Raw genomic sequence first — 113,138 nt, 5'->3', positions numbered from 1 at the left:
CTGCCATGGCTATCGTCGTCGAGCGCCTGTGGACCCTGCGCGCCAGCCGCGTCACCCCGCCGCACCTGCTGGGCCAGGTGTGGATGTGGATCAAGGACAAGCAACTGACCAGTGACAAGCTCAAAGCCTTGCGCGCCGATTCGCCACTGGGCGAAATCCTTGCTGCGGGCCTGGCCAACTCGCGCCATGGTCGTGAAATCATGAAAGAGTGCATCGAGGAAGCCGCTTCGCGTGTCATCCACGAACTGGAGCGCTACATCAGCACCCTCGGCACCATCGCTGCCATGGCTCCGTTGCTGGGCCTGCTGGGCACCGTACTGGGCATGATCGACATCTTCAGCGCCTTCATGGGCTCGCAGATGACCGCCAACGCCGCCGTGCTGGCCGGTGGTATCTCCAAGGCCCTGGTTACCACGGCGGCCGGCCTGATGGTCGGTATCCCGGCGGTATTCTTCCACCGTTTCCTGCTGCGCCGCATCGATGAGCTGGTGGTGGGCATGGAACAAGAAGCGATCAAGCTGGTGGAAGTGATCCAGGGCGACCGTGAAGTGGAAGTGGCCGGAGGCAAGGCGTGAAGTTCCGGCGCAATCGCCAGCGGGAAAACGTCGACATCAACCTGGCGTCGCTGATCGACGTGGTGTTCGTCCTGCTGCTGTTCTTCGTGGTAACCACCACCTTCACTCGCGAGACCCAGCTGCGCGTCGAGCTGCCTGAAGCTGCCAGTGCCGAGCAGGCGCCGGCCGATCAGGGCAAGCTGGTGGAAATCACCATCAGCGCCGAAGGCGTGTATTCGGTGAACAACCACCTGCTGCCCAAGAGCGACCTGGCCACCTTGAGCGAAGCCATCGAGCGTGAGTCGGGCGGCGACAACAAGCTGCCGCTGGCCATCAGCGCCGACGGCAAGACCCCGCACCAGGCTGTGGTCACCGCAATGGATGCCGCCGGCAAGCTCGGTTTCAGCCAGTTGCGCATGACCACCGTCGAGGCGGCCCAGGGCACGCCTTGATGGCTTTCGCCGACCGTTTGCTCGCCGCCTGGTACGCCGGGCACCCGGCTTTGGCGCTGCTGCGACCGCTGGAGGCTTTGTATCGCCGTGTGGTCACGCGCAAACGGGCACGTTTTCTCAGTGGCGAAAGCGCCAGCTATCGGGCGCCAGTGCCGGTGATCGTGGTGGGCAACATCACCGTGGGCGGCACCGGCAAGACGCCGATGATCCTCTGGCTGATCGAACACTGCCGCCAGCTGGGGCTGAAGGTGGGCGTGGTCAGCCGTGGCTATGGGGCCAAGCCGCCGCAGTTACCTTGGCGCGTGCAGGCCAATCAGTGCGCCGACCAGGCGGGCGACGAGCCGCTGCTGATCGTGCAGCGCACCGGCGTGCCGCTGATGATCGACCCCGACCGTTCCCGCGCCGTGCAGGCGTTGCTGGCCAGCGAACCGCTCGACCTGATCCTGTGCGACGACGGCATGCAGCATTACCGCCTGGCCCGTGACCTGGAACTGGTGCTGATCGATGCCGCCCGTGGCCTGGGCAATGGCCGCTGCCTGCCGGCCGGCCCTTTGCGCGAGCCCGCCGAACGCCTGCTGGATGCAGATGCCGTGCTGTTCAATGGTGCCAATGCTGACCGCGCCGATGGCTTTGGCTTCTGCCTGCAGCCGTCCGCGCTGGTTAACCTGCGCAGCGGCGAGCGCCGTGCGCTCGACCATTTCCCCGCAGGCCAGCGCTTGCATGCGGTGGCCGGTATCGGTAACCCGCAACGTTTCTTCAATACCCTGCTGGGGCTAAACTGGCAGCCGGTGCCGCACCCCTTCGCCGACCATGCGCAATTCAGCGCCCAGAGCCTGGCCTTCAGCCCGCAGTTACCGCTGGTGATGACCGAGAAGGACGCGGTGAAATGCCGGGCCTTTGCCGCTGACGACTGGTGGTACCTGGCCGTCGAGGCACAGCCCACGCCGGCTTTCAGCGCCTGGTTCGACAACCAGCTACAGCGTTTGCTGCGCAAGCCCTGAGCCCGTTTTCAATTTCCGGCCACCTGGCCTAAAGGAAGCTTTCAATGGACACCAAACTGCTCGATATCCTGGCCTGCCCGATCACCAAAGGCCCGCTCAAGCTCAGCGCCGACAAGACCGAGCTGATCAGCAAGGGCGCGGGCCTGGCCTACCCGATTCGCGACGGTATCCCGGTCATGCTCGAAAGCGAGGCGCGTACCCTGACCGACGACGAGCGTCTGGACAAATGAGCCTGAACTTCACCGTGGTGATCCCCGCCCGGCTGCGCTCCACGCGTTTGCCGGGCAAACCGTTGTTGCCGATCGCCGGCAAGCCGATGGTGCAGCATGTGTGGGAGCAGGCGCGCAGGAGCGGTGCCAGCCGCGTGGTCATCGCCACCGACGACGCCAGCATTCTCGAAGCTTGCCAGGCCTTTGGCGCCGAAGTGCTGATGACCCGTGCCGACCATGAATCCGGCACCGACCGCCTGGCTGAAGTGGTCGCGCACCTCGGCCTGCCGGCTGATGCCATCGTGGTCAACGTGCAAGGCGACGAGCCGCTGATCCCACCGGTGATCATCGACCAGGTGGCCGCCAACCTGGCAGCCCACCCGGAGGCTGGCATCGCCACCCTGGCCGAGCCGATTCATGAGCCGGAAACCGTGTTCAATCCCAATGCGGTCAAGGTGGTGAGCGACAAGAACGGCCTGGCCCTGACCTTCAGCCGTGCGCCGCTGCCCTGGGCTCGCGATGCCTTTGCCAAGGACCGCAACGTGTTGCCGGAGGGCGTGCCGTATCGCCGTCACATCGGCATGTACGCCTACCGCGTCGGCTTCCTGCAGGACTTCGTCAGCTGGGGTCCGTGCTGGCTTGAGCAAACCGAAGCGCTGGAGCAGCTGCGCGCCCTGTGGCACGGCGTGCGCATTCACGTCGAGGACGCCATCGAGGCGCCTGCCGTGGGCGTGGATACCCCTGAAGACCTGGAGCGCGTAAGGCGCTTGCTGGAGGCCTGATGCGCGTCCTGTTCGTGTGCCTGGGCAACATCTGCCGCTCGCCCACCGCCGAAGGCGTGCTGCGCCATCAATTGCAGGCCGCCGGGCTGGCCGACAAGGTGCAGGTGGCTTCGGCAGGCACCGGCGACTGGCATGTCGGCAAGGCGCCAGACAGCCGTACCTGCAAGGCGGCGCTGGCGCGCGGTTACGACCTGTCGCAGCAGCGCGCCCAGCAGGTCAGGGCAGCGCACTTTGCCGAATACGACCTGGTCCTGGCCATGGACGAGAGCAATCTGCGCGATTTGCGCGCCCTGCGCCCGTCCACTGCAGTGGGCGAGCTTGACCTGTTCCTGCGCCGCTACCAAGGGGCGCTGGATGAAGTGCCAGACCCGTACTACGGCGGCGCCGACGGGTTCGAGCAGGTGCTCGACCTGGTCGAAGCGGCTTGCCAGGCGCTGGTGCTGGAAATCAAGGGGCGGCTATGACAGTGCAGTGGCAGGAGCAGGTATCGCTCAAGCCTTACAACACCTTCGGTATCGACGTGAAGGCGCGCTATTTCAGCCAGGCGCAGGATGACCTGCAGGTACGCCAGGCGCTGAGCCAGGCGCAGCAGCAAGGCCTCCCGGTGTTGGTGATCGGTGGCGGCAGCAACCTGCTGCTGACCCGTGATATCGATGCGTTGGTGCTGCACATGGCCAGCCGTGGCCGGCGCGTGCTCAGTGACGATGGCGAGCGCGTCGTGGTCGAGGCCGAGGCCGGTGAGCCTTGGCATGCATTCGTACAATGGGCATTGACGCAGGGGTATTGCGGGCTGGAGAACCTCAGCCTCATCCCTGGCACCGTGGGCGCGGCACCCATGCAGAACGTGGGTGCTTATGGGGTAGAGATCAAGGACGTATTCGCCGGCCTGACAGCCCTGGACCGCGAGACCGGCGAGCTGCGTGACTTCGGTTTGGCGGAGTGTGCCTTTGGCTACCGCGACAGTCTTTTCAAGCGCAACCCCGGGCGCTGGTTGATCCTGCGTGTGCGCTTTGCCCTGACACGCACCCTGCAGGCCCATCTGGATTACGGCCCAGTGCGTCAGCGCCTGGCGGAACAGGGCGTAACCGAGCCGACTGCGCAGGCGATCAGTGATGCAATTTGCAGCATTCGCCGCGAGAAGCTGCCGGACCCGGCTGAACTTGGCAATGCTGGGAGCTTCTTCAAGAACCCGGTGGTGCCGGCTGGTCTGGTCGAGCATATTCGTGCGCAGTATCCGGCCGTTGTGGCGTATCCGCAGGCTGATGGCCGGGTGAAGTTGGCGGCGGGTTGGTTGATCGAACAGGCGGGCTGGAAAGGGCATCGCGATGGTGATGCGGGCGTGCATCGCCTGCAGTCGCTGGTGTTGGTCAACTATGGCCAGGCGAGCGGGGCGCAGATGCAGGCGCTGGCGCTGCGGATCCAGGCGGATATCCTGGAGCGTTTCGGGGTTGAGCTGGAAATGGAGCCTAACCTCTACTGATCGAAGGGGGCAGCGTAGCGGCCCCAACCCAGCGACCACGTTCACTTGGCCAAGAAAAAGCCCCGCCAGTTCGCACTGGCGGGGCTTTTTATTCAGCCTTGGCTATCAACCGTGATGAGGCTTGTGCTCATCGGCGGCTTCCAGGGCTGGCTCCTCGGTGGCGGCAGCTTCCTGTGCGGCTTTGGCGGCAGCCTCGGCTTCACGCTTGCGACGGCGCACTTCACGCGGGTCGTTCGGCGCGCGGCCGTTCGCCAGCATGACGGTGGCCGGCTCTACTGCGGCTGGGGCTTCGATCGCTGCAGGTTCGACGACCACGGGTGCAGGCTCGGCCACTGCTTCTGGCTGAGCTTCGATTACCGGTGCGGGTTGCTTGGCAACCGAAGCCGCTTCGACAACGGCCGGGGCCTGTTCGATTTCACCGGCTTCCACGGCTGGGGCTTCCACTGGCGCTTCAGCAGCCACGGTTTCGGCAACCACGGCCGGCTCGACAACAGGTGTCGCTTCGACGGCGGCCTGCGGAGCGATTTCGACCACAGGCTCGGCGGTTGCCTCGACCACGGCCACTGGCTCGCTGACCGGTTGCTCGACCGCAGGTGCTACGGCCACTTCCTCAGCCTTGGCGACAGCTTCGACCTGCTCTACCTTTTCAACCTGCTCGACGGGTTGGGCGGCTTCGCTGTTGTCAGTTTCTGCTGCGGTGGCGACTTCAGCGGTGGCGCGCTCGGCCTGCTGGTTGGCCTGGGCTTCGGCGTCGGTGCTGATGTTGCTGGTGGCAACAGCGGCAGTCACTGCCAGGCCGGCGGCCAGTTCGGCACCCAGCTCGGTGGCCTGGTGCTGTTGTGGTTGCTCTTCGCTGCCTTCTTCTTCGCCGTCGATCAGCTCGCCATTGGCGTTGCGCTGGCGCTCACGACGGTTGCTGCGACGGCGCTGACCACGCGAGCGGCGGCGCGGGCGCTCGCCATCGGTGGCTTCCTGCTCGTCCTGCAGCAGCTCATCGTTTGGCAGTTGCTCTTCGGCCAGCTCGGCAGCCTGTTCGGCCGCTTCTTCTGCGGCACGTGGCTGACGCTCTTCGCGTGGTGGGCGCGGGGCACGTTCTTCACGTGGAGCACGTTCTTCGCGAGGGGCGCGCTCTTCGCGTGGAGCACGTTCTTCACGAGGGGCACGCTCTTCGCGAGGTGCGCGCTCTTCACGTGGAGCACGCTCTTCACGCGGTGCACGCTCTTCGCGTGGAGCACGTTCTTCGCGGGTTGCACGTTCTTCGCGCGGCTGGCGCTCTTCGCGTTCGGCTGGTGGGGTAGCATCCAGCGGCTCACGCAGCTCGCGTACGCGCTCTTCGCCACGGTTGCTGCGGCGGTCTTCGCGTGGCTGACGTGGTGCACGCTCTTCGCGCGGCGCACGTTCTTCGCGTGGGGCGCGCTCTTCACGTGGTGCACGCTCTTCGCGCGGTGCGCGTTCCTCACGTGGCTGGCGTTCTTCGCGGGGTGCGCGCTCGGCACGTTCTTCACGCGGCTTGCGCTCCTCGTCGCGGCGGCCGTTGCGGTTGCGGCTTTGCTGGCGGCCGTTGCGGCGTTCTTCGTTACGTGGGCTGCGCTCAGCGGCCGGTTTTTCGGCGGCAACCACCGGTGCGGCGGCAGGCTCGTCCTTGCCGGCGAACAGGCTGACCAGCGACTTCACCAGGCCCTTGAACAGGCTTGGCTCCGGAGCGCTCGGGGCAGGGGCGACCGGTGCGGCAGCCTGCGGCTCTTCAGCGGCGGCCGGTACCGGCGCATTGGCGCGTGCCGGGGCCGTTTTCACAGCAGCTTCCTGACGTACCAGGGTGCGGGTGGCGGTCGGCTGCGGCGCTTCTTCGGTTTCGGCGGCGGCGATCTCGTAGCTGGACTGGTTGTTCAGCACTTCCGGGTTGTCGTCGCGCAGGCGCTGGACTTCGAAGTGCGGGGTTTCCAGGTGGTCGTTTGGCAAGATGATGATGCGCGCACGGGTGCGCAGTTCGATCTTGGTGATCGAGTTGCGCTTCTCGTTGAGCAGGAACGCGGCCACCGGGATCGGCACCTGGGCACGCACTTCGGCGGTGCGGTCCTTCAGGGCTTCTTCTTCGATCAGGCGCAGGATGGCCAGCGACAGCGACTCGACATCGCGGATGATGCCGGTGCCGGAGCAGCGTGGGCAGACGATGCCGCTGCTTTCGCCCAGCGACGGGCGCAGGCGCTGACGGGACATTTCTAGCAGGCCGAAGCGGGAGATGCGGCCAACCTGCACGCGGGCGCGGTCGGCTTCCAGGCATTCGCGGACGCGTTCTTCCACGGCGCGTTGGTTTTTCGCCGGGGTCATGTCGATGAAGTCGATGACGATCAGGCCACCAATGTCACGCAGGCGTAGCTGGCGGGCGATTTCCTCGGCCGCTTCCAGGTTGGTCTGCAAGGCGGTTTCTTCGATGTCGCTGCCTTTGGTGGCGCGCGCCGAGTTGATGTCGATGGACACCAGGGCTTCGGTCGGGTCGATCACGATCGAGCCGCCGGAAGGCAGGTCGACCACGCGCTGGAAGGCGGTCTCGATCTGGCTTTCGATCTGGAAACGGTTGAACAGCGGCACGCTGTCTTCGTACAGCTTGACCTTGCTGGCGTACTGCGGCATCACCTGGCGGATGAAGGTGAGGGCTTCTTCCTGGGCGTCGATGCTGTCGATCAGCACTTCGCCGATGTCCTGGCGCAGGTAGTCGCGGATGGCGCGGATGATGACGTTGCTTTCCTGGTAGATCAGGAATGGCGCGGCGCGGTCCAGGGACGCTTCCTTGATGGCGGTCCACAGCTGCAGCAGGTAGTCGAGGTCCCACTGCATTTCTTCGCTGCTGCGGCCCAGGCCTGCAGTGCGCACGATCAGGCCCATGTCGCCCGGCACGGTCAGGCCGTTCAGGGCTTCACGCAGTTCGTTGCGCTCTTCGCCTTCGATGCGGCGGGAGATGCCGCCGGCACGCGGGTTGTTGGGCATCAGAACCAGGTAGCGGCCAGCCAGGCTGATGAAGGTGGTGAGGGCGGCGCCTTTGTTGCCGCGCTCTTCCTTCTCGACCTGGACGATGACTTCCTGGCCTTCGCTGAGTACTTCCTTGATGTTGACCCGGCCTTCAGGGGCCTTCTTGAAGTATTCGCGGGAGATTTCTTTCAGCGGCAGGAAGCCGTGACGTTCGGAGCCGAAGTCGACGAAGGCGGCTTCGAGGCTGGGTTCGATGCGGGTGATCTTGCCTTTATAGATGTTGGCCTTTTTCTGCTCGCGCGCACCGGACTCGATGTCCAGGTCGTAGAGACGTTGGCCGTCCACCAGGGCTACACGCAACTCTTCGGGTTGAGTCGCGTTAATCAGCATTCTTTTCATGTTGTACCGTCGGTTTCCGGGCTGCCGGAAACGGCGTTCGGCACACACGACGTCTCATGGTCGGTGCCAAGGTGCGCAAAGGGTGGCCGGGCCACCCCCGTGTCGAGCGACGTTCGGCACCAGCCGGTTGCCCAGCCTGCCGTTGTCGCGACGACGCGTCCTGTTTGCTGCGGTGCCAACAAGGCCCCGGTGGCTTCGAATAGGTATCCGAATCAACCAAGCGGGCCTTGTGCACTCAGTCAGGAGGAGGAATCAACCGTCAGCCGTGGACGCCCGGAGGCATCTGTTCAGGACCTTATCCGCTCGCCAGCCGTGAGTGGGCTGGTGGCCGGACGCGGTGCTACACGGTCCGAGGGCTGTGCATCTCCACCCTGCACGTATCCCTGATAATTCGGGTGCTGCCGCGCGCTGAATCCGCAACGGGTTGCATTTTTCGCCAGCGCTGGTTCTGCGCTGGCGCCATTCATGTCCAAGGCAGGTATTTCCGAAGCATTCGCCGGGCGTTGCGTGGAAGCGACTCGCGGGCAGAGGTGCAGCGAAAAGAATCGGGTAAGCAGGTGAAACACCGCACTTGTCGTTTTTTTTCGGTCTTCTCTACACAGCGCTGGTGGCGATTCCAGGCAATTCGGTAAACTGGCGAAAACCCCGTAGGACGGCCTCGCGTCCTGGAGAATTGCGAAGGTCAGGGACCGGCGAAGAGCCTGGTGCCGCTGGCCTGCCGCTTTTGGCGGCGTTCGCGACTATAGCAGCAATGATTAAGTGCTTCAATTCCATAAAAAATTGTTATGATCCCGCCATGACGACCAATACCCCTCCGACTTCCGGCGTTCAGCTGATCGAAGTCGCGCCGGAGCTTGCCGGCCAACGCATCGACAATTTCCTCATCACGGCCCTCAAGGGCGTGCCCAAGACGCTGGTCTACCGCATCCTGCGCAAGGGTGAGGTGAGGGTCAACAAGGGCCGCGTCAAGCCGGAGTACAAAATCCAGGCCGGCGACATCGTGCGGGTGCCGCCCGTCCGCCTGCCGGAACGTGACGAACCGGCACCGGTGGCCCAGGGCCTGTTGCAGCGCCTGGAGGCCGCGATCGTCTACGAAGACAAGGCGCTGATCGTGATGAACAAGCCCGCCGGCATTGCCGTGCACGGCGGCAGCGGCCTGAGCTTCGGGGTGATCGAGGCGCTGCGCCAACTGCGCCCGGATGCCAAGGAGCTGGAACTGGTGCACCGCCTGGATCGCGACACCTCCGGCCTGCTGATGATCGCCAAGAAGCGCAGCATGCTGCGCCACCTGCATGCCGCCCTGCGCGGCGATGGTGTCGACAAGCGCTACATGGCGCTGGTGCGTGGCCATTGGCCGACCTCGAAAAAACAGGTCAATGCGCCATTGCTCAAGAGCAACCTGCGTTCCGGTGAGCGCATGGTCGAGGTGAGCGACGAGGGCAAGGAGGCGCTGACCCTGTTCCGCGTGCTGCGCCGTTTTGGCGAATTCGCCACCATTGTCGAGGCGCGCCCGATCACCGGTCGTACCCATCAGATCCGTGTGCACACCCTGCACGCCGGGCACATGATTGCCGGCGACAGCAAATACGGTGACGAAGACTTCAGTCGCGAGATTCGCGAGCTGGGCGGCAAGCGCCTGTTCTTGCATGCCTATGCGCTGACCGTGCCGCTGCCGGACGGAGGCGAGCTTAAACTCGAGGCGCCGGTGGATGAGGTGTGGGCGAAAACCATTGAGCGTTTGAGTGCATCCTGATCTATGAAAAAGGGCTATGAGCTACTGATTTTCGACTGGGACGGCACGCTGGCTGATTCCATCGGGCGTATCGTCGAGGCGATGAATGCCGCCGCCGAGCGTGCTGGCGAGGCGCCCAGTGGCGACGATGCAGTCAAGGGCATCATCGGCCTGGCCCTGGGCGAGGCCATTCATACGCTGTACCCGCACCTGGCGCCTGCGCAGGTGGAGCGCTTTCGTCAGCACTATGCCGATATCTACATGGCGCTGGATCAGCAGCCCTCGCCGTTGTTCGAGGGCGTGGTCGAGTCGCTGGATGCCTTCCGCGCCGAGGGTTACCGCCTGGCGGTGGCCACCGGCAAAGCTCGTCGCGGGTTGGATCGGGTGCTCAAGGCCAATGGTTGGGAGCAGTTCTTCGACATCACCCGCGCTGCCGACGAAACCCGTGGTAAACCGCACCCGCTGATGCTTGAGGAGATCCTCGCGCATTGCGGCGTCGAACCGGGGCGTGCGCTGATGGTCGGAGATTCTGCATTCGATCTGCAGATGGCCAGCAATGCCGGCATGCATTCGGTGGCGGTGGGCTATGGTGCCATGTCGCTACAGGCGCTGGCCGAGTTTGGGCCGCAGGTTTGCATCGATCACTTTTCCCAGCTGCGCGAGTGGCTGGGTGGTACTGCAATTCCACTTCCAAGGTAGGTAAGCATGGCAGACGAATGGAAGGCCCCCGAGGCCGAGCCCGAGGAGCGCGAAGAGCGCAAAAGCTGGAAGCTGCTGGAAAAGACCTTGCTGGCCAGCGTGCAGGAGCAGCGCCGCTCGCGGCGCTGGGGGATCTTCTTCAAGCTGCTGACCTTCGTCTATCTGTTCGGCATCCTGGTGTTGTTCACCCCGCTGATGGACATGGACAAGGCCGCCTCGCGCAGCGCCAGCCATACCGCGCTGGTCGAGGTGCGTGGGGTGATTGCCGATCAGGAGGCTGCCAGCGCCGACAACATCGTCAAGAGCCTGCGCGATGCGTTCAAGGACAGCAAGACCAAGGCTGTGGTGATGCGTATCAATAGCCCGGGTGGCAGCCCGGTGCAGGCAGGCTACGTGTATGACGAAATCCGTCGTCTGCGTGCCGAATACCCGGCCATCAAGTTGTATGCGGTGATTTCGGATCTTGGTGCTTCCGGGGCCTATTACATTGCCAGTGCGGCGGACGAGATCTACGCCGACAAGGCCAGCCTGGTGGGCTCGATCGGTGTGACGGCGGCCGGTTATGGGTTTGTCGGCACCATGGAGAAGCTGGGGGTGGAGCGGCGCGCCTACACGTCAGGCGAGCACAAGGCCTTCCTTGACCCGTTCTCGCCGGAAAAGCCCGAAGAGACCCGATTCTGGCAGGGCGTGCTGGACACCACGCACAACCAGTTCATTGCCATGGTCAAGCAGGGGCGCGGCGAGCGGCTGAAGGACAAGGAGCACCCGGAGCTGTTCAGTGGTCTGGTGTGGTCGGGTGAGCAGGCCAAGGCGCTAGGGCTGGTGGATGGGCTGGGCAGTGCCAGCTATGTAGCGCGCGAGATCGTTGGTGAGAAGGAGTTGGTCGACTTCACCGTGCAGGAATCGCCGTTCGATCGCTTCTCCAAGCGCGTGGGGGCCAGCGTGGCTGAGCACCTGGCGATGTGGATGGGCTTTCAAGGGCCGCAGTTGCGCTGATTCGCGCTGAGGTCGCTGGGGGGGGGCGCAAGCGCCCCCAAGTCTCAAGGGATGACAACGCCTTCCTTGGTCAGCATATCCACCAATCGAATCAATGGTAGGCCGATCAAGCTGGTCGCATCGCACCCGTGCGTGCTCTGGAACAAGCTTACCCCTAAACCCTCCGCCTTGAAGCTCCCGGCGCAATCCAGCGGCTGTTCCGCCGTCACATAGCGCTCCACCCGTTCCCTGCTCAATTCGCGCAGCGTCACCGTAAATGGCACGCAGTCCACCTGGCAGTGCCCGGTCGCGCTGTTGAGCAATGCCAGTCCGGTCAGAAAGCTCACCTGCTGCCCGCTGCACTCCAGCAGCTGCTCGCAAGCCCGCTCGAAGGTGTGGGGTTTGCCCAGCACCTGCTCGCCCAACACGGCCACCTGGTCCGAACCGATGATCAAATGCCCTGGGTGGCTGTCTGCCAGGGCTTCGGCCTTTTGTCTGGCAAGCCGGCGTACCAGCTCTACGGCAGGCTCGTCGGCCAGGCGCTGCTCGTCTATGTCGGGGCTTGCCCAGGTGAAGGGCAGGCGCAGGCGTGCAAGCAGTTCGCGGCGATAGGCAGAGCTGGAAGCCAGTAACAAAGGAAGCATGGTAGACTCCGGGTTCGGTTGAACCAATTCTATCACGCACGATGCCGCCTAATTTCCTTTGACAGGGGCGGGGGGCATCCCTAGAATGCTGCGCCTATGTTGAATGACCCGATTCCACCTCACGTTGACCCGCGCAAATTAGCCGATCGTGGCGTAACCCTTAACGGTTCGCTGCAACTCGCTGATTTGGAAAGACTCTGCGACCCGCTTTCCGACAATGTCGGTACGGTGCAGGCGAAGTTCGATTTTGAACGAGATGAACAGCACGTGGTGGTTATCCACAGCGAGCTGGACGTCGAGGTCAAGATGGTTTGCCAGCGTTGTCTTGAGCTGGTCACCCTGCCGATCCACAGCGAATGTACTTACGCCGTGGTGAAGGAGGGTGCGAATACCCAGTCGTTGCCGAAAGGCTATGACGTGCTGGAACTGGGCGAAGATCCTTTGGATCTGCAGGCGCTGGTCGAGGAGGAGCTTCTGCTCGCCTTGCCAATCGTGCCTGCTCATCATCCGGAAGAATGCCAGCAGCCGGCGGGCGCAGACGAGCCCGATTCGAGCAAGGACGAGGTATCGCGGTCCAACCCGTTCAGTGTTTTGGCGCAGTTAAAGCGTGACCCAAACGTTTAGGAGTTAATCAATTATGGCTGTTCAGCAGAACAAAAAATCCCGCTCTGCCCGTGACATGCGCCGTTCGCACGACGCCCTGTCGGAAAACGCGCTGTCGGTAGAGAAAACCACCGGTGAAGTTCACCTGCGCCACCACGTTTCGCCAGAAGGCGTATACCGTGGTCGCAAAGTGGTCGATAAGGGCGCTGACGAGTAATCCTTGTCCGCTCAGATCATCGCGATCGACGCAATGGGCGGGGACTTCGGTCCCCGCAGCATTGTCCAGGCTAGCATTGCCTGCCTTTCGGCTACCCCCTCGCTGCACCTGACCCTCGTCGGTCAACCCTCCCTCCTAGAAGATCTTGTCAGCGGCCTTGCGGCTGCGGATCGCGCGCGCCTGCAGATTGTCGCCGCCAGTGAGGTGATCGGCATGGACGAGCGGCCATCTCAGGCGTTGCGCGGCAAGCCGGACTCGTCGATGCGCATCGCCCTTGAGCTGGTTCGCGACGGCAAGGCTCAGGCCTGCGTCAGTGCTGGCAATACCGGTGCGCTGATGGCGCTATCACGCTTCGTGCTCAAGACCTTGCCGGGTATCGATCGGCCAGCCATGGTGGCGGCGATTCCGACCCAGGCGGGTTACTGCCAATTGCTCGACCTGGGGGCCAACGTCGATTGCAGCGCCGAGAACCTCTACCAGTTCGCTGTGATGGGCTCGGTGGCCGCCCAGGCGCTGGGCGTGCATCGGCCGCGTGTGGCGCTGCTGAATATCGGCACCGAGGACATCAAGGGCAACCAGCAGGTCAAGCTGGCGGCCAGCCTGTTGCAGAACGCCCGTGGGCTCAACTACGTAGGCTTTGTCGAGGGTGACGGGCTGTACCGTGGCGAGGCTGATGTAGTGGTGTGCGACGGGTTTGTCGGCAATATCCTGCTCAAGTCCAGCGAGGGGCTGGCAACCATGATCGGCGCGCGCATCGAGCAGTTGTTCAAGGGTGGCGTGTTGTCGCGGGCCGCCGGGGCGGTAGCGATGCCGCTGCTCAAACGCCTGCAGGCTGACCTGGCGCCGGCGCGGCACAATGGTGCGAGCTTCCTGGGGTTGCAGGGCATTGTCATCAAGAGCCATGGCTCGGCGGGCGTGCAGGGCTTTCAGAGTGCCATTCAGCGGGCGTTGATCGAGATTCAGGAAAACCTGCCGCAGCGCTTGCATGGGCGCCTCGAAGACCTGTTGCTTTAGGCGTTTTGCCCATGAAGTGCTTAAATGTGACCGCTTGGTCTGTGCATCCATCCAAGTTTTCAGATTCCGCGCCTGGCCCAGGGCCTGGCGCACCCTATCCGACGACAAGATCATAAGGGCTTGTTCTATGTCTGCATCTCTCGCATTCGTCTTTCCCGGTCAAGGTTCCCAGTCGCTGGGCATGCTCGCCGAACTCGGCGCCGAGAAGCCAGTGATCGTCGAAACCTTCAAGGAGGCCTCCAAGGCACTCGGTTACGACCTGTGGAAGCTGGTCCAGGAAGGCCCGGAGGAGCAACTCAACCAGACCGACAAGACCCAGCCGGCCATCCTCACCGCGTCCATCGCGTTGTGGCGCCTGTGGCTGGAAGAGGGCGGCGCACAGCCAGCCTTCGTTTCTGGTCATAGCCTGGGCGAATACAGCGCCCTCGTAGCTGCTGGCAGCATCACCCTGGCAGACGCCGTTCGCCTGGTCGAGCGCCGTGGCCAGCTGATGCAGGAAGCCGTGCCGGCCGGCCATGGTGCCATGGCCGCCATCCTCGGCCTGGACGATGCTGTGGTCGTTGAGCTGTGCGCCGAAGCGGCTGAAGACCAAGTGGTCAGCGCCGTGAACTTCAACTCGCCAGGCCAGGTGGTCATCGCCGGCAACAAGGCTGCGGTAGACCGCGCCATGGAGCTGTGCAAGGCCAAGGGTGCCAAGCGCGCCCTGCCGCTGGCGGTCAGCGTACCGTCGCACTGTGCCCTGATGAAGCCGGCTGCCGAGCGCTTTGCCGAATCGGTCAACGCCATCGAATGGAAGGCCCCGCAGATCCCGGTCGTGCAGAACGTCACCGCCGCAGTCGCCGCCGACCTCGATGCCCTCAAGCACGACCTGCTGGCACAGCTGTATCAGCCGGTACGCTGGGTCGAGTGCGTACAGGCCTTGGCCGCCAATGGTGCGGTCAACCTGGTCGAGTGTGGCCCGGGCAAGGTTCTGGCTGGCCTGAACAAGCGTTGCGCCGACGGCGTGACCACCTACAACCTCAATACCCCTGACGCCGTCGCCGCCACCCGTGCGGCGCTGGCCTGATTTGGAGAAGCTTGCATGAGCCTGCAAGGTAAAGTTGCACTGGTCACCGGCGCCAGCCGTGGCATTGGCCAGGCCATCGCCCTCGAGCTGGGCCGCCAGGGTGCGACCGTGATCGGCACCGCCACTTCGGCGTCCGGTGCCGAGCGCATCGCTGCCACCCTGAAAGAGCACGGTATCGCCGGTACCGGCATGGAACTGAACGTGACCAGCGCCGAGTCCGTCGAAGCTGTGCTGGGCGCCATCGCCGAGCAGTTCGGCGCACCGGCAATCCTGGTCAACAACGCCGGCATCACTCGCGACAACCTCATGCTGCGCATGAAGGACGATGAGTGGTTCGACGTGATCGACACCAACCTGAACAGCCTCTACCGTCTGTCCAAGGGCGTGCTGCGCGGCATGACCAAGGCACGCTGGGGCCGTATCATCAGCATCGGCTCGGTCGTCGGTGCCATGGGCAACGCTGGCCAGGCCAACTACGCGGCCGCCAAGGCTGGCCTGGAAGGCTTCAGCCGTGCCCTGGCGCGTGAAGTGGGTTCGCGCGGCATCACCGTCAATTCGGTGACCCCGGGCTTCATCGACACCGACATGACCCGCGAACTGCCAGAAGCGCAGCGCGAAGCCCTGCAGACCCAGATTCCGCTGGGCCGCCTGGGCCAGGCCGACGAAATCGCCAAGGTGGTTTCGTTCCTGGCGTCCGACGGTGCAGCCTACGTGACTGGCGCTACCGTGCCGGTCAACGGCGGGATGTACATGTAACACTGCAACTCAATGTGACGGATTTCGTAAAAAAAGAGTCATACTGCGAGCCTAAAATCCGTTATAAAGCTGCAACCAGATTCCAGGCAGCGGGTGCGGTGACTAGCCTGAAGGTGCGTTTCGCTTGAAAAGCGAACGTCTTTCTATAAAATTAGCCACCGGCCAGCTGCCTGACATATGTCCATTAGGAGTGAAAACTAGGTATGAGCACCATCGAAGAACGCGTCAAGAAAATCGTCGCCGAGCAACTGGGCGTGAAGGAAGATGAAGTGACCAACGAGAAGTCCTTCGTCGATGACCTGGGTGCCGATTCGCTTGACACCGTTGAGCTGGTGATGGCTCTGGAAGAGGAATTCGAGACCGAAATCCCTGACGAAGAAGCCGAGAAAATCACTACCGTTCAAGCCGCTATCGACTACGTCAACAGCCACAAGGCCTAAGACGCTGTAGTCGTCGCTTCTTGACGAGAAAAACCGCACTGCCTTTGCCGGCGTGCGGTTTTTTCTTTGCGAACGCGCTGCATCTTGGCGAGCCGGCTTCGCTCACCGCGCACCAAGAGCCTGTTGCCATTCCATTCCAGCGCTTGAATGTAATCGCAAGAGACTCTGTTATTAGAAAAGGAGAGTACTGTGTCGCGTAGACGCGTCGTGGTCACCGGTATGGGTATGCTGTCGCCACTGGGTACCGATGTACCGAGCACCTGGCAGGGCATTCTGGCTGGCCGCAGTGGCATCGGTCCGATCGAACACACGGACCTGTCTGCCTACTCCACCCGTTTTGGCGGCTCGGTGAAAGGCTTCGAGGTTGAGCAGTACCTGTCGGCCAAAGAGGCCCGCAAGCTTGACCTGTTCATCCAGTACGGCCTGGCGGCCGGTTTCCAGGCGGTGCGTAATGCTGGCCTGGAGGTCACCGACGCCAACCGCGAGCGTATTGGCGTGGCCATGGGCTCGGGTATCGGTGGTCTGACCAACATCGAAGAAACCAGCCGCACCCTGCACGATTCGGGGCCGCGCCGCATTTCGCCGTTTTTTGTGCCAGGTTCGATCATCAACATGATCTCCGGGTTCCTGTCGATCCACCTGGGTCTGCAAGGGCCGAATTACGCCATCGCCACCGCTTGCACCACCGGCACCCATTGCATCGGCATGGCCGCGCGCAATATCGCCTACGGTGAAGCTGACGTGATGATCGCCGGTGGTGCCGAAATGGCAGCCTGCGGCCTGGGCATGGGCGGTTTCGGTGCTTCGCGTGCACTGTCCACCCGCAACGACGAGCCAAGCCGTGCCAGCCGCCCGTGGGACAAGGGCCGTGACGGCTTTGTGCTGTCCGACGGTGCCGGTGCCCTGGTACTCGAAGAGCTGGAGCATGCCAAGGCCCGTGGTGCGACCATCTACGCCGAGCTGGTTGGCTTTGGCATGAGCGGCGACGCCTACCACATGACTTCGCCACCCGACACCGGTGAAGGCGCTGCCCGCTGCATGGCCAACGCGCTGCGCGATGCTGGCATCCAGCCGGAAGAAGTCAGCTACATCAACGCCCACGGCACCTCGACCCCAGCGGGCGATGTGGCCGAAGTGGCTGCGATCAAGCGCGTATTCGGCGAGCATGCCTACAAGCTGGCGGTCAGCTCGACCAAGTCGATGACCGGCCACTTGCTGGGTGCCGCGGGTGCGGTGGAAGCGATCTTCAGCGTGCTGGCCATCAACAGCCAGATGGCCCCGCCCACCATCAACCTGGACGAGCCGGACGAAGGTTGCGACCTCGACTTCGTGCCACACCAGGCGCGCAGCATGCCGATCGACGTGGTGTTGTCCAACTCGTTCGGCTTTGGCGGCACCAACGGCTCGCTGGTGTTCCGCCGGTTCGCCGGTTGATGCACAGCTGGATCGATGGCCAGCCGGCGACTGCAGTCAACCTGCAGAATCGCGGCCTGGCCTACGGCGATGGGTTGTTCGAAACCATCGCCGTGCGTGGCGGTCGGCCCAGCTTGCTGGACGGTCATCTCGCACGCCTGGCGCTGGGGTGTCAGCGCCTGGCGATCGGCGCCGACCTGGCGCTGGTGCGCGACGAACTGCTGCGTTACGCCAGCCAGCTCGGTGAAGGCGTCGCCAAACTCATTCTTACGCGTGGCGACAGCCAGCGTGGCTATGCGCCGGTTGCGGGTGCCGCGCCGCGGCGCATCCTGCAAGGCAGCCCATTACCCAGCTATCCTGTCGAGCATGCCGAACACGGCGTGCGTTTGTTCCCTTGCCAGACACGCCTTGGGGAACAACCCTTGCTGGCTGGCCTCAAACACCTCAATCGCCTTGAGCAGGTACTGGCCCGTGCCGAGTGGCAGGACAGTGAACATGCCGAAGGGTTGATGCGTGACGGGCAGGGCAGGGTGATCGAAGGGGTGTACAGCAATCTGTTCCTTGTACGTGATGGCGTGCTGCTCACCGCCGACCTTGGCCGTTGTGGTGTGGCTGGGGTGATGCGTGGCGCGTTGCTGGAGCAGGCCCAACTGCTGGGTATTGTGGTGCAGGTCTGCGACCTGCCCTACGATGCGCTGGAGCAGGCTGATGAAGTATTTGTTTGCAACAGCGTCTACGGTGTCTGGCCCGTACGTGGCGTAGCCGCGCTAAACTGGTCGCCGGGCCCGCTCACCCGAACACTGCAGGCCGTTGCCCGTACGTTACTGGAAACCTGAATTCGTGAGACGTAAATTCCTGCTGTTGCTGGAAATGGGTCTGATCCTCGCCGGCCTGGCGCTAGGCTGGTCGGCCTGGAAGGTCAACTCGGTCCTGGAGCAGCCCTTGCACGTGACGCAGGAGCGCCTGCTCGACGTGCCCAATGGTACTACCCCCAACCGCATGTTCTATCGCATGCAAACGGAAGGGTTGCTCGACGACGCCGTCTGGTTGCGCTTGTACTGGCGCTTCAACATGGCGGGTACCCCGCTGCATACCGGAGAGTATCGCCTTACCCCCGGCATGACCGTCGAGCAGCTGTTCGATGCCTGGCGCCGGGGCGACGTGGTGCAGTACAACCTGACCTTGGTCGAAGGCTGGACCTTCCGCCAGGTGCGCTCGGCCGTGGCCAAGCATGAAAAGATCAAACATACCCTGGAGGGCTTGTCGGACGCCGAGGTCATGGACAAGCTCGGCCATACCGGTGTGTTCCCCGAAGGCCGCTTCTTCCCGGACACCTACCGCTTCGTACGGGGCATGAGTGACGTCGAGTTGCTGCAGCAGGCCTACATGCGCCTGGATGAAGTGTTGGCCAAGGAGTGGGCCGAACGCACGACCGACCTGCCGTATCGCGACCCGTACCAGGCGTTGATCATGGCCTCCCTTGTGGAAAAGGAAACCGGAATTCCGCAGGAGCGCGGGCAGATTGCCGGCGTGTTCGTGAGGCGCATGCGCCTGGGCATGATGCTGCAGACCGACCCGACAGTGATCTACGGCATGGGTGAACGCTACAACGGCAAGATCACCCGCGCCGACCTGCGCGAGCCTACGCCCTACAACACCTACACCATGACAGGCCTGCCGCCGACCCCGATCGCCATGGTTGGCCGCGAGGCTATTCACGCGGCGCTGAACCCGTCCGATGGCACCAGCCTGTACTTCGTCGCTCGTGGCGATGGCAGCCATGTGTTCTCCGATGACCTCGATGATCATAACTCGGCGGTGCGCGAGTTCCAGCTCAAGCGCCGGGCGGACTACCGTTCCAGCCCCGCGCCGCAGCAAGACACCAAGCCAGGCGTGGATGACGCCGACGACGCGCAGCAGCCTGAGCCGCCAGCGGCGGACGAGCCGGCCGCGCAGCCAGCGCCCGATGAACCGCCCGTGCAGGATGCCCCTGCCGGCGGTGCGCAAGCGGCCGAACGGCCAACGCCTGACGAACAACATTGAGGACTGCCTGTGAGCGGCTTGTTTATTACTTTGGAAGGCCCCGAAGGCGCGGGCAAGAGCACCAATCGCGACTACCTGGCCGCGCGCCTGCGCGAGCACGGCCTGGACGTGGTGCTGACCCGTGAGCCTGGTGGTACACCGTTGGCGGAAAGGGTGCGCGAACTGCTGCTGGCGCCCAGTGATGAAAGCATGGCGGCCGACACTGAACTGCTGCTGGTGTTCGCCGCGCGCGCCCAGCACTTGGCGCAGGTGATCCGTCCGGCATTGGCCCGTGGGGCCGTGGTGCTGTGTGATCGTTTCACCGATGCCACCTATGCCTATCAGGGCGGTGGCCGTGGTTTGTCGGTCGAGCGTATCGCAACCCTGGAGCAGTTCGTCCAGGGCGGCCTGCGCCCGGACCTGACCTTGGTCTTCGACCTGCCGGTGGAGGTGGGCCTGGCCCGCGCCGCAGCCCGTGGCCGCCTGGACCGTTTCGAGCAGGAGGGCCAGGCCTTCTTCGAAGCCGTGCGCCAGGCGTACCTGCAGCGCGCCCAGCGTGCGCCGCAGCGCTACAGCTTGCTTGATGCCGCACAATCCCTGGAGGCCGTGCAGCGTGACATCGACGCTCTGCTGCCAGGCATTGTGGAGCGTTGCCGTGGCTGAGGCCTACCCTTGGCAGGAAGCGCTGTGGCAGCAACTGGCTGGGCGCAGCCAGCACGCCCATGCGTACTTGCTGCACGGGCCCCAAGGCATCGGCAAGCGAGCGTTGGCCGAGCGCCTGATGGCCCGCCTCATGTGCCAGCGACCGCTGGGCTTGGAGGCCTGTGGCGAGTGCAAGTCGTGCCTGTTGCTCAAGGCTGGCAGCCACCCGGACAACTTTGTCCTCGAACCCGAGGAAGCCGACAAACCGATCAAGGTCGACCAGGTCCGTGAGCTGGTGGCCTTCGTGGTGCAGACGGCGCAACTGGGTGGGCGCAAGGTGGTGTTGATCGAGCCGGTGGAAGCGATGAACGTCAACGCCTCCAACGCGCTGCTGAAAAGCCTTGAAGAGCCTTCCGGCGATACCGTGCTGCTGTTGGTCACGCATCAGCCAAGTCGCCTGTTGCCAACGATCAAGAGTCGTTGCCAGCAGGTTGCCTGCCCGCAGCCCAGCCTGGCCCAGAGCCAGGCTTGGCTGGCTGGCGCGTTGCCCGACAGTGATGAGGCTGAGCGCGATGAGCTGCTGACCCTGGCCGCCGGTTCGCCATTGATGGCGGTTAGCCTGCAGGCTCAGGGTGTGCGCGAGCAACGCGCGCTGGTTACCGACGGGGTGAAGAAGCTGCTCAAGCAGCAGCAATCGCCCAGCCAGTTGGCCGACGCCTGGAACGCTGTACCGTTGTTGCGGCTGTTCGACTGGTTCTGCGATTGGGCGCACCTGATCCTGCGCTACCAGTTGACCCAGGACGAGGAGGGGTTAGGCTTGGCGGATATGCGCAAGGTGGTGCAATACCTTGCGCAGAAGAGCCGTCAGGCCAAGGTGCTGGAGGTGCAGGCGTGGATCCTTGAGCAGCGCCAGAAGGTGCTGGGCAAGGCCAACCTCAACCGTGCCCTGCTGCTTGAATCGCTGCTGGCCCACTGGCTGCAACTGCCCGGCGCCCGCTGATATCCCATTTTTCATGTGTGCTGTTATCCCATGCTTGTAGATTCCCATTGCCACCTCGACCGTCTTGACCTCAGCGCCCACCAGGGCTCGCTCGATGCTGCCCTGCAGGCGGCGCGTGAGCGCGGGGTCGGGCATTTCCTGTGCATTGGCGTGAGTGCCGAGAATGCTGGCGCGGTGAAGGCGCTTAGCGAGCAGTACGCTGACGTCGACTGCTCGGTGGGTGTGCACCCGCTGGACTTGGCTCCAGGCGAAACCCCGGCGCTGGAATGGCTGTTGCGCGAACTGGCCCACCCGCATGCAGTGGCGATTGGCGAAACCGGGCTGGATTACCACTACGAGCCGGAGGCTGCCGAGCTGCAGCAGGCCTCGTTCCGCTTGCACCTGGAGGCCTCGCGGCAGACCGGCAAACCGGTGATCGTGCATACACGGGCGGCCCGTGCCGATACCTTGGCGCTGTTGCGCGAGGCCAGCTTGCCGCAGGCTGGCGTGCTGCACTGCTTTACCGAGGATTGGGACATGGCCAAGGCCGCACTGGACCTGGGGTATTACATTTCGCTGTCTGGCATTGTGACCTTCCGCAATGCTGATGCCCTGCGTGAGGTGGCGCGGCAGGTGCCGGTTGATCGGTTGCTGGTGGAGACCGATTCGCCTTATCTGGCTCCGATTCCGTATCGCGGCAAGCCGAACTTGCCGCAGTATGTGCGGGAAGTGGCGGAGTATGTGGCTTCGTTGCGCGGGGCCAGTTATGAGCAACTGGCCGAGCAGACCACCGCCAACTTCAAGCGGTTGTTCCCGTTGGCGCGGGTGGCCTGATAGAGCACGAGCCTGATTGCTCTTGCTCTTGCTCTTGCTCTTGCTCTTGCTCTTGCTCTTGCTCTTGCTTCGGCTTTTGCTTCTAAGCGCGCGGTAGTTCAGGCGACGCAGATTGCGACTTCAGGAGGCCGAGCGCAGGGCTTGCGGAGGGAGGTGACGGGCATGGATGCCCGTCAAGCGCTGGGCCCCAGGATGGGGCCTGCAGCGCGGTCCTCCCGGGAGCAAGCCCGGAGCGAGGGGACCCCGAAGCGTAGCGTAGGGGCCGGATGATGGGAGCGGACGGTTTTTGGTTCCTTTTTGCCACGACAAAAAGGGACCCGCCGTAAGGGCGGAAAGGTGACTGTGCGCCACCCGCGCGAATGAATGTTTACTCGGTGTGAAGGCCCATATCCAAAAAGCAAAAAGCAAAAAGCAAAAAGCAAAAAGCAGAATTTGTCTGTTTTGACTCAGCGAACAGTCCGTTTGCGATGGCGACGCTGACTCACCTTTTCGCCCTTACGGCGAGTCACTTTTTGTCAAACGCGACAAAAAGTAACCAAAAAACGCTGCGCTCCCATCATCCGGCCCCTGCGCTGCGCTCCGGGGTTCCCTCACTCCGGCCTTGCTCCCGGGAGGACCGCGCTGCAGGCCCCATCCTGGGGCCCAGCGCTTGACGGGCATCCATGCCCGTCACCTCCCTCCGCAAGGCCTGCGCTCGGCCTCCTGAAGTCGCGAAGATCAAGATCAAGATCAAGATCAAGATCAAGATCAAGATCAAGATCAAGATCAAGATCAAGATCAAGATCAAGATCAAGATCAAGATCAAAAGCACAGTACAAATGTCGAGCGGGAGTGCGGGCCGCTTTGCGGCCCGTCGCGTAAGCAAAAAAAACCCGGGTTCTGGGGGAGGAATCCGGGTTAAGACCATTAGGAGTAAAACAAAGGTACGCGGTCCCTGAGCACCTTTATCGGCGCGCCACTTGGGGGGGATGCGCCGCGCCAACACTTCAAGTATTGGTCAGGTTTGGCGCAGTGCCAGTGCATATTGGTCGTTTTTTAAACAGATTTGGAATACGCCGCCGTTCCGTTCCTCCCGCATCGCATGGCCGTATGCATCGTGAAACACTGCCATGCTTGGATGATCCGTGCAATTTCCCGCAAGTTAGGCATAATAAACCGCTTCGATTGTCATCCAGTCCTTCCCATGCAGAAAGAACCTCGTAAGGTCCGTGAGTTTCGCCGTCGCGAACAGGAAATCCTCGACACCGCGCTCAAGCTGTTTCTCGAACAGGGCGAAGACAGCGTCACCGTCGAGATGATCGCCGACGCCGTGGGCATCGGCAAAGGCACGATCTACAAGCACTTCAAGTCCAAGGCGGAAATCTACCTGCGCCTGATGCTCGACTACGAGCGCGACCTGAACGCGCTGTTGCACTCGGCCGATGTCGACCGTGACAAGGAAGCCCTGTCGCGCGCCTACTTCGAGTTCCGCATGCGCGATCCGCAACGTTACCGGCTGTTCGATCGCCTTGAAGAAAAGGTGGTCAAGGGCAACCAGGTGCCAGAAATGGTCGAGCAGTTGCACAGCATCCGCGCTTCCAACTTCGATCGCCTGACCCAACTGATCAAGGGTCGTATCAGCGAAGGTAAACTCGAAGACGTGCCGCCGTACTTCCATTACTGCGCCGCCTGGGCGCTGGTGCATGGCGCCGTGGCGCTGTACCACTCGCCGTTCTGGAGCAATGTATTGGAAGACCAGGAAGGCTTCTTCCAGTTTCTGATGGACATTGGCGTGCGTATGGGCAACAAGCGTAAGCGCGACCCGGAACCAACCAACTGAAGCGCTTCGTCACTTCCCGCTGAAGCCGGTAGGGTGCGGTGGGGGCTTGCAAAAACCTGATTTATGAGTCAGGTTTCGCCTGCCCCTCATCATCCATGCCGGAGTCATTCATGATTGTCGATCGTCAAGGCAGGCGCTTTCGCAACCTGCGTGTCAGCCTGACGGCTGCCTGCAATTACGCCTGCACTTACTGCGTACCCGACGGTAAGCGCCTGGTGGCGGCGCAGGACGAACTCTCAGCAGACTCCCTGGCCCGTGGCGTGGCCTACCTGATCGAAGCTGCCGGCGTCGAGCGCCTGCGCATCACCGGCGGTGAACCGCTGATCAGCCCGCGCCTGGACGCCTTTCTGGCTGGCGTGGCCAAACTTGATCTCGACGATATCTCGCTGACTACCAATGGCCAGCTGCTGGAGCGCAAATTGCCGCAGTTGCAGGCGGCCGGTATTCGTCGCCTGAATGTTTCCCTCGACACCCTCGACCCGCAAGCCTTCCGCCGTATCGCCCGAGGCGGCGACTTGGCCTGCGTGCTGGCGGGTATGCAGCAAGCCAGCACCCTGGGCATGCAGGTGAAAGTGAACATGGTGCCGATGCGTGGGCAGAACCTCGACCAGGTGCTGCCGCTGCTGGAATACTGTCTTGAGCGCGGCTTCGAGTTGCGCTTCATCGAACTGATGCGCATGGGCCATCTGGCCCGTGATCACAATGCTTTCCTGCAGCAGTTCGTCGGCCTTGACCAGCTGCTCACGCTGATTGGCGGCAAGCATACCTATGCCCAGGTCGACGCGCCCTTGGATGCCACTGCCTTGCGTTATCAAATCCCCGGCAAGGGCTACTTCGGTGTTATCGCCAACGAGACTGTGCCGTTTTGCCGTACCTGCTCACGGTTGCGCCTGTCTTCAACGGGCTGGTTGCATGGCTGTCTGTCGTCAGGCAACCGCCACTTCGTCGGTGACCTGCTGGAAAAGCCACGCCATCAGGCGCTGCCAGCCCTGCAACGGTTGTTGGTCAAGGCGTTGGCAGACAAGCAGGAGCTGGCGTTTTCCGGGGGCGTTACGGTGATGAAGGTGATCGGTGGCTGAAGCTGGCGCAAAAGCTGCATCCGCCGGCTATTCGCCGGTTTTTCGTCGCCGGCCACTGGAGGAAAGATGCGTAGCCTGGTCTTGCTGCTGGCGCTGATGGCGCTGGGCGGCTGCATGAATGTCAGTGATATGGGCGAGGGCGTTCGCTATCACATGAGCGATGCCGGTCTGCTGGATCACAGTGAAACCCGCCGCACCTTGTCGATCCGCCTGCAACCGGACTCGTTCATCTTCATCGGCCAGGGTGCATTCGTGCCGCCGGGCAAGGGGCCAGTGCCACGGCAGAACGCAGTGGCAGAGCAAGCCTTCAAGAGCTTCGTCGAGTATTTCCCGCTGGTACGCCGCGCCCAGGGCCCGTTGGGCCTGGAGGAGGCCATTGCCCAGGCGCGCTCGGTAGGCGCCGATTACGTGTTGTATACGCGTTTCGCGCGCACCGACGACCGCATCGGCAATGGTGACGAGTGGTACGACGAACAGGCCGTAGACCGCGTGGGTTGGGACAGTGGCGTGGTGCAGATGATGCTGATCGAAACCAATACCCGCTACCTGATCGACACCGCCCGCATCAAGAGTCGTGGCGGTTTGTTGACGTTCCACGACAATACCCCGGAGGATTTGCTTGGTGCGCCGATGCGCGAGTACGCTCGTAGCCTTCTGGGCATGAGTGAATGAGGCAAGCGTGATGAGCGATTCCGGCAAGGCCAATGACCTTCTGGCGCAGATCCCCAAGGCCAAGGGCCTGCCGCCGGTGCATCTGTGGAACCCGGACTTCTGCGGCGACATCGACATGCGCATTGCCCGCGATGGCACCTGGTACTACCTGGGCACGCCGATCGGGCGCAAACCGATGGTGCGGCTGTTTTCTACCATCATTCGCCGCGATGGCGATGACTATTTCCTGATTACTCCGGTCGAGAAGGTTGGCATTCGCGTTGACGATGCCCCGTTCGTGGCTGTAGCGCTGGACGTGCAGGGCGAGGGCAAGCAGCAAGTGCTGCGCTTTACCAGCAATGTCGAGGACCAGGTCGAGGCCGGGCCGGACAATCCTCTGCGGGTGGTCATCGATCCGGTGACGCAGGAGCCGTCGCCGTATGTGCTGATGCGCAGCAACCTTGAGGCGTTGATACACCGCAATGTGTTCTACCAACTGGTGGAGCTGGCGGTGCCGCGTGAGATCGAGGGTGAGGAATGGCTTGGAGTATGGAGCCAGGGCGAGTTTTATCCGATTGGGCGCAGCAGCTGAATGCTCTGTTGCCAGTGCCCGCGAAAGGCCGGCACTGGCAACAATCGGCCTCCTGATTTTCCCCAGGATTGGCCATTTGTCTTCAGCCTGTCAGGGCCTAACCTGCTGGCAATTGCCATCCAGGAGAAGCCCAGCATGAAACCCTCAACGCTCATCCTTTTCGCTCTGCTCGCCGCCCAAACCCCCGCCTGGGCCCACGGCGACGTTGCCGACCAGGTCACAGTCCTGCAGCAGCAACAACCCTCGAATGCCCCCGGCAAAACCGCCGTCATGCTTACCGTCAGCTACGCACCCGGCGAAGCGTCCCCTGCGCATCAGCACCCAGGTGCAGTGATGGCCTACGTGCTGGAAGGTGCGGTGGTATCGAAGCTCAATAACGAGCAGGAAAAGACCTACAAGGCCGGCCAGTACTGGTACGAGGCGCCCGGCACCGTGCATAGCGTGTCACGTAATGCCAGCAAGACCCAGCCTGCCAAGCTGCTGGTCTGGAGCCTGGTGGATGAGGGCAAGCCGGTGACCGAAGCGCTGGGCCAATAAACCCGATGCAACGAAAAAGCCCCCAGTTGCTTGCGCATCTGGGGGCTTTTTCAGTGTTTGGCTCCGCGACCTGGACTCGAACCAGGGACCCAATGATTAACAGTCATTTGCTCTACCGACTGAGCTATCGCGGAATCTGCGCGTATCTTACTGATTGCCCAGGGGAAGTCAAGCCACCCCTAGGCAAAACAATGAGTTACAGCACTTCCACGATAGCCTTGGTGACCACATGGATGTTGCTCTGGTTCAGCGCGGCCACGGCGATACGGCCGGTGTCCAGGGCGTAGATGCCGAAATCGTTCTTCAGGCGGGCCACCTGATCAACGGTCAGGCCCGAGTAGGAGAACATGCCGACCTGGCGGCCAACGAAGCTGAAGTCGCGATTGGCGCCATATTCGGCCAGCAGCGAAACCATCTGCTTGCGCATGCCGTGGATGCGCTGGCGCATTTCGCCCAGTTCGGTTTCCCACATCTGGCGCAGTTCGGCGCTGTTCAGCACGGTGGCTACGATGGTTGCACCGTGGGTTGGTGGGTTGGAGTAAGTGGTGCGGATCACGCGCTTGACCTGCGACAGCACGCGAGTGCTCTCGTCCTTGGAGGCGGTGACGACCGACAGTGCGCCGACGCGCTCGCCGTACAGCGAGAACGATTTGGAGAACGAGCTGGAAACAAAGAACTCCAGGCCCGACTCGGCGAACAGGCGAACGGCGAAGGCGTCTTCGGCGATGCCATCACCAAAGCCCTGGTAGGCCATGTCGAGGAACGGCACGTGGCCCTTGGCCTTGACCACCTCCAGGACATTTTTCCAGTCGTCCAGGTTCAGGTCGACGCCGGTCGGGTTGTGGCAGCAGGCGTGCAGCACGACGATCGAGCCCGATGGCAGGGCGTTGAGGTCTTCCAGCATGCCGCCGCGGTTCACATCGTTGGTCGGCGCATCGTAGTAGCGATAGGTCTGCACCGGGAAACCGGCCGACTCGAACAGCGCGCGATGGTTTTCCCAGCTTGGGTCGCTGATGGCGACCACGGCGTCAGGCGAGATGCGCTTGAGGAAGTCGGCACCGATTTTCAGTGCGCCGGTACCACCGACGGCCTGTACGGTGACCACACGGCCAGCGGCCAGCAGTGGCGACTCGGCGCCGAAGATCAGCTTTTGCACGGCCTGGTCATAAGTGGCGATGCCGTCGATCGGCAGGTAGCCGCGCGAGGCGTGCTGTGCGGCACGCTGGGTCTCGGCTTCGATCACGGCGCGCAGCAGCGGGATGCGGCCTTCCTCATTGCAGTACACGCCCACGCCCAGGTTGACCTTGTCGGTACGTGGGTCGGCGTTGAATGCTTCGTTGAGGCCCAGGATAGGGTCGCGGGGTGCCAGCTCGACAGCGGAAAACAGGCTCATTGTTACTTCGGCTCTGATTGGAGAGTGATAGGACGTACACGCTCCAGCCGAATGCACTGAAGCGGTGCACAAACGGGGAGTCAGTATAGTGATACCGACCGGTCACCGCGACACTCTGGCGCAGCTTTTCCGGTTATTTGCGCAAATATTTTTCGACCATTGGTCTAATTGCCGGGTCCACCGTTACACGCGTTCACAGCTATGCCTTGAAAGCGCCCCCGAGCGGGCGCATTTGGGTATAGACTACTGGCTAAATTTACAGTTACCGCAGCGCTGCGAGGTCCGTCATGTCCGAGTTCCAGCTCGTCACCCGTTTCCAGCCGGCAGGCGACCAGCCCGAGGCCATCCGCCAGTTGGTCGAAGGCATCGAGGCGGGGCTGTCGCACCAGACGCTGCTCGGCGTGACGGGCTCGGGCAAGACCTTCAGCATTGCCAACGTCATCCAGCACGTGCAGCGCCCGACGTTGGTGCTGGCGCCGAACAAGACCCTGGCCGCACAGCTGTACGGCGAGTTCAAGGCGTTCTTCCCCAACAATGCGGTGGAGTACTTCGTCTCCTATTACGACTACTACCAGCCGGAAGCCTACGTGCCGTCGTCGGACACCTTCATCGAGAAGGACGCCTCGATCAACGACCACATCGAGCAGATGCGCCTGTCGGCGACCAAAGCGCTGCTGGAGCGGCGCGACGCCATCATCGTCACCACCGTCTCGTGCATCTATGGCCTGGGCAGCCCCGAGACCTACCTGAAAATGGTCCTGCACGTGGACCGTGGCGACAAGCTCGACCAGCGCGCGCTGCTGCGCCGCTTGGCGGACTTGCAGTACACCCGCAATGAAATGGACTTTGCCCGTGCCACCTTCCGCGTGCGGGGCGATGTGATCGACATTTTCCCGGCGGAATCGGACCTGGAGGCCATCCGCATCGAGCTGTTCGATGATGAGGTGGAGAACATCGCCGCCTTCGACCCGCTGACCGGCGAGGTTTTCCGCAAGCTGCCGCGTTTCACCTTCTATCCCAAGAGCCACTATGTCACCCCGCGTGAAACGCTGCTGGAAGCAGTGGAGGGCATCAAGGAAGAACTGAAGGAGCGCCTGGAATACCTGCACAAGGCCAACAAGCTGGTCGAGGCGCAGCGCCTGGAGCAACGCACCCGCTTCGACCTGGAGATGATCCTCGAGCTTGGCTACTGCAATGGCATCGAAAACTACTCGCGCTATCTGTCCGGGCGCCCGGCCGGGGCGCCGCCGCCTACCCTGTACGACTACCTGCCGCCCGATGCGCTGCTGGTGATCGACGAATCCCACGTCAGCGTTCCGCAGGTCGGCGCCATGTACAAGGGCGACCGCTCACGCAAGGAAACCCTGGTCGAGTATGGCTTTCGCATGCCTTCGGCACTGGACAACCGGCCGATGCGTTTCGACGAGTGGGAGGATGTCAGCCCGCAGACCATTTTCGTTTCAGCGACCCCTGGTCCCTACGAAGCTGAGCATGCCGGGCGCGTGGTGGAGCAGGTGGTGCGCCCGACCGGCCTGGTCGACCCGCAGGTCGAAATACGCCCGGCGCTGACTCAGGTCGATGACTTGTTGTCCGAGATCCGCAAGCGTGTCGCGGCAGGCGAGCGTGTGCTGGCGACAACCCTGACCAAGCGCATGGCCGAAGACCTTAGCGACTACCTGGCCGATCACGACGTGCGGGTGCGCTATCTGCACTCGGACATTGACACTGTAGAGCGAGTGGAGATTATCCGTGACCTGCGCCTGGGCACCTTCGACGTGCTGGTAGGTATCAACCTGCTGCGCGAAGGCTTGGACATGCCCGAGGTGTCACTGGTGGCGATCCTCGATGCGGACAAGGAAGGCTTCCTGCGTTCCGAGCGCTCACTGATTCAGACCATTGGCCGTGCTGCGCGTAACCTCAATGGCCGGGCCATCCTCTACGCCGACAATGTGACGGGCTCGATGCAGCGAGCGATCGATGAAACCGAGCGCCGCCGCGAGAAGCAGATCGCGTTCAACGAGGCCAACGGTATCGTGCCCAAGGGCGTGGTCAAGGACATCACCGACATCCTGGAAGGTGCCACGGTACCTGGCGCGCGCAGCAAGAAGCGCAAGGGCATGGCCAAGGCGGCGGAGGAGAGCGCCCGTTACGAGGCCGAACTGCGTACGCCGGGCGAGATCACCAAGCGTATCAAGCAGTTGGAGGAGAAAATGATGCAGTTCGCTCGCGACCTAGAGTTCGAGGCTGCGGCGCAGTTGCGCGACGAGATCAGCCAGTTGCGCGAGCGGTTGATTACCAGCTGAAGTATGACGTGGGGGCGGCCTTGTGTCGCGAAAGAGCCGCCCCCACGGTGGCCGCGTAGCACCTTGAGTGTTTAATGTGCTTCCCCGGCTTTCAACCCTTCCGGCAACTTCCGGGTCAGCAACACCGCCACCATGCTTACCGCCAAGCCTATCCCGACAAAATGGAACGCATCGTTGTAAGCCATGATCATGGCCTGCTGGTGGGTAATCTCGCTCAGCTTGCCCAGCGCCGCGTTGTCATTGCCCAAGCGCTCCGCCAGTTGCGCCAGCCTTTCCGCTACCTGGGGGTTGCTCGGCACCACCGATTCGCGAAGGTAGTCGAAATACACCTTGGTCCGCGCATCCAGCAGGGTGGCCAGCAGGGCAATGCCGATGGCCCCGCCCAGGTTACGCAGGATATTGAACAAGCTCGACGCCGACCCTGCATCCTGCGGCTGGATATACGCTGTGGCGATCAGCGAAATGGTCACCATGATCATCGGTTGACCCAGGGCGCGGATGATCTGGATGTGGTTGAACTGCGGCCCGGCAAAGTCCGGGTTGAGCACCCCAGAGCCGAAACTGGCAGCCCCGAACAGGCAGAACCCCAACGCGCACAACACCTTGGGTGACACCACCTTCATCAGTTGCGGCACCAAGGGGATCAGGAACAGCTGCGGAATACCCATCCACATGATCACCTCGCCAATCTGCAAGGCGTTGTAGCCCTGCACCTGCGCCAGGTACAGCGGCAACAGGTAGATCGACCCGTACAGGCCCACACCCATGCCCAGGCTGGCGATGCTCGACAGGCCGAAGTTGCGGTTACCCAGGATGCGCAGGTTGATCAGCGGGTGCGGTTTGGAAAACTGCAAGATGACGAAGGTGATCAGGCTGACCAGGGCCACACTCCCCAGGCCGACGATGAGGTTCGACTCCAGCCAGTCCTTGCGGTGGCCTTCTTCCAGAAACACCTGCAGGCAGCCTAACCCCAGGCCCAGGGTGACGATGCCGGCGTAATCGGTGCTTTTCAGCAGTTCCCAGTGCGCTTCTTTCTTCTCCAGGCCATACATCAGGCCGGCAATCATCACCAGGCCTGGTGGGATGTTGATGTAGAAGATGTACTCCCAGCCCCAATTCTCGGTCAGCCAGCCGCCCAGGGTGGGGCCGATGGAGGGCGCGAAAGTGGCGGTCATGGCGAACATCGCCATGCCCTTGGCGCGGTGGTGCTCGGGCAGCTTGATCAGTGTCAGGGTAAATGCCAGCGGAATCAGCGCGCCGCCGGTGAAACCCTGCAAGGCGCGAAACAGGATCATGCTCTCCAGGTTCCAGGCCATCGAGCACAGCAGCGACGACAGCAGGAAGCCGCCCGATACCCACACGGCCAGGCGCCGCGCCGACAGCAGCTGTACCAGCCAGGCCGTCAGCGGGATCATGATGATTTCCGCCACCAGGTACGAAGTGGAAATCCATGAGCCTTCTTCCAGCGTCGCTGACAATGCGCCCTGAATGTCCTTCAACGAGGAGTTGGTGATCTGGATGTCCAGCACCGCCATGAAGGCACCGAGCATCACGCTCATCACTGCGATCCAGTCGCGCCGAGTCGGCTCCGCAGTGGGGCGGAGCAACGTATCACCGGCCATGTTGGCCTTCGTCTTCGCGGCGCAAGTCGACGGTGGCGGTGACCGACATGCCAGGGCGGATACGCCCGTGCAACGGGTTGTCGGCGCTGAAGGTGAGTTTTACCGGGATACGCTGCACCACCTTGGTGAAGTTGCCGGTGGCGTTGTCTGGCGGCAGCAGGCTGAACTGCGCGCCCGAGGCGGCGAACAGGCTGTCCACCCGCCCTTCGATGGGGGTGTCGGGGTAGCTGTCGAACAACAGCTCGGCACGCTGGCCAGGCTGCATGTGGCCAATCTGGGTTTCCTTGAAGTTGGCCTGCACCCAGATATCTTCGTCCGGCACGATCGACAGCAGGTAAGCGCCGGCCTGTACCACCTGGCCATTGCGCGCATTGCGCTGGCCGATGGTACCGCTGATGGGCGCGCGGATTTCGCAGCGGGTCAGGTTCAGCTCGGCCTGGGCCAGGTCGGCGCGGGCGTTGGCAATTTGCGCATCCAGGCGTTTCAGGTCGGCGTTCAGGGCGTTGACCTGCTGGCGCTGGCTCTGCAAGTCGGCCCGGGCCTTGTCGACCTGGGAGCCGGCAACATGGCTGTCCGCCGACAGGGTGGTGACCCGCTCTTCGGAGACATAACCCGGCTTGCGCAACTTCTCGGCGCGGCTCAGGTCCAGGCGTGAGCGGTCGAACGTGGCCTGGTTGGCCGCCACCTGAGCCTGGCCAGCGGCAATCAGGCTACCTTGTTGGGTCAGGCGGCTCTGTGCCTGCGCGTACTCGGCTTCGCGGGTGGCCAAGGCGGCGTGTGCGCGCTCGACAGCCAGTTCGAAGTCGGCGGCTTCCAGGCGCACCAGCAGGTCGCCCTTGTTGACGTGCTGGTTGTCCTCGACCGGCACAGTGTCGATACGTGCGCCAAGCTGGCTGGAGATACGGGTGATCTCGCCCTGCACATAGGCATTGTCGGTGCTCTCGTAGAAGCGGCCCTTGAAGTACCAGTGGGCCAGGAAGGCGAGGGCGATGATGGCCACCAGAGTAAAGAAGATCGCCAGGCGGCGTTTGAGTTGAGCAGGCATGGGGACTATCGTTCCAAAAATGTAAACAAATTTAACAGCGCCGCAGGGCCTGTCGACAAGTGACGTTCGCGCCATTGCTGGAGCCCGGTGCCTGCCTCCTGCTAACATCCCGCCTTTGTTTCATCTTTCGTTCGAGACTCTCCATGACCACCGTACGCACGCGTATCGCGCCATCGCCTACCGGCGACCCCCATGTCGGCACCGCCTACATCGCCTTGTTCAACTACTGCTTTGCCAAGCAGCACGGCGGTGAGTTCATCCTGCGCATCGAAGACACCGACCAGCTGCGCTCCACGCGCGAGTCGGAGCAGCAAATCTTCGACGCCTTGCGTTGGCTCGGCATCGAATGGAACGAAGGTCCGGACGTGGGCGGCCCGCATGGCCCATACCGGCAGAGCGAGCGTGGCGATATCTACGCCAAGTACGCCAAGGAACTGGTTGACGCCGGCCACGCCTTCTACTGCTTCTGCACCGCCGAAGAGCTGGAGCAGATGCGCGCCGAGCAGCAAGCTCGCGGCGAAACCCCACGCTATGACGGCCGCGCGCTGCTGTTGAGCGCCGAAGAAGTGCAGCGCCGCCTGGATGCTGGCGAGCCGCACGTGATCCGTATGAAGGTCCCGAGCGAAGGTATCTGCGTGGTGCCGGACATGCTGCGCGGCGATGTCGAAATCCCGTGGGACCGCATGGACATGCAGGTGCTGATGAAGAACGACGGCCTGCCGACGTACTTCCTGGCCAACGTGGTCGACGACCACCTGATGGGCATCACCCACGTGCTGCGTGGGGAAGAGTGGCTGCCGTCGGCACCCAAGCTGATCAAACTGTACGAGTACTTCGGCTGGGAGCAGCCCAAGCTGTGCTACATGCCGCTGCTGCGCAACCCGGACAAGTCCAAGCTGTCCAAGCGCAAGAACCCGACCTCAGTCACCTTCTACGAGCGCATGGGCTTCATGCCGGAAGCGATGCTCAACTACCTGGGCCGCATGGGCTGGTCGATGCCTGACGAGCGCGAGAAATTCTCGCTGGCCGAGATGGTCGAACATTTCGACCTGTCGCGTATCTCGCTGGGCGGCCCGATCTTCGACATCGAGAAGCTGTCCTGGCTCAATGGTCAGTGGCTGCGCGAGTTGCCGGTCGAAGAGTTTGCCACTCGTCTGCAGAAGTGGGCGTTCAACAGCGACTACATGATGAAGATCGCCCCGCATGTGCAGGGCCGGGTCGAGACTTTCAGCCAGGTTGCCCCGCTGGGCGGGTTCTTCTTCGAAGGTGCGCTGAAGCTGGATGCCAAGCTGTTCGAAAGCAAGAAACTGTCGGCCGACCAGGTGCGCCAGGTGATCCAGCTGATCCTGTGGAAGCTCGAAAGCCTGCGCCAGTGGGAAAAAGAGCGCATCACCGGTTGCATCCAGGCCGTGGTCGAGGCGTTGGAGTTGAAGCTGCGTGATGCCATGCCGCTGATGTTCGCCGCCATCACCGGCCAGGCCAGCTCGGTTTCGGTATTGGACGCCATGGAAATCCTCGGCCCCGACCTGACCCGCTACCGCCTGCGCCAGGCCCTGGACCTGCTGGGCGGTGTGTCTAAGAAAGAAAACAAAGAGTGGGAAAAGCTGCTGGCTTCCATCGCCTGATTCAGCTTTACCCCTAACCTGTAGGAGCGGGCTTGCCCGCGAATGCGATGGTAAATTCAACACCGCATTCGCGGGCAAGCCCGCTCCTGCAGGTTCAACTAAACCTCCAAGAACTGGGGCAGGGCGGTAAGTGATTGTTATCTGTGAAAATTTTTTTGAATATTTTGAAAAATTAGTTTGACAGCTTTGCAATCCGATCTTAATATGCGCCCCGTCCACAGCGATGAACGAAAACGAAACGCCAGGCACCCAGCCAGCGCTTCGGTTCAACGCGACATTGTGGGGCTATAGCTCAGCTGGGAGAGCGCCTGCATGGCATGCAGGAGGTCAGCGGTTCGATCCCGCTTAGCTCCACCAAATTCCGCTTAGCAGCCAAGGCTGATAAGCAAGACCGGGTCCAGCAACCGGGTCTTGAAGGTAAGAAGGTTCGTCCCCTTCGTCTAGTGGCCTAGGACACCGCCCTTTCACGGCGGTAACAGGGGTTCGAGTCCCCTAGGGGACGCCAGTTTTACACAAGCGATGTTTCACGATGTCGCTGGGCCGCGAGGCTATAAATCTGGGGCTATAGCTCAGCTGGGAGAGCGCCTGCATGGCATGCAGGAGGTCAGCGGTTCGATCCCGCTTAGCTCCACCAATTTTGCCGCGGTTCGCTTTGGCGGGCCGGCACGAAGGTTACGTCCCCTTCGTCTAGTGGCCTAGGACACCGCCCTTTCACGGCGGTAACAGGGGTTCGAGTCCCCTAGGGGACGCCACTTTTTCCTGCGTTTTGCAGGGCTTAAAAAGGCTCGTCGATTATTGATGAGCCTTTTGTTTCGGGGCTATAGCTCAGCTGGGAGAGCGCCTGCATGGCATGCAGGAGGTCAGCGGTTCGATCCCGCTTAGCTCCACCATTTCTGCCAGGGTTCACGCAAGTGGACCTTCGCGAAGGTTACGTCCCCTTCGTCTAGTGGCCTAGGACACCGCCCTTTCACGGCGGTAACAGGGGTTCGAGTCCCCTAGGGGACGCCACATTTACCCGCGTTTTGCGGGACTTTAAAGGCTCATTCGCTTATTGAATGGGCCTTTTGTTTTTCTCCCCTCTCCAAAAAACCACTACCGACCGACGGTTGAATATTTTGCTTGCCAAAAAATATGATGAGAATAATATTTCGATCATCATATTTTGCATGGTGAGTGCCCTGATGAGCGACAAGAAGAGCAGAACCCGTGAACGCATTCTGGAAGCTGCGCGCAGTGCGCTGATCCAGCAGGGCCCGGCGGAGCCCAGCGTCAGTCAGGTGATGGGCGCGGCAGGCCTGACCGTCGGCGGCTTCTATGCCCACTTCGACAGCAAAGACGAGCTGATGCTCGAAGCATTCCGCCAGCTGTTGGGCGAGCGCCGCGCCTTGCTCGCCCAGATCGACCCCAATCTCGATGGTGTCGGGCGGCGTGCGCTGGCCGGGGCCTTCTACCTGTCGCGCAAGCACCGGGACGCCGAAGTGCACGCGTGCCCGTTGCCTAACTCGCTGGGCGAAATGCAGCGCCTGCCGGAGGTTTTCCGCGAGGTGCTGGCCGAGCACATCGAATTGATGACCGCCGCAATGGTTGACCGCCCTGAGGATGCCGACAAGGCGCTGGCCGACCTGGCGCTGATGGTCGGTGGCCTGGCGCTGGCGCGGGCCTTGGGTACCAGTGACCTTTCTGACCGTATTCTGCGCGCCGCCAAATCGGCGGTGCTTTAACCCTGGAGCATGGCGATGACCACCCTGAGCTGGATTCGTGGTGTCAATGGCACCCTGGGCCGCCTGGCCCCTGAGCATGTCGCGGGCAAGATGCGTCGTGCCTTCATGACCCCGCGCAACCTGCCGCCGCGGGACTGGGAGCTGCCCATGCTGGCCAGCGCCGAGCGCATTACCCTGCGCTTCGGGCTGTCGGCCTTGCGTTGGGGCCAGGGGCCGACCGTGCTGCTGATGCATGGCTGGGAAGGGCGCCCGACCCAGTTTGCCGCCTTGATCGAAACCCTGGTCCAGGCCGGGCACACTGTAGTGTCGCTGGAGGGGCCGGGGCATGGGCGTTCGCCTGGCGAGCAGGCCAATGTGGTGCTGTTTGCCCGAGCGCTGCTTGAGGCTGCCGCCGAGTTACCGCCACTGCGTGCGGTCATTGGCCATTCCATGGGGGGGGCCAGTGTGTTGCTGGCCCTGCAGATGGGGTTGCGCACAGAATCGGCGGTAAGCATTGCGGCCCCGGCGCGGCTGCTAGGCGTGTTGCGAGGTTTTGCCCATCATCTGGGGTTGCCGGCGCGGGCACGGGCGGCGTTCATTCGCCAGATTGAGCGGGATGTGGGCATGCAGATCGCGCGGCTGGATGTGACCGGTTACCAGCTGGAATTGCCGGGGTTGGTGGTGCATGCCGCCGATGATGCCTTGGTGGCTCCCGATGAAGCCCATGTAATCCATAAGGCCTGGTTCGATAGCCGCCTGATGCTGCTGGAAGAGGGCGGCCACCAGCGGGTGCTGGCTGACCCGCGTCTGGGTGAAGCCGTGCTCGAATTGCTGGCCCGCGCAGCCGCACCGGCGCGGCAAAGCGCCTGATTGGCAGGCTGCCCCTGTCGTTGCAGGAGTGGCCGTGTCAGGACGGTAGGGCTGGACATTCTTCTGCAGGTCGCTGCTAAATTCACTTTTTGCGCCAAGGAAGCGAACATGAGCTGGGACCTGGCAACACCCTTCGTCATCGACCTGCGCGTCGGCAGCGAGGATATCGACGGCCTCGGCCACGCCAACAATGCAGTCTATGTCACCTGGCTGGAGCGCTGCGCGTGGCGCCACTCCCAGCGCCTGGGTCTGGACCTGGCCGAGTATCGGCGCCTGGACCGGGCGATGGCCGTGGTGCGTCACGAAATTGATTATCTGGCTGCCGCCTACGAGGACGACGAGCTGCAACTGGCCACCTGGATCATCGATTGGGACCAGCGGCTGCGCATGACCCGGCGCTTCCAGCTCAAGCGCCCACGTGACGGTGTAACCCTGCTGCGCGCGCAAACCACCTTTGCCTGCATCGAGTTGTCCAGCGGTAAACCCAAGCGTATGCCGGCGGAATTCATCGAGGGTTACGGTCCGGCGCTGATCGGCGCCTGAATCGCCGGCAATTTTTGTTAGACTGCCGGCTTTTTACCCCGAGACCCCAACATGCAAATTGCCCTGGCCCCCATGGAGGGGCTGGTCGACAACATCCTGCGCGACGTGCTGACGCGCGTGGGCGGTATCGACTGGTGCGTCACCGAGTTCATTCGCGTGTGCGACCGCCTGCTGCCGCCTTCTTCGTTCGACAAGCTGGCGCCCGAATTACGCCAGGGCGCGCGCACGGCTGCCGGGGTGCCCATGCGCGTGCAGTTGCTGGGTTCGGACCCGGTGTGCCTGGCGGAGAACGCCGCGCTGGCTTGTGAATTGGGGGCGCCGGTGATCGACCTGAACTTCGGTTGCCCGGCCAAGACCGTGAACAAGTCACGCGGTGGTGCCGTGCTGCTCAAGGAGCCGGAGTTGCTGCATGCCATCGTGCGTGAAGTACGCCATGCGGTTCCGGCGAATATCCCGGTCACGTCGAAGATGCGGCTGGGCTTCGACAGCCCTGATGGGGCGCTGGAGTGCGCCACGGCGCTGGCCGAAGGCGGTTCTGCGCACCTGGTGGTGCACGCACGGACCAAGGTCGAGGGCTACAAGCCACCCGCGCATTGGGAGTGGGTGGCGCGGGTACAGGATGTGGTCAAGGTGCCGGTGTTCGCCAATGGCGAGATCTGGACCGTCGACGACTGGCGGCGTTGCCGTGAAGTCAGTGGGGCCGAAGATATCATGCTGGGCCGTGGGCTGGTGTCGCGCCCAGACCTGGGCCTGCAGATAGCCGCCGCGCGTGAGGGGCGCGACTATCAGCCGATGAGCTGGGATGACCTGCTGCCGTTGTTGCGCGAGTTCTGGCGCCAGGCCCAGAACAAGTTGTCGCCGCGCTATGCGCCAGGGCGGATGAAGCAGTGGCTGGCGATGTTGACCCGCAGTTACCCCGAAGCGGTGGTGTTGTTTGCCGAGTTGCGTCGGGAGGATGATTGCGCGCGGATCAGCCGTTTGCTTGGGGTTGAGCCTCAAGCTCTGGAAGCATGTGTTGCCTGAGTCGGCTGCTTCGCGGGGTTACCGACGAAGCAGCCACCAGATCCCGTGCAAGAAATCAGATTTTTTCTGCTTGCCCCTTGAAAGCATTTCCCTCGGCCATATCTCTTGAGTACGCGATGCCGAAGTCGGGTCGCGTAATGACTTACTTGCTGATTCTCAGGAGTTTATGACCATGACCACCGCTTTCTCTCTCGCTCCACTCTTCCGCCATTCCGTTGGTTTCGACCGTTTCAACGACCTGTTCGAGTCCGCGGCGCGTAATGAGGCCGGTAGCAGCTACCCGCCCTACAACGTGGAAAAGCATGGTGATGACCACTACCGCATCGTGGTTGCCGCAGCCGGTTTCCAAGAGCAGGACCTCGACCTGCAGGTTGAAAAAGGTGTCCTGACCGTGACCGGTGGCAAGCGCGAAAATGGCGCCACTGAGGTGACCTACCTGCACCAAGGTATCGCGCAACGCGCCTTCAAGCTGTCGTTCCGCCTGGCCGACCATATCGAAGTCAAGGCCGCCGGCCTGGCCAATGGCCTGCTCAGCATCGACCTGCTGCGCATCGTGCCTGAAGAAGCCAAGGCCAAGCGCATCCCGATCAATGGCGACAAGCCAGCGCTGAACTGAAGGCGCAGATGTGAAGAAGGGCACCCTCGGGTGCCCTTCTTGCGTTTACACGCCGGCTCAATAATCTGCGGGCGCCTCCAGTAGCATCTGCCGAAACTCCGGCAACGGCAGCGGCCGGCTGTGCAGATACCCCTGGTACAGGTGGCAGCCCAGCCGTTCGAGAAACTCCAGCTGTTCGGTCAGCTCCACCCCTTCGGCAATCACCGCCAGGTCCAGGCTGCGGGCCATGGCGACGATGGCGCGGACGATTTCGGCGTCGTTGGGGTCGATCGGTGCATCGCGCACGAAGGTCTGGTCGATCTTCAACGCATCCACCGGCAAGCGCTTGAGGTAGGTCAGCGAGGAATAGCCGGTGCCAAAGTCATCCATGGCAAAACTCACCCCGTAGCGCTTCAGTTCGCGCATCTTGCTGATGGTGTCTTCCAGATTCTGGATGACAATGCCTTCGGTGATTTCCAGTTTCAGCATATGCCGCGGCAGGCGATAGTCGTCCAGGCTGCGCAGCACCCGGCCGACAAAGTCGTTCTGGCGGAACTGCCTGGGGCTGATGTTCACGCACAGGCTGAAGTCATCGGCGTCGATCAGCCCGTCGGTCAGCATGCGGGCGCAGGCGTCGCAGGCTTCGTCGAGAATCCAGCTGCCAACTTCAAGGATCAGGCCGCTTTCTTCCAGCACCTGAATGAACTGTGCGGGCGGTTGCTGGCCCAGTTGAGGGTGGTGCCAGCGCAGCAGCACTTCGGCGCCGACAATGCGGTTGTCGCGGGCATCCACCTGCGGCTGGAAGTGCAGCGCCAGTTCGCCACGGGCCAATGCCAGGCGCAGGTCGTTTTCCATGCGCAAGCGCTCGCTGGCGGCCTTCTGCATGGTGGTGTGGAACAGTTGGGTGGTGTTGCGTCCCGAGTCCTTGGCCCGGTACAGGGCGATATCGGCACGCTTGAGCAGGTCGGCCGGCGTGGCGCCGTGGTCGGGGATCAGTGCCACGCCGATGCTGGGTGTCACCTGCAGGCGCTGGCCATCCAGCGACATCGGCTCGGCCAGCAGTTCGCGCAGGGTGTCGGCCAGCTCGCGCACCTTCTCTTCCACCAGTTCGCGGCTGCCTTCCAGGCCGCTGAGCAGCACCACGAATTCGTCGCCACCCAGCCGCGCCACGGTGTCTTCCAGGCGCACGCTGGCCTCCAGTCGGGCGGTGATGATCTTCAGCACGGTGTCGCCCACCGGGTGGCCCAGCGAATCGTTGATGTGCTTGAAGTGGTCGAGGTCGAGGAACAGCAGGGCGCCGCGCAGGTTATGGCGCTTGAGCAGGGCGATCTGCTGGCTCAGGCGGTCCATCAGCAGGGCACGGTTTGGCAGGTTGGTCAGCGGGTCGTGGTAGGCCAGGTGGCGTATCTGTGCCTGGGCGTTCTTCAGCTGGCTGACGTCGCGGGCGTTCAGCAGCAGGCAGTCCACTTCATTGAGGGTTATCGGTTCCACCGAAACCTCAACGGTGAGGATATCGCCTCGTTTGTTGCGCCCGAGCATCTCGCGGTGGTGCACCCGGCCACGCTCGCGCAGTTCGGCCAGCAGTGCGCTGCGCTGCTTGTCGTCGGCCCAGATGCCGATCTCGTACACCGTGTGGCCCACCACTTCGGCTGCGCTGTAACCGGTCAGGCGGCAGAAGCCGTCATTGATTTCCAGGTAGCGGCCGCTGTGGCGTTCGGTGATGGTGATGGCGTCGGGGCTGGAGTGGAAGGCCTTGGCGAACTTTTCTTCGCTGGACTTGAGCGCGGCCTCGGCACGTTGCTGCTGGGTAATGTCGCGCAGGGTGGTAACGCTGCAGGGCTGGTCGTCGACGGTGATCAGGCGGCTGGAAATCACGCAGGTCAGGGGCGCGCCATTGCGGTGATTGACCACCACGGCAACATTGCTCAGGGCCTGCTCGCGGATCACTCGCTCGATACGTTGCGCGCGCTCGATGGACTCGGCCCACAGGCCGATCTCTTCTGCAGTGCGGCCAAGTACCTGTTCGCCGTTCCAGCCGAAGGTCTGGGTGAATGCCGGGTTGATCTCGATGAACTGGCCCGTGTCCTGGCGGGTGACGCAGATCGGGTCGGGGCTGACCTGGAACAGGCTGGCAAACTTCTCCTCCGAGGCGCTAAGGCGCTGCTCGCGTTCCACCTGGTCGGTAATGTCGAGCAGGGTGCCTGCCATGCGCAGCGGGTTGCCCTGCTCGTCGCGGTACAGCCGCGCGCGGCTTTCGATGTAGCGTGAAATGCCGCTTTCCAGCTGCACCCGGTAGGTAATCTGGTAATTGCCCGCAGGCCCTTCGCGCAGGCTGCGGTAGGCCTGGCGCATCGAATTGCGTTCCTGCTCCGGTACCCCTTCGAAAAACGCATCGAACGATTCATGAAAGGGGATCGGCGGTAGGCCGTGCAGCTGCGCGGCGCGGGCCGAGCCGTAGAGCATGCCGCTGGGGATGTGCCAGTCCCAGGTGCCCAGCTGCGCCGAGTCCAGGGCCAGGTCCAGGCGCTCCTGGCTGTCTTTCAGGGCCTGCTCGGCGCGCTTGCGTTCGGTGGTGTCGACGAAGGTACTGATCAGGAAGGTCACGCCCTCCAGCTCGATACCCTGGGTGCAGAGGATGCCGTCATGCACTTTGCCGCTGGTGGCGCGGAACTGCACCTCCATGATCAGCGGGCCGCCGTTGGCGCGGGTGGATTCCATGACCTGGTGGCGCTGTTCGGGGTTGACCCACAGGCCCAACTCCAGGCTGGTCTTGCCGATCACCTGGCTGCCGGGCCAGCCGAACATGTCCTCGAAATGCTGGTTCACTTCGAAAATCATGCCGTCGTGCCGACGGGTCAGCAAAATAGCGTTGGGGCTGAGGTGGAACAGCGTGGCGAAGCGCTTTTCCGAATTGATCAGCGCCGTTTCCCGTTCGCGCTGGCGGGTGATTTCGCGGATCACCCCGATCATCTGCGGCCGGCCCTGCGGGTCGTGGGTCAGGCTGCCGTTGATCTCAAGCCAGTGCAGGCTACCGTCCGGCCAGCGGATACGGTGGCGCATGGCCTGCTCCACGGGCTCGCCGTTGAACACCGCCTGGAACACCTGGCGGGTGCGGGCGCGATCCTCCTCGGGCAGCAGGTCCAGGTAATCGATATCGGCGGGCAGTGGCCGCTGCGGATCGAAGCCGAACAGGGCTTGGGTGCCCCGCGACCAGCTGACCCTGCCGCTTTCGATGTCCCACAGCCAGGCGCCCAGGCGCGCGCCGTTGAGCGCGGCCAGCAGTTGTGGCGCGTTCTGCCAGGCCTGCTCGGACTCCTGGGGATCAGCCGCAGGTATTCGCGGCAGGCGCAAAAAGCGGTTTGCTGATTTGGGCATCGGTACCAGACCTTTGGCGTATGACGCGTCCTTGGAATCGGAAATACCTGGCTGACGGCCGGTCAGGCGGGCCCTGCGTGGCTGTCGAGCAGGGCCATGAATGCCCTGGCCGCGTTCGATAGCGTACGCTCCGTGTGCAAGATGTAGCCTAGCTGGCGCGACAGCTGTATGCCGGGCAAAGCGATGGGTGCAACCTGTTCGTCGAGCATGGTGCGTGGCAGCACGCTCCAGGCCAGGCCGATCGACACCATCATCTTGATGGTTTCCAGGTAATTGGTACTCATGGCGATGTTTGGCGTCAGGCCCTGGCTTTCGAACAGGCGCTGGACAATATGGTGGGTAAAGGTATTGCCGCCGGGGAATACCGCTGGGTGGCGGGCGACGTCAGCCAGGCTGACCGCCTGGTTGCTGGCCAGTGGGTGCTCGGGGGCGGCGACGAAGTCCAGGGCGTCGTCCCACACCGGCACGGCCTTGACCAGGTGATGCGGTTCGGGCGCGAGGGTGATCACGGCAATTTCGGCGCGGCCATGCAGAATCTCGTCGTAGGCCTGTTCCGAATCCATGAACTGAATATCCAGCGCCACCGCCGGGTATTGACGGGTGAACGCCCGTAGCAGCGGGGGCAGGCGGTGCAGGCCGATGTGATGGCTGGTGGCCAGGGTCAGGCGACCGCTCACGGCCCCGGTCAGATTGGTCAGCGCCCGTCGGGTATCATCAAGGACGTTGAGGATCTGGTAGGCCCGTGGCAGCAGGGCGCGCCCGGCTTCGGTCAGGGTCACTTCGCGGCCCAGGCGGTCGAACAGGCGCACGTCCAACTGCTGTTCCAGGCCGGCGATGCGTTTGCTGATGGCCGGCTGGGTCAGGAACAGGCGTTCAGCCGCGCCGGAAAAGCTGCCGGTTTCGGCTATGGCGATAAAGGCACTGAGGTTGGCCAGGTCCATGGTTTTGTATTCCTTTGGGTTATCCAAAGCATAAAAATTATGAATTTGAGTTATTCAATCTAACCCCCTAGCATCGTCCGTACAAGCCAAGGGGTCTTTGGCATAGAAAGACGCTGATGAGGAACAGTCTGATGGCTGGCAAAACGCTCTACGACAAACTCTGGGAAGCCCATGAGGTCAAGCGCCGTGATGACGGCTCGTCCTTGATCTACATCGACCGCCACATCATCCACGAAGTGACGTCGCCCCAGGCCTTCGAAGGCCTGCGCCTGGCCAACCGCAAACCGTGGCGCATCGACACCAACATCGCCACGCCCGACCATAACGTGCCGACCACGCCAGAGCGCAAGGGCGGTATCGAGGCCATCGTCGACCAGGTGTCGCGCCTGCAGGTGCAGACCCTCGACGAGAACTGTGACGAATACGGCATCGTCGAATTCAAGATGAATGACGAGCGCCAAGGTATTGTCCATGTCATCAGCCCGGAGCAGGGTGCCACCTTGCCGGGCATGACCGTGGTCTGCGGTGACTCGCACACTTCCACCCACGGCGCCTTCGGTGCCTTGGCCCATGGCATCGGCACCTCCGAGGTCGAGCACGTGCTCGCCACCCAGTGCCTGGTCGCCAAGAAGATGAAGAACATGCTGGTGCGCGTGGAAGGCCAATTGCCAGCCGGCGTTACCGCCAAGGACATCGTGCTGGCCGTGATCGGCAAGATCGGCACGGCCGGTGGCAACGGCCACGCCATGGAGTTCGCTGGCAGCGCCATCCGCGAACTGTCGATGGAAGGCCGCATGACCATCTGCAACATGTCCATCGAAGCCGGTGCCCGTGTGGGCCTGGTGGCGACCGACGCCACTACCGTTGCCTACGTCGAAGGCCGCCCGTACGCGCCGAAAGGCGAGCAATGGAAGCAAGCGGTCGAATCGTGGAAAGACCTGGTGTCGGATGAAGACGCCGTGTTCGACACCGTGGTCGAGCTGGATGCCAGCCAGATCAAGCCACAGGTCAGCTGGGGCACTTCGCCCGAGATGGTCCTGGCCGTCGACCAGCGCGTACCGGACCCGGCTGCCGAAGCCGACCTGGTCAAGCGTGGTTCGATCGAGCGTGCGTTGAAGTACATGGGCCTGACCGCCAACCAGGCGATCACCGATATCAAACTGGACCGCGTGTTCATCGGCTCGTGCACCAATTCGCGTATCGAAGACCTGCGCGCCGCGGCGGAAATCGCCAAGGGCCGCAAGGTGGCCGCCAGCGTCAAGCAAGCCATCGTCGTACCGGGCTCGGGCCTGGTCAAAGCCCAGGCCGAGCGTGAAGGCCTGGACAAGATCTTCCTCGAAGCCGGTTTCGAATGGCGTGAACCAGGCTGCTCGATGTGCCTGGCGATGAACCCGGACCGCCTGGAGAGCGGCGAGCATTGCGCGTCCACCTCCAACCGCAACTTCGAAGGCCGCCAGGGCGCCGGTGGTCGTACCCACCTGGTCAGCCCGGCCATGGCCGCCGCTGCTGCGGTAGCCGGCCATTTCATCGATGTCCGCGAGTTGATCCAAGGGAGCGCAGCATGAAAGCCTTTACCCAGCACACTGGCCTCGTCGCGCCGTTGGACCGTGCCAACGTCGACACCGACCAGATCATCCCCAAGCAGTTCTTGAAGTCGATCAAGCGCACCGGCTTTGGCCCGAACCTGTTCGACGAGTGGCGTTACCTGGACGTGGGCCAGCCCTACCAGGACAACAGCAAGCGCCCGGTCAACCAGGAGTTTGTGCTCAACCACGCGCGCTACCAGGGTGCCAGCGTGTTGCTGGCGCGGGAGAACTTCGGTTGCGGCTCCAGCCGCGAGCACGCCCCGTGGGCGCTGGACGAATATGGCTTCCGTAGCATCATCGCGCCGAGCTTTGCCGATATCTTCTTCAACAACAGCTTCAAGAACGGCTTGCTGCCGATCATCCTCAGCGATGAGGAAGTCGACGAGCTGTTCAAGCAGGTCGAAGCCAACCCGGGCTACCAACTGACCATCGACTTGCAGGCCCAGGCGGTGACTCGCCCGGATGGCAAGGTACTGCACTTCGAGATCGACGCGTTCCGCAAGCACTGCCTGCTCAACGGCCTGGACGATATCGGCCTGACCTTGCAGGACAGCGATGCGATCAAGGCCTTCGAAGGCAAGCACCGCGCCGGGCAGCCTTGGCTGTTCCGTGATGCCTGAGTGATATAGCAGTGAGTGCTGGCCTTGCGGGAGCGGGGTTGTCCCGCGATGAGGCCGGCACTGGTGATGACAATCGAAAGGAATGCTCCCATGACCAGCACCACCCACACCGACGTGGTCCAACGCCAGTTCGGCGAACAGGCCAACGCCTACTTCAGCAGCGCCGTGCACGCCCAGGGCAGTGAGTTTGCCCTGCTGCAGGCCGAGCTGGCAGGGCAGGCCCATGCTCGCGTGCTGGACCTGGGCTGCGGTGCCGGTCATGTCAGCTTCCACGTCGCCCCGCTGGTCGCCGAGGTGGTCGCCTACGACCTCTCGCAATCCATGCTCGACGTGGTCGCCAGCGCCGCTGCCGAGCGCGGCCTGGCCAATATCGCCACCGAGCGCGGCGCCGCCGAACGCCTGCCGTTCGCCGATGCCTCGTTCGACTTCGTCTTCAGCCGCTACTCGGCCCATCACTGGAGCGACCTGGGCCTGGCCCTGCGCGAAGTGCGCCGGGTGCTCAAGCCGGGTGGCGTGGCGGCGTTCATCGACGTGATGTCGCCGGGCAGCCCGTTGCTCGACACCTACCTGCAAACGGTCGAAGTGTTGCGCGACACCAGCCATGTGCGCGACTACTCCGCCGCCGAATGGCAGCGCCAGGTCAGCGAAGCCGGCCTGCATGTGCGCAGCCACACCCGTCAACCGCTGCGCCTGGAGTGGAACACCTGGGTAGAGCGCATGCGCACCCCAGAACCGATGCGAGTGGCCATCCGCCAATTGCAGCAAGCCATGGGCGAAGAAGTACGGCAGTATTACCAAATCGAGGCCGATGGCTCGTTCAGCACCGATGTGCTGGTGCTGTGGGCCGAGCGTTAAGCACTTTTCGGTGGGGCCCGTTTGGCCGCACCGCGTGAATGGATAGAGGAAAGCATGAGCAAGCAGATTCTGATTCTCCCAGGTGACGGTATCGGCCCGGAAATCATGGCCGAAGCGGTCAAGGTGCTGGAGCTGGCCAACGACAAGTTCCAGCTCGGTTTCAGCCTGGCGCACGACGTGATCGGCGGTGCCGCCATCGACAAGCACGGCGTGCCACTGGCCGACGAAACCCTGGAGCGTGCGCGCCAGGCCGATGCCGTGCTGCTGGGCGCCGTGGGTGGCCCGAAGTGGGACAAGATCGAGCGAGACATTCGCCCGGAGCGCGGCCTGCTGAAAATCCGTTCGCAACTGGGCCTGTTCGCCAACCTGCGCCCGGCCATCCTCTACCCGCAACTGGCCGATGCCTCGTCGCTGAAGCCGGAAATCGTTTCGGGCCTGGACATCCTCATCGTTCGTGAGCTGACCGGTGGTATCTACTTCGGTGCCCCGCGTGGCCAGCGCGAGCTGGAAGGCGGCGAGCGCCAGGCCTACGACACCCTGCCTTACAGCGAGAGCGAAGTGCGCCGCATTGCCCGTGTCGGCTTCGACATGGCCCGCGTGCGCGGCAAGAAGCTGTGCTCGGTGGACAAGGCCAACGTCCTGGCCTCCAGCCAGCTGTGGCGTGAAGTGGTCGAAGACGTGGCCAAGGACTACCCGGATGTGGAACTGAGCCACATGTACGTCGACAACGCGGCCATGCAGCTCGTTCGTGCCCCCAAACAGTTCGACGTGATGGTGACCGACAACATGTTCGGTGACATTCTGTCGGATGAAGCTTCCATGCTGACCGGTTCCATCGGCATGCTGCCTTCGGCGTCGTTGGATGCCGACAACAAGGGCATGTACGAGCCGTGCCACGGCTCGGCGCCGGACATCGCAGGCCTTGGCATCGCCAACCCGCTGGCGACCATCCTGTCGGTGTCGATGATGCTGCGTTACAGCTTCAATCAGTCGGCTGCCGCCGAGGCGATCGAGAAGGCCGTGAGCCTGGTTCTGGACCAGGGCCTGCGCACCGGCGACATCTTCTCCGAAGGCTGCCGCAAAGTTGGTACGCAGGAAATGGGCGACGCAGTAGTCGCAGCGCTGCGGAATCTGTAATCTCTCTGGCCCGCCACCCAAAATTCCCGGTGGCGGCCCACTTTTAGCAAAGGTGTAGTTGCGATGAAACGTGTAGGTCTGATCGGTTGGCGCGGTATGGTCGGTTCCGTGCTCATGCAGCGGATGCTGGAGGAGCAGGACTTCGACCTTATCGAGCCGGTGTTCTTCACTACCTCCAATGTTGGCGGCCAGGGCCCGAACGTGGGCAAGGATACAGCGCCACTGAAGGACGCTTATTCGATTGAAGAACTCAAGACCCTCGACGTGATCCTGACCTGCCAGGGCGGCGACTACACCAACGAGGTCTTCCCCAAGCTGCGTGAAGCCGGCTGGCAGGGGTACTGGATCGACGCCGCTTCGTCCCTGCGTATGCAGGATGACGCCGTGATCGTCCTCGACCCGGTCAACCGCAAGGTCATCGACCAGCAGCTGGACGCCGGTACCAAGAACTACATCGGCGGCAACTGCACCGTCAGCCTGATGCTGATGGGCCTGGGCGGCCTGTTCGAAGCCGGGCTGGTCGAGTGGATGAGCGCCATGACCTACCAGGCGGCCTCGGGTGCCGGCGCGCAGAACATGCGCGAGCTGATCAAGCAGATGGGCGCCACCCATGCCGCCGTTGCCGAAGACCTGGCCAACCCGGCCAGCGCCATCCTCGACATCGACCGCAAGGTTGCCGAGGCCATGCGCAGCGAAGCGTTCCCGACCGAAAACTTCGGCGTGCCGCTGGCTGGCAGCCTGATCCCGTGGATCGACAAGGAACTACCGAACGGCCAGAGCCGCGAAGAGTGGAAGGCACAGGCCGAGACCAACAAAATTCTCGGTCGTTTCAAGAGCCCGATCCCGGTCGATGGCATCTGCGTGCGAATCGGCGCCATGCGTTGCCACAGCCAGGCGCTGACCATCAAATTGAACAAAGACGTGCCGATCGCCGACATCGAAGGCATGATCAGCCAGCACAACCCATGGGTGAAGCTGGTGCCTAACCAGCGTGAAATCAGCATGCAGGAACTGACCCCAACCAAGGTCACCGGCACCCTGAACATCCCGGTTGGCCGCCTGCGCAAGCTGAACATGGGTTCGCAGTACCTGGGCGCGTTCACCGTGGGTGACCAGCTGCTGTGGGGCGCCGCCGAACCGCTGCGCCGCATGCTGCGGATTCTGCTGGAGCGTTGATCGCTCTGCTTTGACTAAAAACCCGCGCTGGTGACAGCGCGGGTTTTTTATTACCAGCATGCGGCGCGGCTCCTACAAAAATCGCCTTCTGCCAGGCTTTTTTTGTTTTGTAACAGCGGCGTCCTGGAGTGGCAAAATGCCTGGATTAACGAGAAATATTCTCATTATAATCGGCCTCCCCAGTTTGCCTGAGCATAGGAAAGTGCTGACGTGCTGGAACAACTCTTCAACGAACATGCCACCGCCTTGCACCGCTACCTGCTGCGCAAGAACTGCACGCCCAGCCTGGCAGCGGACATCGTCCAGGAAACGTTCCTGCGCCTGGCACAGATGGATGGAGTAGAGCGGCTGCTCGCGACCCCGGCCTACCTGTTCCGCGTTGCCCACAACCTGATGATCGACCATCATCGGCGCTATGGCAGCAAGCGCTACGAGGCCGAGCCGGCCAGTATCTTCGACGGCCTGATCGATGAAGCCAGTTCGCCAGAGGACCAGGCCCTGGGCGCATTAGAGCTTGAGCGCCTGCACGCAACCCTGGAGTTGCTGCCCGAGCGCACCCGCAACGTGTTCCTGCTGTGCCGGGTGGAGGGCATGACGCACAAAGAGGCTGCCGAGTATTTACGAATTTCCACAAGTTCCGTACAAAAACACCTGGCCAGTGCCCTGGCCAGGATCGGCCGAGGGCTTGAGCCTGATCACTAGACCAGGCGCTGACCTGGCCGGGCTACCAGAAAAACACCAACAGGCAGCAAACACCGCACCGTGAACCCCTCAGAACCTGTTGACCCGATCGAGCGCAAGGCCGCCGATTGGGTCATGAAACACCGTCAAGGTCGCCTCGGTCCCGCCGAGCAAGCGGCCTATCGGCGTTGGCTGGAAGCCGACCCCCGGCATGCTGCCGTCGCCCAGCGCCTCGACCGCGCCTGGCAAGCCAGTGCGGCGCTGCGTCAGGGGTATGTGCGGCCACCGCGTCCAGCTCGCGCCGCCGGGCCGCAGGGCTGGCTACAGGCTATATGGCAACGGCCATGGGCCAGTGGTGGCGTACTCAGCGGATTCGCGATGGCCTGTTGGTTGTGGCTGGCGCCGCCATTCTGGGTGCAGGGCCTGGGCGCCGACTACCAGACCGGCTATGGCGAAGTGCGCCATGTCACATTGGGCGATGGTAGCCAGCTTGTGCTGGGCAGCCGCAGTATTCTCAGCATCGCGTATGACGGCCAGCGACGTATGGTGCGCCTCAAGCACGGCGAGGCAGTCTTCAGCCCTTCACCCGTTGGCGAAGCGGAGCCACGACCCTTCACTGTCAGCACGCCAGGGGCAACCATCACCGCTCGTGGCACTCGTTATCTGGTCGCGGTCGACAAGGATGACCGCTCTGGCTGGGTGGGCGTGCTGCAGCACAGCGTTGAAATCAACCTGGTTTCCCATGGCCTGGACGATGCTTCGGCATCTGCCGTGCTGCAGCAAGGCGACAGTCTGTATTTCGGCCCACATGCCGGGCTCAAGCCACTGGAGCAATCCCCGGAGGAACTGGCCAGCTGGCAGGAGGGCAGGGTGGTGCTGCGCCAGCAGACCCTGGCCCAGGCAGTCGAGCAGTTAGGCCGTTATCGCGCAGGGTTGACGCTGGTGCGCGGCGATGCGCTGCGGCGCCTGCCGGTGAATGCCGTGGCACGGGTCGACCACGTCGATGACTCCCTGAGGCAGTTGGCCAAGCAGGCACATGCCCGGGTGCTGGAGCTTCCAGGTCTAATGCTGATTTACTGATCTAAAAAAACCATTTAATAGATCATATCGCTCTACTGTGTTTTCCAGCTTCGCACGTTACTGAATGCAAATAACTCTTATTTGTCTTTAGCTAGGGTGCTTGGAAACGATGTCAAAGGGAGCTTCAGGGCGTCTTGCCCCCCAACGTGGAACGCTGAGCCTGGGGATTCAGCTGGCACTGTTGGCCTGCTGCGGCGCCACGCCGGTACTGCCTGCCATGGCCGCCACCGACCCGGCTGGCGACGCACGCAGCCAGGCCGGCCAGTACCATCAATTCGATGTGAAGGGCGGGGCACTTGAAGATGCCATGTTGCAGCTGGCACGCCAGGCGGGCGCCGAGCTTTACCTGACCGGCGAGGCCTTCAATGGCCTGTACGCCAACCCGGTACAGGGCCGTTTCTCTCTGGAAGGTGCGCTCAAGCAATTGCTGAGTGGTTTGCCGATCAGCTTCAGCCTGAGTGGCGGGCCCGACCGCCCGGTGATCCACCTGCAATCGGCCACCAGCGCTGGCACCGATGACCTTCACCCGACCTACGTGTACGGCCAGCGTGACGGCCGCTCGCGGGACGAGAAGGGCTACAGCGACATCTACGACCAGGACATTTCCACCGTCTACGCCGGCAAGGAGCAGATCGAGCGCTACAAGGGCGCCGCCCCCGCCGACGTGTTCAAGGGCATGCTCAACGTCTACAGCGGCGACGCCCGCAACAGTGGTGCGCTGGACCCGAACGTACGTGGCATCCAGGGCCCTGGGCGGGTGCCGCTGACCATCGACGGCACCGAGCAGGCGCTGACCGTGTACCGCGGCTACATGGGGGCCAACAACCGCAACTACATCGACCCCAACCTGATCGGTTCGATCAAGGTAATTAAGGGGCCGAACCTGGAGCGCAATGTCTACAGCGGCGTTGGTGGCGCGGTGGTGGTCAATACCCTGAGCGTCGATGACATCCTCAAGGAGGGCGAAGCATTCGGCGGCGAGTTCAAGATCGAGGGCAGCAACAATTCGGTATCCCCGAAGCTGCCCACACTGATGACCGGGCAGATGCCCGGTGCGGATTACCAGTACATTCCGATCAATTCGTACTACGACCCGTCGCTGTACAAGCACCCGCGTACCAGTAGCAGCAACGACCTGCTGTCGAGTGACGACAAGGCCTATCGGTTGGCACTGGGTACGCGCCAGGAGCATTTCGACCTGATGGGCGCCTACGCCTACCGGGAAAAGGGCAACCACTACGCGGGCAAGAAAAAGAGCAGTTACTACGCCAGTGGCGAGTTGGTGGATGGCAAGTGGGACTACGTGCCCAATCTGGCGCGCATCTACAAGCCTGGCGATGAAGTACCGAACAGTTCCAGCAAGATGGAGTCGTGGCTGGCCAAGGCTACCTGGAAGATCGACGAGGGCCAGCGCCTGGAATTTGGCTACCGTGCCACTGACTCGTTGTATGGCGAGATCCTGCCCTCGCGTATTTCATTCTTCACGCCGGGGAGTACCTATGATGCCGCGACCTACGGCGTGCCGCAGTGGCCGCTGAGCCATGTAGACAGCAAGGCCTATAACGTGGAGTACAAGCTCAACCCAGAAGACAACCGCTGGGTCGACTTCTACTCGAACTTGTGGATGACCCGGACCGTCAGCGATACCTACAGTTCGGGTGGCGTTCCCAACGAAACCACCGCGCAGAATCCCGAATTTCGTAATACCGCTGTGGCCAATGCCAAGCATGACCGAGCCGGGCTCACTGTCAGCAACAAGCTGAAGCTGCTGGACAGCCTCGACCTGACGTTGGGCGGGAGCTACCAGCATGAAAAGCTAAGTTCGGGCGACAGCATCTATGACCCGACCACGTTCTCGGCAACGCGTCTGTTTCCCAGGGCCGGGCGTCGCGAAGAGCAGGAATACAACTTCAACTTCGATTGGCAGCCCGTTTCCTTTGCACGCTTCACAGCGGGTGGGCGCTACTCCTCGTACTGGTCGTTCGATGATTTTCTCAAGCGTCAGCAGCGTGACACGGGCGTGAGTACCCAGGTTGTCCCAAGCGGTAAAGAGCTCTGGTATACCACGCGTAAACAGCTGTCGCAGGAGGAGTGGCGCGCAGTTGTGGATGAAAAACTTCAATTCGCACAAATGTTCTGGGACATGTTCGGCTATAGCGAAGCCGAACGGCAGGCTGATAAGGCATCTATTGAAGCGAGTACGCCGTACGTTCTCGATGTGGACCAGAAAAAACACTGGGCGCATGACGGCAAGGGAAAGTATCAGCGTAGTAACAACCCGTGCATCGCGGCTGCAGCCGCTGGCGAGGAAATAGTGACATGCAGCGCTGCCCTGTACAGCGGTGCTGCAGATGCTGTCGACAGTGAGGGTAATCTGGTCAATCAGGCAGTCGATACCTCTGCGCGGCACCGCAAGGATCAGGGGTGGGTGCCCAACCTGTCCGCCACATTCTACACGTCGGAGAACGGCCGATTTTACCTTCGTTACAGCGAAGCGATCCGTTACCCAAGCATGTTCGAAAGTACCGTTGGTTTCTCGGCTTCGCTGACGCCATGGGACTTGAAGCCTGAACATGCGCATAACTATGAAGTCGCCTATATCCATAACCTGAGTGGTTGGTGGGGCAGTGAGCAGGCGGATGTAAAGCTAACGTATTATCACAACACGACCAATGACGTCATCGAGCGTAGCCCGCAGTTGGTGTTCTCCAATATAGAGAAACAAACTACCGCAGGCGTTGAGTTACAAGGCCGATACGATAATGGCGGTTTTTTCACTGACTTGAGCGTGGCGCATGTGCTCAAGAATGAAGTGTGCGATGAAAACTCGGCGATGCAACTGGACGCCACCGGCGCTACCCCGAACTGCGTGGATGACGGCTTTATCGGTGGTTACCTGGTGGGTATGGCAATGCCTGAATGGTCCGCCAACCTTGGGTTGGGCGCACGTTTCCTTGACCGTCGCCTGGAAGTGGGTGGGCGTGTCATTTACTACAAGGGACATGACAGCAAGTTTCACAGTAACTACAGCGGTAATCCCATGGTTAGTTACTACCTGAATACGCCATTGTCCTGGGATGACATTGTGACCTACGACGCGTATGTCAACTACAAGCTCACCGACGACGTGAGTGTCGAGTTGGTCGGTACCAACCTGACCAATCTCTATTATTTGGACCCTTTGACCCGGTCGGCCATGCCCGCACCAGGCCGAACACTGAAAATCGGTTTAACAGCAAACTTCTGAGGTGAATTGATTATGGACGGGTGAACGGCGCCGAACGTCGGACGTGCTTGTGTGTTGGATACTATTAACTTATCAATGGATTATGAAATGAAAGCGTTCAATGTTTCCGTACTTGCAGTTGCACTCCTGGGTCTGGCTGGTGTTGCGCAGGCTGACACCGCCTCGGGGCAGAGCTACACAGGCGCCATCGTAGTGGGTGGTGCCCAAGGCAACTCTACCAATCATCCCGGTGAAGCGGGCGCGCCTGCCGTGGGTGTGTCGGCTTTCTACAACGGTACGAAAGTTGCGTTCAGCGGCCTCAAGGGCATGGTCGCGGCTGATACCCATGGTGTGACCACTATCACTACAGCCATGATGCCGCCATCGCACGCTACCCTGGGTAACTTTGACTTCAAGCAGGTTTCCACCCAGCAAGTCTACTTCGGCGAATGGTCGCAGAACGGTACCAACAATGACCCGACCCGCGTCGTCTACTACTCCGGTGATACCACGGGGCGCGTGCTGCCGACCACCAACGTTTCCTATGCCGTCCAGGGCATCAGCAACTACTCCGGTGGCAACCTGTTGTCGGGTGACCTGACTGCGAGCTTCGGCGCTGCTGCCCCGACCCTGACCGGTAACCTGGCTAACGGTGCACTGAAAGTCCAGTTGGCGGCCAACATCGACAAATCGACCGCTGCCTTCTCTGGCGCGGCCCTGGCACTCAACCCGACCAACAACGCGCAGTTGTCCAAGGGCACCACTCAGGGCAGTTTCTTCGGCGCGGGCGCTGCCGCTTCCCTGGCCGGTATCGCCAAGTTCGAAAACCGTAACTACGACACCGCGTTCGGTGGTGTGAAGAAGTAAGCCGACCCGCTTGATGCTGGTCAGTTAAGTGCATCAGGGCCGCCTTGCGGCCCTGATTGCAGCTATTTCAAGGCCCCCCGAGAGCCAAGCAATGCCCCAGCCTTCACGCCTGCATTACGTCTTGTTGCTGTCCCTCCCGCTTTCTTTCCCCCTCACTGCTTTGGCCGACCAGGACACCAACCTGCGCCTGAACCAGAGCATTGAATACCGCGCCAACCGTCAGGAGCGAGAGCTGCTCAAGGACGAAATCGCTGGCACGACGCTGGTCATCGATGGCCAGACGTACCGGGTAGAGAACAACCTTGATGACCTGGGCCGTGCCCTTTATGTTTCGGTGCAGCGCCAGCAATGGGCGGCTGTGACTGCATTCCGCGCCCGCTACGTCGCGCTGCCAGGCCACGACCGGATGCTGCTGGCCTACGCCGATGGCGCATTGGCTCGCTCGCGTGGCGACTTGGAGCAAGCCGAGGCGCACTACCGCCAGTTGTTGACGTTGCAGGGCGACTTTCTCCCCGGCCAGCTCGAACTGGCCCGGGTGCTGTTCGAAAACCGCAAGGACCGCGAGTCGGCTGAGGCTTTCCGTCAGATCAGCCAAAGCCTGGGCCCAGCCGATGCGCGCAACCAGGGCCTGGGCAATACCGTCGACAGTTTCATCGAGGCGCTGGACCACCGCGAAAGCTGGCAAGGCTCGCTTGCCATCGGCCCGACCTGGAACGACAACCTCAACCAGTCCTCGGAGAGCACCACCCACTACCGCCTGGAAACCAGTGACGGGGTGTACCTGGTCGAGCGCAAGATGCCCAAGGCAGTGTCGGCACAAGGCATCGACTACGAAGCCACACTGAACAAGCGCGTAGCGCTGTCCGGCCACCATGGCGTATTCGGCCGGGCGCTCGCCTACGGGCAGGCTTACGACAAAGAGAGCAAGTACAACGAAGACACCTTCATCGGTAACACCGGCTACAGCTATCAGGACGGGCGCAACCAGTACAGCCTGGGCCCACAGTTCGAATACAACCGCATTGGCAGTGACCCGATGTACTCAGCCTGGGGCCTGCGCGGTGAATGGATGCACAACCTTTCGGCCACGCGCATGCTCAAGCTGGAAGGCGAATACAAGGACATGGCCTACCGCCGCCAGGCCGCGGACACCTATGACGGCAGCGCAGCCTCCGTGTACGCCACTTTGTGGCAAGCCCTGCCACAGCAGTGGGTGCTGTTCGGCGGCTTCGACCTCACCGACCGCAACACCCGCGATGCTACCGAAGCCTACTTCCAGAGGGGCCTGCGCCTGGGCGTTGCCAAGGACTTCGACATCGGCCTGAGCACTGTGCTGTTCGCCTCCTGGCGCACCCGCCAGTACGACGCCTACAGTGCCTTGCTCGATGACCGGCGTCATGAAGAGGAGCAGGGCTATACCTTTATCGTGCGCGCACCGGGCCTGGCCTTCCACGACCTGGTACCCAGCCTGACCTTCAAGTACAACAAGGTGAACAGCAACGTCGACTGGCTGTACAGCTGGGAGCGCAACAGCGTCAGCCTCAAGCTGGAGAAGCAGTTCTGACTGCCAGCCTAGCGACGGCGTTGGCCTCGATCGGGCAATGCGAGTAAAGTGCCGCTCCCGTTTCGCCAGAGGCAGACCGCATCATGAACCCTACATTCGATATCGCCGTCGTCGGCGCCACCGGCAGCGTCGGTGAAACCCTGGTACAGGTGCTCGAAGAACTGGCGTTCCCGGTCGCCACCCTGCACCTGCTGGCCAGTATGGAGTCGGCAGGCAGCAGCGTGATGTTCGCCGGCAAGAAGCTGAAGGTGCGCGAGGTCGACAGCTTCGATTTCGCCCAGGTAAAACTGGCTTTCTTCGCCACTGGCGCCGCCGTCAGCCGCAGCTTTGCCGGCAAGGCGCTGCAGGCGGGCTGCACGGTCATCGACCTGTCCGGTGAGCTGGACGGTGGCCTGGCCCTGGTGCCTGAAGCCAACGCGCAACGCCTGACGGGCCTGGCCCTGCCGGCGCGTATTGTCAGCCCGTGCTCGGCGGCGGTTGCCCTGGCGGTCGCGCTGGCGCCGCTCAAGGGCCTGCTGGACATCGAGCGGGTACAGGTGATGGCCGCGCTGGCGGTGTCTGCGCAAGGCCGTGAAGCGGTCAGCGAACTGGCCCGGCAAACCGCCGAACTGCTCAACGCCCGGCCGCTGGAGCCGCGCTTCTTCGACCGCCAGGTAGCGTTCAACCTGCTGGCCCAGGTCGGTGCTACCGATGAACAGGGCCATACGGCACTGGAGCGCCGGCTGGTCAGCGAGCTGCGTGTGCTGCTGGGGCTGCCTGAACTGAAGATTTCCGTAAGCTGTGTTCAAGTCCCGGTGTTTTTCGGCGATAGCTTCAGTGTGGCCGTGCAGAGCCGTCGCCCGGTTGACCTGGAAGCGGTCAATCAGGCCCTGGAGAGCGCCGAAAGTGTTGAGCTGGTGGAGCGTGATGATTATCCGACCCCGGTAGGTGACGCAGTGGGCCAAGACGTGGTCTATGTTGGTCGTGTACGTCACGGTGTTGATGAAGACCAGCAGCTCAACCTCTGGCTGACCACCGACAACGTGCGCAAAGGCGCCGCACTCAATGCCGTGCAAGTGGCGCAATTGTTGATTAAACACATGCCGTAAAAGATACTGGCGAGCACTTTTGTCCTGCTCCGCATGCAGGTTTCGGGACGATTCATACAAAGGAAGAGGTCATGCTTCGAATTCGCAAACTGGTTCTGGCCATGGCTGCAGCATCCGCGCTGTCGTCTGGCATGGCGAATGCGCTGGGCCTGGGAGAGCTGACCCTGAAGTCGGCACAGAATCAGCCGTTGGACGCCGAGATCGAATTGCTCGACGTGCGCGACCTCAAAGCCGCCGAAGTGGCGCCGAGCCTGGCGCCACCGGAAGAGTTCAGTAAGGCCGGGGTGGCATTTCCGACCTACCTCGAAGACCTGACCTTCACACCGGTGATCAACCCCAACGGCAAGAGCGTGCTGCGGGTGACTTCCAGCCAGCCGCTGCCAGGGCCAGTGGTCAAGTTTCTGGTCCAGGTGATGTGGCCGCAGGGCCGCCTGCTGCGTGACTACAGCGTGTTGCTCGACCAGGCCAAGGCCCAGGGCGACAAACCGGCGGCGGGCAATGTCACGCCGGCTACAACCGGTGCCAGCAGTTACACCACCCAGCGCCGCGACACCTTGTGGCAAATTGCCGCGCGCAACACCCAGGGTGGCTCTATCCAGCAGACCATGATCGCGATCCAGGCGTTGAACCCGGACGCCTTCATTGGCAACAACATCAACCAGTTGAAGGTTGGCCAGGTGCTGCGCCTGCCCGACCAGCAGCAGATCCAGAACATTGCGCAGGCCGAGGCGAACAGCGAGGTGGCCGAACAATATGCCGCCTGGCGAGAAGGCCGCCGCCTGGGGCCGCGTGCGCGCCAGTTGGATGCCACCCGCCGTGGCGCTGCCGAGGCCGCGCCGTCGCGTATCGCCCAAGGCGACAACCTGCGCCTGGTCAGCCCGGGCAACCAGGCCGGTGCCGGCCAGGCCAAGGCGTTGAATGACAAGCTGGCGGTGGCCCAGGAAAGCCTTGACACCAGCCGCCGCGACAATGAAGAACTCAAGAGCCGCATGAGCGACCTGCAGAGCCAGCTGGACAAGCTGCAGCGTCTTATCGAGCTGAAGAACAACCAGTTGGCCCGCCTTGAAGCCCAAGGCGCAGCCACGCCGGCCCCAGCGGCGGCTGCACCGGCCTCGGCCCCTGCGGCGGCGAGCGTGCCGCCAGCGGCCAAGCCGGCACCTGCCGCCGCCACCGCGCCCAAGCCGGCGCCTGCCGCCCAGTCGCAAGGTGTTGTCGACGAAATCATGGGCAACCCGCTGTTGCTGTGGCTGATCGCCGGTAGCGCGTTCCTGGTGCTGCTGCTTCTGCTATTGCTGCTGGCTCGCAAGCGCAAGGCCCAGCAAGAAGCTGAAAAGCACCTGCGCATGGCGCGTGCGCTGGAAGAAGAGCAGGGCACAGGCTTCGACAGCGATACCGAGAGCCTCGATGGCGTCGAAGTCTCGGAACCGAGCGTGACCCTGTCGCCGGCTGTGGTCGCAGCTTCCGCCGCCGCCGCTGTCGCTGCGGAAAAAGTGTCGGCACCCGTTGCCGAGGCAGAGCCCGAGCTTGAACCACAAGCAGACCCGCACGCCGCACTGCTTGCAGAAGTCGATCAGTGCCTGGCCGAAGGCCGTCTGAATCGCGCCGCCGACCTGCTGGAGCCCGCTGTGGCCGCAGCGCCGGAGCGTGACGACCTGCGTCTGAAGCTGATGGATGTGTACGCTCGCCAGGGTGACCAGAGCGCGTTCGCCGAGCAGGAGCGCCAGCTGTCGGCCGGCGAGCAGAACGTTGCCGAAGTCGCCGGGCTGAAAGAGCGTTATCCTGCCATGCTCGGCCTGGCTGCTGCCGGCCTGGGTGCGGCGGCGCTGGCTGCCGAGATGGATGAACAGTACGTGCAGGAGCTGCTGCACGACGAGCCCGAGGCCCCGGTGGTTGCGGATGTGGTGCCTGACGAGGTGCCTGAGTTCGAGCCACAAGTAGAGGCCGAACCCGAGGTTGTCGCGCAAGCAGAGCCTGAAGCAGAGCTGGAGGCCTTCGATGACGTGCCGACCCTCGATGCTTCGGGCCTGGATGAGCAGGATCTGGACAGCGCATTCGACCTGAGCCTGGGTGAAGACCTGCCCGAGGAAGACCCGCTGGCAGCGCCGTTGCTGGATGAGCCGATGGCCCAGGCGCCTGTGCCCGACGAGTTGGTCATCGCCGAGCCTGTGCTGGATGAGCCAGAGCTGGAAGACGCTCAGCCAGAAGAACAGCCGTTCGCCGTGGATGCCGAGCTGCAAGACAGCGCCGACGCTGATTTCGAGGCCATGCTGGCTCAGGCTGAGCCACAATCTGCCGTGGACCTGTCTGATTTCGACCTCGATATCAGCGAGCCGGTTGCCCCAGCTGCTCCTGACGCGCTGGCGCAAGAACCGGTTGATGTCGCCGCCGAACTGGCCGCCTTCGACAGCGAGCCGGCATTTGACCCAGTGTCCGAGTTCGATATGCCGTCGGACTTCGACTTGTCCCTGTCGCTGGAAGACGACTCGCCCGCAGCCAAGCGCTTTGCCTCGGAGCTGGACGACGTCAACGCCGAGCTGGACAAGCTGTCGCAGAGCCTCGAATCGCCATCGCTGGAGCCGCACTTCACCCGCGAGGACGCGGTTGCGCAGCCCGAGCCCGAGCCTTTGGACGACCTGGACTTCGACTTCTTCTCCGGCAGTGACGAAGTGGCTACCAAACTCGATCTGGCCCGTGCCTATATCGACATGGGCGACAGCCAGGGTGCGCGCGACATCCTCGACGAAGTGGTCAAGGACGGCGACGACAGCCAGCGCCAGGAAGCCGAGGACATGCTCTCTCGCCTGGTCTGAGGTTGACTGCGCCGGCCTCTTCGCGGCAAGCCCGCGAAGAGGCCCTCAAACGCAGTGCATATCCAACGGCAGCCCTACACGGCTGCCGTTGTCGTTATAATCCCCGCCATTCCGTACACCCACAGGTTTCATGCGCTTGGACATCATCGACACCGCTACCGCCGAATCCGCGGCCGAAGGCTTCTCCCGTATCGCCCTGGGCGTGGAATACAAGGGCGCGCGCTACCGCGGCTGGCAGCGCCAGGCCAGCGGTGTACCGAGTGTCCAGCAGGCCCTGGAACAAGCCCTGTCCAAGGTTGCCAACGAGCCGATTTCGGTGATTTGCGCCGGGCGTACCGACGCCGGGGTCCATGGCTGCGGGCAGATCGTGCACTTCGACACCCGTGCCGTGCGTGACGAGCGTGCCTGGACCATGGGCACCAACTTCAACCTGCCGCACGACATCAGCGTGGTCTGGTCGCAGCCAATGCCGGCCGACTTCCATGCCCGCTTCAAGGCCTGCGCCCGGCGCTACCGCTATGTCATCTACAACGACCCGATCCGCCCGGCGCACCTGGCCGAGGAAGTGACCTGGAACCACCGTCCGCTGGACGTCGAGCGCATGGCCGAGGCCGCGCAGTTTCTGCTCGGCACCCACGACTTCAGCGCCTTCCGCGCCAGCCAGTGCCAGGCCAAGTCACCGATCAAGCACATCTACCACCTGCGCGTTACCCGTCATGGCCAGATGATCGTGCTGGACGTGCGTGCCACCGCTTTTCTGCATCACATGGTGCGCAACATTGCCGGTGTGCTGATGGCCATTGGCGCCGGTGAGCGCCCAGTCACCTGGGCGCGCGAGGTGCTCGAAGGGCGTAACCGCCGCGAAGGTGGGGTAACCGCCCACCCGTACGGGCTTTATCTGGTGCAGGTGGAGTACCCCGAGGAATTTGCGCTGCCCAAGCGTTACATCGGCCCACACTTTTTGAGCGGTTACGAGGCGTTGGCAGACTGACGGGCGAAAAGCCATTTGCTAACATCCGGCCTTTCGCCGCAATAACCAGGGTTCGCGTTCCATGAGCTATGTTCGCAGCAAGATCTGCGGGATTACCCGCATCGAAGATGCGCTGGCCGCCGCCGAAGCGGGTGCCGATGCCATCGGCTTCGTCTTCTATGCCAAAAGCCCGAGGGCGGTGGACGTGCGCCAGGCGCGGGCGATCATCACCGAGCTGCCGCCGTTCGTGACCACGGTCGGGTTGTTCGTCAATGCCTCGCGCTGCGAGCTGAACGAGATCCTCGAAGTGGTTCCGCTGGACCTGCTACAGTTCCACGGCGACGAAACCCCGCAGGACTGCGAAGGCTACCACCGCCCCTGGATCAAGGCCCTGCGTGTGCGCCCTGGCGACGACCTGGAGGCGGCCTGTAAGCAGTACGCAGGTGCCCGCGGTATTCTGCTGGATACCTACGTGGCGGGCGTGCCTGGGGGAACCGGTGAAGCGTTCGACTGGTCACTGGTACCGGCGCACCTGAGCAAGCCGATCATTCTGGCGGGCGGGCTGTCAGCCGATAACGTTGGCCAGGCCATTGCCCAGGTACGGCCTTATGCGGTGGATGTCAGTGGCGGCGTCGAACAGGCCAAGGGCATCAAGGACGCGGCGAAGATCGAGGCGTTCATGCGAGCGGTGAAGCAGGCGTGATGGCAGATGTGACGGCTGGCTGCGCGCCATCGTCCATAGCTTTCGCAGCCCTGCGGGGCCGCCGCCAGCGCTTATGGCGGCAAGAAAACACATTAGCGGTGGAGTGGCGCGCTGGAAGCCCCGGCGGCCGGTCCACCATCGTTTTGTAAAAGATTTTGAGCTCAAGGGCAGGGCAGGGCCGGCGACACCGACCCCCGCCTGCCAATACTGGAGAAAGAAAGCATGAGCAACTGGTTAGTCGACAAACTGATCCCTTCGATCATGCGTTCCGAGGTGAAGAAGAGCTCGGTGCCTGAGGGGCTGTGGCACAAGTGTCCGTCCTGCGAGGCCGTGCTGTATCGTCCGGAGCTGGAAAAGACCCTGGATGTCTGCCCCAAGTGCAACCACCACATGCGCATCGGCGCACGTGCGCGCATCGACATCTTCCTCGACGCCGAAGGCCGTGCCGAACTGGGTGCCGACCTGGAGCCGGTCGACCGCTTGAAGTTCCGTGACGGCAAGAAGTACAAGGACCGCCTGACCGGCGCCCAGAAACAGACCGGCGAAAAAGACGCGCTGATCTCCATGAGTGGCACCTTGATGGGCATGCCGATCGTGGTCAGCGCCTTCGAGTTCTCGTTCATGGGCGGGTCCATGGGCGCCATCGTCGGCGAACGTTTCGTGCGCGCGGCCAACTACGCCCTGGAGCATCGCTGCCCGATGGTCTGCTTCTCCGCTTCGGGCGGTGCGCGCATGCAGGAGGCGTTGATCTCGCTGATGCAGATGGCCAAGACCTCGGCCGTGCTGGCACGCCTGCGCGAAGAAGGCATCCCGTTCATCTCGGTGCTGACCGACCCGGTGTACGGTGGTGTCTCTGCCAGCCTGGCAATGCTCGGCGATGTCATCGTCGGTGAGCCAAAGGCGCTGATCGGCTTCGCCGGCCCGCGCGTGATCGAACAGACCGTCCGCGAGAAGCTGCCAGAAGGCTTCCAGCGCAGCGAGTTCCTGCTGGAGCACGGTGCCATCGACCTGATCATCTCCCGTGGCGAGTTGCGCCCGCGTCTGGCCCGCCTGCTGGCGCAGATGACCGGCCAGGACACCCCGGAGCAAGCGCGTGAGGCGGCTGCCGTCGCGTGATGAAACAACGATCCCTGGGCGAATGGCTCGCCTACCTCGAGCAGTTGCACCCCTCGGCCATCGACATGGGCCTGGAGCGGTCGCAGAAGGTGCTTGCCCGGCTGGCGCTGGGCAAGCTGGCGCCACGCGTGGTGACGGTAACAGGCACAAACGGCAAAGGTTCGACCTGCGCCTTCGTGGCTTCGTTGCTGCGTGCCCAGGGCCTCAAGGTCGGCGTGTACAGCTCGCCGCACCTGTTGCGTTACAACGAGCGGGTGCTGATCGAGGGCCAAGAAGCCAGCGATGAGCGCTTGTGCGAAGCCTTCGCCGCCGTTGAGGCGGCGCGGGGCGATATTTCCCTCACCTACTTCGAGTTGGGTACGCTGGCCGCGTTCTGGTTGTTCTACCAGTCGCAGCTGGATGCCGTGGTGCTGGAAGTGGGCCTTGGTGGCCGGCTGGACACCGTGAACGTGGTGGACGCCGACCTGGCCCTGGTGACCAGCATCGGCGTCGACCATGTCGATTACCTGGGCGATACCCGCGAGCTTGTGGCCTTCGAGAAGGCCGGCATCTTCCGCCCCGGCAAGCCGGCCCTGTGCGGCGACCTGGACCCGCCACGGCCGTTGCTGGACAAGGCTGGCGAACTGGCCGCGCCACTGTTCCTGCGCGGTCGTGATTTCGACCTGGCCAGCGCCGATGGCAGCTGGAGCTGGCGTGGTACCGCGGCCAATGGTGCGCAGGTAGCGCTGAGTGACCTGCCTTTACTCGACCTGCCCATGGAAAACGCCGCGTTGGCGTTGCAGGCTTACCTGTTGATGGGGCTGCCGTGGGATGCGGCGCAGGTTCGCCAGGCATTGCTGGATACCCGTATCACCGGGCGTCTCGACCGCCGCCAGCTGAACTGGCAGGGCAAGCCAGTTGAGCTGTTGCTGGATGTCGGGCATAACCCGCATGCGGCGCAGTACCTGGCCCGCCGCCTGGCGGCCCGTCCGCTGAATGGGCGCCGTTTCGCGGTGTTCGGCTTGCTCGCCGACAAGGACCTGGGCGGCGTTATCGCGCCGCTGCAGGGACTGGTCGACGAATGGGCAGTGGCGCCGCTGGACACCCCGCGCAGCCGCCCGGCTGCGGAACTGGCCACGGCCTTGACGAACCATGGCGCCGCAGTGAAGTCTTATGCCAGCGTCGACGCCGCCCTTGAAGGGCAATGCGCGCAGGCGACGGCGGATGACCAGATCCTGCTGTTCGGTTCGTTTTTCTGTGTCGCCCAGGCGCTGGAATGGCTGGAGCGGCATGCCCAGGAGGGTGGAGTAGATGGCAGTGCTGGATAAAGGGATGAAGCAGCGCATGGTCGGTGCGCTGGTGCTGGTGGCGCTGGCGGTGATCTTCCTGCCGATGCTGTTCAGCCGCGAGGACGAGATGCGCCAGGTGCACGTCGAAACCCCGCAGGCACCGGCCATGCCCAGCCTGCCGGAAGTGAAGGTGGAGCCGGTTGCCGTGCCGCAACCGCAGGTGATCCCGGAGGCGCCTCAGCAGGCGCCGGTGGTGATCGATGAAGCCACTGCGCCGGCGAGCACGCCCAGCCAGCCCATTACCCCGTCACCACAGACTCAGGCACAGGTTCAACCGCCCAAGCCGCAAGCACCCGCGCCAGCGCCAAAGGTCGAGGCCAAGCCCGCTGCAGCCCCAGCGCCGGCAGCGCCTTCGAAGATCGACGTCAATGGTCTGCCAGTCAGCTGGTCGATCCAGCTGGCCAGCCTGTCAAACCGTGCCGGTGCCGAAAAACTTCAACAAACGCTGCGTAGCCAGGGTTACAACGCTTATATCCGCTCGGCGGGTGGCATGAACCGGGTGTATGTCGGGCCGTTGATCGAGCGGGCCGAAGCCGAGCGCGTGCGTGATGCGATCAATCGCCAGAACAGCCTCAAGGGCTTTGTGGTGAGGTTCCAGCCAGAACGCAGCTAATTCAGGCCGTAGGCTTCTGCGCGGCCCCTAAGATCTCTGCAGTACAGCCAGAACTGCTGGGGCCGCTTTGCGGCCCTTTCGCGACACAAGGCCGCTCCCACACCCAGGTGGCGCTAATCCCCGACATTCCGCTTACTCCCAGCCCTCTGCTCTGGTAAAATGCGCCGCCTCAAACGTCTGCAGGCAGCACCGTGGCATTTACCTTGGTTGATTGGGCGATCATTGCGATCATCGCCGTCTCCACACTGATCAGTCTCAAGCGCGGCTTCGTCAAAGAGGCCTTGTCCTTGCTCATCTGGATCATTGCCGGTGCGGTTGCCTGGATGTTCGGCGGTTCGCTCTCGGTGTATCTTGAGAGCTATATCCAGACGCCATCGATGCGCGTCATCGCTGGCTGCGCCATTCTTTTCGTCGCCACCTTGCTGGTGGGGGCCATGGTCAACTTCCTCGTCGGCGAACTGATCCGCGTGACCGGGCTGTCCGGCACCGATCGTTTCCTGGGCATGGCCTTCGGTGCCGCGCGCGGGGCCTTGCTGGTAGTGGTGGCCATAGGCCTGATCAGCCTGGGGCCGGTTCAACAGGACACCTGGTGGCAGGAATCACGCCTGATACCACAATTTCTCTTGGTCGCCGATTGGTCGAAAAACCTGATTCTGGGTTTCACCGGTCAGTGGTCGCCCAGTGGGTTGATCAGCGCTCCCGCTGATCTTCCGTTCAAGGAACAGTTGCTCGGGCCGTCCAAGCCCTGAGCGCTATTCACTCAAGTTTCGTCAAAGTAGGGGTTGCGTCGCATGTGTGGCATCGTCGGTATCGTCGGTAAGTCGAACGTCAATCAGGCGCTGTATGACGCGCTTACGGTCCTCCAGCACCGCGGCCAGGACGCTGCCGGTATCGTGACCAGCCATGACGGCCGGTTGTTCCTGCGCAAGGATAATGGCCTGGTGCGCGACGTGTTCCAGCAGCGCCACATGCAGCGCCTGGTGGGCAGCATCGGTATCGGCCACGTGCGCTACCCGACGGCGGGCAGCTCGACCTCGGCCGAGGCCCAGCCGTTCTACGTCAACTCGCCGTACGGCATCACCCTGGCCCACAACGGCAACCTGACCAATGTCGAGCAGTTGGCCAAGGAGATCTACGAGTCCGACCTGCGCCACGTCAACACCAACTCCGACTCGGAAGTGCTGCTGAACGTGTTCGCCCATGAGTTGGCGGTGCGTGGCAAGCTGCAGCCAACCGAAGAAGACGTGTTCGCGGCGGTTTCCCATGTACACAGCCGCTGCGTCGGCGGTTACGCCGTGGTGGCGATGATCACCGGCTACGGCATCGTCGGCTTCCGCGACCCCCACGGCATCCGCCCGGTGGTGTTCGGCCAGCGTCATACCGATGAAGGCGTGGAATACATGATCGCCTCGGAAAGCGTGGCCCTGGACGTGCTCGGCTTTACCCTGATCCGCGACCTGGCGCCGGGCGAAGCGGTGTACATCACCGAAGAAGGCCAGCTGTTCACCAAGCAATGCGCCGAAGCGCCGAAGTTGCAGCCGTGCATCTTCGAGCACGTCTACCTGGCCCGCCCGGACTCGATCATTGACGGTATCTCGGTGTACAAGGCCCGTCTGCGCATGGGTGAAAAACTGGCTGACAAGATCATGCGCGAGCGCCCTGAGCATGATATCGACGTGGTCATCCCGATCCCGGATACCAGCCGCACTGCTGCGCTGGAACTGGCCAACCGCCTGGGCGTCAAGTTCCGCGAAGGTTTCGTCAAGAACCGTTACATCGGCCGTACCTTCATCATGCCCGGCCAGGCCGCGCGCAAAAAGTCAGTGCGCCAGAAGCTCAACGCCATCGAGCTGGAATTCCGTGGCAAGAACGTGATGCTGGTGGACGACTCGATCGTGCGCGGCACCACCTGCAAGCAGATCATCCAGATGGCCCGCGAAGCCGGCGCCAAAAATGTCTACTTCTGCTCCGCAGCCCCTGCAGTACGCTACCCCAACGTCTACGGCATCGACATGCCGAGTGTTCACGAACTGATCGCCCACAACCGTACCACCGAACAGGTGGCCGAGTTGATCGGCGCCGATTGGCTGATCTATCAGGATCTGCCAGACCTGATCGACTCGGTCGGTGGCGGCAAGATCAAGATCGATCATTTCGATTGCGCGGTGTTCAACGGTGAGTACGTCACCGGCGATATCGACGAAGCCTACCTCGAGCGTATCGAGCAGGCCCGTAATGACCTGGCCAAGGTCAAGAACCAGGCCGTCAGCGCGATCATCGACCTCTACAACAACTGATTTTGGGAGCGACGGCATGACGGATCAATGGGATGCCGGGCGACTGGACAGTGACCTCGAGGGTGTCGGTTTCGACACCCTGGCGGTGCGCGCCGGTCAAAACCGTACACCGGAAGGCGAACACAGCGAAGCGCTGTTCCTGACCTCCAGCTATGTGTTCCGCACAGCGGCTGATGCTGCTGCGCGCTTTGCCGGCGAAACGCCGGGCAACGTCTACTCGCGCTACACCAACCCCTCAGTGCGTGCCTTCGAGGAGCGCCTGGCTGCAATGGAAGGCGCGGAGCAGGCCGTGGGTACGTCCACCGGTATGGCGGCAATCCTGGCAGTGGTCATGTCGCTGTGCAGCGCCGGTGACCATGTACTGGTGTCGCAGAGCGTGTTTGGCTCCACCATCAGCCTGTTCGAGAAGTACTTCAAGCGCTTTGGCGTACAAGTGGACTACGTGCCACTGGTCGACCTCAATGGCTGGGAGAAGGCCATCAAGGCCAACACCAAGCTGCTGATCGTCGAATCGCCGTCCAACCCGCTGGCCGAGCTGGTCGATATCACCGCGCTCAGTGAAATCGCTCATGCCCATGGCGCCATGCTGGTAGTGGACAACTGCTTCAGCACCCCGGCGCTGCAGCAGCCGCTGAAACTGGGTGCCGATATCGTGTTCCACTCGGCCACCAAGTTCATCGACGGCCAGGGCCGCTGCATGGGCGGTGTGGTCGCTGGCCGTGCCGAGCAGATGAAAGAAGTGGTCGGTTTCCTGCGTACCGCAGGCCCGACGCTCAGCCCGTTCAACGCCTGGATCTTCACCAAGGGCCTGGAAACGTTGCGCCTGCGCATGCGTGCGCACTGCGAAAGCGCCCAGGCCCTGGCCGAATGGCTGGAGCAGCAGGAAGGCGTGGAAAAGGTGCATTACGCAGGCCTGCCGAGCCACCCGCAGCACGAACTGGCCAAGCGCCAGATGAGCGGTTTTGGTGCGGTGGTCAGCTTTGAAGTCAAAGGCGGTAAAGAGGGTGCCTGGCGCTTCATCGATGCCACCCGGGTGATTTCCATCACCACCAACCTGGGTGACAGCAAAACTACCATCGCGCACCCGGCCACCACCTCCCATGGTCGCCTGTCGCCGCAGGAGCGTGAAGCTGCGGGTATCCGCGACAGCCTGATCCGTGTTGCCGTAGGCCTGGAAGACGTGGCCGACCTGCAAGCCGACCTGGCGCGCGGGCTGGCTGCACTGTGATCGAAATCAGCGGCAGTACCCCAGGCCACAATGGTCGGGTAGCCTTGGTCACCGGTGCCGCGCGCGGCATCGGCCTGGGCATTGCCGCTTGGTTGATCTGCGAAGGTTGGCAGGTTGTGCTCAGTGACCTGGACCGCAAGCGCGGCGCCAAGGTGGCCAAGGCGTTGGGTGACAACGCCTGGTTCATCACCATGGACGTTGCCGACGAGGCCCAGGTCAGTGCCGGGGTGTCCGAAGTGCTCGGGCAGTTCGGTCGGCTGGACGCGCTGGTGTGCAATGCGGCCATTGCCAACCCGCACAACCAGACCCTCGAAAGCCTGAGCCTGGCGCAATGGAACCGGGTGTTGGCGGTCAACCTCAACGGCCCGATGCTGCTGGCCAAGCATTGTGCGCCGTACCTGCGTGCGCACAATGGGGCGATCGTCAACCTGACGTCTACTCGGGCGCGGCAATCCGAGCCCGACACCGAAGCTTACGCGGCAAGCAAGGGCGGCCTGGTGGCTTTGACCCATGCTCTGGCCATGAGCTTGGGCCCGGAGATTCGCGTCAATGCGGTGAGCCCGGGCTGGATCGATGCCCGTGACCCGTCGCAGCGCCGTGCCGAGCCGTTGACCGAGGCCGATCATGCCCAACACCCGACGGGGAGGGTAGGGACGGTGGAAGATGTGGCGGCCATGGTTGCCTGGCTGTTGTCGCGCCAGGCGGCGTTCGTCACCGGCCAGGAGTTCGTGGTCGATGGCGGCATGACCCGCAAGATGATCTACACCTGAGGCTTCCCGTCCAACCTATGCCGCTTTTGTCTTTTTTGAAAAAAATTCAATGGGGCTATTGACTTAGCTCCGCCATCTGCGTAAATTTCGCGGCCTCAGCGAAGCAAACGCAACAAGCAACATCGCGAGGGTGATTAGCTCAGCCGGGAGAGCATCTGCCTTACAAGCAGAGGGTCGGCGGTTCGATCCCGTCATCACCCACCACTTCCTGAGATGTTCCTAAAGCATCGGGTTCGCAAGAAGTCGATAGCCAGAGAGGAACGCACTGCGCAGCGGTAGTTCAGTCGGTTAGAATACCGGCCTGTCACGCCGGGGGTCGCGGGTTCGAGTCCCGTCCGCTGCGCCATTTTTCAGTAACAGATGGGTGCCTGGCACCGGTCTGAAGCCACAAGGCAAATGCCTTGGGCTGATCCCAGTTTCAATCAGGCGCGAGCCTGAACGATACGCAGCGGTAGTTCAGTCGGTTAGAATACCGGCCTGTCACGCCGGGGGTCGCGGGTTCGAGTCCCGTCCGCTGCGCCATCTTCGTTTCAAGGTCCCTAGAACACCTTGAAGCAAACACAAGAGAAGCGATCACGTTATCGCTTTTTTTGTGCCTGCCCCGAGGCCATTGCGGCGCAAGGGTAGACCCAGGTTTCAATCGGGCGCAAGCCTGAATGATACGCAGCGGTAGTTCAGTCGGTTAGAATACCGGCCTGTCACGCCGGGGGTCGCGGGTTCGAGTCCCGTCCGCTGCGCCATCTTCGCCTCAAGGCCCCATGAACGCCTTGAAGCAACGTCAAAGCGACCTTCGGGTCGCTTTTTTCGTTCTGGCGCCTGGTAAATTGCCTGCCTTTACCCAGATTTACACCAACCTGACAGGTTCTTCACCGACCAGCGGTTCCTGTGCCTGCCTGCTGTGTTGCACAATAGGCACCTTCTCGACATACCCGGAATTCGCAATGACCAGATCTTCCGTCTTTGGTGCGCTCGGGCTGGCCCTGGTGCTGGCGGGCGTGACCGGTTGTTCCTCGAAAAAAGCGGCCGTCTATGAGCACGAAAACTTCGATGACTCAGGTACGTTCTCGCGCAGCTTTCCGGTGAGCGATGCTGGCTCTTGCGAGGCGGCCAGGCGTGCCTTGCTCAGCCAGGGGTACATCATTACCAGCAGCGGTGCCAACCAGGTGGTGGGCAACAAGAGCTTCCAGCAGAACAGCGAGAACCACCTGCAGATCAGCTTCAACGTCACCTGCGCGCCGGATGTGAGCGACGAACAGCGCTCGACCATGTTCGCCAACGCCCTGCAGGACCGTTATGCACTGAAAAAGTCCAATACCTCCGCCAGCCTGGGTGTGGGCGTGCTGGGGTCGGTGTCGATGCCGATCGGCTCCAGTGACGACTCGATGGTCAAGGTAGCCAGCGAGACCGTGACTGCGGCGCAGTTCTATGACCGCTATTTCGCCTTGGTGGAGAGCTATTTGCCCAAACCGAAGAAGGTCGAAAAGGCCAAGGTCGACGCACCAGTGCCGAAGGTTGAAAAGCCGGCGGTTGACCTGGGGTTGCCGGAGCAGGCTGCGGCGAACCCAGTGGCGCCTGCCCCTGCCCAGGAAGCTGCACCCGCGCCTGCGGCTGTTTCCCCGGCAAGTGAGGCAGTCGCGGCACCGGTGGTGGATGACAGCCAGGGTTCGCAGCCGGTCGCACCGCCCGTGGAGGCTGCGCCTATTCAGGTGCAGCAGGATGCACAGCCTGCCGAGGCTGTGCCGCCTTCCCTTTGATAAAGCCGGTACAGGCTGTACACATCCCCTGTTACAGACACCCCGCGATAACTTCCTGAACACCTGCTACGTTTATCACTCATACGCTTGTCATCATCGCTTCATCCCACCTGCTTAGGCTGAAGGCGATACCCACGAAGACAAAATGAGCAAAGAGGACGCAGGGCTATGGATGAATATCAGGAAGAACTACTTGAAACCCAGGCTTATGAACTGGACACCCCGGAACCGGCCGAAGATGCCACCGAGCTTTAACCCGCCCGGCGCTGGCTGCGGCGGAACTCCCCCGGCGTGAGGCCCGTCCAGCGCTTGAACGCGCGCTGGAAGGCCTCGGCTGAAGCAAACCCCAACAGATAGGCAATCTCGCCAAAGGCCAGCTCCGTGTCACGGATGTAGGTCTCTGCCAGGTCGCGCCGTGTTTCGTTGAGCAGGTCGCGAAACCGCGTGCCCTCCTCGGCGAGTTTGCGACGCAAGGTCCAGGTTGGCAGCTGCAGGTGCAGCGCCACTTCTTCCAGGTCCGGTTCACGGCCACCATTGAGCAGCGGGCCCAGCAGATGGGTGATGCGCTCGCCCAGGCTGCGTACCCGTGTGCGCTGTAGCAACTCTGCTTCGCACAGTTGCAGCAGGTGCTGCCAGGTGCTCGGGCAATGCCTGGGGTTGGCTAGTTGCAGTGTTGCGCGGCTTAGCCGCAGTTGATTGGCTTCGGCCGTGAATTGCACTGGCGTGCTGCACAGCGCCTGATAGCGCGCAGCATAGGCGGGGGCGGAAAATTCGATGCTAAGGCGTTCTGCCTGTATCGCCATGCCGGCCAGGTCGGCAAGTTGCGCCAGCCAGCCGGCAAGCAGTGAATCGACCACGAAGCGGTTGTAGGCGTTGTAGGGGCTGATGGAATAGAAGCGCAACCAAGCGCCCTGGGCATCTTCCACGAAGCTGGAACGGCCACGGTAGTTGGCCGCGTACAGGGGCTCGAAGCGCAGCAGCGTGCGCGCCGCCTCGCCCAGGGTGGGGGCCTGGGCGGCGGTTACTCCGGCCAGGCCGGCATGTGCCAGGCGGCTCAAGCGCCCCATGTGCAGGCCGAGTGCGGCTTCGCCGCTCAGCTCGATGGCTGCGTGGCCCAGGTGCATGTAGCGGGGGATCGACAAGCGCGCGCCGGCTTCGGCAAGGCGTGGGGCATCCAGGCCATAGCGCAGCAGCAGGGGCTCGGGGTCATGACCCCGCTCGCGCAGGGCCTCGGTCAGCGGCTGGACAAAGCCTACTGAAAGGTCGCCGAGGCGTACGCGGGGGCGGGCCATGGGCCTACAGCCACAGGTTCAGCAGGCGGGCGCCATGGCTAGGAGTACCCGCCAGCAGTTCACCCGACTGGCGGGCAAAGCCCTGGCCGTCGCTGGCCTGTTCCCAGAACTGCCCGCGCATGAACACGCTCATGCTGCTGACGCCGGCCCCGGCTGCCTCGGTCAGGCGCTGCCAGGCGTTCTGCTCGCTGACTTCGCCACGTTGCAGGGCCAGCCCAGCGGTGGCCTCCTGGTGGCGATTGCCACGCCATGGCGCTTCCCAGCTGCCTTTGCCGCTCAGGAACACCGGGTTGGCGATCAGCTGTACTGCTTGCTGTGCCAGTTGTTGGTGGTTTTCCGGGTACCAGCTGTCACTGCCCACCAGTACCCCCAGGCGCCCGGCGGGAGTCTGCACGACTTGCAGCGGGTGCTGGCGGCCGTCGTGGACATAGCGACGCATTTCACTGTCAGGGTATTGCTGGCGTTGGGGCTGGCCCAGTAGCGAGCCGTCGCCGGCAAACACCACGCTGCTGTTGAACAGCGGACCACGGCCGGCATGCAGCACGCCTTGTTTCACGTAGGGTTCGGGCAGCACGATCGAGCCGGCCACCAAGGTGACGCCAAACTCCTTGGCAAGGCCGCCGAACAGTTGCTGGTAGTCTGCGGCCATCTGCTCGGCCTTCATGCGCAGGTGCGCATCGGCACGCCAGTCGTCGCCGTCGGCGCCAAGCATGGCCAGGCCGTAGCGCAGCGGGTTGCTTAGCTCCAGCCATTGTTGAGCCTCGCGGCTCTGAGTGACCTGGTACAGCTCGTTTTTCTCACCGCGCGCCCACAACCAGGTACCGATGTGCTCTGGCAGCACCACCACCGTGCGTGGGCCCACCAGCCCTTGGGCTCGGGCTTGCTCCAGGTAAGCGGCGAGCTTGCGGTGCAGGCGTTGCAGGTTCTGGTAGTCGCCTGGGTAAAGCAGCGGCTCCACACCGAGCAGGTTGCCATGCTCGCCCGGCACGCCATGGTTGAGTGCCAACTCGATGCGCAGGTCGGACAGGTAGTGGCCTTCCGGGCGCTGTTGAGTCCAGAAACCGTAGCCGCAAAGCGCGGCGATCATCACCAGCGCCAGGGCGCTTGCCAGGAGTTTTCGCATGAAGCAGTACGGCACCTTGGACAGTGAGGGTCCCCTAGGTTAGTCGCGCTGTATGCCAGGATCAATAACTTGTCAGTTTCGATCATTGAGCCAATTCAAACGGCTGTTTAATGTCGCTGACAGACAAACGACGGGCCCCGCCGACCAGTGAGGTGCCCGCATACCGTGATCACGCCACCAGGGGACCTTTCCATGGCCGCCGACCGCTACCCGCACCTGCTTGCTCCGCTGGACCTAGGCTTTACCACCTTGCGCAACCGTACCCTGATGGGGTCAATGCACACCGGCCTCGAGGAACGCCCCGGTGGTTTCGAGCGCATGGCCGCGTACTTTGCCGAGCGCGCCCGGGGTGGCGTTGGCTTGATGGTCACTGGCGGCATCGCGCCCAATGATGAAGGCGGGGTGTATTCCGGCGCGGCCAAGCTCAGCACCGAGGAAGAGGCTGACAAGCACCGCATCGTCACCGAGGCGGTGCACGCCGCCGGTGGCAAGGTCTGCCTGCAGATCCTGCATGCCGGGCGCTATGCCTACAGCCCACGGCAAGTGGCGCCTAGCGCGATCCAGGCGCCGATCAACCCGTTCAAGCCCAAGGAGCTGGACGAGGCGGGCATCGAGAAACAGATTGCCGACTTCGTCAATTGTGCGGCGTTGGCCCAGCGCGCCGGTTACGACGGTGTCGAGATCATGGGGTCGGAAGGCTACTTCATCAACCAGTTCCTCGCCGCCCACACCAACCACCGCACCGATCGCTGGGGCGGCAGCTATGAAAACCGCATGCGCCTGGCCGTGGAAATCGTCAGCCGGGTGCGTGGTGCGGTAGGGCCGAACTTCATCATCATCTTCCGCCTGTCGATGCTCGATCTGGTCGAGGGTGGCAGCACCTGGGACGAAATCGAGCTGCTGGCCAAGGCTATCGAGCAGGCCGGTGCGACCCTGATCAACACCGGCATCGGCTGGCACGAAGCGCGTATCCCGACCATCGCCACCAAGGTGCCGCGTGCGGCGTTCAGCAAAGTCACCGCCAAACTGCGCGGTGTGGTGAACATTCCGCTGATCACCACCAACCGCATCAATACCCCGGAAGTGGCCGAGGCGGTGCTGGCCGAGGGGGATGCCGACATGGTCTCGATGGCTCGACCGTTCCTCGCCGACCCGGATTTCGTCAACAAGGCCGCCGCTGGCCGAGCCGACGAAATCAACACCTGCATTGGCTGCAACCAGGCCTGCCTGGACCACACCTTTGGCGGCAAGCTGACCAGTTGCCTGGTCAACCCGCGTGCCTGCCACGAAACCGAACTCAACTACTTGCCTGTGCGCGCGGTGAAGCGTATCGCCGTGGTCGGCGCCGGGCCGGCAGGCCTGGCGGCGGCCACCGTGGCGGCCGAGCGGGGCCATGCCGTGACCCTGTTTGACGCCGCCAGCGAAATCGGTGGCCAGTTCAACGTGGCCAAGCGGGTGCCGGGCAAAGAAGAATTCTTTGAAACGCTGCGTTACTTCCGCAACAAGGTCAAAAGCACGGGCGTGGAGCTGCGCCTGAATACTCGCGTCGATGTGCAGGCACTGGTGGAGGGTGGCTTTGATGAAATTATCCTGGCCACCGGTATCGCCCCGCGTACCCCAGCCATTCCGGGTGTGGAGCATGCCAAGGTGCTCAGCTACCTGGATGTGTTGCTCGAGCGCAAGCCGGTGGGCAAGGCTGTCGCGGTGATTGGCGCGGGAGGCATTGGCTTTGATGTGTCCGAGTACCTGGTGCACCAGGGCGTGGCCTCCAGCCAGGACCGTGACGCATTCTGGAAAGAGTGGGGCATCGATACCCATCTTGAGGCACGCGGTGGGGTGGCCGGGATCAAGGCCGAGCCGCATGCCCCGGCACGGCAGGTTTACCTGTTGCAGCGCAAGAAGTCCAAGGTGGGTGATGGCCTGGGCAAGACGACCGGCTGGATTCACCGCACCGGGTTGAAGAACAAGCGGGTGCAGATGCTCAACAGCGTCGAGTACCTGGGTATCGACGATGCCGGTTTGCACATTCGCGTGGCGGACGGCGAGCCGCAGGTGTTGCCGGTGGACAACGTGGTGATCTGCGCCGGGCAGGAACCGCTGCGCGAGTTGCAGGACGGGCTGGTGGCGGCGGGGCAGTCGGTGCACCTGATTGGTGGCGCGGATGTGGCGGCCGAGCTGGACGCCAAGCGGGCGATCAACCAGGGGTCGCGATTAGCGGCTGAGCTTTGAATGGGCAGGGGCCGCTTCGCGGCCCTTTCGCGACCAAGGCCGCTCGCACAAGGATCGCGTAACCTTTCGCTTCGTCCATCCCTGTAAACTGCGGCCATGCCTGTATTCGACCTTCCTCAAGCCCCCCTGCAACGCCTGGATCTGCCTTGGCTGGCAACCGCACAGGTCGAAGCCGCCATCCTGCGTCTGGACCTGATCGACCCGCTGATCAGCGGCAACAAGTGGTTCAAGCTACGCCATCACCTGGATCAGGCCAGTGCCGATAACGCCCCCGGGCTGATCAGCCTCGGCGGTAACCATTCCAACCACCTGCACGCCCTGGCCGCCGCTGGCAAACGCTTCGGCTTTGCCACTGTCGGCCTGCTGCGCGGTCACGCCCAGGACACGCCAACCGTGCGTGACCTGCAGGCGCTGGGCATGGCGCTGCACTGGTTGGGCTATGGCGGCTACCGCGCACGCAACGAGCCCGGTTTCTGGGGCCCCTGGCAGGCACGTTACCCAGGCTGGCACTGCATCCCCGAAGGCGGTGGCGGGCAAGCTGGCGCGCAGGGCTGCGCGCTGATCATGCAGCAGGCGCACGCGCAAATCGCGACGCTGGGGTGGTCGGGCTACGACGCCTGGTGGCTGGCTGCTGGAACGGGTACTACCTTGGCCGGCCTGGTGCTGGCCGAGGCGGGGGCACATGCGGTACATGGCGCACTTGCCGTGCCCAGGGCTCATGGTGTGCCGGAGACGGTAGCTGCATTGGCCGGCACGCTTGGTTACCAGCTACACGACGCCTGCCGTGGTGGTTTCGGCAAGTTCGACGATGAACTGCTGGCCTTCATTGCCGAGTGCGAGCAACACACTGGGGTGCCGTTCGAAGCGCTCTACACCGGCAAGGCCCTGCTGGTCCTGCGTAATCAGGTCGCTGCCGGGCTGTTCACGCCCGGCAGCCGCCTGATCTTCGTCCACACAGGTGGCCTGCAGGGCCGGCGCGGTTACTTGTAGGGCAGCATGCGCAACAGTGTATTGTCGCGCTGAACATAGTGGTGGTACAGCCCGGCCAGTGCGTGCAGGCCGATCAGCCAGTAGCCCCAGCTGCCGATACGTTCATGCCAGCCCTTGATGAACTTGGCCTGGTCCGGGTTCGGGCCGATCAGGTGCGGCAGTTCCAGGCCGAAGAACGGCACCGGTTTGTCGGCGGCGCTGAGGATCAGCCAGCCGGCCAGCGGCAGGCCGATCATCAGCAGGTAAAGCGCCAAATGCATCAGGTGTGCAAGGCCGGTTTGCCAGGCTGGCGGCTTGGGCACGATGGGCGGGGTCGGGCGGCTCAGGCGCATGGCCAGGCGCAGCCAGACCAGTACGAATACGCTGAGCCCGAGCATGAAGTGCAGGTCCTTCATCAGGTTGCGTTCGGCGCTGTCCTTGGGGAACAGGCCACGCAGTTCGATAAGGGCGTAGACAGCGGCCAGCAGTACCAGCATCAGCCAATGCAGGGCGATGGACAGGCGTGCGTAATGGGTCGCGGGGGTGGATGAAACCATGATCGGTCCTCGTCATCAGGTCGGAATGGCGCTCTTGCTGGCGCTCAGGTACCACTGTAAAGGTTACCGGGAACAAATCTTTGCGCTGGGTCTGTGAAAATTGTGTTGCCTGCACCGCCCTTTTTAACGGGCGACATCATGCCTCGGGTAAAAATGGCCAATTGTCAGCCACCAGAAACACCCGCTCCACCTCCTGCCATACACCATCACCCGCCTGCTCCAACCTCACCAGCAACTGTGCCGGCGCTTGCCGCTCCAGCACATGCAACCATGCCGCAAATTGCTCCACCGTCCAGCATTCACCTGCTTCGACCCGCGCCGGTGCCAGCCAGGCATGCCGCTGCAGCGGCTGCCAATGCTCACCCTCTGCCATCTCCCAGTCCCGCCATCGCACCCAGCGCCCGCGCAAGTGCTGCGGGTTGGCCCCAGCGGGTGGCTCGGCATGCCCAGGCAACGGATAGAACAGATAGCCGCCCAGCCATACATGGGCCTGCACCTGCTCAACCCCCAGCGTGGCCAACAGCTCGCGGCTGTGCGCGCCCTTGGACATGGGCAACTGGTGCCCGGCCAGGTGCGCAAGCTTGGTCCCCAACCGGTCATGGCAGCCTGGGCCCAGCCAGGTGTGCGGGTTGAGCCCGCCGCCTTCAGGGCCCAGGTACAGCTTGATCGCCAGTTCCAGGTGGTGCACGCCGTCGCCGTCGCGCAGTACCACGTCCAGCTCGCCCAAGGTGCGCCCGCCGTCGCGAATCGCCAGGTTGGCCGCCAGTAGTTCGATGCCCGGCGCCTGGCCCAGGGCGAATTGCCACAGGCGTTCGTAGTAATGCCCCAGGCGCCGGCTGCCCAGTTTCGCCAGCCATTCGCGCAACGGGCGGTCGTCGTCATCCAGCCCGCGCAACCACTGTTCAAGGCGTTGTGGCTGCTGCGCCCACAGGCTGCCTGCCAGCGGGTGGCGCTGGGGGCAGGGCGGGGCGCTGAGCAGTGGCGGCGACAGCAGGGCCCAGGCCAAATCGCGCACGGCGGGGCGCTGCAATTGTCGGGGCAGGTCTTGGAGCAAGGTGAATGGCGTCATCCTGCGAGCATAGCCGGTTTGCCGCTGCCCGGTGCTTTCGCCCATAATCGGCGCATCGTCACCCGCCGCAGAGCCTCGCAGGAGCCCCATGGAGCAATTTCGCAATATCGGTATCATCGGTCGCCTTGGCAGCTCGCAGGTGCTCGACACCATTCGCCGACTGAAAAAATTTCTCCTCGATCGCCACCTGCACGTGATCCTCGAGGACACCATCGCCGAAGTGCTGCCTGGCCATGGCCTGCAAACCTCCACCCGCAAGCTGCTGGGCGAGGTCTGCGACCTGGTCATCGTGGTCGGCGGCGACGGCAGCCTGCTGGGTGCTGCCCGTGCCCTGGCCCGGCACAACATTCCGGTGCTGGGCATCAACCGTGGCAACCTGGGCTTCCTCACCGACATCCGCCCCGACGAGCTGGAAGAGAAGGTCGCCCAGGTGCTCGATGGCCACTACCTGGTAGAAAACCGCTTCCTGCTGCAAGCCGAGGTGCGCCGCCACCACGAAGCCATCGGCCAGGGTGATGCGCTGAACGACGTGGTGCTGCACCCCGGCAAGTCCACGCGCATGATCGAGTTCGAGATCTACATCGACGGCCAGTTCGTCTGCAGCCAAAAGGCCGACGGCCTGATCGTCGCCACCCCCACCGGCTCCACCGCCTATGCGCTGTCGGCCGGTGGGCCGATCATGCACCCCAAGCTCGACGCTATCGTGATCGTGCCGATGTACCCGCACACCCTGTCGGGGCGGCCGATCGTGGTCGATGGCAACAGCGAGCTGAAGATCGTGGTCTCCAAGGACCTGCAGATCTACCCGCAGGTGTCCTGTGACGGCCAGAATCACTTCACCTGCGCCCCCGGCGACACCATCACGGTGAGCAAGAAACCGCAGAAACTGCGCCTGATCCACCCGTTGGACCACAATTACTACGAGGTCTGCCGCACCAAGCTGGGGTGGGGCAGCCGCCTGGGGAGCAGGGACGACTGATGTTCGATCCGGCGCGAAGTTTCGACATCATCGGTGACGTGCACGGCTGTGCGCTGACCCTTGAACGCCTGCTCGACACTCTCGGATACAAGCGCGTGGCCGGCGTGTGGCGCCACCCGCGACGCCAGGCGTTGTTCCTCGGTGATATCGTCGACCGTGGGCCGCGTATCCGCGAGGCGCTGCACATCGTCCACGACATGGTCGAAGCCGGTCAGGCGTTCTGCATCATGGGCAACCACGAGTACAACGCCCTGGGCTGGGTGACCCCGGCGCTGCCCGGCAGCGGCAAGGCCTATGTACGTGAACACACGCCACGCCATGCCCGGCTGATCGATGAAACCCTGACCCAGTTCGCCCACCACCCCGGCGACTGGCACGACTTCGTCAACTGGTTCTACCAACTGCCACTGTTCGTTGACGCTGGGCGTTTCCGCCTGGTGCACGCCTGCTGGGACCCGCGCCTGATCGAGCCGCTGCGCCAGCAATACCCCGACGGGCGCATCGATGAACATTTCATCCAGGCTTCGGCGGTCAGCGGCAGTTTTGCCGACACCGTGTGCAACCGCCTGTTGCGCGGTACCGACATGCGCCTGCCGGACGGCTTGACCCTGACTGGCGGTGATGGCCTGACCCGGGCGTTCTTCCGCACCAAGTTCTGGGAAGAAGACCCGCAAACCTATGGCGACATCGTGTTCCAGCCCGATGCCCTGCCCGCGGAGGTGGCCAGTACCCCGCTCAGCCACAGCCAGAAGAACGCCTTGCTGCGCTATGACGAAGACGAGCCGCTGCTGTTCGTTGGCCATTACTGGCGCAGCGGCCGCCCGGCGCCGATCCGCGCCAACCTGGCCTGCCTGGACTACAGCGCCGTGCTCTACGGCAAGCTGGCCGCCTACCGGCTGGATGATGAAACCCGCATCGACCCGCACAAGTTCGTCTGGGTCGACGTCGACCGCCCACAGGCCAACCAATGAACATTATCGAAGTGATGCGCCTGCCGCTGTCGGTCGACCTCAGCGGCTTCGTTCACCTGCTGCAGCGCCTGCAGGTGCCACACCGGGTCAGCGAGGAGGGCGATGCCCAGGTCCTCTGGGCCCCCGATACCCTGGCCCAAGACGTGCTGCAGCTGTACCAGCGCTACCCCGACGGCAACGCCGACCTCGAACTTGCACAGGACCCTGGGGGAGCGGGCCTGCCCGCGAATAGCCCCGCACAACCCTCCCTGGTAGAACAAGCCAAAGCCTGCAAGGTCACCACCCTCACTCTGCTGCTGTGCTTCATTGTCGCCGGCCTCACCAGCCTGGGTGACAACTTCACCACCATCAGCTGGTTCACTTTCCTCGACTTCCGCGTCCAGGGCGACTACCTGTACTTCAGCTCGCTGGCGCAAAGCCTGGACGAAGGCCAGTGGTGGCGCCTGGTATCGCCCATGCTGCTGCATTTCGGCGTGCTGCACCTGGCCATGAACAGCCTGTGGTACTGGGAGCTGGGCAAGCGCATCGAGCTGCGCCAAGGGCCCTGGATGCTGCTGGGCCTGACCCTGTTGTTCAGCCTGGTTTCCAACCTGGCCCAGCACTACACCAGCGGGCCAAGCCTGTTTGGCGGCCTGTCCGGCGTGCTGTACGGCCTGCTCGGGCATGTGTGGCTGTTCCAGTGGCTGGCGCCCAACCGTTACTTCAACCTGCCCAAGGGTGTGCTGGTGATGATGCTGATCTGGCTGGTGGTGTGCCTGACCGGTGTGGTCGGCACCCTCGGCCTTGGCCAGATCGCCAATGCCGCCCACGTCGGCGGGCTGCTCATCGGATGCCTGACCGGGCTCTTGGGTGGGGCGCTGGCCCGGCGTAAACTGTCGGCTTGAATCAGGAGACTGTATGTCCACTTTCGCGCAAATGATTGAAAACATCACCCCGGAAATCTACGAGAGCCTGAAACTGGCCGTGGAAATCGGCAAATGGTCGGATGGCCGCAAGCTCACTGCCGAGCAGAAAGAGCTGTCGCTGCAAGCGGTCATCGCCTGGGAAATGAAAAACCTGCCTGAAGACCAGCGTACCGGCTACATGGGCCCGCAGGAATGCGCATCGAAGTCCGCGCCGATCGCCAACATTCTGTTCAAGTCGGACTCGGTACATTGATCGAACTCGCTCGTGGCTCGTTGAGCAAAATGGCGGTAAGCCTGCAGGCGCCGGTGGTGCAGTACAGCTTCCGCCTGGATGACACACAGGTGCCGGTCAACCCGCTGATCGGCCAGCGTCTGCGCCTGGAATACCTCGGCGCCATTCACTGCAGCCATTGCGGCAAGCGCACCAAGACCAGCTTCAGCCAGGGTTACTGCTACCCCTGCATGACCAAGCTGGCCCAGTGCGACGTGTGCATCATGGCCCCGGAAAAATGCCACTACGACGCCGGCACCTGCCGCGAACCGTCGTGGGGTGAACAGTTCTGCATGACCGACCACGTGGTCTACCTGGCCAACTCTTCGGGGATCAAGGTCGGCATCACCCGCGCCACCCAGTTGCCCACCCGTTGGCTCGACCAGGGTGCCAGCCAGGCCCTGCCGATCATGCGCGTGGCTACTCGTCAGCAGTCGGGCCTGGTCGAAGACGTGCTGCGCAGTCAGGTGCCGGACCGCACCAACTGGCGTGCGCTGCTCAAGGGCGACGCCGAGGTGCTCGACCTGCCCGCCATCCGCGAGCAGATCTTCGATGCCTGCGCCGACGGCCTGCGCGAGCTGCAGGGGCGCTTTGGCCTGCAAGCGATCCAGCCGCTGCCCGATGCCGAAGTGGTGCAGATGAAGTACCCGGTCGAGGCCTACCCGAAAAAGATCGTCAGCTTCAACCTCGACAAGGACCCGGTGGCCGAAGGCACGCTGCTGGGCATCAAGGGCCAGTACCTGATCTTCGACACCGGTGTGATCAACATTCGCAAGTACACGGCCTACCAGTTGGCCGTGCTCCAGTAAAAAGGACCTGCACATGCGTACCGAACAACCGCAAGTGATCTACCTCAAGGATTACCAGGCGCCCGAGTACCTGATCGACGAGACGCACCTGACCTTCGAGCTGTTCGAGGACCACACCCTGGTTCACGCGCAACTGGTCATGCGCCGCAACCCGGCACGCGGTGCCGGCCTGCCGCCACTGGTGCTCGACGGTCAGCAGCTGGAATTGCTGCGGGCCTCGCTGGACGACCTGGAACTGCAGGCGGGCGACTACCAGCTTGAAGCCGACAGCCTGACGCTGCACCCCAAGGCCGAGCGGTTCACCCTCGACACCAGCGTGAAGATCCACCCCGAGAGCAACACCGCGCTGGAAGGCCTGTACAAGTCGGGCAAGATGTTCTGCACCCAGTGCGAGGCCGAGGGCTTCCGCAAGATCACCTACTACCTCGACCGCCCGGACGTGATGAGCACGTTCACCACCACGGTGATCGCCGAGCAGCATCGCTACCCGGTATTGCTGTCGAACGGCAACCCGATCGGCAGCGGGCCGGCCGAAGACGGCCGCCACTGGGCGACCTGGGAAGACCCGTTCATGAAGCCGGCGTACCTGTTCGCCCTGGTGGCCGGCGACCTGTGGTGCGTAGAGGACACCTTCACCCGCCAGTCCGGCCGTGACGTGATCCTGCGCATCTATGTTGAACCCGAGAACATCGACAAGTGCGACCACGCCATGGTCAGCCTGAAGAAGTCCATGCGTTGGGACGAAGAAGTCTATGGCCGTGAATACGACCTGGACATCTTCATGATCGTCGCGGTAAACGACTTCAATATGGGCGCCATGGAAAACAAGGGCCTGAACATCTTCAACTCCAGCTGTGTGCTGGCCCGTGCCGAGACCGCCACCGATGCCGCGCACCAGCGCGTCGAAGGCGTGGTCGCCCACGAGTACTTCCACAACTGGTCGGGCAACCGTGTCACTTGCCGTGACTGGTTCCAGCTGTCGCTCAAAGAAGGCTTCACGGTATTCCGCGATGCCGAGTTCAGCGCCGACATGAACTCGCGCACGGTCAAGCGCATCGAAGACGTCGCCTACCTGCGCACCCACCAGTTCGCCGAAGACGCCGGCCCCATGGCCCACCCGGTGCGCCCGGACAGCTTCATCGAAATTTCCAACTTCTACACCCTGACCGTGTACGAGAAGGGCGCCGAAGTGGTGCGCATGGTGCGAACCTTGCTGGGTGCCGAAGGCTTCCGCAAGGGCAGCGACCTGTACTTCGAACGCCATGATGGCCAGGCGGTGACCACCGACGACTTCATCAAGGCCATGGAGGATGCCAACGGCGTCGATTTCACCCAGTTCAAACGCTGGTACAGCCAGGCCGGCACCCCGCGCCTGGAGGTCAGCGAAGCTTATGACGCCGCTGCGCAGGCCTACAGCCTGACGTTCCGCCAGAGCTGCCCGCAAACCCCGGACAAGGCTGAAAAACTGCCGTTCGTGATCCCGGTGGAGCTGGGCCTGCTGGACGCCGCAGGCAACGACCTGCCGCTGCAACTGGCCGGTGAAGCGACGGCGCAGGGCACCAGCCGCGTGCTGTCGGTGACCGAAGCCGAGCAGACTTTCACCTTCCAGCGCATCCAGGCCAAACCGCTGCCATCGCTGCTGCGTGGCTTCAGCGCCCCGGTGAAGCTGAGCTTCCCCTACGACCGCGACCAGCTGATGTTCCTGATGCAGCACGACAGCGACGGCTTCAACCGCTGGGAAGCGGGCCAGCAGTTGTCGGTGCAGGTGTTGCAGGAGCTGATCGGCCAGCATCAGCGCGGCGAAGCGCTGAAGCTCGACCAGCGCCTGATCACCGCCCTGGGCACCGTGCTCGGCAACGAGTCGCTGGACCCGGCCATGGTTGCCGAAATGCTCTCGCTGCCGGGTGAGGCCTACCTCACCGAGATCAGCCAGGTGGCCGATGTGGACGCCATCCACGCCGCCCGCGAATTCGCCCGCCAGCAGATCGCCGAGCAACTGTTCGACGCCCTGTGGGCGCGCTATCAGGCCAACCGAGAAGTGTCGCGCAGCACCGAGTATGTGGCGTCTGCCGAGCACTTTGCCCGCCGCAGCTTGCAGAACATCGCCCTGTCGTACTTGATGCAGAGCGGCAAGCCGCAGGTGCTGGAAGCGACCCTGGAGCAGTTCGAGCACTGCGACAACATGACCGAGCGCCTGACCGCGCTGGCAGTATTGGTCAACTCGCCGTTCGAAGCCGAGCGTGCCAAGGCGCTGGAAGCCTTTGCCGAGCACTTCAAGGACAACCCGCTGGTCATGGACCAGTGGTTCAGCGTGCAGGCGGCAAGCGCCTTGCCGGGCGGGCTGGCGCGGGTCAAGGCGCTGATGCAGCACCCGGCGTTCACCTTGAAGAACCCGAACAAGGTGCGTGCGCTGATCGGTGCTTTTGCCGGTCAGAACCTGGTCAACTTCCATGCGGCCGATGGCTCGGGGTATCGCTTCCTGGCGGACCTGGTGATCGAGCTGAATGCACTGAACCCGCAGATTGCTTCGCGCCAACTTGCGCCGCTGACCCGCTGGCGCAAGTATGACGAGGCGCGCCAGGCCCTGATGAAAGGTGAGCTGGAGCGGATTCTCGCTTCTGGTGAGCTGTCCAGTGATGTGTACGAGGTTGTGAGCAAGAGCCTGGCTTAAGGGCCAAGGGGGCTGCGCAGCAGCCCCCTGCATTCCCGGATAACAAAACATAACACCCCGCCCGTTGTATTCCCGCAAACATCCCCGCTACGATCCCCTCAAGCTATTGCAGGCCTCTAGATCAGGCTTTTCGCAGTACCTGCAATGCATTGACCCACCAACAAGAACACAACAGGGGGCAGTCATGAGGGAACAGCTACAGGCGCCAGCCAGGCGTGGTGCCTGGCCATGGGCGGCCAGCGCAGTGCTGGCACTGGCATTGGGGGTGTGGGCCGACAGTGCCCAGGCCGCCGGGGCCGACGAATATTCCACCGAATCGGCCAAGGCCAGCCAAAGCCTGTTGATCGGCGCCACCCATGCTGGCAAGCGCCTGGTGGTGGTGGGTGATCGTGGCCATATCCTGTTCTCCGATGATCAGGGCAGCACCTGGACCCAAGCCCGTGTACCGACCCGGCAACTGCTCACGGCGGTGTACTTCCTCGACGACAAGCGTGGTTGGGCAGTCGGCCATGACGCGCAGATCCTCGCCAGCAGCGACGGCGGCGCGACCTGGAGCAAGCAAAACGAAGACCTCGCCCGTGAAGCCCCCTTGCTCGATGTCACCTTCCTCGACGCCCAGCACGGCTTTGCCGTGGGGGCCTACGGCGCCTTGCTGGAAACCACCGACGGTGGCCAGCACTGGCAAGACGTGGCCGAGCGGCTGGACAACCCCGACCAGTTGCACCTGAACGGCATCGCTCGGGTGCGCGAAGCCGGCCTGTTCATCGTCGGCGAGCAGGGCGGCATGTTCCGCTCCGCCGACAACGGCCAGACGTGGGCCAAGGTACAGGGCCCCTACGAGGGCTCGCTGTTCGGCGTGATCGGTACCGCCAAACCGCAAACACTGCTGGCCTACGGCCTGCGCGGCAACCTGTTCCGCTCCAGCGACTTCGGTGACAGCTGGCAGCCGATCGAACTCAAGGCCGCACGCGGTAACCTCGAATTCGGCCTGGCAGGCGCTACGCTTGTCGATGATGGCAGCCTGGTGCTGGTCGGCAATGGCGGCAGTGTGTTGCGCAGCACCGATGATGGGCAAACCTTCCGCGTGTACAACCGTGCCGACCGCATCGCCCTGGCCGGCGTCAGTGGCTTGGCCAACGGCGGCCTGCTGTTGGTGGGGCAGGGTGGCGTACACCTGGCTGATGCCCAGGGCGCCGAGGGGGTGAGCCGATGACCAGCAGGGAGAGCATTACCATGCACCCGCATCACCAGGACAAGGCCACGCTGCTTGAACGCCTGATCTTCAACAATCGCCCCGTGGTCATCGCCCTGTGCGTGCTGGTCAGCATTTTCCTGTTCTGGCAGGCCACGCAGATTCGCCCGTCCACCAGCTTCGAGAAGATGATCCCGCTGCAGCACCCGTTCATCGAGCAGATGATGGAGCACCGCAACGACCTGGCCAACCTGGGCAACACCGTGCGCATCTCGGTGGAGGCGGTGAACGGCGATATCTTCGACAAGGACTACATGGAGACCCTGCGCCAGGTCCATGACGAAGTGTTCTACATCCCCGGTGTCGACCGTGCCGGGCTGAAGTCGCTGTGGAGCCCCAGTGTGCGCTGGAGCGAGGTCACCGAAGAGGGCTTCTCCGGTGGCGAGGTAATCCCCAACACCTACAACGGCTCGCAGGACAGCCTCGACACCCTGCGTGACAACGTGCTCAAGTCCGGCCAGGTGGGGCGCCTGGTGGGCAACAATTTCAAGTCCAGCATCGTCGATGTACCGCTGCTGGAAAGCTATCCCGACCCGCAAGACCCAGGCAAACAGGTGAAACTGGACTACCAACAGTTCTCGCACCTGCTTGAAGAGAAGGTCCGCGACAAGTTCCAGGCACAAAACCCCAATGTGAAAATTCACATCGTCGGCTTCGCCAAGAAGGTCGGTGACTTGATCGATGGCCTGGTGATGGTGGCGATGTTCTTCGGCGTCGCGCTGGCCATCACCTGGGTACTGCTGTACTGGTTCACCTGGTGTATCCGCAGCACCATCGCCGTGCTCATCACCACCCTGGTGGCGGTGGTCTGGCAGTTGGGGCTGATGCATGCGGTGGGCTTTGGCCTGGACCCGTACTCGATGCTGGTGCCGTTCCTGATCTTCGCCATTGGTATTTCCCATGGGGTGCAGAAGATCAACGGTATTGCCTTGCAGTCGAGTGACGCCGACAACGCCCTGACCGCGGCACGGCGTACCTTCCGCCAGCTGTTCCTGCCGGGGATGATCGCTATCCTTGCCGACGCGGTGGGCTTCATCACCCTGCTGATCATCGACATTGGGGTGATTCGCGAGCTGGCCATCGGCGCCTCCATTGGCGTGGCGGTGATCGTGTTCACCAACCTGATCCTGTTGCCGGTGGCCATTTCCTACGTTGGCATCAGCAAGAAGGCCATCGAGCGCAGCAAGAAGGACGCGACGCGCGAGCACCCGTTCTGGCGGCTGTTGTCGAACTTTGCCAGTGCCAAGGTGGCGCCGGTTTCGGTGCTGTTGGCACTGGTCGCCTTCGCCGGTGGCCTGTGGTACAGCCAGAACCTGAAGATCGGCGACCTCGACCAGGGCGCGCCGGAGTTGCGCCCTGACTCACGCTACAACCAGGACAACAACTTCATCATCAGCAACTACTCGACCAGCTCCGACGTGCTGGTGATCATGGTCAAGACCCCGTCGGAGAAGTGCTCTGTCCACTCGACCATGGCACCGATCGACGAGCTGATGTGGACCATGCAGAACACGCCGGGCGTGCAGTCGGCTATTTCCCTGGTGACCGTGTCCAAGCAGGTGATCAAGGGCATGAACGAGGGCAGCCTGAAATGGGAAACCCTGTCGCGTAACCCGGACATCCTCAACAACTCCATTGCTCGTGCCGACGGCCTGTACAACGGTGACTGCTCACTGGCACCCGTGCTGGTGTTCCTCAACGACCACAAGGCTGAAACCCTGGAGCGGGTTACCGCCGTGGCCAAGGCGTTTGCCGACAGCCACAACAAGGAGGGCCTGCAATTCTTGCTGGCAGCGGGCAACGCCGGGATCGAGGCTGCGACCAACGAAGTGATCAAGTCAGCCGAGTTGACCATCCTGATCCTGGTGTACATCTGCGTGGCAGTGATGTGTCTGATCACCTTCCGCTCGTTCGCCGCCACGCTGTGCATCGTGCTGCCGCTGGTGCTGACGTCGGTGTTGGGCAACGCACTGATGGCCTACATGGGCATCGGGGTGAAGGTGGCGACCTTGCCGGTGGTGGCGCTGGGTGTGGGAATTGGCGTGGACTACGGTATCTACATCTACAGCCGCCTGGAAAGCTTCCTGCGCGCCGGCTTGCCGTTGCAGGAAGCGTACTACCAGACCCTGCGTTCGACCGGTAAAGCAGTGTTGTTCACCGGTTTGTGCCTGGCCATCGGCGTGTGCACCTGGATTTTCTCGGCGATCAAATTCCAGGCGGACATGGGCTTGATGCTGACCTTCATGCTGCTGTGGAACATGTTTGGCGCGCTGTGGCTGCTGCCGGCCCTGGCGCGGTTCCTCATCAAGCCTGAAAAAATGGTGGGCAAGGAGGGTGGGTCGATTTTCGCCCATTAAATGGCAGGGGGCCGCTTTGCGGCCCCAGGTTATAATGCCGCCACTTCTTCCACAGGTACCCCCATGTCCCCCCTCGCCAACGCCCTGCAGTCCTGCGACATGCTCCTCATCGACGGCCTGCACGCCTTCGACTTCACCACCGATGAGTCCGGCCTTACCATCGAATGCATGGACGGCCGCCAACTGCGCCGCTGGTCATTCACCCCCGAGCAAGTCGCCGGCGCCGTTGCCACCGGCGATGAGTGGCAACTCAACGATGCCAACGGCGCGCATCGGCTAGTCTGTATGAGTGCCTTTCGCGCCCCGGATGAAGACCAAGATGAACCGGACCTGGACGAGCCTGCTGACCGCTAGCCTGATGAGCCTGACAATCAATGCCCACGCCGCCACCTTGCTGGTGGGCAGCTACACCGATGGCGCCAGCCAGGGTATCTACCGCTACCAGTTCGATGAAAAGGCCGGCCACATCGACCCCACACCGCAACAAGTGGTGAAGAGCGTCAGCCCTTCATGGCTGGTGCTGTCGGCCGACCAGCGCCTGCTGTTCGCGGTTAATGAAACCCAGGGTGGGCATGCCAGTAGTTTCAGCGTCAGTGCCAAGGGTGAGATCAAGCCGCTCAACCAGGTGGCCACCCAAGGTGACGAACCGACTCACGCCAGCCTCAGCCGTGACCAGCGTTACCTGTTTGTGGCCAACTACGCGGTCAAGCCCGACCCCGGCGGCAGCCTGGTGGTGATCCCGGTGGCCAAGGACGGCAAGCTCAAGGCCGTGGTGCAACAGGCCCGGCACAAGGCAAGTGGGGTCAACCCCGAGCGTCAGGCCGGTGCCCACGTGCATTCACTGGTGCTGTCGCCCGATGGCCAGCATGTGTATGCCTGCGACCTGGGTGCAGACAAGGTGTTCATCTACCGCTACGACGGTGCCAGTGTGGACAAGCCGTTGAGCCCGGCAATCCCGGCCTCGGTGGACTTGCCGCCAGGTAGCGGGCCGCGTCACCTGCTGTTTGACGCCAAGGGCCGGCATGCCTACCTGACGCTGGAAATGAGTGGCGAAGTGGTGATGTTCGATGTCAAGGACGATGCCTTGCTCGAGCGCCAGCGCTTGCCGCTGGCCGAACAGCAGGACCCTGCGGCCAAGGCGGCGGGAGGCTTGCACCTGTCGGCGGATGGGCGCTTCCTGTACGTGAGCAATCGCGGAACGGCCAACGAAATCGTTGTGTTCAGTGTGGGCAAGGACGATGGCCAGTTGGCGTTTCTGCAACGTCGCTCGGTGGAAGGTGATCATCCCCGTGAGTTTGCCCTGGACCCCAGTGACAACTTCCTGCTGGTGGCCAACCAGAAGAGCAACCAGATCGTGGTGATGCGCCGCGATCCGCGCAGTGGCAAGCTGCTGGAGACGGTGCAGACACTGAAGCAGGAAGCACCTTCGGACCTGAAGTTCATCGAGTGATATCGATCGGCGTGATAATCGATACTGCTGCAATGAATTTTTGCGTTCGGCGTCGGCGGCGTAAGTTTGACCCAAGGCCCAAACGGGCCACTGTCAAACCACCGCCGTCGAGGTCAGCCCAGATGAACTTCAATCTCTTCCCGGTCATTGCCGCATCCGCCATTTCCGCATCGGTCGTACTGCCAGCGCACGCCCATGCCGACAGCAGCGGCAAGGCTTCTGCAACCCACAGTTACACCGAGCAGTACCTGCGCCAGAGTGCCAATTTCCATGCGGCCCTCAGTGGCAAGCACAACCACTGATGCCAAGCCTCACGCGTACCCTGTGGGAGCGGGTTTACCCGCGAACAAGGGCGAAGCCCTTGCCATGCACCGCGCGACCTGCTTCGCGGATAAATCCGCTCCCACAGGGCTCCGCGTAAAGTCGAAAGCTGATTACTTGGCCATTACCGACTTAAAAAGCTCCGAAGCCAGCCACCCCTCCAGCCAGCTCCGCACTTGCGGATAAGCCGCCTCGGCGAACCACTGCGGTTCGACCCCGGCAAACTGGCGCATCAGGGGTAGCAACGCGGCATCGGCGAGGCTTGGGTGATCGGCCAGCAAATAGGCTCGCCCCGTCAGCAGGCCTTCGAGTTCCGCCAACCAGGCTTCGGCCTGTTGGCGGTAATGCTCGCGGGGATACGCCGGGTAACGCTCGGCATACTTGTACAGGTTCACCTGCGCCTTGAACGTAGTGTCGTTGCGCGCAATCAGGGCTTCAGCGTGCTGCGCCGCCGCAGGGTCTGCTTGCAGTTGCCAATCCTGCGGGTCATTTTGCGCCAGCGCCCAGCGCATGATGTCCAGGCTCTCTTCCAGCACTCCGGCACCGGTATCCAGCACCGGCACCGTGCCTTTGGGCGACAAGGCCAGCAATTCTGCCGGCTTGTTCTTCATCGCCACCTCGCGTACTTCCACCGCGCAGCCGGCGTAGCGCAAGGCCAGGCGCGCGCGCATGGCCCAGGGGCAGCGGCGGAACGAGTAGAGGATCACCCACACACCTCCACGTCACTCAGGCCATTACCCTGGCGCCGCACCTGGATCTGCACCGGGATGCGCTCGTGCATTTCCTGCACGTGGGAAATCACCGCCACCTTGCGGCCTTGGGCCTGCAAGCCGTCGAGGGCGTCCATGGCAAGTTGCAACGACTCGGGGTCGAGGCTGCCGAAGCCTTCGTCGATGAACAGCGATTCGATGCGCAGGGTGCTGGAGGCCATTGACGCCAGGCCCAGGGCCAGGGCCAGCGATACCAGGAAGGTTTCCCCGCCCGACAACGAGTGCACCGAACGCAGTTCGTCGCCCATCTCGGTATCCAGTACCAGCAGGCCCAGGGCACTGCCGCCGCGCTTGAGGCGGTAGCGGCGGGCCAGCTGGCGTAGCTGGGCGTTGGCGTGGTGCAGCAGCAGGTCGAGGTTGTAGCCTTGGGCAATCTTGCGGAACACGTCGCCCGAAGCCGAACCGATCAGGTCATTCAGGCGACCCCAGCGTTGCCATTGCTGGCGAGCCTCATCGATTTCTGCCGCCAGTGCTTGGTGGGCCTGCTGCCGGCGCTGGTCGTCGGCCTGCAGCGCGCGCAATTCTGCGCACTGTTGCTCGTGCAGGGTCAGGCGCTCGCGTAGCTCGGTCAGGGCTTGCTCCAGGGCTTCGACCGAGGTGTCCACGGTCATTTGCGCGGCGTGCTGCTGCAGGCGCTGCTCACGTTCCTGCAGCAGCACCCGGCCTTGTTCGATGGCCTTTTCAGCGTTTTGCAGGCGCTGGCGCAGTTCATTCACCTGGGCATCATCCATGCCCAGCAGGCGGTCCAGCCCGGCGTCATCCAGTTCCGGGTGCTCGCTGCGCCATTGGGTGATCTGGCCCTGCAACTGCTGGCATTCGCTGGTCAGCGCCTGTTGCTGCTGGGCATTGGCCTTGAGCTCGCTGGCCAGTTGTACGCCCTGGGTGCGCAGTTCCTGCAGGCGCTGGGCGGTGTCGGCGTCAAGGGCACGGGCTTGCTCCAGCGCGGTGTCCATGTGCTGTTGCCAGGCTTCGGCGCTGGCATGTTCGCCGAGCAGCTCGCCGAGCGAGGCCTGGGCTTGCTGGCGTTGCTCGTCGAGGGTAGCCAGCTTTTGTTGCAACTGCTGCTGGCCTTGCACGCGCGCCTGTTGTTGGTCGCGCAGTTTGTCCAGCTGGGTTTGGCGGGCTTGCTGTTCTTCCTGTTCGTCCTTGCGCTGTTCCAGGTGTTGCCGGCGCAGGGCAATTTGCTGGTCAAGGGCCAGGAAGGCATTGGCCGGGTCTTCGTTCAGGGCCTTGAGGGCTTCCTCGGGCAGAACCCCGGCCAGGTCGCTCAGGCCTTGCTGCAACTGCTGCTCATCGTTGGCCAGGGCCTGGTGCTGTTGCTCCAGGTGGCGCTGGGCCTGCTGCTGGGCGTCGTGGGCGGCCTGCAGTTGCTGGTTGAGGCGGGCGGCGTCTTTTTGTAGGGCTAGCAGGACTTTTTGGCGCTTCTCGTCCTGGCCGATGTGTTCGTCCAGGCGCCGCAGTTGGCTGTCGAGCCAGGTGCTACGGGCGATGTCGTCCTGCGGGGCGAGGGCAGGCCACAGGCTGTGCGCCTGTACCTGGGCCACTATTGGCTGCAGCTGTTCGCTCAGGTGTTGCTGTTGCTGCTGGTAGTCCTTGAGTTGAGCATTGACCACACCCAGCTGGGTACGAAGCTCCACCAGTTTGCTGTTGAGGCTTTCGACCTGTTTCTGGGCGGCGTCTTCTTCGGCCTGGTCATGGCGGCCCAGGCTCTGCAGCAGCGCTTCGGGCTGATGGAACGGGTGTTCGGCGCTGCCGCATACCGGGCAGGGTTCGCCGTCGCGCAATTGGCCACGCAGTTCTTCGACGCTGGTGTTGCGTGCCAGGCGCTGGCGCTCCAGCAACTGGCGGGTGAGGGTGAGCGCCTGTTCGGCGGCCTCCAGCTCGGCCTTGGCGGCGGTGCCCTCGGTAATCAGCTGCTGGCGCTGCTGCATGGCCTGCTGCTGCCGTTCGCGCGCGGCGTCCAACTGCTGGCGCAGCTCCCGTTCACGGGCGTGCAGGCGCGACAGTTCCTCGACGGCGCGCTGCTGCTTGCGGTTGTCCTGCAGCATGCCGCCCAGCAGGTCGATCTGCTCGGCAAGGGCCTGTGGTTCGGCCTTGGCCTCGCGGAACAGCAGGTCGTAGGCGTCACGCTCGGCCTGCAAGTGTGCATTGGCCTGGCTGGCCAGGGCCTGCAGGCCGGGCAGCTCGTCGCGGCCTTTGCTCAGGCGGCCGCCTATCAGCATCACCTGTTTAAGTTGCGGCAAGTAGGCGTGCCAGGCATCGGCCAGGCCCGCCAGGTGCTGACTGTCGGCAAGCGCGGTGTCGATCTGTGCCAGTTGCTGCAGGCTGCGCTGCTGATTGTCTTCCAACTGCTGCAGCTGCTGCTGGCCGTCAGCGACTTGCTGTTCAGCCTGTTGGTTGCTGCTGCGCTGGGCGGCCAACTCCTGGTCCAGGCGGGCCAGGTTGTCCTGGGCGGCAAAGGCCTGGCGCAGGCGTGGGGTGTTTTCGCCATGCTGGGCCTGGCGATCGGCCAGCGCTTGGCGGGCAGCGTTCAGCGCCTGCTCCAGCTCGTGGGTACGCACCTGCAGTGCGTCTTGCTGCTGTTGCTGCTCGGCAATTTTCGCGGCCACTGGCGCCAGTTGTGCGCTGAGTGCCTGTTGGCGATGAAATTGGTGACGTTGTGGCGCCAGGCGCTCCAGGCGTACCAAGTCCAGGCGGGGTTCGGCCAGCAACTGCCAGCCCTGTTCAGCGGCCTGCAGTGCGGTGCCGGCTTCGACGTGCTGGGCTTGCAGCTGGCGTTGCTCATTCAGCCAGCTGCGTTGCTGCTCAAGTTGGCGCTCGCCGGTTTGGTCGGCCTTGAACTGTTGCTGCGCCTGCTCCAGGCGTTGGTCGAGCTCGGTACGGGCTTCGACGGCCATCGGCAACAAGTGGCTGGCGCGGTCATTCAGGGCTTTGTGCGCCTCGCCGGCTTCACGCGCCTTGCTGAAGGCGCGCTGGCCCAGGCGGGTGTAGATGGCGGTGTTGGTGAGCTTTTCCAGCAGTTCGCTGCGCTCTTTGTCGTCGGCCTTGAGGAACGCGCCGAACTCGCTCTGGGCCAGCATCACTGCACGGGTGAACTGCTCGAAGTTCAGGCCCAGACTGGCCTCGACCAGTGGCTTGAACTCGTTCTTGGCGCTGGCCAGTACTTGCTCGCTGTCGAGATCGTAGAGGCTCTGGCGGCTAAGTTGCAGTTTGCCGTTGGCTTTGTCGCGGGCGCGGTTGGCTTCCCAGCGGGCACGGTAGCGGCGGCCATCGATGCCGACGAAATCGACCTCGGCAAAACCGCTGCCGGTGCCACGGCGCAGCAGGTTGCGCGGGTCTGACGTGGGGATTTCGCCGTCGGCATCCGGCACCTTGGCCTCTCGGCCGATGTCATTGAGCCGTGGCACGGTGCCAAACAACGCCAGGCACAAGGCGTCGAGCAGGGTGCTCTTGCCGGCACCGGTCGGCCCGGTGATGGCGAACAGGCCCGCGCTGGCCAAGGGTTCTGCGGTGAAGTCAATTTCGACCGGGCCGGCCAGCGATGCCAGGTTCTTCAGGCGGATGGCGAGAATCTTCATGGCTGTTCCTCTTCCTGCTGCACGTCCTGCAACAGCAGGGCGAAGTCGGCCAGCGCCTGCTCGTCGGCGGGGTTGCCGTAGGCTTGCTCCCAGGCACGGCTGAACAGATCTTGCGGGGTCATCTGGGCCAGTTCGACAAAGGCCAAGTCGTCATCTTCGGCGTTGGTGCGGCCAGCGTATTCGGCGCTGATGCGGATCAACCGTACCGCCTTACCCTCCAGCGCGGTTTCGATTTGCTGGCGCAGGTCGGGTTGCGGCTCGTCCAGAACAACCCGCACTTCCAGCCAGGGTTGGCGGTTGGGGTCTTCGAGCAGGTCGATCACCGGCAGGTCGGCCAGTTGCTGCAGCAGCTCGCCCAACGGTGCCGGGCCCACCCGTTGCAGGGCTACCGCGCGCGGTACCGGGCGCGGTTCGACGCTGACCAGGCCAGCGCCGTCCAGCTCCACTTCCAGCACCTGGTGTGGGTAGTTGATTTCGGCGAACGACAGCGGAATCGGCGAGCCGCTGTAGCGAATACGCTCTTCGCGGTTGACCTTCTGCGGTTTGTGCAGGTGGCCCAGGGCAACGTAGCTGATGGCCTTGTCGAACAGCTTGGCCGGCAGCGCCTCGGCATTGCCGATGATCAGGCTGCGTTCGGAGTCTTCCGACACGGATCCACCGGCCATGTGTGCATGGCTGATGGCGATCAGCGCCTGGTCTTTCTTGCGCTTTTTTTGCGCGGCGGCGATCAGTTGCTGGTGCACCTGGGTGATGCCTTGCAGGTAGTCGTCACCCAGGTGCGGGCCGGTCACTTCAGCCGGGCGCAGGAAAGGCAGGGCCAGGCACCAGGCAGCGACCTTGCCACGGCCGTTGGTCAGCGGAATCAGCAGCCGCTCGGCATCCAGCTGGCCTTCGTCCAGCCAGTGCACACGGCCCAGGGCATGGGTGCGCAGGCGCCGCATGAGCGCGGCGGGCAGTTCGATGCGCGAGCCCGAGTCGTGGTTGCCGGCGATCATCACGATGTCCAGCTTGGGCTGTTGCTCGTGGGCCTGGACGATGAAGTCGTAGAGGCGTTCCTGGGCTTTGACCGGCGGGTTGACCGTGTCGAAGATATCGCCGGCGATCAGCAGCGCATCGGGTTGACGCAGGTGCAGCTGGCCGAGCAGCCAGTCGAGGAAGCAGGCGTGTTCGAAGTCGCGTTCCTGGCCGTGCAGGCTTTGGCCCAGGTGCCAGTCGGAGGTATGAAACAGACGCATGGATGACCTGTTGGTGTCGAATCGGGCAAGCGGGGGAAGGGCGGTATGGTAACCCAAGCGTGGGGCCGCTGTGCGGCCCAATCGCGACACAAGGCCGCGGCTACATGGGCCGCGCTCGCCTGGCATTTTTGTCAGTTGCCTTGCCGTTGTTCATGGCTGAAAAATTGTGCTCGAGCAGTCTGCAACTGGCTCACTTGAATGAGGCTGGGCAATGGCAACATTGACGCAGGTCTACACGGCATACGGGTACTCCGATTGGCCATCGAATAGCACGGTACTTGGTTTCAATGGTGAGCGGCTGGCCGTCGAGTTGGCGAGTTACCTGTTGGGCAATGGGTATCGGGCGTTCCGCCCGGTTCTGATGCGCTTCTGGTCGCCGGACAGCTTCAGCCCTTTCGGTGAGGGTGGCTTCAATAGCTATGCGTATTGTTCGAATGACCCACTCAACAGGTGCGATCCAAGCGGGCGCACAGGCGATGCATTCATTAGAGGTGTCCCTACAAGGCGTGCTTTCCGAAAACCGTTAAACCCCGCGTGGACAAGTCAGGCGCTGAAGGTTGAGTTCAATAAGCTAGGGGAGCAGATGACTAAAAGAAAAATTGCGAGCGATGGGCAAGCGAATAACAGGCTGCACAACAAGCAGTTAGCCATTGTAAAAGTTTTAGCGGCTACTGAATCTCAACATCTTGTCAAAGCGAATAAGCGGGTTCTGGATCTGCCGGTTACATCGGATACACCGATGATCAACGCATTGTTGAATACGACTGATCCTTTTCCGCCAATGCTGCGTAGTACCACGACTGTTACAAAATCAGTTGTCGACTTGGGTATGGAGTTGCGCGAAAGTAGCAACACCCAGTCTCGCTAGAGTGATGCGCTGTTCATTGTAGGAGCGGCCTTGTGTCGCGAAAGGGCCGCAAGCGGCCCCGGCAATCTTGCGATGATGCGAAGGTCCTGGGGGGGGGCGCTTCGCACCCCATCGCGACACAAGGCCGCTCCCACAGGGATCGTGCAGGCAGCGCGTTACTTGGGATAAAGCGGCGGCAAGGTGCCGGTCTCACCCGCCGGCAACAGCACCTGCTCGGCCGGCGGAATCGTCCCGATCGCCCGCCACAAATCCTCCCCCTGCCAATATTGGCCACTCTCGCTGTACAACGCCCCGTTCAACCCATCCAGCGCATCCGACAACGGCACGAAGCGCGCCGCCATCTCGGCCAGGGTTTCCGGCTGTTGCCGGGCCCAGGCATCCAGCGCCTGGCGCGTGGCCTGTGGGTCGTTGGCCTGGCACGCGCGCTTGAGGTCATCCAGCAGGGTACGCGGGCTTGGCCCGTTCTGCGCGGCACGCAGCACCGCAGGCCGCGAGCGGGCGCGCCACCACAGGGCAAAGCCCAGCACGGTGGTCAGGGCGAACAGCAGTGTGGCTAGCTGCCAAGGCCACAGCAGGGTACTGGCGTTGCTGTTTTCGCCCACCGGGGTGTCGGCGCTCAGCGCCGGGTTGTCCTGCACGTTCAAGGTGCGCGCTGGCAAACTGCTGTGTTCCAAGTGGTCTTCGCGGGTGTTCCACCAGGCCACTTCCAGCGCCGGTAAGGCCAACGTGCCGGCGTGGGTGGGCACCAGGGCTTCGCGCTCTTCGCGGTTGGCGGTCATGCCGCGTTCGTTGATTTCGTTGCGCAACAGCGGCTGGTCGGGGTAGCGGCGCAGGCCGATGATCTCCGTGGCCGGCAGCGGCGGCAGTTGGGTGCTGGACAAGCCTTCGGCACGCAAGGTGATGTTGCGCGTCAGTGAGTCGCCAATTTGCACCTTCTGGCTGCCGGGGTCGGGGTTCCAGTGCTCTTCCAGGGTCAGGTTGCGCGCTGGCAGCCACGGCACGCCGGCGGGCCAAGCGGCCGGAACAGGCCGTACGGTGAGGCGCAACGGCAGCGAGCTGACCTGCACCTGGCGGCCGGCGCGAGCGGTGCCGTTGGCCTGTGGCGCCTCGTCGTTGCTGGCGGCGGCCGTGGCGGTGAACGTCAGTGGCGGGATGTCGAGGCTGCCGCTTTGCTGGGCGTACACTGCATAGCGGGTTTCGATCACGCCGTGACGCACGCCGTTGATTTCCTTTTCATAGGTGCGTGATTCGCCCAGTGGCTCGACCTTGGCGTTCTCCAGTTGCAGCGGGGTCAGGCTGCTGTCGTCGTACAGGGCTACCGAGTGGTAGATGCGCAGGGTGAGCACGGCCTGTGCCTGGACATAGACGTCGTTGCTGTCGAGGGTGGCCTCGATGAACACCTGTGAGGCGCTGTCCGGGCGGCTGGCATCGGCTTGCAGCACTTGCAGTTCGATGGCCTGGCTGTGCGACTGGCCCAGTTGCAGCTCGGGAATGCGCAGGCTGCCGCTGCGCCGTGGCAGCAGGGTGATGATCCAGCGGGTACTGGCGCGGGTTTCGCCGTCGAGGGTATGCAAGCTGTTCAGCTGGCGCGTGCCGCGCACTTCGAAGTCACCTTCCAGGGCGCGTAGGTCGGGCTTGCCGAACTGGGTAACGTCCTGGCTTTCCAGGGTCAGTTCCAGGCTTTCGCCGGCCTCCAGGCGAGTGCGGTCGACGCTGGCTTGCAGCAGCGGTTCGGCCTGAGCCAGAACGGCCCATAGCAGGGTGAGGAGAAAGACGCCGAAGCGACTCATCGTGGGTTTTCCTGATGCAATTGCTGTTCATACCAGAACTTGCGCCGCAGCAGCTCCGCCGGGTTGTCGGGGATTTCCCGCAGCCATTGTTCCAGGGCCTGGCGCTGTTCGGTATCGAGGTTGGTGGACACCGGGCGCTGTGGCGGCTGGATGACGCTGTCGTCCCCCCCGGCCTGGTTGCCGGGTGCGGCTTGGTTGTTGCTGCTTTCGCCAGCTTGTTCGGCGTTGGCTTCCTGGTCGTTGCCGGGTGTGCCTTGGGCCGGGCTGCCAGCCGAGCTGCTGTTGCCTTCGGTTTCGCTGCCAGGTGTGCCTTGGGCATCACTGCTGGGCGGTTGTTCCTCGGCCTTGGCTTCACGCTGCTGCAGCAGTTGTTGCACCAGTGCCTGGTTGTCCAGCGCGGCTTGCAGGTCGGGCTGACGCTCCAAGGCTTGCTCGTAGGCGTCCAGGGCGGCTTCCAGTTCGCCGCTGTGGGCCAGGGCATTGCCTCGATTGTAGTGGGCGGCTGCGGTGTCGCCTTGGGAAAATGCTTCGGCGGCTCCGGCATAGTCGCCGGCCTGGTACAAGGCCATGCCGCGCCATTGCGAGTCCTGGAAGTGGCGCGCAGCGCTGGCCGGGCGATTTTGCTCCAGCAGCCGCTGGCCTTGCTGGTCGGGGCGCAGCCACAGGTCGTTGAATTCGAAAGCCTGGCTGGGCTGCGGCAAGGCCAGCAGCAGAGGCAGGCAGAACAGCCAGCCGCGCCGGCCGGCACAGGCGGCTAGCAGCAGCAATGGGATCAGCAGCCAGTAACCCTGGTCGGCCCAGCTGTCCAGCTGCAGGGTCTGGCCGTCATTGCGCCCGCCCCGTGGGTTGTCGAACAGGCCCAGTCCGCGCAGGTCGAGGTCGTCTATACGGGCATGCCTGTAGCGCCCGCCAGTGCCGCTGATAAAGCTTTTGAGGCTGGCGCTGTCCAGACGTGGCAGGAGGATGCCGCCCTGGTCGTCCTTGAGGTATTCGCCGTTGGCCTGGCGCACGGGGGCGCCTTCTCGACTGCCGATGCCCAGCATCAGCAGGCTTGGGCCTTGGCGGCCGAGGGCCTGGGCAATGCCCTGGCGCTCTGGCGCGCTGAGGGCCGAGGCGATCAGCAGCAGGCGGCCTTGTCCGAGCCCGCTCTGGGCCAGCAGCGCCAGGCCTTTTTGCACGGCCAGGTCGGCGCGTTGGCCGGGTTTGGGCATGATCGATGGGTCGGTGGCCTCGAGCAAGTTGCGGGTGGTGGCCAGGTCGTCGGACAGCGGCACCAGGGTGTGCGCGGACCCGGCATACACCACCAGCGCCGTCTGGCTGTCGCGGCGGTGTTCAAGCAGGTCGAGGATTTTGCGCCGGGCCTGTTCCAGGCGGTTGGGCGGGCTGTCTTCGGCGAGCATCTGCGGGGTCAGTTCGAGCAGGATCACCAGTGGGTCGGCCGGCCGTTGGCGGCTTTCTTCCACGCGCTGCCAGCTGGGCCCGAGCAAGGCCAGGATCACCAGCGCCCAGGCCAGGCCCAGGGCTATCCACGGCAATTTGCTGGTGCTGCCGCTGCCACCGCCCAGCAATACGCCATGGAAGGCGGGCGGCAAAATCATCTGCCAGCGCCCGGCGCGTTTGCGCCGGTGCCACAGCTTGTACAGCAGCCAGCCGAGCAGGGGCACCGCCAGCAACCAGAGCGGACGCAGCCATTGCGGCCATAGGTCGATCATCGCCGCCTCCTCAAGCGCAGGCGCTTCAAACGCTGGCGCCATTCGGGGTGCGGCTGCAGGAAACGCGGCTTGCGCAGCAGGCGTTGCAGCAGGTTGTCGGGCCACTGCACGGCCACTGCCAGTAGCACGCTGAGCAGCAGCGCCAGGGCCAATGGCCAGGCGTACAGGGCCTGAGCAGTGCGGGCTTGGGTCGGTTGCTGGGCCACCGGCTCCAGCTGGTCGAGGGTGTCGCCGATGGCGTCCAGCTCGGCGCCGTCATGGGCGCGGAAGTATGCACCGTGGGTGATGTCGGCAATTTCCTTGAGGGCGGCCTCGTCCAGGTCCAGGCTCGGGTTGAGGCCGAGCAGGCCGGGGGTGCCACTGGCTTCGGGGTTGGCGCCGATACCGATGGTGTAGATGCGTACCCCTTCCTGGGCCGCCAGGCGGGCGGCGGTCAGTGGGTGGATCTGCCCGCCGTTGTTGGCACCGTCGGTGATCAGCACCAGCACTCGGCTTTGAGCCGGGCGTTGGCGCAGGCGTTTGACCGCCAGGCCAATGGCGTCGCCGATGGCGGTGTTCTTGCCGGCGATACCGATTTGCGCTTCGTCGAGGAAGGTGCGCACGGTGCGTCGGTCGAAGGTGAGCGGCGCCTGCAAGTACGCCTGGCTGCCGAACAGGATCAGCCCCACGCGGTCGCCTTCACGGTCTTGCAGAAAATCGCCCATCAGCGCTTTGACCAGGTCGAGGCGGCTGATGTCTTCGTTTTTCCACTGCATGTCGGGGAAGTCCATCGACCCGGACACGTCTACCGCTACCAGCAGGTCGCGGCCGCTGGCGGCCACTGGCACCGGTTCGCCCAGCCATTGCGGGCGAGCAGCAGCGCACAGCAGCAGCAGCCAGATGACGACGAACGGCGCCTGCTGGCGCCAGGTTGGCAGGTTAAGCCGCGCACGGCGCCCGGCCAGGCCTTCCAGTTCACTGAGGAAGCCTACCTTGAGTACCGGCTCGCCACTGTCGGCGGCCGGCAGCAGCAGGCGCGCCAGCCAAGGCAGCGGCAACAGGGCGAAGACCCACGGCCAGGCCAGTTCAAACATGCTTGCGGATCCAGGTTTCGACGGCTTGGCTGAGCCCGGCAATGGCCTTGTCGTCGAGTTTGCACTCGGGTTTGTAGGCGCCTTCGACCAGTACCATCCAGCGGGTCAGGCCGGCGGCCGGGCAACGGTTGTCGAGAAATGCCAGCCACTGGCGGCCGTTGAGCGTGTGGCTATTGGCGCCTGGGTAGTGGTTGCGGCACAGGCGCTTGAGCAGGGCGTTGATCTGTTGCAGCCAGGCGCCCGCCGGGGCGCCGTCGTACGGGCGTGGCAGGCGGGCCAGCTCGGCCAGGGCTTCCACGCGCACCGGGTCCAGAGGTTGCTCGGCGCGCACGATGCGGCGCTTGCCCGGGCGCCAGCGACGCAGCCGCCACAGGCCCCAGCCCAGCAGTGGTAACACGGCCACTAGCAGCCACCAGCCCGGTGCCGGTGGCCACAGGCTGATCGGTGCCGGAGCGATCAGCGGGTGCAATTGATCGAGCGGGTTCATGACGCGCTCCGTGGGCGCTGGGCGTTCAGGTACTCGCGCAGTTGCTCGATCATTTCGCTTTGCGTGCTCAGTGGCATCAGTATCACCCGCAGCTTTTGCGCCAGCACCTCCCAGCGCTCGATGCGTGCTTCGGCCTGTTGGCGGTAGGCCTGGCGAAGGTTGGCGTCGAGGGTATCCAGCTCCAGCTGGGCGCTGCGCTGGGCGAAGCGCAGCAGGCCGGCGGCGGGCAGGGCATGGTCGAGCGGGTCGGACACCGGCAACAACAGCAGGTCGCAATGCCGCGAGAGCATGGCCAGGTGCTGTTCCACCTGGGCGCTGAGCGAGCGTTCGTCGCAGATCACGATGGCCAGGCTGCCGGGGCGCAGCACTTCGCGGGCACGGCGCAGGGCCAGGCCGAGGCTGTCGGCCCCGGGCGTGGCCTCGGTGTGCAGCGACTGGTTGACCTTGGCCAGGCGATTGAGCAATTGCAGCAGGCTTTGTTTGCTGCGCCGGGGTTTGATTTCGTGGTGTTCGTTGTCGCCGAACACCAGGCCGCCGATGCGGTCGTTGTGGCCCAGCGCGGCCCAGCCGAACAGTGCGGCGGCCTGGGCCGCCAGCACCGATTTGAACATCAGCCCCGAACCGAAGAACAGCCGCTGGCTTTGTTCGACGAGGATGAAGATTGGCCGCTCGCGCTCTTCGTGGAACAGCTTGGTGTGCGGTTCCTGGGTACGTGCAGTGACCCGCCAGTCGATGTTGCGCACATCATCGCCGGCCTGGTACACGCGCACCTGGTCGAAGTCCACGCCGCGCCCACGCAGCTTGGAATGGTGCAGGCCCACCAGCGGGCTGCGCTGGCCGGGCTTGGAAAACAGCTGGATTTCGCGCACGCGGTGGCGCATATCGATCAGCTCGGCAAGGCCGATGCGGATGCCAGGTTCGGTCAGCTGCGCAGTGGGCATGGGCTCAGGCAACGGCGACGACGTCGAGGATGCGCTGGACCACGCGGTCCTGGTCGATCCCTGCCGCCTCGGCCTCGAACGAGAGGATGATGCGGTGGCGCAGCACGTCGAACAGCACGGCCTGGATGTCTTCGGGGCTGACGAAGTCGCGCCCGGCCAGCCAGGCGTGGGCACGCGCGCAACGGTCCAGCGAAATGGAACCGCGCGGGCTGGCGCCGTAGGCGATCCAGTCGGCAAGTTCCGTGTCGAACTTGGCCGGGGTGCGGGTGGCCATGACCAACTGCACCAGGTATTCCTCCACCGCATCGGCCATGTACAGGCCAAGGATTTCCTTGCGCGCGGCAAAGATGGCCTGTTGGCTGACCCGGCGCTCGGGCTTGGTCTCGCCGCCCAGGGCTTCGCCACGGGCCTGCGCCAGGATGCGCCGTTCTACCGCTGCGTCGGGGAAGCCGATTTTTACGTGCATCAGGAAGCGGTCGAGCTGGGCTTCGGGCAGCGGGTAGGTGCCTTCCTGCTCGATCGGGTTCTGCGTGGCCATGACCAGGAACAGTGGCGACAGGTCGTAAGTGCTGCGGCCCACGCTGACCTGGCGCTCGGCCATGGCTTCGAGCAGCGCGGACTGCACCTTGGCCGGGGCACGGTTGATTTCGTCGGCCAGCACCAGGTTATGGAAGATCGGCCCTTGCTGGAACACGAAACTGCCGGTTTCCGGGCGGTAGATTTCTGTGCCGGTGATGTCGGCCGGAAGCAGGTCGGGGGTGAACTGGATGCGATGGAACTGTGCCTCGATGCCTTCGGCGAGTTCTTTGATGGCTTTGGTCTTGGCCAGGCCCGGGGCACCTTCGACCAGCATGTGGCCGTCGGCCAGCAGCACGATCAACAGCCGCTCGACCAGTTTCTCCTGGCCTAGGATCTGGGAAGAAAGAAAGGTGCGCAGCGCGATCAGCGCTTCACGGTGTTCCATCGGCGACGGTTCCTGGTAGAGGGCCTGGGCGGCTGAAGGCAGCTGCCCTGGCAAGGGCTGATACTTTAATCCATCCGGGGGGCGGCGACTAATGGCGGCGGGTAAATTTATCTTCGCGCTGGGGTGTGCTGCTACAGAAATGTCTTACGTATGGCTGGCCATTGCCTGATGTTCCGCGCCGGTGTGCTGGCGCCTGCTTGTGCTTTTTGGGCAAGCAGAAGGCACGATGATGAAAATGAGCAGCGGCAGCACGCCAACCCCAACGCCGGTCACCCTGCGTTTTGGCGTGTTCTTCGATGGCACTGGTAACAACCAGCACAATGCCACGGCGATGGATGAGCAGGGCAGCAAGGGCTGCAGTTATGGCAATGCCTTGAGCAATGTGGCCCTTTTGCATGCGTTGTATCCGGCAGATGCAGCCAATGCCAATGACCCGCAGGCGTTTTTGAAACAATATGTGGAGGGCGTGGGCACCCTGGCCGGTGAAGCCGACCATGTCTACGCCTCTGCCACCGGGCGTGGGCGTACGGGGGCCGAGGCGCGGGTTGCCGAGGCTTTGCAGGGCATGGCCGAGCAACTGCAGGTGTGGCAGCGGGCGCATCCGCAGGCACTGCTGGAGCGGGTCGAGTTCGATCTGTTCGGGTTCAGCCGCGGAGCGGCGGCGGTGCGGCACCTGGCTAACCTGCTGAACGATGGCGCGGGCGGGGTGCTGCCGGTGGTGTGTGAAACCTCGATCAACTTTATCGGCCTGTTCGACACCGTAGCGGCGATCATCGCGCCGTTGCAGGGTGACTTCGATCCCGCCAACGGCCGCCATGGCAACCTGCGCCTGGGGCTGGCTGCGGGTATAGCCCGACAGGTGGTGCAACTGGTGGCGGGGGACGAGCTGCGGCACAACTTCCCGCTGGTGTGCAGTGGTCACGACATCGTGCTGCCGGGCGTGCACTCGAATATAGGGGGTGGGTACCCGGAAACCACGTTGGAACAGGTACTGCTGTGCAAGCCGCAGTCACAGCGTGTGCCGGTGGGTATGCGTGCCGAGCAGAGCCGCGTGCATGCCACGGCAAGTGCCTTGCTGGCTTCGGCGTTTGCCAATATGGGCGAACCCAGGCCGCAAGTAACGACCTGGGAGGAGCCGATTGCCGGCGGCCGACCGGATGAGGCGCAAAAGCAGGTGTACGCAGCGGTGTACCGCGAGCGGCAGGTGGCGGGGCAGTTGTCCCGGGTGTACTTGAGCGTGATGCGGGCGTTGGCGGTACGGGCTGGCGTGCCGTTTGCGCCGTTGGGCGGGCAGGCTGAACATGGGGTGCCGGATGAATTGCTGGCGATTAGCCGCAAGTTGCATGCGTTTGCCCTTGGAGAAGTTACCCAGCTGGGGTTGAGTGAGCAAGAGCAGCAGCTGTTGCGCGAGAAGTACGTGCATGCGTCGGCGAACTGGAATGCACTGAAGGGCTTGCGCAACAGTGTGCTGGATGTGCTGTTCGTCAATCGGCCGGGGGCAGGCGGGCGAGTGGTGCATGCGAACCCGGCACACTGAGCCATCGAAATGACTGGGCAAGGCCGCTTCTACAGGGTGCGCGCCAGTCGTTCAGCGTTGCGGGCCCTGGCCAGGTACGCCTCCTGCGCCAGCGTCAGCAGCACCGTCAGCAGCATGAACATGACCGATGCGATGAAAACCCCGTTGGGCAGGTGCTGGTCGAGCATCCAGCCGAACGCCACCGGCCCGAGGGCGCCGCCGATGTTGAACCCGGTCGACACCAGCCCGAAGGTTTTGCCCTCGGCACCTGGCGGCGCCGCCGCCTTGACCAGCATGTCCCGCGATGGGGCGATGACCCCGGTCAGCAGGCCAATGGCGCCCAATACAACCACCAGTGCCCAGCCCTGCAGCAGCCCCAGGGCCACCAGCGCGGTCAGTGCCGCTGCCAGTGCGAAGGCCAGCGCCGCCACCAGACCGTGGCGCCGGGTACGGTCGGCCAAGGCGCCACCGCACAGTACACCGGCAGCGCTGCACAGCAGGAAAGCGGTGAGTGCGGTGTTGGCCCAGGCCAGTGTCAGGCCTTGGCCCTGAATCAGGGCGGCTACGGAAAACTTCTCGATGGCACTGGTGCTCAGGTTGAGCAGGATGAACAACACCGTCAGCACGCCGATCATCGGTGTGAACACGCGCAGGCGGCCTGTTGTTGGCGCCAGGCCTGCGCCTTCTTTGTTGCAAGGCCTGGCGGCCTGGTACACGCCACTGCCCGGTATCGATATCAGCAGCAGCGCAGCTACCCCGAACACCGCGCCCACCGCCAGGGCTGCCGGTGTGCCGAACACGGTGGCGATGCCGAGGAAAAGTGCCGGCGTAACTGCCGAGCCGAGGAAGCCGGCGAAGGTATGAACAGAGAACGACCGCCCCAGGCGTGCCGGCTCGATGCCATTGGCCAGCAGTGCATAGTCTGCCGGGTGATACACGCCATTGGCCAGGCCGGCCATGGCCATTGCCACCAGCAATACCGCGTGACTGGGGCTGGCCGCCAGCAGCAGGAAGCTGAGGCTGCCCAGCAACAGCCCGGCCTTGAGCACTTTACGCGCTCCATAGTGGTCGACGGCATAACCCAGCGGGGCCTGTACCAGGGCCGAAACGATGTTGAACACCGCCAGGGCTACGCCGAGCTCGACGAAACCCACCCCCAGCAGGCCAGGCAGCACGGGCAGTAGCGCCGGGATCAGCATGATGTGTACATGGCTGACGAAGTGCACGGCAGCAATTTGAGTGAGTAGCTTGGGGCCAGCTTGGGGCATGTCGATACCTGTCGAACGGCGTGCGCCTTTGGCGCACAGCAAGGAGGTGGAAGCCCGGTTAGCGGGAGGCGCCGCCGAAGCCGGGCAGGCGACCGTTCAGCGCAGCATGGGCCAGCAGGCCAATCACCAAGCCCCAAAAGGCCCCGCCAATGCCGAGCAGGCTGATATTCGCAGCCGCTGCCAGGAAGGTGATCAGTGCGGCCTCGCGTGAGCGGACATCGGCCATTGCGCTGGCCAGGCTGGCGCCGATGGTGCCCAGTAGTGCAAGGCCTGCCAGGGTGGTGATGAAGGTGGCGGGCAGGGCCATGAACACACTCGCCAGGGTGACGCCGAACACCCCCACGAGGATGTAGCAGACACCGGCAGCGATCCCCGCCACCCAGCGCTTGCTCGGGTCTTCATGGGCTTCCTTGCCGGTGCAGATGGCCGCCGTGATAGCGGCGATGTTGAAGGCGTGTGAGCCGAAAGGGGCCATCAGCAACGAACCCAGGCCAGTGACCGCGACGATCGGGCTGGCGCTGGTCTTGAAGCCGTCATTGCGCAGCACCAGCATGCCAGGCATGTACTGCCCCGTGAGGGTGATCAGGAACAGTGGCAGGGCCACGCTGAGGGCGGCATTGACGGAGAACGTGGGTGCGGTGAACACCGGTGAGGCGAACTCCAGCCGTAAGGTTGTCAGGCCCACTTGCCCCTGTAGCAACAGGTAGCCCAGGCCCAGTAACAGAATGGCGACCACGGCGTAACGGGCGGTGAAGCGCTTGAATGCCACATAGGCTGCAATCAGCAGCCCGGCCAGGGCGGGGTCGACCGACAGGCTGGCGAAGGCGCCAATGCCGAACTGCAACAGGATGCCCGCCAGCAGGCCGGCGGCAATGCCGCCCGGAACGACCCGGACCAGGCGCTCGAACCACCCGCTCAGCCCCAGCACCACGAAGCCTGCGGCTGACAGCAGGTACGCACCTACGGCCTCGCTATAAGGCACATTGGCCAGGGCGGTGACCAGGAATGCGGCGGCTGGCGTGGACCAGGCCGTGATGACCGGTTCGCGGCTGTACCAGGATAGCGCCAGGCCGCTGAGGCCGACGCCGATCGACACTGCCCAGACCCACGATGACGTCAGTTCCGGGCTCAGCCCGGCCACTTTGGCCGCCTGGAACACCAGGATGAATGTACCGCCGTAGTTGACGATGACCGAAACGAACCCGGCTATCACCGGGTGAAGGATGTCTGTCAGCTTTAACGGGGTTGCAGAGCTTTGTGCAGGCGCGTCCATGATGGCCTCTGGTAATGGTCAGGTGCTGCAGAAGTACGCTGCCCGTCAGCGACTGGCTGCCGGGCAGGTTTGAGGGTCAGTTGGCCAGCGCTACCAGCAGGCTTTTCAGGTAAGTGCTGCCCTGTCCATCCAGCGGTTGCAGGGGCAGGCGCGGCGCGCCGACATCCTGGCCGAGCATTTTCAGGCCGGCCTTGATGGTGGTGGGCAGGCCACGGCGGGTGATGTACTCCAGCAGCTCGTACTGGCGGTAGAACAGCGTGCGGGCTTCGGCCAGCTCACCGTGCTGTACGGCGTCCCACAGCGCCAGGTTCAGTGCCGGGATCAGGTTGGGCGCGGCGGTACACCAACCCGTTGCGCCGGCCACCAGGGCTTCCAGGGTGAGCGGGTTGCAACCGTTGTAGAACGCCACCTGCCCATCGGTGGCTTTGAACAGGCGGTGCATGCGCTGAATGTCGCCGGTGCTTTCCTTGACCATGGTCACATTGGGTACTTCGCCAAGGATGCGCAGGATCAGTTCCACCGACAGGTCGGTGCCGCTGGTGCCCGGGTTGTTGTAGAGCATGATCGGGATGTCGATGGCCGCGCCGACTGCTTTGTAGTGGGCAATCACTTCCGCTTCGGTGAGTTTCCAGTACGAGATGGGCAGCACCATCACAGCGGTAGCGCCGCAGGCCTGTGCCAGGCGGGCGCGCTGCACGGTGCGCGCGGTGGTCAGGTCGGACACGCTGACCACGCTGGGCACGCGCCCGGCAATGCGTGCCTGGCTGAAGCGCACCACGGTTTCCCATTCGCTGTCGGACAAGTAGGCCCCTTCGCCGGTGCTGCCCAGCGGTGCGATGGCATGCACACCGCCTGCGATCAGGCTATCGATGGACATGCCCAGGGCATCCAGGTCGAGTGTGCCGTCTGCGGTGAAGGGAGTGATGGTGTAGCCGATGACGCCGCGAATTACAGAAGTAGACATGACCAGGCACCTTTGCCGTTGTTGAGGAAAGAGTACAGCTTCGATCAGCCCAGGCAGTCGCCATGGGCACGCAAGGCACGGCGCGCGTAGTAGCTGAACGCGGCACCATGACGTTTGGGGGTGGAGATCCAGTCGTGGGCTTCTTTGCCCAGTGCTTCGGGGATGGGGCGGATGTCACCGGCGCCCATGGCCAGCAGTTGCATCTTTGCCGCGCGCTCGAACAGCAGGGCGAGCACGCAGGCTTCTTCGATCGAACCACCGGCAATCAGCAAACCGTGGTGAGAAAGCAGGATCGCGCGCTTATCGCCAATCGCCTTCGCGATGATTTCGCCTTCTTCGTTGCCCACCGGCACGCCGGGCCACTCCTTGAGGAATGCGCAGTCGTCGAACAACGGGCACAGGTCCATGTGCGAGATGGCCAGCGGCACTTCCAGCATCGACAGGGCCGCGCTGTGCAGCGGGTGGGTGTGGATGATGCAGTTGACGTCGGGGCGGGCGCGGTACAGCCAACTGTGGAAGCGGTTGGCCGGGTTGGCCATGCCACGGCCTTGCAGCACGGTGAGGTCTTCGTCCACCACCAGCAGGTTGGAGGCGGCAATTTCGTCGAAGCCCAGGCCCAGTTGTTGGGTGTAATAAGTGCCAGGTTCCTGGGCGCGCGCGGTGATCTGTCCGGCCAGGCCAGAGTCGTGGCCGCCGTCGAAGAGGATGCGGCAGGTGAGGGCAAGTTTTTGCCGGGCGGTGTAGGTATTGTCGGCCAGCGCCGTCAGCATCTGCTGCTGGGCGAGTTTGACCAACTGGTCCTTGGGGGTGTGCATGGTGGTCGTCATGGGCGGTACCTGCTTGATGAAAGGCTGAGTGACCAGGGGTGTTTTCAGGACACTTGGCGATCTTAATGACACCTTGTGTCATTTTCAAGCTTTGCGTGACACCTCCGCGTGACAGCTTTGCAACCTCATGCTCGCAAGCTTGCTGCCCTCATAACCATGAACCGGTCGTGGCAGGCGAGTACCATGAGCAGATCCAACCCTCGATACGGTCTAAGCATGTTTCTGGATTTACACGTGCGGCTCGCTTGCGAAGCCGACCTCGATGCACTCTTTGCGTTGGATGTTATTGCGCAGCGCGAAGAAAGCCGGCGGGCATTCATTGCCCACTCGGTAGCCTGCGGCCATTGCTGGGCGGCAACGGACGCTGCCAACACTGCGGTGCTCTTGGGTTATGGCGTACTGGACAAGTCGTTTTTCGGGCAGGACTTCATTGCGCTGGTGGTGGTAGGGGATTCGGCGCGTCGCCGTGGCGTAGGCGCAGCCATTCTGCGTGGGCTGGAATCCCGGTCCTTTGGGACCAAGTTGTTCACCTCGACCAACGCGTCGAACCTGCCGATGCAGGCGCTGCTTGCAAAGTGCGGTTTTATCGGCAGTGGTCAGGTTGAAAACTTGGACGAAGGTGACCCAGAGCTTGTTTTTGTAAAGATAAGGCCCTGATGCGCGAAAACACCGGCAAAGCCGGTGTCATCTGCCACGTTGGATACTTCGCAGGTGAACCCGCACCTACAGGGCATAGCCCGTTGCTGCGGCGTCAATGGTTCAAGCGCCTATGCAAAGGTCGTCCAGTCGGTTTGCTACATCCCTTTGCGGGTACTGCCGGAAAGCGTCTGAAATGGCGCTGATCAGCTGCGCGTCCGTGATCGGGTCCAGCCCAGGAAAACGCTTGCCATTACAGTCAACGTCATGGGTAAGCACAGCCTCGACACTGGCGCCGTTGTCCCTGTAAACCTGCCTGATGGCCTGGGCCTCCAGCGCTTTGTCGTCCTTGCAGCGCAGGGCATGGTGAATGGCCAGGGCGGCGCCAAAGGCCAGCGCCGGGGTTTCAATACCCTGCTTGCGGGCAAGGTCGATGCTGCTGAGGATGCGTTCGTTGCGTTGTAGCTTGCGCAACGGGTCGCGTCCCACCCGGGCGCAAGGGTCTTTGAACGAGGTTTTACAGCGCTCCAGGAAGGTATCGGCAAAACGGCTGACCACCTCTGCCATTTGCGGGTACTCCGCCACCAGTGCGGGGCCGACTTCCTGGCGAATCAGGCGCTCGGCCAGCTCGCATACGCGCGCGTCGCCCATGCCTTGGCCTACCGAGTCATGGCCCAGCAGGCTGGCGTACCAGGCAACGATGGCGTGCGGGCCGTTCCACAGGCGGTTCTTGATGACCTGGATCTGGGCAATGTCAGGCACCGTCTTCACCTGGCGCAGGCGTTCGAGCAGGTCGCTGCCGTGCTCTACATACAGCGGCATGTCGGGCTCGCTGTTGAACAGGATCAGGTGCAGCTGGCTCATTGCGCTGCTGGGCTGGGCAAAGGGCCTGAAGCGCCCGATCAGGCGTTCGTATTCAGGCACTGGCGTCGATGCCTTTGTGGCAACTGCCGGCTCGTCTTCCAGGCTGTTCTGGAACATCTGCGACTTGATGCGCAGTTGCCGCACCAGTGCGTCGTTGCTGAGCTTGGAGACGATGCGGCTGACCACCGTTTCGGCGAAATGGGTCTTTTCCAGCACTTGCTTGCCGATGGCTGGCGGGCACAGCAAGGCCAACTCCGCTTGCACATGGCGGCGCACGAACGCGGCGCCGCCCACCTTGTTAAGCACGATCAGCAACGTAAGCTCACGGCCACGTCGTTCGAAACGTTGCAGCAGCCCTTTGGCAATCACCTTCGCCTGGTTGCGGATGGCCTGCTCGGGCAGGCTCAGGCCGATGATTTCGGCCGTGGTGTACATGCCGATTACCGCGTCGTCATCGTCCAGGTCGATCATGCGCACGTTGTCGATGGTCTGGTCGAACGATGTAGCCCCATAGCGCACGCTGTAGCGGCCGAAGGCATTGACGCTTTCGCGCAGCATGCGCGAGCGCGTCGCGGCGATGATTTCACAAGGCCGGGTGTAGCCATCCCAATGGGAAAAGACCTGCGTCAGGTAGCCACCCCCGATGGCGCCGAAACCATGAATGCCCACGCGGAACTGGTTCATGGAGGCCGGGAAGCTTTCGTTCAGTTCGGGCATGCCCAGGTCGGGAACGCACTCGCTCAAGTCGGCCAGGAACTCGGTCATGCTGCGGTAGGCCTTGAGCGCGGCCGCCTTGATTTCTGGGGCAGGCGGTTTGATGTCCTCGATCAGTATCGCCTGGCCTTCAGCACGGATGGCCGACAGCATGCCGTTCTCCGAATCTTCGACCATGAAGCATTGGCCAGGCTCGCAATTGAGCGCGCGGGCAGCTTTCAGGAAAATCTCGGGGTGGGGTTTGCCCTGGCTGACTTCATCGCCACAGACGGTGATGTCGAAGTACTTCAGCACGTTGGCGTTGATCAGGTATTCCTCGGCAATGGCACGGCGACTGGACGTGGCCACCGCCATGGTCAAGCCCGATTTGCGCAGGCGTTCCAGTACCTCCAGCAGGCCGGCCTTGATCGGTACGCCGTGATTGCGCACGTACGCCAGCTCAAGTTCATCCGCGCGTTTGCGGATCTCGGTGTATGGGAAGTCTTCACCGTTATGCGCCTTGGCCAGGGCCTCGGCTTTTTTCGCGCTCAAACCCAGCGAGCCGATCAAAGTGTCCTCGCTCAGCGCTTTGCCGAAGATTTCAAGAGAGGCTTGCTTGAGTGTCTTGAAGCGCAAGCGTTCGGTGTCGAAGAGGGTGCCATCCATATCGAAGATGGCGCTGAGAAGCTGTTTACCTTGGAAGAAAAGCATCGAGTGTTGCCCCCGTGGGTGCGTCGGACATCTCGCCTGTAGCAAGCGAGTACGGCGTGTGAACTGCAGCGTCGGCAGTCAGGTCGGGGGCACGCGTTTGTCAGGTGCACGCTCAGGCGTGACACAGAGATAAGGCGGGGCAGAGCGGGGAGTGCAGAGGAGGTTTGCAACCGTTGAAGCGAGGCGGGCGGCGCGTTTGGCCTTGAGGTCACGCCCACTGGCTGCAGTCGGTTTTGCAGGCAGTGGGCGCAAATAGCGATGGATACGTGTGATTCCAAGCATAAGGTGGTTTGCGTCCTTTTTCGTCATGGGTGATCCTTTTTCAGCCTTGCACGTATGCGCCGCGACATGCAAGGCTTGGCCTCCCGCTCCAATCCCGCAACAAGGTGAACCGCAATGACCCAAGCTACCGACCAGGCTTTTTATGACCGTGCCGATGCGCACATCGAACTGGCGAACCAGCAGATCGAAAAGTTCGAAGACCTGGGCAAGGTAAGCGCCTCGCTGACCTTCGGTGCCGCCCGCTTCAGCGCCTGGATGAGCGCCCGCAGCTTCAAGAGCGGCGCCGAGCTTGGCGCCGCGCGGGAAGAGATTCTGAAGTACTTCTGTGAGCAGTACCGGATGATGCTCGAGGACAACCTTGACGAGCATATCGAGCATTTTGACCAGTACATGCTGGGC

At 63.1% G+C, this 113,138-nt stretch carries 98 protein-coding genes, 11 tRNA genes and 1 pseudogene (2 of these 110 running past the window's edge); 84 read left to right on the top strand and 26 right to left on the bottom strand.

What is annotated here, in order from left to right:
• The 7 genes in view from Q9451_RS23185 to murB are tightly spaced (at most 44 nt apart) and all read left to right on the top strand, a layout consistent with a single transcriptional unit that may run on beyond the window.
• On the top strand, nucleotides 1-575 hold the 3' portion of the coding sequence (locus Q9451_RS23185; protein WP_016391244.1) for a MotA/TolQ/ExbB proton channel family protein. Its footprint begins 61 nt before the window's first position; only the last 575 of its 636 coding nucleotides appear in the window; its start codon lies off the left edge, out of view; its stop codon occupies nucleotides 573-575.
• Nucleotides 572-1,006, top strand: coding sequence for a biopolymer transporter ExbD (locus Q9451_RS23180; RefSeq protein ID WP_012271149.1), 435 nt, complete (start codon nucleotides 572-574; stop codon nucleotides 1,004-1,006). Before Q9451_RS23185 ends, Q9451_RS23180 begins: the two co-directional genes overlap by 4 nt.
• Nucleotides 1,006-2,007, top strand: coding sequence for a tetraacyldisaccharide 4'-kinase (gene lpxK, locus Q9451_RS23175; protein WP_012271150.1), 1,002 nt, complete (start codon nucleotides 1,006-1,008; stop codon nucleotides 2,005-2,007). Before Q9451_RS23180 ends, lpxK begins: the two co-directional genes overlap by 1 nt.
• 44 nt (nucleotides 2,008-2,051) lie before the next feature.
• On the top strand, nucleotides 2,052-2,237 hold the full coding sequence (locus Q9451_RS23170) for a Trm112 family protein (protein ID WP_003247142.1): 186 nt from the start codon (nucleotides 2,052-2,054) through the stop codon (nucleotides 2,235-2,237).
• On the top strand, nucleotides 2,234-2,998 hold the full coding sequence (gene kdsB, locus Q9451_RS23165) for a 3-deoxy-manno-octulosonate cytidylyltransferase (protein ID WP_012271151.1): 765 nt from the start codon (nucleotides 2,234-2,236) through the stop codon (nucleotides 2,996-2,998). The genes Q9451_RS23170 and kdsB overlap by 4 nt, the downstream gene beginning before the upstream one ends.
• Nucleotides 2,998-3,462, top strand: coding sequence for a low molecular weight protein-tyrosine-phosphatase (locus tag Q9451_RS23160; RefSeq protein WP_012271152.1), 465 nt, complete (start codon nucleotides 2,998-3,000; stop codon nucleotides 3,460-3,462). The genes kdsB and Q9451_RS23160 overlap by 1 nt, the downstream gene beginning before the upstream one ends.
• Nucleotides 3,459-4,478 carry a UDP-N-acetylmuramate dehydrogenase gene (murB, locus tag Q9451_RS23155; RefSeq protein WP_012271153.1) on the top strand — a complete coding sequence of 340 codons (1,020 nt, stop codon included), beginning with the start codon at nucleotides 3,459-3,461 and terminating at the stop codon, nucleotides 4,476-4,478. The genes Q9451_RS23160 and murB overlap by 4 nt, the downstream gene beginning before the upstream one ends.
• Before the next feature lie 105 nt (nucleotides 4,479-4,583).
• Here the strand turns inward: murB and rne are convergent, their stop codons facing one another.
• A complete protein-coding gene (rne, locus tag Q9451_RS23150; RefSeq protein WP_012271154.1) occupies nucleotides 4,584-7,844 on the bottom strand; it encodes a ribonuclease E in 3,261 nt (1,086 codons plus the stop codon).
• Nucleotides 7,845-8,640: 796 nt separating this feature from the next.
• On the opposite strand from rne, the gene rluC reads away from it, so the two are divergent.
• The 3 genes from rluC to Q9451_RS23135 are packed head-to-tail and all read left to right on the top strand — an operon-like array spanning nucleotide 8,641 to nucleotide 11,271.
• On the top strand, nucleotides 8,641-9,597 hold the full coding sequence (gene rluC / locus Q9451_RS23145) for a 23S rRNA pseudouridine(955/2504/2580) synthase RluC (RefSeq protein WP_041166417.1): 957 nt from the start codon (nucleotides 8,641-8,643) through the stop codon (nucleotides 9,595-9,597).
• Nucleotides 9,598-9,600: 3 nt separating this feature from the next.
• On the top strand, nucleotides 9,601-10,275 hold the full coding sequence (locus Q9451_RS23140) for an HAD family hydrolase (RefSeq protein WP_012271156.1): 675 nt from the start codon (nucleotides 9,601-9,603) through the stop codon (nucleotides 10,273-10,275).
• A 6-nt stretch (nucleotides 10,276-10,281) separates the two neighbouring features.
• Nucleotides 10,282-11,271, top strand: coding sequence for a S49 family peptidase (locus tag Q9451_RS23135; protein ID WP_012271157.1), 990 nt, complete (start codon nucleotides 10,282-10,284; stop codon nucleotides 11,269-11,271).
• A gap of 44 nt (nucleotides 11,272-11,315) precedes the next feature.
• Here the strand turns inward: Q9451_RS23135 and Q9451_RS23130 are convergent, their stop codons facing one another.
• Complete coding sequence (locus Q9451_RS23130) at nucleotides 11,316-11,894, bottom strand: nucleoside triphosphate pyrophosphatase (protein WP_012271158.1); 579 nt, start codon at nucleotides 11,892-11,894, stop codon at nucleotides 11,316-11,318.
• 96 nt (nucleotides 11,895-11,990) lie between these two features.
• On the opposite strand from Q9451_RS23130, the gene Q9451_RS23125 reads away from it, so the two are divergent.
• The 18 genes from Q9451_RS23125 to Q9451_RS23040 all read left to right on the top strand — a co-directional run bounded on the left by Q9451_RS23125 (nucleotide 11,991) and on the right by Q9451_RS23040 (nucleotide 26,558).
• Nucleotides 11,991-12,518, top strand: a complete 528-nt coding sequence (locus Q9451_RS23125; protein ID WP_012271159.1) for a YceD family protein — start codon at nucleotides 11,991-11,993, stop codon at nucleotides 12,516-12,518.
• Nucleotides 12,519-12,531: 13 nt separating this feature from the next.
• The gene (gene rpmF / locus Q9451_RS23120) at nucleotides 12,532-12,714 is read left to right on the top strand and encodes a 50S ribosomal protein L32 (protein ID WP_003247154.1); all 183 of its coding nucleotides are present in this window, start codon (nucleotides 12,532-12,534) and stop codon (nucleotides 12,712-12,714) included.
• Nucleotides 12,715-12,747: 33 nt separating this feature from the next.
• Entirely contained in the window at nucleotides 12,748-13,728 is a 981-nt protein-coding gene (gene plsX, locus Q9451_RS23115) for a phosphate acyltransferase PlsX (protein WP_041166657.1), read from the top strand.
• A gap of 127 nt (nucleotides 13,729-13,855) precedes the next feature.
• Nucleotides 13,856-14,794: an ACP S-malonyltransferase gene (fabD, locus tag Q9451_RS23110; RefSeq protein WP_012271161.1), complete on the top strand. Its 939-nt coding sequence runs from the start codon at nucleotides 13,856-13,858 to the stop codon at nucleotides 14,792-14,794.
• A 15-nt stretch (nucleotides 14,795-14,809) separates the two neighbouring features.
• Nucleotides 14,810-15,550, top strand: coding sequence for a 3-oxoacyl-ACP reductase FabG (gene fabG / locus Q9451_RS23105; RefSeq protein ID WP_012271162.1), 741 nt, complete (start codon nucleotides 14,810-14,812; stop codon nucleotides 15,548-15,550).
• Nucleotides 15,551-15,753: 203 nt separating this feature from the next.
• Nucleotides 15,754-15,990 carry an acyl carrier protein gene (gene acpP, locus Q9451_RS23100; protein WP_012271163.1) on the top strand — a complete coding sequence of 79 codons (237 nt, stop codon included), beginning with the start codon at nucleotides 15,754-15,756 and terminating at the stop codon, nucleotides 15,988-15,990.
• Nucleotides 15,991-16,179: 189 nt separating this feature from the next.
• Complete coding sequence (gene fabF, locus Q9451_RS23095; RefSeq protein ID WP_012271164.1) at nucleotides 16,180-17,424, top strand: beta-ketoacyl-ACP synthase II; 1,245 nt, start codon at nucleotides 16,180-16,182, stop codon at nucleotides 17,422-17,424.
• On the top strand, nucleotides 17,424-18,239 hold the full coding sequence (pabC, locus tag Q9451_RS23090; protein WP_012271165.1) for an aminodeoxychorismate lyase: 816 nt from the start codon (nucleotides 17,424-17,426) through the stop codon (nucleotides 18,237-18,239). The genes fabF and pabC overlap by 1 nt, the downstream gene beginning before the upstream one ends.
• 4 nt (nucleotides 18,240-18,243) lie before the next feature.
• Nucleotides 18,244-19,446, top strand: coding sequence for an endolytic transglycosylase MltG (gene mltG, locus Q9451_RS23085; protein WP_012271166.1), 1,203 nt, complete (start codon nucleotides 18,244-18,246; stop codon nucleotides 19,444-19,446).
• A gap of 9 nt (nucleotides 19,447-19,455) precedes the next feature.
• The gene (gene tmk, locus Q9451_RS23080) at nucleotides 19,456-20,088 is read left to right on the top strand and encodes a dTMP kinase (protein ID WP_012271167.1); all 633 of its coding nucleotides are present in this window, start codon (nucleotides 19,456-19,458) and stop codon (nucleotides 20,086-20,088) included.
• A complete protein-coding gene (locus Q9451_RS23075) occupies nucleotides 20,081-21,067 on the top strand; it encodes a DNA polymerase III subunit delta' (RefSeq protein ID WP_012271168.1) in 987 nt (328 codons plus the stop codon). Before tmk ends, Q9451_RS23075 begins: the two co-directional genes overlap by 8 nt.
• Before the next feature lie 30 nt (nucleotides 21,068-21,097).
• Nucleotides 21,098-21,880 (top strand): TatD family hydrolase, encoded by a 783-nt coding sequence (locus tag Q9451_RS23070; RefSeq protein ID WP_012271169.1) that lies wholly within the window; start codon nucleotides 21,098-21,100, stop codon nucleotides 21,878-21,880.
• Between the two features lie 662 nt (nucleotides 21,881-22,542).
• Nucleotides 22,543-22,818 carry a hypothetical protein gene (locus tag Q9451_RS23065; RefSeq protein ID WP_345960789.1) on the top strand — a complete coding sequence of 92 codons (276 nt, stop codon included), beginning with the start codon at nucleotides 22,543-22,545 and terminating at the stop codon, nucleotides 22,816-22,818.
• Between the two features lie 245 nt (nucleotides 22,819-23,063).
• Nucleotides 23,064-23,699, top strand: a complete 636-nt coding sequence (locus tag Q9451_RS23060; protein ID WP_012271171.1) for a TetR/AcrR family transcriptional regulator — start codon at nucleotides 23,064-23,066, stop codon at nucleotides 23,697-23,699.
• 110 nt (nucleotides 23,700-23,809) lie between these two features.
• Nucleotides 23,810-24,778 carry a radical SAM protein gene (locus Q9451_RS23055; protein ID WP_012271172.1) on the top strand — a complete coding sequence of 323 codons (969 nt, stop codon included), beginning with the start codon at nucleotides 23,810-23,812 and terminating at the stop codon, nucleotides 24,776-24,778.
• A gap of 66 nt (nucleotides 24,779-24,844) precedes the next feature.
• On the top strand, nucleotides 24,845-25,450 hold the full coding sequence (locus Q9451_RS23050; RefSeq protein WP_012271173.1) for a DUF4823 domain-containing protein: 606 nt from the start codon (nucleotides 24,845-24,847) through the stop codon (nucleotides 25,448-25,450).
• Nucleotides 25,451-25,460: 10 nt separating this feature from the next.
• Nucleotides 25,461-26,021, top strand: coding sequence for a DUF1285 domain-containing protein (locus Q9451_RS23045; RefSeq protein ID WP_012271174.1), 561 nt, complete (start codon nucleotides 25,461-25,463; stop codon nucleotides 26,019-26,021).
• Nucleotides 26,022-26,156: 135 nt separating this feature from the next.
• Nucleotides 26,157-26,558 carry a cupin domain-containing protein gene (locus Q9451_RS23040; RefSeq protein ID WP_012271175.1) on the top strand — a complete coding sequence of 134 codons (402 nt, stop codon included), beginning with the start codon at nucleotides 26,157-26,159 and terminating at the stop codon, nucleotides 26,556-26,558.
• Nucleotides 26,559-26,616: 58 nt separating this feature from the next.
• Here Q9451_RS23040 and Q9451_RS23035 read toward each other — a convergent pair.
• Together Q9451_RS23035 and Q9451_RS23030 are read right to left on the bottom strand one after the other, a co-directional pair.
• A tRNA-Asn gene (locus Q9451_RS23035) sits at nucleotides 26,617-26,692 on the bottom strand.
• Between the two features lie 62 nt (nucleotides 26,693-26,754).
• Entirely contained in the window at nucleotides 26,755-27,951 is a 1,197-nt protein-coding gene (locus Q9451_RS23030; RefSeq protein WP_012271176.1) for an amino acid aminotransferase, read from the bottom strand.
• A gap of 287 nt (nucleotides 27,952-28,238) precedes the next feature.
• Here Q9451_RS23030 and uvrB point away from each other — a divergent pair, with 287 nt between their 5' ends.
• On the top strand, nucleotides 28,239-30,254 hold the full coding sequence (gene uvrB / locus Q9451_RS23025) for an excinuclease ABC subunit UvrB (RefSeq protein ID WP_012271177.1): 2,016 nt from the start codon (nucleotides 28,239-28,241) through the stop codon (nucleotides 30,252-30,254).
• A 71-nt stretch (nucleotides 30,255-30,325) separates the two neighbouring features.
• On the opposite strand, the gene Q9451_RS23020 is transcribed toward uvrB, so the two are convergent.
• Nucleotides 30,326-31,816 (bottom strand): MDR family MFS transporter, encoded by a 1,491-nt coding sequence (locus Q9451_RS23020; RefSeq protein ID WP_171577272.1) that lies wholly within the window; start codon nucleotides 31,814-31,816, stop codon nucleotides 30,326-30,328.
• 49 nt (nucleotides 31,817-31,865) lie between these two features.
• Nucleotides 31,866-32,921 carry an HlyD family secretion protein gene (locus tag Q9451_RS23015; protein WP_012271179.1) on the bottom strand — a complete coding sequence of 352 codons (1,056 nt, stop codon included), beginning with the start codon at nucleotides 32,919-32,921 and terminating at the stop codon, nucleotides 31,866-31,868.
• Between the two features lie 143 nt (nucleotides 32,922-33,064).
• On the opposite strand from Q9451_RS23015, the gene gltX reads away from it, so the two are divergent.
• The 12 genes from gltX (at nucleotide 33,065) to Q9451_RS22955 (ending at nucleotide 39,298) form a co-directional block, all read left to right on the top strand.
• Nucleotides 33,065-34,546 (top strand): glutamate--tRNA ligase, encoded by a 1,482-nt coding sequence (gene gltX, locus Q9451_RS23010; RefSeq protein WP_012271180.1) that lies wholly within the window; start codon nucleotides 33,065-33,067, stop codon nucleotides 34,544-34,546.
• Between the two features lie 281 nt (nucleotides 34,547-34,827).
• Nucleotides 34,828-34,903 (top strand) — tRNA-Ala (locus Q9451_RS23005).
• A gap of 72 nt (nucleotides 34,904-34,975) precedes the next feature.
• A tRNA-Glu gene (locus tag Q9451_RS23000) sits at nucleotides 34,976-35,051 on the top strand.
• A 53-nt stretch (nucleotides 35,052-35,104) separates the two neighbouring features.
• A tRNA-Ala gene (locus tag Q9451_RS22995) sits at nucleotides 35,105-35,180 on the top strand.
• Nucleotides 35,181-35,222: 42 nt separating this feature from the next.
• Nucleotides 35,223-35,298: transfer RNA gene (locus Q9451_RS22990), tRNA-Glu, on the top strand.
• Nucleotides 35,299-35,360: 62 nt separating this feature from the next.
• Nucleotides 35,361-35,436: transfer RNA gene (locus tag Q9451_RS22985), tRNA-Ala, on the top strand.
• Nucleotides 35,437-35,478: 42 nt separating this feature from the next.
• A tRNA-Glu gene (locus tag Q9451_RS22980) sits at nucleotides 35,479-35,554 on the top strand.
• A 173-nt stretch (nucleotides 35,555-35,727) separates the two neighbouring features.
• Nucleotides 35,728-36,267 (top strand): TetR/AcrR family transcriptional regulator, encoded by a 540-nt coding sequence (locus Q9451_RS22975; protein WP_012271181.1) that lies wholly within the window; start codon nucleotides 35,728-35,730, stop codon nucleotides 36,265-36,267.
• 15 nt (nucleotides 36,268-36,282) lie between these two features.
• Nucleotides 36,283-37,116 (top strand): alpha/beta fold hydrolase, encoded by an 834-nt coding sequence (locus Q9451_RS22970; protein ID WP_012271182.1) that lies wholly within the window; start codon nucleotides 36,283-36,285, stop codon nucleotides 37,114-37,116.
• 108 nt (nucleotides 37,117-37,224) lie between these two features.
• On the top strand, nucleotides 37,225-37,659 hold the full coding sequence (locus Q9451_RS22965; protein ID WP_012271183.1) for a thioesterase family protein: 435 nt from the start codon (nucleotides 37,225-37,227) through the stop codon (nucleotides 37,657-37,659).
• 51 nt (nucleotides 37,660-37,710) lie between these two features.
• Nucleotides 37,711-38,682 (top strand): tRNA-dihydrouridine synthase, encoded by a 972-nt coding sequence (locus Q9451_RS22960; RefSeq protein WP_012271184.1) that lies wholly within the window; start codon nucleotides 37,711-37,713, stop codon nucleotides 38,680-38,682.
• A gap of 172 nt (nucleotides 38,683-38,854) precedes the next feature.
• Nucleotides 38,855-39,298, top strand: a complete 444-nt coding sequence (locus Q9451_RS22955; RefSeq protein ID WP_012271185.1) for an Hsp20 family protein — start codon at nucleotides 38,855-38,857, stop codon at nucleotides 39,296-39,298.
• Nucleotides 39,299-39,355: 57 nt separating this feature from the next.
• Here the strand turns inward: Q9451_RS22955 and Q9451_RS22950 are convergent, their stop codons facing one another.
• Nucleotides 39,356-42,652: a PAS domain S-box protein gene (locus Q9451_RS22950; RefSeq protein WP_012271186.1), complete on the bottom strand. Its 3,297-nt coding sequence runs from the start codon at nucleotides 42,650-42,652 to the stop codon at nucleotides 39,356-39,358.
• Between the two features lie 62 nt (nucleotides 42,653-42,714).
• Entirely contained in the window at nucleotides 42,715-43,593 is an 879-nt protein-coding gene (locus tag Q9451_RS22945; protein ID WP_012271187.1) for a LysR family transcriptional regulator, read from the bottom strand.
• A gap of 131 nt (nucleotides 43,594-43,724) precedes the next feature.
• Between Q9451_RS22945 and leuC the strand changes: the two genes are divergently transcribed.
• The 26 genes from leuC to Q9451_RS22815 all read left to right on the top strand — a co-directional run bounded on the left by leuC (nucleotide 43,725) and on the right by Q9451_RS22815 (nucleotide 71,062).
• On the top strand, nucleotides 43,725-45,158 hold the full coding sequence (gene leuC / locus Q9451_RS22940; RefSeq protein ID WP_012271188.1) for a 3-isopropylmalate dehydratase large subunit: 1,434 nt from the start codon (nucleotides 43,725-43,727) through the stop codon (nucleotides 45,156-45,158).
• Nucleotides 45,155-45,799 (top strand): 3-isopropylmalate dehydratase small subunit, encoded by a 645-nt coding sequence (leuD, locus tag Q9451_RS22935; protein ID WP_012271189.1) that lies wholly within the window; start codon nucleotides 45,155-45,157, stop codon nucleotides 45,797-45,799. The genes leuC and leuD overlap by 4 nt, the downstream gene beginning before the upstream one ends.
• A 90-nt stretch (nucleotides 45,800-45,889) precedes the next feature.
• Complete coding sequence (locus tag Q9451_RS22930; protein WP_012271190.1) at nucleotides 45,890-46,654, top strand: class I SAM-dependent methyltransferase; 765 nt, start codon at nucleotides 45,890-45,892, stop codon at nucleotides 46,652-46,654.
• A gap of 54 nt (nucleotides 46,655-46,708) precedes the next feature.
• Nucleotides 46,709-47,791, top strand: coding sequence for a 3-isopropylmalate dehydrogenase (gene leuB, locus Q9451_RS22925; RefSeq protein WP_012271191.1), 1,083 nt, complete (start codon nucleotides 46,709-46,711; stop codon nucleotides 47,789-47,791).
• 63 nt (nucleotides 47,792-47,854) lie between these two features.
• Entirely contained in the window at nucleotides 47,855-48,967 is a 1,113-nt protein-coding gene (gene asd / locus Q9451_RS22920) for an aspartate-semialdehyde dehydrogenase (RefSeq protein WP_012271192.1), read from the top strand.
• 210 nt (nucleotides 48,968-49,177) lie between these two features.
• A complete protein-coding gene (locus tag Q9451_RS22915) occupies nucleotides 49,178-49,669 on the top strand; it encodes an RNA polymerase sigma factor (RefSeq protein WP_012271193.1) in 492 nt (163 codons plus the stop codon).
• 114 nt (nucleotides 49,670-49,783) lie between these two features.
• Nucleotides 49,784-50,728, top strand: coding sequence for a FecR domain-containing protein (locus tag Q9451_RS22910; RefSeq protein ID WP_012271194.1), 945 nt, complete (start codon nucleotides 49,784-49,786; stop codon nucleotides 50,726-50,728).
• 109 nt (nucleotides 50,729-50,837) lie between these two features.
• Nucleotides 50,838-53,975 carry a TonB-dependent receptor gene (locus Q9451_RS22905; RefSeq protein ID WP_012271195.1) on the top strand — a complete coding sequence of 1,046 codons (3,138 nt, stop codon included), beginning with the start codon at nucleotides 50,838-50,840 and terminating at the stop codon, nucleotides 53,973-53,975.
• A gap of 87 nt (nucleotides 53,976-54,062) precedes the next feature.
• On the top strand, nucleotides 54,063-54,821 hold the full coding sequence (locus Q9451_RS22900; RefSeq protein WP_041166420.1) for a Slam-dependent surface lipoprotein: 759 nt from the start codon (nucleotides 54,063-54,065) through the stop codon (nucleotides 54,819-54,821).
• A 91-nt stretch (nucleotides 54,822-54,912) separates the two neighbouring features.
• Entirely contained in the window at nucleotides 54,913-56,385 is a 1,473-nt protein-coding gene (locus Q9451_RS22895) for a surface lipoprotein assembly modifier (RefSeq protein ID WP_012271197.1), read from the top strand.
• A gap of 83 nt (nucleotides 56,386-56,468) precedes the next feature.
• A complete protein-coding gene (locus tag Q9451_RS22890; protein ID WP_012271198.1) occupies nucleotides 56,469-57,473 on the top strand; it encodes an aspartate-semialdehyde dehydrogenase in 1,005 nt (334 codons plus the stop codon).
• A gap of 71 nt (nucleotides 57,474-57,544) precedes the next feature.
• On the top strand, nucleotides 57,545-60,283 hold the full coding sequence (locus Q9451_RS22885) for a FimV/HubP family polar landmark protein (RefSeq protein WP_012271199.1): 2,739 nt from the start codon (nucleotides 57,545-57,547) through the stop codon (nucleotides 60,281-60,283).
• 130 nt (nucleotides 60,284-60,413) lie between these two features.
• The gene (gene truA, locus Q9451_RS22880; protein WP_012271200.1) at nucleotides 60,414-61,274 is read left to right on the top strand and encodes a tRNA pseudouridine(38-40) synthase TruA; all 861 of its coding nucleotides are present in this window, start codon (nucleotides 60,414-60,416) and stop codon (nucleotides 61,272-61,274) included.
• A 61-nt stretch (nucleotides 61,275-61,335) separates the two neighbouring features.
• Nucleotides 61,336-61,956, top strand: coding sequence for a phosphoribosylanthranilate isomerase (locus tag Q9451_RS22875; protein ID WP_012271201.1), 621 nt, complete (start codon nucleotides 61,336-61,338; stop codon nucleotides 61,954-61,956).
• A 222-nt stretch (nucleotides 61,957-62,178) separates the two neighbouring features.
• Nucleotides 62,179-63,072 carry an acetyl-CoA carboxylase, carboxyltransferase subunit beta gene (gene accD / locus Q9451_RS22870; protein ID WP_012271202.1) on the top strand — a complete coding sequence of 298 codons (894 nt, stop codon included), beginning with the start codon at nucleotides 62,179-62,181 and terminating at the stop codon, nucleotides 63,070-63,072.
• A complete protein-coding gene (gene folC, locus Q9451_RS22865; RefSeq protein WP_012271203.1) occupies nucleotides 63,072-64,379 on the top strand; it encodes a bifunctional tetrahydrofolate synthase/dihydrofolate synthase in 1,308 nt (435 codons plus the stop codon). Before accD ends, folC begins: the two co-directional genes overlap by 1 nt.
• Nucleotides 64,363-65,013 (top strand): SPOR domain-containing protein, encoded by a 651-nt coding sequence (locus Q9451_RS22860; protein WP_012271204.1) that lies wholly within the window; start codon nucleotides 64,363-64,365, stop codon nucleotides 65,011-65,013. The genes folC and Q9451_RS22860 overlap by 17 nt, the downstream gene beginning before the upstream one ends.
• A 191-nt stretch (nucleotides 65,014-65,204) precedes the next feature.
• Nucleotides 65,205-65,762, top strand: coding sequence for a CvpA family protein (locus tag Q9451_RS22855; RefSeq protein WP_012271205.1), 558 nt, complete (start codon nucleotides 65,205-65,207; stop codon nucleotides 65,760-65,762).
• Between the two features lie 42 nt (nucleotides 65,763-65,804).
• A complete protein-coding gene (purF, locus tag Q9451_RS22850) occupies nucleotides 65,805-67,310 on the top strand; it encodes an amidophosphoribosyltransferase (protein WP_012271206.1) in 1,506 nt (501 codons plus the stop codon).
• Between the two features lie 16 nt (nucleotides 67,311-67,326).
• A complete protein-coding gene (locus tag Q9451_RS22845) occupies nucleotides 67,327-68,538 on the top strand; it encodes an O-succinylhomoserine sulfhydrylase (protein ID WP_012271207.1) in 1,212 nt (403 codons plus the stop codon).
• A complete protein-coding gene (locus tag Q9451_RS22840) occupies nucleotides 68,535-69,308 on the top strand; it encodes an SDR family oxidoreductase (RefSeq protein ID WP_012271208.1) in 774 nt (257 codons plus the stop codon). The genes Q9451_RS22845 and Q9451_RS22840 overlap by 4 nt, the downstream gene beginning before the upstream one ends.
• Before the next feature lie 128 nt (nucleotides 69,309-69,436).
• Nucleotides 69,437-69,512: transfer RNA gene (locus Q9451_RS22835), tRNA-Val, on the top strand.
• A gap of 65 nt (nucleotides 69,513-69,577) precedes the next feature.
• Nucleotides 69,578-69,654, top strand: a tRNA-Asp gene (locus tag Q9451_RS22830).
• 99 nt (nucleotides 69,655-69,753) lie between these two features.
• Nucleotides 69,754-69,830, top strand: a tRNA-Asp gene (locus tag Q9451_RS22825).
• A gap of 141 nt (nucleotides 69,831-69,971) precedes the next feature.
• Nucleotides 69,972-70,048 (top strand) — tRNA-Asp (locus Q9451_RS22820).
• A gap of 201 nt (nucleotides 70,049-70,249) precedes the next feature.
• Complete coding sequence (locus Q9451_RS22815) at nucleotides 70,250-71,062, top strand: DUF2242 domain-containing protein (protein ID WP_012271209.1); 813 nt, start codon at nucleotides 70,250-70,252, stop codon at nucleotides 71,060-71,062.
• 251 nt (nucleotides 71,063-71,313) lie between these two features.
• On the opposite strand, the gene Q9451_RS22810 is transcribed toward Q9451_RS22815, so the two are convergent.
• Nucleotides 71,314-72,354 (bottom strand): AraC family transcriptional regulator, encoded by a 1,041-nt coding sequence (locus tag Q9451_RS22810; RefSeq protein ID WP_012271210.1) that lies wholly within the window; start codon nucleotides 72,352-72,354, stop codon nucleotides 71,314-71,316.
• Between the two features lie 4 nt (nucleotides 72,355-72,358).
• A complete protein-coding gene (locus Q9451_RS22805) occupies nucleotides 72,359-73,477 on the bottom strand; it encodes a nitrilase-related carbon-nitrogen hydrolase (RefSeq protein WP_012271211.1) in 1,119 nt (372 codons plus the stop codon).
• Between the two features lie 192 nt (nucleotides 73,478-73,669).
• Between Q9451_RS22805 and Q9451_RS22800 the strand changes: the two genes are divergently transcribed.
• Nucleotides 73,670-75,706: an NADPH-dependent 2,4-dienoyl-CoA reductase gene (locus Q9451_RS22800; RefSeq protein WP_012271212.1), complete on the top strand. Its 2,037-nt coding sequence runs from the start codon at nucleotides 73,670-73,672 to the stop codon at nucleotides 75,704-75,706.
• 96 nt (nucleotides 75,707-75,802) lie between these two features.
• On the top strand, nucleotides 75,803-76,696 hold the full coding sequence (locus Q9451_RS22795) for a pyridoxal-phosphate dependent enzyme (protein ID WP_012271213.1): 894 nt from the start codon (nucleotides 75,803-75,805) through the stop codon (nucleotides 76,694-76,696).
• Here the strand turns inward: Q9451_RS22795 and Q9451_RS22790 are convergent.
• Together Q9451_RS22790 and Q9451_RS22785 are read right to left on the bottom strand one after the other, a co-directional pair.
• Nucleotides 76,687-77,232, bottom strand: a complete 546-nt coding sequence (locus Q9451_RS22790) for a cytochrome b (RefSeq protein WP_012271214.1) — start codon at nucleotides 77,230-77,232, stop codon at nucleotides 76,687-76,689. The genes Q9451_RS22795 and Q9451_RS22790 overlap by 10 nt on opposite strands.
• A 136-nt stretch (nucleotides 77,233-77,368) precedes the next feature.
• Complete coding sequence (locus tag Q9451_RS22785) at nucleotides 77,369-78,391, bottom strand: DUF1853 family protein (protein WP_041166421.1); 1,023 nt, start codon at nucleotides 78,389-78,391, stop codon at nucleotides 77,369-77,371.
• On the opposite strand from Q9451_RS22785, the gene Q9451_RS22780 reads away from it, so the two are divergent.
• From Q9451_RS22780 to Q9451_RS22730, 11 genes are all read left to right on the top strand, one after another.
• A complete protein-coding gene (locus Q9451_RS22780) occupies nucleotides 78,390-79,280 on the top strand; it encodes an NAD(+) kinase (RefSeq protein WP_012271216.1) in 891 nt (296 codons plus the stop codon). The genes Q9451_RS22785 and Q9451_RS22780 overlap by 2 nt on opposite strands.
• A complete protein-coding gene (locus Q9451_RS22775) occupies nucleotides 79,280-80,251 on the top strand; it encodes a metallophosphoesterase (RefSeq protein WP_012271217.1) in 972 nt (323 codons plus the stop codon). The genes Q9451_RS22780 and Q9451_RS22775 overlap by 1 nt, the downstream gene beginning before the upstream one ends.
• Nucleotides 80,248-81,135 (top strand): rhomboid family intramembrane serine protease, encoded by an 888-nt coding sequence (locus Q9451_RS22770; RefSeq protein WP_012271218.1) that lies wholly within the window; start codon nucleotides 80,248-80,250, stop codon nucleotides 81,133-81,135. The genes Q9451_RS22775 and Q9451_RS22770 overlap by 4 nt, the downstream gene beginning before the upstream one ends.
• 13 nt (nucleotides 81,136-81,148) lie before the next feature.
• The gene (locus Q9451_RS22765; RefSeq protein WP_003260154.1) at nucleotides 81,149-81,409 is read left to right on the top strand and encodes a DUF1315 family protein; all 261 of its coding nucleotides are present in this window, start codon (nucleotides 81,149-81,151) and stop codon (nucleotides 81,407-81,409) included.
• Nucleotides 81,406-82,236 carry a DUF2797 domain-containing protein gene (locus tag Q9451_RS22760; protein WP_012271219.1) on the top strand — a complete coding sequence of 277 codons (831 nt, stop codon included), beginning with the start codon at nucleotides 81,406-81,408 and terminating at the stop codon, nucleotides 82,234-82,236. The genes Q9451_RS22765 and Q9451_RS22760 overlap by 4 nt, the downstream gene beginning before the upstream one ends.
• Nucleotides 82,237-82,249: 13 nt before the next feature.
• On the top strand, nucleotides 82,250-84,907 hold the full coding sequence (gene pepN / locus Q9451_RS22755) for an aminopeptidase N (RefSeq protein ID WP_012271220.1): 2,658 nt from the start codon (nucleotides 82,250-82,252) through the stop codon (nucleotides 84,905-84,907).
• Between the two features lie 184 nt (nucleotides 84,908-85,091).
• The gene (locus Q9451_RS22750; protein ID WP_345960788.1) at nucleotides 85,092-86,120 is read left to right on the top strand and encodes a YCF48-related protein; all 1,029 of its coding nucleotides are present in this window, start codon (nucleotides 85,092-85,094) and stop codon (nucleotides 86,118-86,120) included.
• A 20-nt stretch (nucleotides 86,121-86,140) separates the two neighbouring features.
• Entirely contained in the window at nucleotides 86,141-88,516 is a 2,376-nt protein-coding gene (locus tag Q9451_RS22745; protein ID WP_041166422.1) for an RND family transporter, read from the top strand.
• Between the two features lie 63 nt (nucleotides 88,517-88,579).
• Nucleotides 88,580-88,870 carry a DUF5629 family protein gene (locus Q9451_RS22740; RefSeq protein WP_012271223.1) on the top strand — a complete coding sequence of 97 codons (291 nt, stop codon included), beginning with the start codon at nucleotides 88,580-88,582 and terminating at the stop codon, nucleotides 88,868-88,870.
• A complete protein-coding gene (locus Q9451_RS22735; RefSeq protein WP_226343015.1) occupies nucleotides 88,836-89,966 on the top strand; it encodes a lactonase family protein in 1,131 nt (376 codons plus the stop codon). Before Q9451_RS22740 ends, Q9451_RS22735 begins: the two co-directional genes overlap by 35 nt.
• 122 nt (nucleotides 89,967-90,088) lie before the next feature.
• Nucleotides 90,089-90,268: a hypothetical protein gene (locus Q9451_RS22730; protein WP_012271225.1), complete on the top strand. Its 180-nt coding sequence runs from the start codon at nucleotides 90,089-90,091 to the stop codon at nucleotides 90,266-90,268.
• 132 nt (nucleotides 90,269-90,400) lie between these two features.
• Here Q9451_RS22730 and Q9451_RS22725 read toward each other — a convergent pair whose 3' ends face one another.
• The 3 genes from Q9451_RS22725 to Q9451_RS22715 are packed head-to-tail and all read right to left on the bottom strand — an operon-like array spanning nucleotide 90,401 to nucleotide 95,870.
• The gene (locus Q9451_RS22725; RefSeq protein ID WP_012271226.1) at nucleotides 90,401-90,994 is read right to left on the bottom strand and encodes a glutathione S-transferase; all 594 of its coding nucleotides are present in this window, start codon (nucleotides 90,992-90,994) and stop codon (nucleotides 90,401-90,403) included.
• Nucleotides 90,991-94,635: an AAA family ATPase gene (locus Q9451_RS22720; RefSeq protein ID WP_012271227.1), complete on the bottom strand. Its 3,645-nt coding sequence runs from the start codon at nucleotides 94,633-94,635 to the stop codon at nucleotides 90,991-90,993. The genes Q9451_RS22725 and Q9451_RS22720 overlap by 4 nt, the downstream gene beginning before the upstream one ends.
• Complete coding sequence (locus tag Q9451_RS22715) at nucleotides 94,632-95,870, bottom strand: exonuclease SbcCD subunit D C-terminal domain-containing protein (RefSeq protein WP_012271228.1); 1,239 nt, start codon at nucleotides 95,868-95,870, stop codon at nucleotides 94,632-94,634. Before Q9451_RS22715 ends, Q9451_RS22720 begins: the two co-directional genes overlap by 4 nt.
• A 268-nt stretch (nucleotides 95,871-96,138) precedes the next feature.
• Between Q9451_RS22715 and Q9451_RS22710 the strand changes: the two are divergent.
• Nucleotides 96,139-96,336 (top strand): annotated as a pseudogene (locus Q9451_RS22710) (RHS repeat-associated core domain-containing protein); the annotation flags it as partial.
• A gap of 557 nt (nucleotides 96,337-96,893) precedes the next feature.
• On the opposite strand, the gene Q9451_RS22705 reads toward Q9451_RS22710, so the two are convergent.
• The 6 genes from Q9451_RS22705 to Q9451_RS22680 are packed head-to-tail and all read right to left on the bottom strand — an operon-like array spanning nucleotide 96,894 to nucleotide 103,705.
• Nucleotides 96,894-98,528: a BatD family protein gene (locus Q9451_RS22705; protein ID WP_012271230.1), complete on the bottom strand. Its 1,635-nt coding sequence runs from the start codon at nucleotides 98,526-98,528 to the stop codon at nucleotides 96,894-96,896.
• Nucleotides 98,525-100,240 (bottom strand): tetratricopeptide repeat protein, encoded by a 1,716-nt coding sequence (locus tag Q9451_RS22700; RefSeq protein WP_012271231.1) that lies wholly within the window; start codon nucleotides 100,238-100,240, stop codon nucleotides 98,525-98,527. The genes Q9451_RS22705 and Q9451_RS22700 overlap by 4 nt, the downstream gene beginning before the upstream one ends.
• The gene (locus Q9451_RS22695) at nucleotides 100,237-101,313 is read right to left on the bottom strand and encodes a VWA domain-containing protein (RefSeq protein WP_345960787.1); all 1,077 of its coding nucleotides are present in this window, start codon (nucleotides 101,311-101,313) and stop codon (nucleotides 100,237-100,239) included. Before Q9451_RS22695 ends, Q9451_RS22700 begins: the two co-directional genes overlap by 4 nt.
• Nucleotides 101,306-101,800 (bottom strand): DUF4381 domain-containing protein, encoded by a 495-nt coding sequence (locus Q9451_RS22690; protein WP_012271233.1) that lies wholly within the window; start codon nucleotides 101,798-101,800, stop codon nucleotides 101,306-101,308. The genes Q9451_RS22695 and Q9451_RS22690 overlap by 8 nt, the downstream gene beginning before the upstream one ends.
• On the bottom strand, nucleotides 101,797-102,741 hold the full coding sequence (locus Q9451_RS22685; RefSeq protein WP_012271234.1) for a DUF58 domain-containing protein: 945 nt from the start codon (nucleotides 102,739-102,741) through the stop codon (nucleotides 101,797-101,799). Before Q9451_RS22685 ends, Q9451_RS22690 begins: the two co-directional genes overlap by 4 nt.
• Before the next feature lie 4 nt (nucleotides 102,742-102,745).
• A complete protein-coding gene (locus tag Q9451_RS22680; protein WP_012271235.1) occupies nucleotides 102,746-103,705 on the bottom strand; it encodes a MoxR family ATPase in 960 nt (319 codons plus the stop codon).
• 226 nt (nucleotides 103,706-103,931) lie between these two features.
• Here Q9451_RS22680 and Q9451_RS22675 point away from each other — a divergent pair, with 226 nt between their 5' ends.
• Nucleotides 103,932-105,242, top strand: a complete 1,311-nt coding sequence (locus Q9451_RS22675) for a DUF2235 domain-containing protein (RefSeq protein WP_012271236.1) — start codon at nucleotides 103,932-103,934, stop codon at nucleotides 105,240-105,242.
• A 29-nt stretch (nucleotides 105,243-105,271) separates the two neighbouring features.
• Here Q9451_RS22675 and Q9451_RS22670 read toward each other — a convergent pair whose 3' ends face one another.
• The 4 genes from Q9451_RS22670 to Q9451_RS22655 form a co-directional block, all read right to left on the bottom strand.
• Nucleotides 105,272-106,489 (bottom strand): MFS transporter, encoded by a 1,218-nt coding sequence (locus Q9451_RS22670; RefSeq protein ID WP_012271237.1) that lies wholly within the window; start codon nucleotides 106,487-106,489, stop codon nucleotides 105,272-105,274.
• A 58-nt stretch (nucleotides 106,490-106,547) separates the two neighbouring features.
• Nucleotides 106,548-107,762: a benzoate/H(+) symporter BenE family transporter gene (locus Q9451_RS22665; RefSeq protein WP_345960786.1), complete on the bottom strand. Its 1,215-nt coding sequence runs from the start codon at nucleotides 107,760-107,762 to the stop codon at nucleotides 106,548-106,550.
• A 76-nt stretch (nucleotides 107,763-107,838) separates the two neighbouring features.
• On the bottom strand, nucleotides 107,839-108,726 hold the full coding sequence (locus Q9451_RS22660) for a dihydrodipicolinate synthase family protein (protein WP_012271239.1): 888 nt from the start codon (nucleotides 108,724-108,726) through the stop codon (nucleotides 107,839-107,841).
• Between the two features lie 44 nt (nucleotides 108,727-108,770).
• The gene (locus Q9451_RS22655) at nucleotides 108,771-109,553 is read right to left on the bottom strand and encodes an aldolase (RefSeq protein ID WP_012271240.1); all 783 of its coding nucleotides are present in this window, start codon (nucleotides 109,551-109,553) and stop codon (nucleotides 108,771-108,773) included.
• 183 nt (nucleotides 109,554-109,736) lie between these two features.
• Between Q9451_RS22655 and Q9451_RS22650 the strand changes: the two genes are divergently transcribed.
• Nucleotides 109,737-110,210, top strand: coding sequence for a GNAT family N-acetyltransferase (locus tag Q9451_RS22650; protein WP_012271241.1), 474 nt, complete (start codon nucleotides 109,737-109,739; stop codon nucleotides 110,208-110,210).
• Between the two features lie 102 nt (nucleotides 110,211-110,312).
• Here Q9451_RS22650 and Q9451_RS22645 read toward each other — a convergent pair whose 3' ends face one another.
• Entirely contained in the window at nucleotides 110,313-112,457 is a 2,145-nt protein-coding gene (locus tag Q9451_RS22645; protein WP_012271242.1) for an HAD family hydrolase, read from the bottom strand.
• Between the two features lie 396 nt (nucleotides 112,458-112,853).
• Between Q9451_RS22645 and Q9451_RS22640 the strand changes: the two genes are divergently transcribed.
• Nucleotides 112,854-113,138: the 5' portion of a DUF3144 domain-containing protein gene (locus Q9451_RS22640; protein WP_012271243.1), read on the top strand. It continues 12 nt past the right edge of the window; the window shows 285 of its 297 coding nt (coding positions 1-285); it begins with the start codon at nucleotides 112,854-112,856; the stop codon falls past the right edge of the window.

This window comes from Pseudomonas sp. NY8896, assembly GCF_039634505.1.
This window is presented reverse-complemented; position numbering and strand designations above follow the sequence as displayed.

What these genes read in the sequence shown, in the direction of transcription:
- lpxK (WP_012271150.1), top strand. Translation starts at nt 1,006, where the DNA reads ATGGCTTTCGCCGACCGTTTGCTCGCCGCCTGGTACGCCGGGCACCCG.
- Q9451_RS23170 (WP_003247142.1), top strand. Translation starts at nt 2,052, where the DNA reads ATGGACACCAAACTGCTCGATATCCTGGCCTGCCCGATCACCAAAGGC.
- kdsB (WP_012271151.1), top strand. Translation starts at nt 2,234, where the DNA reads ATGAGCCTGAACTTCACCGTGGTGATCCCCGCCCGGCTGCGCTCCACG.
- Q9451_RS23160 (WP_012271152.1), top strand. Translation starts at nt 2,998, where the DNA reads ATGCGCGTCCTGTTCGTGTGCCTGGGCAACATCTGCCGCTCGCCCACC.
- murB (WP_012271153.1), top strand. Translation starts at nt 3,459, where the DNA reads ATGACAGTGCAGTGGCAGGAGCAGGTATCGCTCAAGCCTTACAACACC.
- rne (WP_012271154.1), bottom strand. Translation starts at nt 7,844, where the DNA reads ATGAAAAGAATGCTGATTAACGCGACTCAACCCGAAGAGTTGCGTGTA.
- rluC (WP_041166417.1), top strand. Translation starts at nt 8,641, where the DNA reads ATGACGACCAATACCCCTCCGACTTCCGGCGTTCAGCTGATCGAAGTC.
- Q9451_RS23140 (WP_012271156.1), top strand. Translation starts at nt 9,601, where the DNA reads ATGAAAAAGGGCTATGAGCTACTGATTTTCGACTGGGACGGCACGCTG.
- Q9451_RS23135 (WP_012271157.1), top strand. Translation starts at nt 10,282, where the DNA reads ATGGCAGACGAATGGAAGGCCCCCGAGGCCGAGCCCGAGGAGCGCGAA.
- Q9451_RS23130 (WP_012271158.1), bottom strand. Translation starts at nt 11,894, where the DNA reads ATGCTTCCTTTGTTACTGGCTTCCAGCTCTGCCTATCGCCGCGAACTG.
- Q9451_RS23125 (WP_012271159.1), top strand. Translation starts at nt 11,991, where the DNA reads ATGTTGAATGACCCGATTCCACCTCACGTTGACCCGCGCAAATTAGCC.
- rpmF (WP_003247154.1), top strand. Translation starts at nt 12,532, where the DNA reads ATGGCTGTTCAGCAGAACAAAAAATCCCGCTCTGCCCGTGACATGCGC.
- plsX (WP_041166657.1), top strand. Translation starts at nt 12,748, where the DNA reads ATGGGCGGGGACTTCGGTCCCCGCAGCATTGTCCAGGCTAGCATTGCC.
- fabD (WP_012271161.1), top strand. Translation starts at nt 13,856, where the DNA reads ATGTCTGCATCTCTCGCATTCGTCTTTCCCGGTCAAGGTTCCCAGTCG.
- fabG (WP_012271162.1), top strand. Translation starts at nt 14,810, where the DNA reads ATGAGCCTGCAAGGTAAAGTTGCACTGGTCACCGGCGCCAGCCGTGGC.
- acpP (WP_012271163.1), top strand. Translation starts at nt 15,754, where the DNA reads ATGAGCACCATCGAAGAACGCGTCAAGAAAATCGTCGCCGAGCAACTG.
- pabC (WP_012271165.1), top strand. Translation starts at nt 17,424, where the DNA reads ATGCACAGCTGGATCGATGGCCAGCCGGCGACTGCAGTCAACCTGCAG.
- Q9451_RS23070 (WP_012271169.1), top strand. Translation starts at nt 21,098, where the DNA reads ATGCTTGTAGATTCCCATTGCCACCTCGACCGTCTTGACCTCAGCGCC.
- Q9451_RS23065 (WP_345960789.1), top strand. Translation starts at nt 22,543, where the DNA reads ATGCCCGTCACCTCCCTCCGCAAGGCCTGCGCTCGGCCTCCTGAAGTC.
- Q9451_RS23060 (WP_012271171.1), top strand. Translation starts at nt 23,064, where the DNA reads ATGCAGAAAGAACCTCGTAAGGTCCGTGAGTTTCGCCGTCGCGAACAG.
- Q9451_RS23055 (WP_012271172.1), top strand. Translation starts at nt 23,810, where the DNA reads ATGATTGTCGATCGTCAAGGCAGGCGCTTTCGCAACCTGCGTGTCAGC.
- Q9451_RS23050 (WP_012271173.1), top strand. Translation starts at nt 24,845, where the DNA reads ATGCGTAGCCTGGTCTTGCTGCTGGCGCTGATGGCGCTGGGCGGCTGC.
- Q9451_RS23045 (WP_012271174.1), top strand. Translation starts at nt 25,461, where the DNA reads ATGAGCGATTCCGGCAAGGCCAATGACCTTCTGGCGCAGATCCCCAAG.
- Q9451_RS23040 (WP_012271175.1), top strand. Translation starts at nt 26,157, where the DNA reads ATGAAACCCTCAACGCTCATCCTTTTCGCTCTGCTCGCCGCCCAAACC.
- Q9451_RS23030 (WP_012271176.1), bottom strand. Translation starts at nt 27,951, where the DNA reads ATGAGCCTGTTTTCCGCTGTCGAGCTGGCACCCCGCGACCCTATCCTG.
- uvrB (WP_012271177.1), top strand. Translation starts at nt 28,239, where the DNA reads ATGTCCGAGTTCCAGCTCGTCACCCGTTTCCAGCCGGCAGGCGACCAG.
- Q9451_RS23015 (WP_012271179.1), bottom strand. Translation starts at nt 32,921, where the DNA reads ATGCCTGCTCAACTCAAACGCCGCCTGGCGATCTTCTTTACTCTGGTG.
- gltX (WP_012271180.1), top strand. Translation starts at nt 33,065, where the DNA reads ATGACCACCGTACGCACGCGTATCGCGCCATCGCCTACCGGCGACCCC.
- Q9451_RS22975 (WP_012271181.1), top strand. Translation starts at nt 35,728, where the DNA reads ATGAGCGACAAGAAGAGCAGAACCCGTGAACGCATTCTGGAAGCTGCG.
- Q9451_RS22970 (WP_012271182.1), top strand. Translation starts at nt 36,283, where the DNA reads ATGACCACCCTGAGCTGGATTCGTGGTGTCAATGGCACCCTGGGCCGC.
- Q9451_RS22965 (WP_012271183.1), top strand. Translation starts at nt 37,225, where the DNA reads ATGAGCTGGGACCTGGCAACACCCTTCGTCATCGACCTGCGCGTCGGC.
- Q9451_RS22960 (WP_012271184.1), top strand. Translation starts at nt 37,711, where the DNA reads ATGCAAATTGCCCTGGCCCCCATGGAGGGGCTGGTCGACAACATCCTG.
- Q9451_RS22955 (WP_012271185.1), top strand. Translation starts at nt 38,855, where the DNA reads ATGACCACCGCTTTCTCTCTCGCTCCACTCTTCCGCCATTCCGTTGGT.
- Q9451_RS22950 (WP_012271186.1), bottom strand. Translation starts at nt 42,652, where the DNA reads ATGCCCAAATCAGCAAACCGCTTTTTGCGCCTGCCGCGAATACCTGCG.
- Q9451_RS22945 (WP_012271187.1), bottom strand. Translation starts at nt 43,593, where the DNA reads ATGGACCTGGCCAACCTCAGTGCCTTTATCGCCATAGCCGAAACCGGC.
- leuC (WP_012271188.1), top strand. Translation starts at nt 43,725, where the DNA reads ATGGCTGGCAAAACGCTCTACGACAAACTCTGGGAAGCCCATGAGGTC.
- leuD (WP_012271189.1), top strand. Translation starts at nt 45,155, where the DNA reads ATGAAAGCCTTTACCCAGCACACTGGCCTCGTCGCGCCGTTGGACCGT.
- Q9451_RS22930 (WP_012271190.1), top strand. Translation starts at nt 45,890, where the DNA reads ATGACCAGCACCACCCACACCGACGTGGTCCAACGCCAGTTCGGCGAA.
- leuB (WP_012271191.1), top strand. Translation starts at nt 46,709, where the DNA reads ATGAGCAAGCAGATTCTGATTCTCCCAGGTGACGGTATCGGCCCGGAA.
- asd (WP_012271192.1), top strand. Translation starts at nt 47,855, where the DNA reads ATGAAACGTGTAGGTCTGATCGGTTGGCGCGGTATGGTCGGTTCCGTG.
- Q9451_RS22910 (WP_012271194.1), top strand. Translation starts at nt 49,784, where the DNA reads ATGAAACACCGTCAAGGTCGCCTCGGTCCCGCCGAGCAAGCGGCCTAT.
- Q9451_RS22905 (WP_012271195.1), top strand. Translation starts at nt 50,838, where the DNA reads ATGTCAAAGGGAGCTTCAGGGCGTCTTGCCCCCCAACGTGGAACGCTG.
- Q9451_RS22900 (WP_041166420.1), top strand. Translation starts at nt 54,063, where the DNA reads ATGAAAGCGTTCAATGTTTCCGTACTTGCAGTTGCACTCCTGGGTCTG.
- Q9451_RS22895 (WP_012271197.1), top strand. Translation starts at nt 54,913, where the DNA reads ATGCCCCAGCCTTCACGCCTGCATTACGTCTTGTTGCTGTCCCTCCCG.
- Q9451_RS22890 (WP_012271198.1), top strand. Translation starts at nt 56,469, where the DNA reads ATGAACCCTACATTCGATATCGCCGTCGTCGGCGCCACCGGCAGCGTC.
- Q9451_RS22885 (WP_012271199.1), top strand. Translation starts at nt 57,545, where the DNA reads ATGCTTCGAATTCGCAAACTGGTTCTGGCCATGGCTGCAGCATCCGCG.
- truA (WP_012271200.1), top strand. Translation starts at nt 60,414, where the DNA reads ATGCGCTTGGACATCATCGACACCGCTACCGCCGAATCCGCGGCCGAA.
- Q9451_RS22875 (WP_012271201.1), top strand. Translation starts at nt 61,336, where the DNA reads ATGAGCTATGTTCGCAGCAAGATCTGCGGGATTACCCGCATCGAAGAT.
- accD (WP_012271202.1), top strand. Translation starts at nt 62,179, where the DNA reads ATGAGCAACTGGTTAGTCGACAAACTGATCCCTTCGATCATGCGTTCC.
- folC (WP_012271203.1), top strand. Translation starts at nt 63,072, where the DNA reads ATGAAACAACGATCCCTGGGCGAATGGCTCGCCTACCTCGAGCAGTTG.
- Q9451_RS22860 (WP_012271204.1), top strand. Translation starts at nt 64,363, where the DNA reads ATGGCAGTGCTGGATAAAGGGATGAAGCAGCGCATGGTCGGTGCGCTG.
- purF (WP_012271206.1), top strand. Translation starts at nt 65,805, where the DNA reads ATGTGTGGCATCGTCGGTATCGTCGGTAAGTCGAACGTCAATCAGGCG.
- Q9451_RS22845 (WP_012271207.1), top strand. Translation starts at nt 67,327, where the DNA reads ATGACGGATCAATGGGATGCCGGGCGACTGGACAGTGACCTCGAGGGT.
- Q9451_RS22815 (WP_012271209.1), top strand. Translation starts at nt 70,250, where the DNA reads ATGACCAGATCTTCCGTCTTTGGTGCGCTCGGGCTGGCCCTGGTGCTG.
- Q9451_RS22810 (WP_012271210.1), bottom strand. Translation starts at nt 72,354, where the DNA reads ATGGCCCGCCCCCGCGTACGCCTCGGCGACCTTTCAGTAGGCTTTGTC.
- Q9451_RS22805 (WP_012271211.1), bottom strand. Translation starts at nt 73,477, where the DNA reads ATGCGAAAACTCCTGGCAAGCGCCCTGGCGCTGGTGATGATCGCCGCG.
- Q9451_RS22800 (WP_012271212.1), top strand. Translation starts at nt 73,670, where the DNA reads ATGGCCGCCGACCGCTACCCGCACCTGCTTGCTCCGCTGGACCTAGGC.
- Q9451_RS22795 (WP_012271213.1), top strand. Translation starts at nt 75,803, where the DNA reads ATGCCTGTATTCGACCTTCCTCAAGCCCCCCTGCAACGCCTGGATCTG.
- Q9451_RS22790 (WP_012271214.1), bottom strand. Translation starts at nt 77,232, where the DNA reads ATGGTTTCATCCACCCCCGCGACCCATTACGCACGCCTGTCCATCGCC.
- Q9451_RS22780 (WP_012271216.1), top strand. Translation starts at nt 78,390, where the DNA reads ATGGAGCAATTTCGCAATATCGGTATCATCGGTCGCCTTGGCAGCTCG.
- Q9451_RS22785 (WP_041166421.1), bottom strand. Translation starts at nt 78,391, where the DNA reads ATGGGGCTCCTGCGAGGCTCTGCGGCGGGTGACGATGCGCCGATTATG.
- Q9451_RS22775 (WP_012271217.1), top strand. Translation starts at nt 79,280, where the DNA reads ATGTTCGATCCGGCGCGAAGTTTCGACATCATCGGTGACGTGCACGGC.
- Q9451_RS22770 (WP_012271218.1), top strand. Translation starts at nt 80,248, where the DNA reads ATGAACATTATCGAAGTGATGCGCCTGCCGCTGTCGGTCGACCTCAGC.
- Q9451_RS22765 (WP_003260154.1), top strand. Translation starts at nt 81,149, where the DNA reads ATGTCCACTTTCGCGCAAATGATTGAAAACATCACCCCGGAAATCTAC.
- pepN (WP_012271220.1), top strand. Translation starts at nt 82,250, where the DNA reads ATGCGTACCGAACAACCGCAAGTGATCTACCTCAAGGATTACCAGGCG.
- Q9451_RS22750 (WP_345960788.1), top strand. Translation starts at nt 85,092, where the DNA reads ATGAGGGAACAGCTACAGGCGCCAGCCAGGCGTGGTGCCTGGCCATGG.
- Q9451_RS22745 (WP_041166422.1), top strand. Translation starts at nt 86,141, where the DNA reads ATGCACCCGCATCACCAGGACAAGGCCACGCTGCTTGAACGCCTGATC.
- Q9451_RS22740 (WP_012271223.1), top strand. Translation starts at nt 88,580, where the DNA reads ATGTCCCCCCTCGCCAACGCCCTGCAGTCCTGCGACATGCTCCTCATC.
- Q9451_RS22735 (WP_226343015.1), top strand. Translation starts at nt 88,836, where the DNA reads ATGAACCGGACCTGGACGAGCCTGCTGACCGCTAGCCTGATGAGCCTG.
- Q9451_RS22730 (WP_012271225.1), top strand. Translation starts at nt 90,089, where the DNA reads ATGAACTTCAATCTCTTCCCGGTCATTGCCGCATCCGCCATTTCCGCA.
- Q9451_RS22720 (WP_012271227.1), bottom strand. Translation starts at nt 94,635, where the DNA reads ATGAAGATTCTCGCCATCCGCCTGAAGAACCTGGCATCGCTGGCCGGC.
- Q9451_RS22715 (WP_012271228.1), bottom strand. Translation starts at nt 95,870, where the DNA reads ATGCGTCTGTTTCATACCTCCGACTGGCACCTGGGCCAAAGCCTGCAC.
- Q9451_RS22705 (WP_012271230.1), bottom strand. Translation starts at nt 98,528, where the DNA reads ATGAGTCGCTTCGGCGTCTTTCTCCTCACCCTGCTATGGGCCGTTCTG.
- Q9451_RS22700 (WP_012271231.1), bottom strand. Translation starts at nt 100,240, where the DNA reads ATGATCGACCTATGGCCGCAATGGCTGCGTCCGCTCTGGTTGCTGGCG.
- Q9451_RS22695 (WP_345960787.1), bottom strand. Translation starts at nt 101,313, where the DNA reads ATGTTTGAACTGGCCTGGCCGTGGGTCTTCGCCCTGTTGCCGCTGCCT.
- Q9451_RS22690 (WP_012271233.1), bottom strand. Translation starts at nt 101,800, where the DNA reads ATGAACCCGCTCGATCAATTGCACCCGCTGATCGCTCCGGCACCGATC.
- Q9451_RS22685 (WP_012271234.1), bottom strand. Translation starts at nt 102,741, where the DNA reads ATGCCCACTGCGCAGCTGACCGAACCTGGCATCCGCATCGGCCTTGCC.
- Q9451_RS22680 (WP_012271235.1), bottom strand. Translation starts at nt 103,705, where the DNA reads ATGGAACACCGTGAAGCGCTGATCGCGCTGCGCACCTTTCTTTCTTCC.
- Q9451_RS22675 (WP_012271236.1), top strand. Translation starts at nt 103,932, where the DNA reads ATGATGAAAATGAGCAGCGGCAGCACGCCAACCCCAACGCCGGTCACC.
- Q9451_RS22670 (WP_012271237.1), bottom strand. Translation starts at nt 106,489, where the DNA reads ATGCCCCAAGCTGGCCCCAAGCTACTCACTCAAATTGCTGCCGTGCAC.
- Q9451_RS22665 (WP_345960786.1), bottom strand. Translation starts at nt 107,762, where the DNA reads ATGGACGCGCCTGCACAAAGCTCTGCAACCCCGTTAAAGCTGACAGAC.
- Q9451_RS22660 (WP_012271239.1), bottom strand. Translation starts at nt 108,726, where the DNA reads ATGTCTACTTCTGTAATTCGCGGCGTCATCGGCTACACCATCACTCCC.
- Q9451_RS22655 (WP_012271240.1), bottom strand. Translation starts at nt 109,553, where the DNA reads ATGACGACCACCATGCACACCCCCAAGGACCAGTTGGTCAAACTCGCC.
- Q9451_RS22650 (WP_012271241.1), top strand. Translation starts at nt 109,737, where the DNA reads ATGAGCAGATCCAACCCTCGATACGGTCTAAGCATGTTTCTGGATTTA.
- Q9451_RS22645 (WP_012271242.1), bottom strand. Translation starts at nt 112,457, where the DNA reads ATGCTTTTCTTCCAAGGTAAACAGCTTCTCAGCGCCATCTTCGATATG.